The organism is Streptomyces sp. NPDC041135, assembly GCF_055592085.1.
On record NZ_JBVIYZ010000002.1, the window covers coordinates 796,884 to 912,226 of the forward strand.

Annotated in this window: 91 protein-coding genes and 5 pseudogenes (2 of these 96 cut by a window edge); 60 read left to right on the forward strand and 36 right to left on the reverse strand. The window is 70.9% G+C overall.

What is annotated here, in order from left to right; genetic code table 11:
• Positions 1 to 599, reverse strand: the 5' portion of a protein-coding gene (locus ACZ6CZ_RS07800; protein ID WP_469016254.1) for a hypothetical protein. The gene continues 715 nt to the left of window position 1, outside the view; only the first 599 of its 1,314 coding nucleotides appear in the window; the start codon lies at positions 597 to 599; the stop codon falls past the left edge of the window.
• 390 nt (positions 600 to 989) lie between these two features.
• Entirely contained in the window at positions 990 to 1,706 is a 717-nt protein-coding gene (locus ACZ6CZ_RS07805; RefSeq protein ID WP_469016256.1) for an AfsR/SARP family transcriptional regulator, read from the reverse strand.
• A 151-nt stretch (positions 1,707 to 1,857) separates the two neighbouring features.
• Between ACZ6CZ_RS07805 and ACZ6CZ_RS07810 the strand changes: the two genes are divergently transcribed.
• Positions 1,858 to 2,436 carry a PASTA domain-containing protein gene (locus ACZ6CZ_RS07810; RefSeq protein ID WP_469016258.1) on the forward strand — a complete coding sequence of 193 codons (579 nt, stop codon included), beginning with the start codon at positions 1,858 to 1,860 and terminating at the stop codon, positions 2,434 to 2,436.
• A gap of 255 nt (positions 2,437 to 2,691) precedes the next feature.
• Positions 2,692 to 3,504, forward strand: a complete 813-nt coding sequence (locus tag ACZ6CZ_RS07815) for a maleylpyruvate isomerase family mycothiol-dependent enzyme (RefSeq protein WP_469016260.1) — start codon at positions 2,692 to 2,694, stop codon at positions 3,502 to 3,504.
• Between the two features lie 87 nt (positions 3,505 to 3,591).
• Here the strand turns inward: ACZ6CZ_RS07815 and hsaA are convergent, their stop codons facing one another.
• A complete protein-coding gene (gene hsaA / locus ACZ6CZ_RS07820; protein WP_469016262.1) occupies positions 3,592 to 4,758 on the reverse strand; it encodes a 3-hydroxy-9,10-secoandrosta-1,3,5(10)-triene-9,17-dione monooxygenase oxygenase subunit in 1,167 nt (388 codons plus the stop codon).
• A 456-nt stretch (positions 4,759 to 5,214) separates the two neighbouring features.
• Here hsaA and ACZ6CZ_RS07825 point away from each other — a divergent pair, with 456 nt between their 5' ends.
• The gene (locus tag ACZ6CZ_RS07825; RefSeq protein ID WP_469016265.1) at positions 5,215 to 5,691 is read left to right on the forward strand and encodes an SRPBCC family protein; all 477 of its coding nucleotides are present in this window, start codon (positions 5,215 to 5,217) and stop codon (positions 5,689 to 5,691) included.
• A gap of 171 nt (positions 5,692 to 5,862) precedes the next feature.
• On the opposite strand, the gene ACZ6CZ_RS07830 is transcribed toward ACZ6CZ_RS07825, so the two are convergent.
• Positions 5,863 to 6,561 (reverse strand): SDR family NAD(P)-dependent oxidoreductase, encoded by a 699-nt coding sequence (locus ACZ6CZ_RS07830; protein ID WP_469016267.1) that lies wholly within the window; start codon positions 6,559 to 6,561, stop codon positions 5,863 to 5,865.
• Between the two features lie 114 nt (positions 6,562 to 6,675).
• On the opposite strand from ACZ6CZ_RS07830, the gene ACZ6CZ_RS07835 reads away from it, so the two are divergent.
• Both ACZ6CZ_RS07835 and ACZ6CZ_RS07840 read left to right on the forward strand, forming a co-directional pair.
• Positions 6,676 to 7,542, forward strand: coding sequence for a helix-turn-helix transcriptional regulator (locus tag ACZ6CZ_RS07835; protein ID WP_469016269.1), 867 nt, complete (start codon positions 6,676 to 6,678; stop codon positions 7,540 to 7,542).
• Between the two features lie 400 nt (positions 7,543 to 7,942).
• On the forward strand, positions 7,943 to 8,512 hold the full coding sequence (locus tag ACZ6CZ_RS07840) for a peptidylprolyl isomerase (RefSeq protein ID WP_469016272.1): 570 nt from the start codon (positions 7,943 to 7,945) through the stop codon (positions 8,510 to 8,512).
• Positions 8,513 to 8,880: 368 nt separating this feature from the next.
• Here the strand turns inward: ACZ6CZ_RS07840 and ACZ6CZ_RS07845 are convergent, their stop codons facing one another.
• A complete protein-coding gene (locus ACZ6CZ_RS07845; RefSeq protein WP_469016274.1) occupies positions 8,881 to 9,621 on the reverse strand; it encodes an SDR family NAD(P)-dependent oxidoreductase in 741 nt (246 codons plus the stop codon).
• Between ACZ6CZ_RS07845 and ACZ6CZ_RS07850 the strand changes: the two genes are divergently transcribed.
• The 8 genes and pseudogenes from ACZ6CZ_RS07850 to ACZ6CZ_RS07885 form a co-directional block, all read left to right on the forward strand.
• Positions 9,620 to 9,880 (forward strand): hypothetical protein, encoded by a 261-nt coding sequence (locus tag ACZ6CZ_RS07850; protein WP_469016277.1) that lies wholly within the window; start codon positions 9,620 to 9,622, stop codon positions 9,878 to 9,880. The two genes, ACZ6CZ_RS07845 and ACZ6CZ_RS07850, sit on opposite strands and share 2 nt — an antisense overlap.
• Before the next feature lie 357 nt (positions 9,881 to 10,237).
• Positions 10,238 to 11,464: a sensor histidine kinase gene (locus tag ACZ6CZ_RS07855; RefSeq protein ID WP_469016279.1), complete on the forward strand. Its 1,227-nt coding sequence runs from the start codon at positions 10,238 to 10,240 to the stop codon at positions 11,462 to 11,464.
• The gene (locus tag ACZ6CZ_RS07860; protein WP_469016281.1) at positions 11,461 to 12,156 is read left to right on the forward strand and encodes a response regulator transcription factor; all 696 of its coding nucleotides are present in this window, start codon (positions 11,461 to 11,463) and stop codon (positions 12,154 to 12,156) included. The genes ACZ6CZ_RS07855 and ACZ6CZ_RS07860 overlap by 4 nt, the downstream gene beginning before the upstream one ends.
• Positions 12,157 to 12,375: 219 nt before the next feature.
• On the forward strand, positions 12,376 to 12,723 hold the full coding sequence (locus ACZ6CZ_RS07865) for a zf-HC2 domain-containing protein (RefSeq protein WP_469016284.1): 348 nt from the start codon (positions 12,376 to 12,378) through the stop codon (positions 12,721 to 12,723).
• A 181-nt stretch (positions 12,724 to 12,904) separates the two neighbouring features.
• Positions 12,905 to 13,417 (forward strand): hypothetical protein, encoded by a 513-nt coding sequence (locus tag ACZ6CZ_RS07870; protein ID WP_469016286.1) that lies wholly within the window; start codon positions 12,905 to 12,907, stop codon positions 13,415 to 13,417.
• A 151-nt stretch (positions 13,418 to 13,568) separates the two neighbouring features.
• Complete coding sequence (mscL, locus tag ACZ6CZ_RS07875; RefSeq protein ID WP_469016289.1) at positions 13,569 to 14,012, forward strand: large conductance mechanosensitive channel protein MscL; 444 nt, start codon at positions 13,569 to 13,571, stop codon at positions 14,010 to 14,012.
• Between the two features lie 174 nt (positions 14,013 to 14,186).
• Positions 14,187 to 15,299: an AI-2E family transporter gene (locus tag ACZ6CZ_RS07880; protein WP_469016292.1), complete on the forward strand. Its 1,113-nt coding sequence runs from the start codon at positions 14,187 to 14,189 to the stop codon at positions 15,297 to 15,299.
• A gap of 912 nt (positions 15,300 to 16,211) precedes the next feature.
• Positions 16,212 to 16,529: pseudogene (locus ACZ6CZ_RS07885) on the forward strand (lamin tail domain-containing protein); the annotation flags it as partial.
• 264 nt (positions 16,530 to 16,793) lie between these two features.
• Here ACZ6CZ_RS07885 and ACZ6CZ_RS07890 read toward each other — a convergent pair.
• Together ACZ6CZ_RS07890 and ACZ6CZ_RS07895 are read right to left on the reverse strand one after the other, a co-directional pair.
• Complete coding sequence (locus ACZ6CZ_RS07890; protein WP_469016295.1) at positions 16,794 to 19,106, reverse strand: FdhF/YdeP family oxidoreductase; 2,313 nt, start codon at positions 19,104 to 19,106, stop codon at positions 16,794 to 16,796.
• Between the two features lie 36 nt (positions 19,107 to 19,142).
• Complete coding sequence (locus ACZ6CZ_RS07895) at positions 19,143 to 19,763, reverse strand: SRPBCC family protein (RefSeq protein ID WP_469016297.1); 621 nt, start codon at positions 19,761 to 19,763, stop codon at positions 19,143 to 19,145.
• Between the two features lie 608 nt (positions 19,764 to 20,371).
• On the opposite strand from ACZ6CZ_RS07895, the gene ACZ6CZ_RS07900 reads away from it, so the two are divergent.
• Positions 20,372 to 20,608 carry a hypothetical protein gene (locus tag ACZ6CZ_RS07900; protein WP_469016299.1) on the forward strand — a complete coding sequence of 79 codons (237 nt, stop codon included), beginning with the start codon at positions 20,372 to 20,374 and terminating at the stop codon, positions 20,606 to 20,608.
• A gap of 163 nt (positions 20,609 to 20,771) precedes the next feature.
• Here the strand turns inward: ACZ6CZ_RS07900 and ACZ6CZ_RS07905 are convergent, their stop codons facing one another.
• Both ACZ6CZ_RS07905 and ACZ6CZ_RS07910 read right to left on the reverse strand, forming a co-directional pair.
• Positions 20,772 to 21,350 carry a hypothetical protein gene (locus tag ACZ6CZ_RS07905; RefSeq protein WP_469016302.1) on the reverse strand — a complete coding sequence of 193 codons (579 nt, stop codon included), beginning with the start codon at positions 21,348 to 21,350 and terminating at the stop codon, positions 20,772 to 20,774.
• 503 nt (positions 21,351 to 21,853) lie between these two features.
• Positions 21,854 to 22,372: an HAD domain-containing protein gene (locus ACZ6CZ_RS07910; protein WP_469016305.1), complete on the reverse strand. Its 519-nt coding sequence runs from the start codon at positions 22,370 to 22,372 to the stop codon at positions 21,854 to 21,856.
• A gap of 251 nt (positions 22,373 to 22,623) precedes the next feature.
• Here ACZ6CZ_RS07910 and ACZ6CZ_RS07915 point away from each other — a divergent pair.
• The 4 genes and pseudogenes from ACZ6CZ_RS07915 to ACZ6CZ_RS07930 all read left to right on the forward strand — a co-directional run.
• Positions 22,624 to 22,807, forward strand: a pseudogene (locus tag ACZ6CZ_RS07915) (GNAT family N-acetyltransferase); the annotation flags it as partial.
• A gap of 85 nt (positions 22,808 to 22,892) precedes the next feature.
• A complete protein-coding gene (locus ACZ6CZ_RS07920; RefSeq protein ID WP_469016308.1) occupies positions 22,893 to 23,759 on the forward strand; it encodes an SDR family oxidoreductase in 867 nt (288 codons plus the stop codon).
• Positions 23,760 to 24,374: 615 nt separating this feature from the next.
• On the forward strand, positions 24,375 to 24,848 hold the full coding sequence (locus tag ACZ6CZ_RS07925) for a hypothetical protein (RefSeq protein ID WP_469016310.1): 474 nt from the start codon (positions 24,375 to 24,377) through the stop codon (positions 24,846 to 24,848).
• A gap of 536 nt (positions 24,849 to 25,384) precedes the next feature.
• Positions 25,385 to 26,230, forward strand: a complete 846-nt coding sequence (locus tag ACZ6CZ_RS07930; protein ID WP_469016313.1) for a DUF3626 domain-containing protein — start codon at positions 25,385 to 25,387, stop codon at positions 26,228 to 26,230.
• A 355-nt stretch (positions 26,231 to 26,585) separates the two neighbouring features.
• Here ACZ6CZ_RS07930 and ACZ6CZ_RS07935 read toward each other — a convergent pair whose 3' ends face one another.
• On the reverse strand, positions 26,586 to 28,178 hold the full coding sequence (locus ACZ6CZ_RS07935) for an MFS transporter (RefSeq protein WP_469016315.1): 1,593 nt from the start codon (positions 28,176 to 28,178) through the stop codon (positions 26,586 to 26,588).
• 313 nt (positions 28,179 to 28,491) lie between these two features.
• Between ACZ6CZ_RS07935 and ACZ6CZ_RS07940 the strand changes: the two genes are divergently transcribed.
• Together ACZ6CZ_RS07940 and ACZ6CZ_RS07945 are read left to right on the forward strand one after the other, a co-directional pair.
• Positions 28,492 to 29,523: a permease gene (locus ACZ6CZ_RS07940; RefSeq protein WP_469016318.1), complete on the forward strand. Its 1,032-nt coding sequence runs from the start codon at positions 28,492 to 28,494 to the stop codon at positions 29,521 to 29,523.
• Positions 29,520 to 30,275: a TIGR03943 family putative permease subunit gene (locus ACZ6CZ_RS07945; protein WP_469016321.1), complete on the forward strand. Its 756-nt coding sequence runs from the start codon at positions 29,520 to 29,522 to the stop codon at positions 30,273 to 30,275. The genes ACZ6CZ_RS07940 and ACZ6CZ_RS07945 overlap by 4 nt, the downstream gene beginning before the upstream one ends.
• Before the next feature lie 244 nt (positions 30,276 to 30,519).
• Here the strand turns inward: ACZ6CZ_RS07945 and ACZ6CZ_RS07950 are convergent, their stop codons facing one another.
• From ACZ6CZ_RS07950 to araB, 10 genes are all read right to left on the reverse strand, one after another.
• Positions 30,520 to 34,458 (reverse strand): non-ribosomal peptide synthetase, encoded by a 3,939-nt coding sequence (locus ACZ6CZ_RS07950; protein WP_469016324.1) that lies wholly within the window; start codon positions 34,456 to 34,458, stop codon positions 30,520 to 30,522.
• The gene (locus ACZ6CZ_RS07955; protein ID WP_469016327.1) at positions 34,455 to 41,402 is read right to left on the reverse strand and encodes an amino acid adenylation domain-containing protein; all 6,948 of its coding nucleotides are present in this window, start codon (positions 41,400 to 41,402) and stop codon (positions 34,455 to 34,457) included. The genes ACZ6CZ_RS07950 and ACZ6CZ_RS07955 overlap by 4 nt, the downstream gene beginning before the upstream one ends.
• A complete protein-coding gene (locus tag ACZ6CZ_RS07960; RefSeq protein ID WP_469016330.1) occupies positions 41,399 to 44,968 on the reverse strand; it encodes a non-ribosomal peptide synthetase in 3,570 nt (1,189 codons plus the stop codon). The genes ACZ6CZ_RS07955 and ACZ6CZ_RS07960 overlap by 4 nt, the downstream gene beginning before the upstream one ends.
• Positions 44,887 to 45,129: an MbtH family protein gene (locus ACZ6CZ_RS07965; protein ID WP_469016333.1), complete on the reverse strand. Its 243-nt coding sequence runs from the start codon at positions 45,127 to 45,129 to the stop codon at positions 44,887 to 44,889. The genes ACZ6CZ_RS07960 and ACZ6CZ_RS07965 overlap by 82 nt, the downstream gene beginning before the upstream one ends.
• Positions 45,107 to 46,426, reverse strand: coding sequence for an MFS transporter (locus ACZ6CZ_RS07970; RefSeq protein ID WP_469016335.1), 1,320 nt, complete (start codon positions 46,424 to 46,426; stop codon positions 45,107 to 45,109). The genes ACZ6CZ_RS07965 and ACZ6CZ_RS07970 overlap by 23 nt, the downstream gene beginning before the upstream one ends.
• Positions 46,427 to 46,448: 22 nt before the next feature.
• On the reverse strand, positions 46,449 to 47,393 hold the full coding sequence (locus ACZ6CZ_RS07975) for a TauD/TfdA family dioxygenase (protein WP_469016337.1): 945 nt from the start codon (positions 47,391 to 47,393) through the stop codon (positions 46,449 to 46,451).
• Positions 47,390 to 49,348, reverse strand: coding sequence for a RiPP maturation radical SAM C-methyltransferase (locus ACZ6CZ_RS07980; protein WP_469016339.1), 1,959 nt, complete (start codon positions 49,346 to 49,348; stop codon positions 47,390 to 47,392). Before ACZ6CZ_RS07980 ends, ACZ6CZ_RS07975 begins: the two co-directional genes overlap by 4 nt.
• A 757-nt stretch (positions 49,349 to 50,105) precedes the next feature.
• Entirely contained in the window at positions 50,106 to 51,731 is a 1,626-nt protein-coding gene (locus ACZ6CZ_RS07985; protein ID WP_469016341.1) for a sensor histidine kinase, read from the reverse strand.
• A gap of 1,026 nt (positions 51,732 to 52,757) precedes the next feature.
• Positions 52,758 to 54,269 (reverse strand): L-arabinose isomerase, encoded by a 1,512-nt coding sequence (gene araA, locus ACZ6CZ_RS07990; protein ID WP_469016343.1) that lies wholly within the window; start codon positions 54,267 to 54,269, stop codon positions 52,758 to 52,760.
• A 133-nt stretch (positions 54,270 to 54,402) separates the two neighbouring features.
• The gene (gene araB / locus ACZ6CZ_RS07995; protein WP_469016346.1) at positions 54,403 to 56,103 is read right to left on the reverse strand and encodes a ribulokinase; all 1,701 of its coding nucleotides are present in this window, start codon (positions 56,101 to 56,103) and stop codon (positions 54,403 to 54,405) included.
• A gap of 925 nt (positions 56,104 to 57,028) precedes the next feature.
• On the opposite strand from araB, the gene araD reads away from it, so the two are divergent.
• The 3 genes from araD (at position 57,029) to ACZ6CZ_RS08010 (ending at position 60,939) form a co-directional block, all read left to right on the forward strand.
• Positions 57,029 to 57,769: an L-ribulose-5-phosphate 4-epimerase AraD gene (gene araD, locus ACZ6CZ_RS08000; RefSeq protein WP_469016348.1), complete on the forward strand. Its 741-nt coding sequence runs from the start codon at positions 57,029 to 57,031 to the stop codon at positions 57,767 to 57,769.
• A 934-nt stretch (positions 57,770 to 58,703) separates the two neighbouring features.
• The gene (locus ACZ6CZ_RS08005) at positions 58,704 to 60,056 is read left to right on the forward strand and encodes an extracellular catalytic domain type 1 short-chain-length polyhydroxyalkanoate depolymerase (RefSeq protein ID WP_469016351.1); all 1,353 of its coding nucleotides are present in this window, start codon (positions 58,704 to 58,706) and stop codon (positions 60,054 to 60,056) included.
• A gap of 241 nt (positions 60,057 to 60,297) precedes the next feature.
• Positions 60,298 to 60,939: a nucleotidyltransferase domain-containing protein gene (locus ACZ6CZ_RS08010; RefSeq protein WP_469016353.1), complete on the forward strand. Its 642-nt coding sequence runs from the start codon at positions 60,298 to 60,300 to the stop codon at positions 60,937 to 60,939.
• Between the two features lie 81 nt (positions 60,940 to 61,020).
• On the opposite strand, the gene ACZ6CZ_RS08015 is transcribed toward ACZ6CZ_RS08010, so the two are convergent.
• From ACZ6CZ_RS08015 to ACZ6CZ_RS08025, 3 genes are all read right to left on the reverse strand, one after another.
• Positions 61,021 to 61,167, reverse strand: a complete 147-nt coding sequence (locus tag ACZ6CZ_RS08015; protein ID WP_469016355.1) for a hypothetical protein — start codon at positions 61,165 to 61,167, stop codon at positions 61,021 to 61,023.
• Between the two features lie 220 nt (positions 61,168 to 61,387).
• Positions 61,388 to 62,185, reverse strand: coding sequence for a hypothetical protein (locus ACZ6CZ_RS08020; RefSeq protein ID WP_469016358.1), 798 nt, complete (start codon positions 62,183 to 62,185; stop codon positions 61,388 to 61,390).
• Positions 62,172 to 62,570 (reverse strand): PIN domain-containing protein, encoded by a 399-nt coding sequence (locus tag ACZ6CZ_RS08025; protein WP_469016360.1) that lies wholly within the window; start codon positions 62,568 to 62,570, stop codon positions 62,172 to 62,174. The genes ACZ6CZ_RS08020 and ACZ6CZ_RS08025 overlap by 14 nt, the downstream gene beginning before the upstream one ends.
• Positions 62,571 to 62,847: 277 nt before the next feature.
• Between ACZ6CZ_RS08025 and ACZ6CZ_RS08030 the strand changes: the two genes are divergently transcribed.
• The 5 genes and pseudogenes from ACZ6CZ_RS08030 to ACZ6CZ_RS08050 all read left to right on the forward strand — a co-directional run.
• Positions 62,848 to 64,074, forward strand: coding sequence for a hypothetical protein (locus ACZ6CZ_RS08030; RefSeq protein ID WP_469016362.1), 1,227 nt, complete (start codon positions 62,848 to 62,850; stop codon positions 64,072 to 64,074).
• Positions 64,075 to 64,273: 199 nt separating this feature from the next.
• Positions 64,274 to 64,588 carry a hypothetical protein gene (locus ACZ6CZ_RS08035; RefSeq protein ID WP_469016365.1) on the forward strand — a complete coding sequence of 105 codons (315 nt, stop codon included), beginning with the start codon at positions 64,274 to 64,276 and terminating at the stop codon, positions 64,586 to 64,588.
• Positions 64,589 to 65,022: 434 nt separating this feature from the next.
• The gene (locus tag ACZ6CZ_RS08040; RefSeq protein ID WP_469016368.1) at positions 65,023 to 65,214 is read left to right on the forward strand and encodes a hypothetical protein; all 192 of its coding nucleotides are present in this window, start codon (positions 65,023 to 65,025) and stop codon (positions 65,212 to 65,214) included.
• Positions 65,215 to 65,454: 240 nt separating this feature from the next.
• Positions 65,455 to 65,991, forward strand: coding sequence for a YcxB family protein (locus tag ACZ6CZ_RS08045; RefSeq protein WP_469016369.1), 537 nt, complete (start codon positions 65,455 to 65,457; stop codon positions 65,989 to 65,991).
• Positions 65,987 to 66,363: pseudogene (locus ACZ6CZ_RS08050) on the forward strand (aminoglycoside phosphotransferase family protein); the annotation flags it as partial. The gene ACZ6CZ_RS08045 and the pseudogene ACZ6CZ_RS08050, both read left to right, overlap by 5 nt.
• A gap of 11 nt (positions 66,364 to 66,374) precedes the next feature.
• Here ACZ6CZ_RS08050 and ACZ6CZ_RS08055 read toward each other — a convergent pair.
• Entirely contained in the window at positions 66,375 to 67,763 is a 1,389-nt protein-coding gene (locus ACZ6CZ_RS08055; RefSeq protein WP_469016371.1) for an MATE family efflux transporter, read from the reverse strand.
• Between the two features lie 110 nt (positions 67,764 to 67,873).
• Between ACZ6CZ_RS08055 and ACZ6CZ_RS08060 the strand changes: the two genes are divergently transcribed.
• On the forward strand, positions 67,874 to 68,398 hold the full coding sequence (locus ACZ6CZ_RS08060) for a PadR family transcriptional regulator (RefSeq protein ID WP_469016374.1): 525 nt from the start codon (positions 67,874 to 67,876) through the stop codon (positions 68,396 to 68,398).
• 48 nt (positions 68,399 to 68,446) lie between these two features.
• Here the strand turns inward: ACZ6CZ_RS08060 and ACZ6CZ_RS08065 are convergent, their stop codons facing one another.
• The 3 genes from ACZ6CZ_RS08065 to ectA form a co-directional block, all read right to left on the reverse strand.
• On the reverse strand, positions 68,447 to 68,887 hold the full coding sequence (locus ACZ6CZ_RS08065) for a hypothetical protein (protein WP_469016376.1): 441 nt from the start codon (positions 68,885 to 68,887) through the stop codon (positions 68,447 to 68,449).
• 129 nt (positions 68,888 to 69,016) lie between these two features.
• Positions 69,017 to 69,811 carry an enoyl-CoA hydratase-related protein gene (locus ACZ6CZ_RS08070; protein ID WP_469016379.1) on the reverse strand — a complete coding sequence of 265 codons (795 nt, stop codon included), beginning with the start codon at positions 69,809 to 69,811 and terminating at the stop codon, positions 69,017 to 69,019.
• The gene (gene ectA / locus ACZ6CZ_RS08075) at positions 69,808 to 70,365 is read right to left on the reverse strand and encodes a diaminobutyrate acetyltransferase (RefSeq protein WP_469016382.1); all 558 of its coding nucleotides are present in this window, start codon (positions 70,363 to 70,365) and stop codon (positions 69,808 to 69,810) included. Before ectA ends, ACZ6CZ_RS08070 begins: the two co-directional genes overlap by 4 nt.
• A 1,077-nt stretch (positions 70,366 to 71,442) precedes the next feature.
• Between ectA and ACZ6CZ_RS08080 the strand changes: the two genes are divergently transcribed.
• The 19 genes from ACZ6CZ_RS08080 (at position 71,443) to ACZ6CZ_RS08170 (ending at position 93,856) form a co-directional block, all read left to right on the forward strand.
• Positions 71,443 to 71,712, forward strand: coding sequence for a phosphopantetheine-binding protein (locus tag ACZ6CZ_RS08080; RefSeq protein WP_469016384.1), 270 nt, complete (start codon positions 71,443 to 71,445; stop codon positions 71,710 to 71,712).
• On the forward strand, positions 71,709 to 73,025 hold the full coding sequence (locus tag ACZ6CZ_RS08085) for an acyl carrier protein (protein WP_469016386.1): 1,317 nt from the start codon (positions 71,709 to 71,711) through the stop codon (positions 73,023 to 73,025). The genes ACZ6CZ_RS08080 and ACZ6CZ_RS08085 overlap by 4 nt, the downstream gene beginning before the upstream one ends.
• Positions 73,022 to 74,557, forward strand: coding sequence for a class I adenylate-forming enzyme family protein (locus ACZ6CZ_RS08090; RefSeq protein WP_469016389.1), 1,536 nt, complete (start codon positions 73,022 to 73,024; stop codon positions 74,555 to 74,557). Before ACZ6CZ_RS08085 ends, ACZ6CZ_RS08090 begins: the two co-directional genes overlap by 4 nt.
• The gene (locus tag ACZ6CZ_RS08095; protein ID WP_469016392.1) at positions 74,550 to 75,911 is read left to right on the forward strand and encodes a type III PLP-dependent enzyme domain-containing protein; all 1,362 of its coding nucleotides are present in this window, start codon (positions 74,550 to 74,552) and stop codon (positions 75,909 to 75,911) included. The genes ACZ6CZ_RS08090 and ACZ6CZ_RS08095 overlap by 8 nt, the downstream gene beginning before the upstream one ends.
• 114 nt (positions 75,912 to 76,025) lie before the next feature.
• Complete coding sequence (locus ACZ6CZ_RS08100) at positions 76,026 to 76,283, forward strand: acyl carrier protein (RefSeq protein WP_469016395.1); 258 nt, start codon at positions 76,026 to 76,028, stop codon at positions 76,281 to 76,283.
• Positions 76,280 to 77,449: an acyl-CoA dehydrogenase family protein gene (locus ACZ6CZ_RS08105; RefSeq protein ID WP_469016397.1), complete on the forward strand. Its 1,170-nt coding sequence runs from the start codon at positions 76,280 to 76,282 to the stop codon at positions 77,447 to 77,449. The genes ACZ6CZ_RS08100 and ACZ6CZ_RS08105 overlap by 4 nt, the downstream gene beginning before the upstream one ends.
• A complete protein-coding gene (locus ACZ6CZ_RS08110) occupies positions 77,442 to 78,326 on the forward strand; it encodes a 4'-phosphopantetheinyl transferase family protein (protein WP_469016400.1) in 885 nt (294 codons plus the stop codon). The genes ACZ6CZ_RS08105 and ACZ6CZ_RS08110 overlap by 8 nt, the downstream gene beginning before the upstream one ends.
• Entirely contained in the window at positions 78,316 to 79,332 is a 1,017-nt protein-coding gene (locus tag ACZ6CZ_RS08115) for a hypothetical protein (RefSeq protein WP_469016403.1), read from the forward strand. The genes ACZ6CZ_RS08110 and ACZ6CZ_RS08115 overlap by 11 nt, the downstream gene beginning before the upstream one ends.
• A 5-nt stretch (positions 79,333 to 79,337) precedes the next feature.
• Positions 79,338 to 80,969 (forward strand): amino acid adenylation domain-containing protein, encoded by a 1,632-nt coding sequence (locus ACZ6CZ_RS08120; protein WP_469016405.1) that lies wholly within the window; start codon positions 79,338 to 79,340, stop codon positions 80,967 to 80,969.
• 1 nt (position 80,970) lies between these two features.
• Positions 80,971 to 81,474, forward strand: a complete 504-nt coding sequence (locus ACZ6CZ_RS08125) for a flavin reductase family protein (RefSeq protein ID WP_469016407.1) — start codon at positions 80,971 to 80,973, stop codon at positions 81,472 to 81,474.
• Between the two features lie 178 nt (positions 81,475 to 81,652).
• On the forward strand, positions 81,653 to 82,912 hold the full coding sequence (locus ACZ6CZ_RS08130) for a diaminobutyrate--2-oxoglutarate transaminase (protein ID WP_469016601.1): 1,260 nt from the start codon (positions 81,653 to 81,655) through the stop codon (positions 82,910 to 82,912).
• A gap of 78 nt (positions 82,913 to 82,990) precedes the next feature.
• Entirely contained in the window at positions 82,991 to 83,668 is a 678-nt protein-coding gene (locus ACZ6CZ_RS08135) for a LysE family translocator (RefSeq protein ID WP_469016410.1), read from the forward strand.
• 214 nt (positions 83,669 to 83,882) lie between these two features.
• Positions 83,883 to 84,050 carry a hypothetical protein gene (locus ACZ6CZ_RS08140; protein ID WP_469016412.1) on the forward strand — a complete coding sequence of 56 codons (168 nt, stop codon included), beginning with the start codon at positions 83,883 to 83,885 and terminating at the stop codon, positions 84,048 to 84,050.
• Between the two features lie 360 nt (positions 84,051 to 84,410).
• Positions 84,411 to 84,863 (forward strand): hypothetical protein, encoded by a 453-nt coding sequence (locus ACZ6CZ_RS08145; RefSeq protein ID WP_469016415.1) that lies wholly within the window; start codon positions 84,411 to 84,413, stop codon positions 84,861 to 84,863.
• A 26-nt stretch (positions 84,864 to 84,889) separates the two neighbouring features.
• Positions 84,890 to 85,621, forward strand: a complete 732-nt coding sequence (locus ACZ6CZ_RS08150; RefSeq protein ID WP_469016417.1) for a hypothetical protein — start codon at positions 84,890 to 84,892, stop codon at positions 85,619 to 85,621.
• Between the two features lie 879 nt (positions 85,622 to 86,500).
• A complete protein-coding gene (locus tag ACZ6CZ_RS08155; RefSeq protein WP_469016420.1) occupies positions 86,501 to 88,144 on the forward strand; it encodes a glycoside hydrolase family 27 protein in 1,644 nt (547 codons plus the stop codon).
• A gap of 116 nt (positions 88,145 to 88,260) precedes the next feature.
• A complete protein-coding gene (locus ACZ6CZ_RS08160; protein WP_469016423.1) occupies positions 88,261 to 89,781 on the forward strand; it encodes an arabinofuranosidase catalytic domain-containing protein in 1,521 nt (506 codons plus the stop codon).
• A gap of 141 nt (positions 89,782 to 89,922) precedes the next feature.
• Positions 89,923 to 91,362 carry a lectin gene (locus ACZ6CZ_RS08165; RefSeq protein WP_469016603.1) on the forward strand — a complete coding sequence of 480 codons (1,440 nt, stop codon included), beginning with the start codon at positions 89,923 to 89,925 and terminating at the stop codon, positions 91,360 to 91,362.
• 85 nt (positions 91,363 to 91,447) lie between these two features.
• Complete coding sequence (locus ACZ6CZ_RS08170; protein ID WP_469016425.1) at positions 91,448 to 93,856, forward strand: ricin-type beta-trefoil lectin domain protein; 2,409 nt, start codon at positions 91,448 to 91,450, stop codon at positions 93,854 to 93,856.
• Between the two features lie 464 nt (positions 93,857 to 94,320).
• Here ACZ6CZ_RS08170 and ACZ6CZ_RS08175 read toward each other — a convergent pair whose 3' ends face one another.
• On the reverse strand, positions 94,321 to 95,385 hold the full coding sequence (locus ACZ6CZ_RS08175; RefSeq protein ID WP_469016428.1) for an alpha/beta hydrolase family protein: 1,065 nt from the start codon (positions 95,383 to 95,385) through the stop codon (positions 94,321 to 94,323).
• Positions 95,386 to 95,499: 114 nt separating this feature from the next.
• On the opposite strand from ACZ6CZ_RS08175, the gene ACZ6CZ_RS08180 reads away from it, so the two are divergent.
• The 3 genes and pseudogenes from ACZ6CZ_RS08180 to ACZ6CZ_RS08190 form a co-directional block, all read left to right on the forward strand.
• Positions 95,500 to 96,144, forward strand: a complete 645-nt coding sequence (locus ACZ6CZ_RS08180) for a GNAT family N-acetyltransferase (RefSeq protein ID WP_469016430.1) — start codon at positions 95,500 to 95,502, stop codon at positions 96,142 to 96,144.
• On the forward strand, positions 96,141 to 97,016 hold the full coding sequence (locus ACZ6CZ_RS08185; protein WP_469016433.1) for a PaaX family transcriptional regulator C-terminal domain-containing protein: 876 nt from the start codon (positions 96,141 to 96,143) through the stop codon (positions 97,014 to 97,016). The genes ACZ6CZ_RS08180 and ACZ6CZ_RS08185 overlap by 4 nt, the downstream gene beginning before the upstream one ends.
• Positions 97,017 to 97,071: 55 nt before the next feature.
• Positions 97,072 to 97,600: pseudogene (locus ACZ6CZ_RS08190) on the forward strand (PP2C family protein-serine/threonine phosphatase); the annotation flags it as partial.
• Positions 97,601 to 97,651: 51 nt separating this feature from the next.
• On the opposite strand, the gene ACZ6CZ_RS08195 reads toward ACZ6CZ_RS08190, so the two are convergent.
• Together ACZ6CZ_RS08195 and ACZ6CZ_RS08200 are read right to left on the reverse strand one after the other, a co-directional pair.
• Positions 97,652 to 98,581, reverse strand: coding sequence for an amidohydrolase family protein (locus tag ACZ6CZ_RS08195; RefSeq protein WP_469016435.1), 930 nt, complete (start codon positions 98,579 to 98,581; stop codon positions 97,652 to 97,654).
• A gap of 144 nt (positions 98,582 to 98,725) precedes the next feature.
• Positions 98,726 to 99,166 (reverse strand): OsmC family protein, encoded by a 441-nt coding sequence (locus ACZ6CZ_RS08200; protein ID WP_469016437.1) that lies wholly within the window; start codon positions 99,164 to 99,166, stop codon positions 98,726 to 98,728.
• A 154-nt stretch (positions 99,167 to 99,320) separates the two neighbouring features.
• On the opposite strand from ACZ6CZ_RS08200, the gene ACZ6CZ_RS08205 reads away from it, so the two are divergent.
• From ACZ6CZ_RS08205 to ACZ6CZ_RS08225, 5 genes and pseudogenes are all read left to right on the forward strand, one after another.
• Positions 99,321 to 100,310, forward strand: coding sequence for a GlxA family transcriptional regulator (locus ACZ6CZ_RS08205; RefSeq protein WP_469016439.1), 990 nt, complete (start codon positions 99,321 to 99,323; stop codon positions 100,308 to 100,310).
• 159 nt (positions 100,311 to 100,469) lie between these two features.
• Positions 100,470 to 101,108 carry an HD domain-containing protein gene (locus ACZ6CZ_RS08210; RefSeq protein WP_469016442.1) on the forward strand — a complete coding sequence of 213 codons (639 nt, stop codon included), beginning with the start codon at positions 100,470 to 100,472 and terminating at the stop codon, positions 101,106 to 101,108.
• 261 nt (positions 101,109 to 101,369) lie between these two features.
• On the forward strand, positions 101,370 to 101,648 hold the full coding sequence (locus ACZ6CZ_RS08215; RefSeq protein ID WP_469016445.1) for a hypothetical protein: 279 nt from the start codon (positions 101,370 to 101,372) through the stop codon (positions 101,646 to 101,648).
• An 82-nt stretch (positions 101,649 to 101,730) separates the two neighbouring features.
• Positions 101,731 to 102,319: pseudogene (locus tag ACZ6CZ_RS08220) on the forward strand (transposase); the annotation flags it as partial.
• 454 nt (positions 102,320 to 102,773) lie between these two features.
• Positions 102,774 to 104,393, forward strand: coding sequence for an endo-1,4-beta-xylanase (locus ACZ6CZ_RS08225; protein WP_469016448.1), 1,620 nt, complete (start codon positions 102,774 to 102,776; stop codon positions 104,391 to 104,393).
• Positions 104,394 to 104,750: 357 nt separating this feature from the next.
• Here ACZ6CZ_RS08225 and ACZ6CZ_RS08230 read toward each other — a convergent pair whose 3' ends face one another.
• The 5 genes from ACZ6CZ_RS08230 to ACZ6CZ_RS08250 form a co-directional block, all read right to left on the reverse strand.
• Positions 104,751 to 105,011 (reverse strand): helix-turn-helix domain-containing protein, encoded by a 261-nt coding sequence (locus tag ACZ6CZ_RS08230; protein ID WP_469016451.1) that lies wholly within the window; start codon positions 105,009 to 105,011, stop codon positions 104,751 to 104,753.
• 20 nt (positions 105,012 to 105,031) lie between these two features.
• Entirely contained in the window at positions 105,032 to 107,185 is a 2,154-nt protein-coding gene (locus ACZ6CZ_RS08235) for a CocE/NonD family hydrolase (protein WP_469016454.1), read from the reverse strand.
• Positions 107,186 to 107,219: 34 nt separating this feature from the next.
• Positions 107,220 to 107,519, reverse strand: coding sequence for an antibiotic biosynthesis monooxygenase family protein (locus ACZ6CZ_RS08240; RefSeq protein WP_469016456.1), 300 nt, complete (start codon positions 107,517 to 107,519; stop codon positions 107,220 to 107,222).
• Positions 107,520 to 107,583: 64 nt separating this feature from the next.
• Positions 107,584 to 108,066: a nuclear transport factor 2 family protein gene (locus ACZ6CZ_RS08245; protein ID WP_469016458.1), complete on the reverse strand. Its 483-nt coding sequence runs from the start codon at positions 108,064 to 108,066 to the stop codon at positions 107,584 to 107,586.
• Positions 108,067 to 108,092: 26 nt separating this feature from the next.
• Positions 108,093 to 109,037 (reverse strand): D-2-hydroxyacid dehydrogenase family protein, encoded by a 945-nt coding sequence (locus ACZ6CZ_RS08250; RefSeq protein ID WP_469016605.1) that lies wholly within the window; start codon positions 109,035 to 109,037, stop codon positions 108,093 to 108,095.
• 607 nt (positions 109,038 to 109,644) lie between these two features.
• On the opposite strand from ACZ6CZ_RS08250, the gene ACZ6CZ_RS08255 reads away from it, so the two are divergent.
• Entirely contained in the window at positions 109,645 to 110,277 is a 633-nt protein-coding gene (locus ACZ6CZ_RS08255; RefSeq protein ID WP_469016461.1) for a TetR/AcrR family transcriptional regulator, read from the forward strand.
• A 528-nt stretch (positions 110,278 to 110,805) separates the two neighbouring features.
• Positions 110,806 to 112,200 carry a homogentisate 1,2-dioxygenase gene (locus tag ACZ6CZ_RS08260; RefSeq protein WP_469016463.1) on the forward strand — a complete coding sequence of 465 codons (1,395 nt, stop codon included), beginning with the start codon at positions 110,806 to 110,808 and terminating at the stop codon, positions 112,198 to 112,200.
• A gap of 332 nt (positions 112,201 to 112,532) precedes the next feature.
• Here ACZ6CZ_RS08260 and ACZ6CZ_RS08265 read toward each other — a convergent pair whose 3' ends face one another.
• Positions 112,533 to 113,666 (reverse strand): abortive phage infection protein, encoded by a 1,134-nt coding sequence (locus tag ACZ6CZ_RS08265; RefSeq protein WP_469016465.1) that lies wholly within the window; start codon positions 113,664 to 113,666, stop codon positions 112,533 to 112,535.
• A gap of 192 nt (positions 113,667 to 113,858) precedes the next feature.
• On the opposite strand from ACZ6CZ_RS08265, the gene ACZ6CZ_RS08270 reads away from it, so the two are divergent.
• Together ACZ6CZ_RS08270 and ACZ6CZ_RS08275 are read left to right on the forward strand one after the other, a co-directional pair.
• Entirely contained in the window at positions 113,859 to 115,067 is a 1,209-nt protein-coding gene (locus ACZ6CZ_RS08270) for a sensor histidine kinase (protein WP_469016468.1), read from the forward strand.
• Positions 115,068 to 115,071: 4 nt separating this feature from the next.
• On the forward strand, positions 115,072 to 115,343 hold the 5' end (the start) of the coding sequence (locus ACZ6CZ_RS08275; RefSeq protein ID WP_469016470.1) for a response regulator. 382 nt of this gene lie beyond the right edge of the window; the window shows 272 of its 654 coding nt (coding positions 1-272); the start codon lies at positions 115,072 to 115,074; its stop codon lies off the right edge, out of view.

Below are 115,343 nucleotides of genomic sequence, written 5' to 3' on the forward strand. Positions count from 1 at the left end.
TTGCGCTCCTTGTTCAGCACAGCCTTGCCCACGGACAACGTGATGAGAGGCCTGGCCTCACGCCGGTACGGCAGATAGAGGTTCTGGTAGCTGAAATTCGCGACGGTGAGGACCGAGGAGACCAGCAGCGCGGCCGCCACCCGCTTCGGGGCGGGGATCGTGACCGACGTCCGCCACACGACGAACAGAGCCCAGGCCGCCCCCGCCGCGAGTGCGCCCAACAGCGCCGGGTAGAGCATCAGATCGCCGTTCTTCAGCGTCCTGAGCATGAGCAGGGCGTCGGTCAGCAGCGCCAGGAACGCACCGATCAGTGCGACGAGGCCGGAGTACTCGAAGGTGTGCCCCACCCAGTGGTCCAGGACCGCGAAGGCAGCCAGGAGCGTGGTGAGGGCGACCGTGATGAGGACGGCACCGGTGAGGCGGCCGGGGAAGGTCAGGGCATGGGCGAAGTTGCCGAGACCGAACCAGCCCAGCAGCCCCGTCGTCCCGAGGAGGACCAGCAGGATCCCTGCCACGCTCAGCCTGGCCCGCCGGGAGTTCAGCGAGGGCCTGACCACTTTCGGCCGCAAGCTGTTGTGCGGCTTGGGGGGAGTCCGCACCGGTCACCTCCTGATGCCCGCGCCGGGACACGCGTGTGCGGCGCGGCCGCGGGGATCCGCTGCCGTGCCGAGGGTTCGTCATCATCGTCCGTGGTGATCCACGGGGGCGCCATCGGACGCCCCCGGACGAGGGACCTTCCGGCGCGCGCGGTTCACCAGCGCTCCGCCGGTCACACGATGATCGCCGAAGACGGACCTCAGTAGCCGTGCGGACGGCGGTGCGCATCAGCCCCAGGGGGCCATGTCGGTCACCACCTTTGTCGATGCCGGCGGCGTCACCGGCGTAGCGCCGGACGCAGACGATCGGCAGTTCGGGGGTCGGTGCCATGCGGTTTCAGGATCGGCATGTCGAGACTACGGACGTGCCGTCAGCCCCGTGTCAATCCGGCGTCACCCCTCAGGGGAGCGCCACCCGTGGCGGGCCAGCATCCGGGCGAATCGGGGGGAGGGCTCCACCCCCAGCTCGTCGCGCAACAACCGCCGGAACGAGCGGTAGTGACGTACCGCTTCGTTGAGATTGCCTTCCGCGAGGTGCGCGGAAACCGCGGCCCGGTGCGCGCTCTCCCGGAGCGGTTCCGTCCGCACGCTCTCCCAGGCCGCCTCCAGGGCCAGCGCCGGCCTGCCCTCGCTCACGAGCGCCTCGGCCAGCGTGTCGAGGGCGTGGAGCCGCAACTGCCGCAGGCGTTCGCGCTCCAGCCGCACCCATTCCTCGTCCCAGCCCGGCAGCAGGTCCTCTCCCGGCAGCAGTCCCTGCGGGAGCCCGGTGGTGGCCGGCGGCCCGCAGCGCTGGACGACATCGAGTGCCGTCTCGACGAAGGCGTGCACGTCGACGTGCAGGGCGTCGGCGATCACGAGCGAGTCCCCGGAGCACCGGAGCAGCGGCTGCGCACCACGCGGAAGCTTCCACAGGGTGGTGCGCAGGCTCCCTCTGGCGTGCTCCTCGGTGACCTCGGGCCACAGCGTCCCGGCGAGGACCGTACGGGACACGTGTCCGCGCAACGCGACGAATGCCAGCAGACGCTGCCCGTTGCGGCACAGCTCGACGGGCTCGGCTTGGTTTTCCAACCGGAAGTGGCCGAGCAGTCGCAGTTCGGCAAGGGAAGACACCGTGAGCCTCTCGACATCAGTCTCGGCCGGTGCGGCCGGGCGGTGCAACTCCGCGGTTTGTGGATCCATCGACCGGCGAGCAGACTCGACAACGGGGGCAGTCCACGGAGGCACGGTCTGGCCTCCGGATCGCTGGTGGGAGGACGGAACCATGGGCGCTCTGCGGTTGCAGGCGAACGATCCGGCGACCATCTCGTGGGGGCACGTCCAGGTCCTGCTGTGCATCCTGCTGTCCGCCGTCGTGGCCATCGGGATCCTCCTGGTCCTCGCCCGGCGCGCGGTGCCCAGCCGCACGGCGTCCGCGAGCAGCATCGTCCGCAGTTGGGTGGCCATGGCACTCGTCCTCGGCCTGATGGTGTTCTGCGCGGTGGCCTTCGCGGTACGGGACACCAACCTGCGCAGCACACTGATCGGAGCGCTCGCCGCGGCTGTCGGGTCGGCGGTGGCCTTCTACTTCTCCGGCAAGGGCGCCGAGGATGCCCGCAAGGATGTGCTCAGCGCAGCGTTCGGCGGTGAGGAAGTGGTGCCCGACCTGGTCGAGTGCACCAAGGACCAGGCCGCCGTGAAGCTGGGCCGGACCACGCTGAAGCTCGAGCTGGCACCGGACTCGGGACCGTCCGCGCCACCGGCCGCCATCGCCCGCCAGGACCCCGCCCAAGGAGCGACCGTTCCCAGAGGTACGTCGGTGAAGGTCACGTTCCCCCGGCCTCCGACGGTGCCCAGCGGTTGAAGCGTCACTGGTTGACGACACAACTGCCGCTGCCGGCGCCGGGCGCCTTCGACCCGCCCGCGCACCTGGACCCTCGCGGACCACACCGTCCTCCGACTGAACAATCCGGACGGGTGGCACGTGTGAGGGCCAGGCGGGGCTCCCCTTCACAGGGCCTGACGAGCTGCCAGTGCCCTCATCCCTACTGTCTCCCAGGTCGTTCGGTGTGCCGGGACAGATGGACAGATACGAAGGCTTGGTCCACCCTTCACCTCTATGACCGCCCCTCACCGTGAGGCTGCCACGCGATCGCGGCTGCCTGCAGCCATTTGTGCCGTAGCCGAGGAGATAGCCGGGTTGCTCCGGTCGTGTAGAGATGCCACGGTCCCCATTCCTGGTGCCGAGTGGACAGTTGGAGAGGCCGCGGCGCACCTGGTCCTGGCCAACGAGTTGATGGCTGCCGTTGCCGCAGGGCGTGAGCGGGTGTACGGCGACGGCACACCAGGGTCACTTGCGGCGGCCAACGCCGCTTCGCTGGTTTCCTTCCCCGAACGCGACACCTCCGTCCTGGCGGGCGGCATCGTCCGGCATGCGCGGGCATTCACCGAGGCGGCCGGCCTGCGGTCGGCGGACACACCGACGGTGACACCTCTGGGGCCCATGGACTTGGGAACCCTCGGCTCCTACCTGCTGACCCACATGCTTGGGCACGGCTATGACATCGCGGTGGCACTGGGCCAACGACACATGATCGACCGTGACAGGGTCGATCTGGCGATGCCGTTTCTGGTCACTGCGATGCCCCGCGTCGTCGATGCACGAGCGGCTGACGGGCACAGTGCCTGTTACGAGCTGAGGGTGCGCGGCCTCTCTCGGCTCACAGTGACGTTCACCAACGGCGCGGTGGCCGTGCACGCCGAGCCCCCGCGCCGTCCCGACTGCACGATCATGATCGAGCCGATCACGTTCTTCCTGCTCGCACTGGGCAGGCGCGGTGCCACCGGTGCCATCGCCCGCGGCAAGGTCCTCGCCTGGGGGCGCAAGCCTTGGCTCGCGCCAGGATTCCCCGCACTGTTCACCGCACCATGACGGACGCTTGCCCGGTCCCGCCCGGGCAGCACATCCCGCAGGCAGGGCCGGCACCCTTCGTGGCGGGGGATGCGGCAGGTGTCCGGGTCACAGCATGAGATCGTCCGCGGGCAGGCCCAGGGCTTCGCGGCCGAAGACGGCCAGTGAGCGGTCCGGGTCGTTGGCGATGTGTCCGCGTCCTGTGTGGAGGTCGCGCCAGGCCCGCTGCACGACGTCGTCGCCGGCGCGCATCGCACTGCCACCGGCGTGGTTCATGAGCAAGTCGACCGCCTTGACGACGCGTTCCGTTGCGCGCACCTGGTCACGGCGCAGCCGCGTGCGCAGCGCCATGGGCGGCGTCCCGGCACGCAGCGCGTACGCGTACAGGTCCGCCATGTTGCGCTGCAACTGCAGCCAGGCGGCGTCGATCTCACTGGCAGCGCGTCCCAGCCGGACGTGCAGAAAGCCGTCCTGCGCCGTGCCCCGCCTCCCGGAGAGGCCGACGCGCTCCCGGCAGCGGGTGAGGTGGCTGTCGTACGCCGCTTCTGCCATGCCCACCATGGGGACGGAGACAGAGGTGGTGAGCACCGACCCCATCGGCAGCCGGTAAAGCGGCTCACGGTGCGCGACATGTCCCGGCCGCTGCAAGGACGCCATCGCCTGCACGGCAAGACACCGGTGGGAGGGGACGAAAGCGTTCGTGACGACGATGTCGTGACTGCCCGTGCCCCGCAGGCCGACCGCGTCCCAGACCGCGTCGATCCGGTAGTCGGCGCGAGGCACCAGCAGGTAGTACGGCGTCAGCGGACCGCCGTCCTCACCGGCCATGGCACCGAGCAATGCCCAGTCGGCGTGGTCGCAGCCGGACGCGAAGCCCCAGCGGCCGCTGACCTTGAATCCCCCGTCGGCGGGCACAGCCCTGCCGGCGGGGGCCTGGGCCGAGCAGACGAGCGCGCTGTCGTTGCTGCCCCAGACGTCTTCCTGCGCAGCCGGGTCGTACTGGGCGACCATCCAGGCGTTCACCCCGAACACACCGCAGCACCAGCCCGTCGAGCCGCAGGCAGCACCGAGCAGGCGCAGGACCTCGTAGAACACAGCCGGGTCAGCGGCAAGGCCGCCGTAGGACACTGGCTGGGTGAGACGGAAGGCGCCGGCATCCGCGAGCTGCTTCACCGTGGCGTCAGGAAGCCTGCGCAGGCTCTCGGTCTCAGCCGCTCGTTCGCGCACGGCCGGCGCCAGATCCCGCACGGCACCGAGCACATCGAATGTGATCACGTCAGCACCTCATCTCCGCGATGGGGCCGGCGAGCGACATCATGGGCTCTGCCGCGCGCCGGGCAACGCCCTCATCCATCCCGTACGGCACCGCACGGCAAACACCGCTCCGGGGCGTCGCAGCCCGCGCCGCCCCGACGCCGCACCTCGCCGGTCATCAGCACGCGGCGGCGACCATCCGGCGGGGTGGGGGGCACACGCGAGTCTGTTCGGACCGCGGGCGGTCGGCGTCCAGTCACGGCGACCCGACCGGTGCCAGGGCCGCAGCTCCACCCGCGCCCCGTCCAGACACCGCTGCGACCGGACACTGTGGGCCCGGCCCAGCCCCCCCTCCTGCGGGCGCGGGCTGCGCTCCGTACAGCGGCGCATGCGCCGAGGCGGCTCATGCGCCGAGGATGAACCGTCCGGGCCGGATCCGGCAGCAAGAAACCTGATAAAAGGAATGGGAGCGGCCATATGTCCCTGATCCAACCGGCAGCCGACCGGGAACTGCGCGCCGAAGTCTGGATCGCCGCAGCACCGGACACGGTGTGGCGGGTGCTCACGGACGTCCGCGCGTGGCCTCGGCGCAGCCCTGAACTCCAGGCGATGCTGCCGCTGAAGCCGGGCGGGCTGAGGGCCGGCCAGTGGTACATCGGTATCAACCGCCGTAAGGCCGTGCTCTGGCCGACGCGCAATGTCGTCGTGGAGGTGGAGCCGGGCAGCTGCCTCTCCTGGGAGACAACGACCAGCGGAGCCCGGTGGATCTTCGAACTGGAATCCGCCTCCGACGGCACCCGGCTCGTCCACCGCCGCCCTGTCGTCGCGAAGCTGACCCTGCTCAGCCGGGTCTTCGCCCGTTTCGCCCTGGGCGGCGAGCTCTCGCACGCCGAAGAACTCGAGCACGGGATGTCCCGGACGTTGGCGGAGATCAAGCGCGCGGCCGAAGTCTGACACCGAGGAGGACGGCCGGGCTGGGTGGTCCCGCACTGCGTTCCCACGCCGCGCGGGGCCGCCACCGTCACGGGCGTCTGCTCTGTGCGGACTGCGCTCTGGGGCAGCCCGGACGCCGGGAGACCTCGTGACGTCCTCGTCGCCCGGACGGCTGGTCCGGCACAGCCGGTGTCAGGACCAGGCGATCTCACCGTGGCGGGAGACGAATCGGCCGGTGCCTGCGCCGGGCTTCTCGGTGGCGAGCTGGACGATCGCGTCCGTGCCCTCGGTGACGGTCTGGGGGCCGCTGTGCCCGTTGAGGTCGGTCGCGGTGTAGCCGGGGTCGGCGGCGTTGACGCGGATGCCTTCGAGCCCCTTGGCGTACTGCGTGGTCAACATCGTCAGTGCCGCCTTGGAGGAGGTGTACAGCGGCGCGACGACGTGCGATTCGGGTCGGTCCGGGTCGTGGGTGAGGGCGAGGGAACCCATGCCGCTGCTCACGTTGACGATCACGGGGTCGTCCGAGCGGCGCAGGAGCGGCAGGAACGCGGTGGTGGTGCGGACGACGCCGATGACGTTGACATCGAGGACGGCGCGCGCGTCATCGGCGGTGAGGCCGCTGGGATCGCCGGCGGGCCCAGCCACACCGGCGTTGTTGATCAGGACGTCGATCCTGCCTTCGTGTGCGGCGACGTCCGCGGCGGCGGCGGCCACGGAGGCGTCGTCGGTCACGTCGATGGGGACGTAGCGTGCGCCGAGCGCGGCAGCGGCCTCCTCGCCCTGTTCCCGGTTGCGGGCTCCGACGAGCACGGTGTGGCCGTGCTCGATCAGGCGGCGGGCGGTCTCGCGACCGAGCCCCTTGTTGGCTCCGGTGATGAAGGTGATCGTCATGCGGTCGATTCTGATCCCGATGAGGGATGCGGGCCAGGGACACTTCGACGGTAGGAAGAGCAGTACCACCCTCGCGTCCCCGTGCACGACCGGGGATGCAGGAGGATGGACGTCATGTCGGGGACATCCGGGACGGAACTGGGCGCGATGATCCGCACATGGCGGGACCGGCTGCCGCCGTCGGCCGCCGGGTTGCCGGTGGCCCGCGGGCGCCGGGCGGCCGGCCTGCGGCGCGAAGAACTGGCTGACCTGGCCGGCGTATCGGTCGACTACGTCGTGCGCCTGGAGCAGGGGCGGGCCACGACACCCTCGGCGTCGGTGGTGGCATCCCTGGCACGCGCCCTGCAGCTGTCCGCCGCCGAACGGGACCACCTGTACCTGCTGGCGCAGCTCGTGCCACCGGCGAGCGGCGTGATCTCCGACCATCTTCCGCCGGGCATGCAGCGGGTCCTCGCCCGCCTCGGGGACGTGGTGGTCGCCGTGTTCGCCGCGGACTGGCAACTGGTGTGGTGCAACCACGGGTGGGCCGCCCTGCTGGGCGACCCCAACGCCTCGCCACCGCGGCTGCGGAACTTCGCCCGCGACAGGTTCCCGGTGGACGCCGGCCCCGCCCGGCTCGCGCTGTGGCCGGTGACCGAGGCGGACCGCGACGCCACCGACGCCGCCGTCGTGTCCGACCTGCGCCGCGCCACCGGCCGCTTTCCCAGGGACGGCCGCCTGGCCACGCTGATCCGCGATCTGAAGGCGGGCAACACGAGGTTCGCCGAGCTGTGGGCCACCGGAGAGGTGGCCGCGCACCGCGAGGACCACAAGACGATCCACCACCCGTCGGTGGGCCCCGTCACGGTGGACTGCGACGTCCTGACCGACGGCGACTCCGAGCTCAAGATCGTCATCATGACGGCCGTACCGGGCAGCGAGGACGAGACGAAACTCCGGCTCACCGCCATCGCCGGCCCACCGGCCACCACGCACCACTGATCCGCCCTGCCCGCGCGACTACCGCGCCGCCTCGGAAGCGCTGACAGAGGCGTTGGACGTGGCGGTGGGTGATCGGGCGGACGGCGGGCCCGGGGAAGGCCTCGTACAGCAGAACGAAGTGGCCCGCGGCCGGGGGGCCGAAGGATGGCAGGTGGATTTGGCTTGCGGGCGGGTTCTCGCCCGCCGGGCCGCGCTCTAGGCTGCGACCGCTCGAAAGCCGGCGATCTTCTGGAGGGTGTGCAGGATGAACCGAGGTCTCATGACCGCATGGGCGACAGCAGCGTTGGTCGTGTCCGGGGGCAGCACCACCGCTTCCGCTGACGACGCCCCGCCGCGAACCACGCACGGTCCCTGTCAGTACACCCAGACCCCGGACGAGCCGGCGGCGCGGCGGGTTTCCTTGCCGCCCGACCCGCGGCACACCCCCAGTCACGGCACGGTCGGTACGGCTGTCCGGACCAGCCAGGGCCCGCTCCCGCTGAGTCTGGACCGGGCGAAGGCGCCGTGCACGGTCCAGAGCTTCGTGCACCTGGCGCGGCACCGGTTCTACGACCGTACGGTGTGCCATCGGCTGACGGCGTATCCGACGCTGAAGGTCCTCCAGTGCGGCGACCCGACGGGCACGGGCGAGGGTGGGCCGGGGTACGAGTACAAGGACGAGCTGCCGGTGGACCTGCCGCCGGCACCGAGCGATCCGACCGGCGTCCGCCGCCTTTACGGGCGCGGTCTGCTGGCGATGGCCAACGCCGGGCCGAACACGAACGGTTCGCAGTTCTTCGTCGTCTACGGCGACTCGGCGCTGCGACCCAACTACACCGTGTTCGGCACCGTCGGTGCCGCCGGACTGAAGACCCTCGACAAGATCGCCGCTGGTGGTATCGAGCCAACGCCGGAGGACCCGGCGCCCGTCGACGGCACCCCCGTGCTGCGGACCGAGCTGCTCAGCGTCCGGCCGTCCTGCCGGCCCTGATGAACCGTGGTGCGGTCACCGTGGGTCCAGCGTGTCTGGCCCCACGGTGATACGCCCCGGCCACGCCGTCCCCCGACGATGTTCCTTCTGATACGACCGCGCGCCCGGCTGGAGGAAGAAGAAGCGGTCGTGGCGGGCCCGGCGTACCGGCGAGGTCGTCCCGCACGAGCGTCCTTATTCGCGATGCGTGCGCGGCGATGTCCAGTCGTTCCGGATGTGCGGCAGTCGCGGAAAGCCGGTCTCGTCGACGGCGAGGAGGCCGCGATCGGTGCCGAGGTGTTCTGCGGCGTGAGCAGACAGGTCGTCGCGGACCGCAATCGGCTCGACAACAGCCCGAGCGGCAGGCGCGAGCCGAGAGCGTTCGCGGGTCAGGCGGTGAAGCCGCCGTCGACATGGAACGCGGCCCCGGTGATGTAGGCGCCGTCCGCACTTGCCAGGTGGGCGACGGTGGCCGCGATCTCCGTCGCTTCCGCGTAGCGGCCCACAGCGGTGAAGCCGGCGATCACCTCGGCGTTCGGCCCGTCAGCGGGGTTGGTTTCCGTGTCGGTGGGGCCGGGATGCACCAGATTGACGGTGATGCCACGCGGACCGAGTTCTCGAGCCAGGCCTTTCGTCATCCCGGCCAGTGCCGTCTTGCTCATCGAGTAGAGCGCCAGTCCGGGGAAGACCGCACGCTCGGCGACATTGCTGCCGATACTGATGATGCGGCCGCCCCGGCCCATATGACGCACGGCCGCCTGGGACGCCGCGTACGGCGCCCGCACGTTCACCGCCAGGGTGCGATCGATCTCTGCCGATCCCAGATCTTCGAGTGGGCCGACGAGGAAGACGCCGGCGTTGTTGATCAGGACGTCGAGTCTGCCGAACGTCGCGGCGGCCTCGTCCACCGCGGCGGTGAGTGCCTCAGGGACGGCGCTGTCGGCCTGGATGGCCAGTGCCCGGCGCCCTCCGTCCTTGATCTGCTCCACCACCTGGCCGGCGCGTTCCGCGCTCTTCTCATAGGTCAGGACGACGTCGGCACCTTCTTCGGCCATCCGGAGCGCCACAGCGGCACCGATGCCCCGGCTGCCGCCCGTGATCAAGGCCGTTCTTCCTTCAAGTCGGTTCATGACGCTGAGCATCGCTAACACCGGCGCGGCAATCCGGCGGGAAGCCGACCTGGCGTTCGCTCACCAGCAGGGCGGCAGCGGAGTCACCGTTCGTGGCCCTGCCCGCAGTCATCTGACGTCCTTGCTCTTTTCGAGTGACATCCGCGCACTCCGGCAATCCGGATGTCCGGGCAACGCGGATCACCTGTGTCCGCCGCGTCAGGCGGCGGGGCGGCAGGTTCGGTCTGCCGGAACCCATCAGGAAAAGAGCAAAGCATGAAGTCTCGCGCGTTCAGAAGCGTCGGTCTTTTCGCTGCGGCAGGCGCGGTGGTGCTGGGCGGGGCGGTGTCGGCGGTGGCCGACAGCGGGGCGCAGGGCACGGCCGTCGGTTCCCCGGGTGTCCTCAACTCCACTCGATGGGGGCCCGGGCCAATCCGCGCCCTCTCAGGGTCCGTCGTGGACAACGCCCGCTGGACCGGCGTCCGGCTGGCGGATCCGCTCGCCGACTGCGGCGTCGTACCACGTGGCTCGCCTCCAACCTGTGCGGGCTGTCGTGTCCGGGGACCTGTCCGCCTCGTCAGTCGTGACCCGCGATGACGGACCAGCGGCGTTCGGGCGGCGACCCTACGGTGGTGACATGGCAGTGATCAACGGTTGGCGGCGGGGAGCGGGCGCCCCGGTCGGCAGGCTGGATGTGCTGGGGCCGGTTGTGCTGTTCGTGCTGTCGGTCATGGCCGCCTCGGTGATCCCGCACGAGCACCGGGTTTCGTTCCGGTGGCCTGCGGTGATGGTGGCGGCGGTCGGCTGTTTCGCGTTGCTGTGGCGTCATCGCCACCTGTTCGGCGTACTGGTCACCGCGGTCGCCTGCGGGGTGCTCTTCCAGGTACTCGGGGTTCGGGAGAGTCCCCTGGTGACGAGCCCGGTCATCGTGTCCGTCTACACCGTGGCCGCCCGGACCGACCGGCGGACCGCCTGCATGGTGGCGTCGGCCTCGGCCGCCCTGCTGATCGGGGCAGCCATGGCGTTCGGCCCCGGCTCATGGCTCGCCCCGGACAACGCGGCGATGCTGGCCTGGACGGCCCTGCCCGCCGCCGTGGGGGACGGGGTGCGCTCACGTCGCGCGTACGTGGTGGCCGTGGAGGAACGCGCGGAGCACGCGGAGCTGACCCGTGAGCAGGAGGCACGGCAGCGGGTGGCGGCCGAGCGGGTCCGGATCGCACGGGAGTTGCACGACGTGGTGGCGCACCACATTGCGTTGATCAACGCGCAGGCCGGTGTCGCCGTTCATCTGGGGGAGCGGCGGCCGGGGCAGTTGGTCACCGCTCTGGAGGGCATCCGGGACGCCAGCCAGTCCGCTCTGGAGGAGCTCCGGGTGACCGTCGGCCTCTTGCGGCAGTCCGACGATCCGGAAGCGCCGAGGGATCCGATGCCGGGCCTGGCGCAGGTACCGGAGCTTCTGGCGTCCTTCGAGCGGGCCGGTCTGTCCGTCAGGCACACCCGGCACGGCACGGCCGAGCCGCTGGCGCCGGCGGTGGACCTGGCGGCGTACCGCATCCTGCAGGAGGCCCTGACGAATGTACGCAAGCACGCCGGGGCCGACCACGCCCGCCTCTGCCTGCACTACCGGCCCCAGTGGCTGACGATCACGGTCGAGGACGACGGGCGCGCCGGACCGCACGAGGCACACCCCGGGACCGGCCATGGACTGATCGGGATGCGTGAGCGTGCGGCCAGCATCGGGGGAAAGCTGGAGGCCGGGGTGCGCCCCGGCGGGGGATTCACCGTGACCGCCGAGCTGCCACTGCGGCCGGGGGCGGCAATCGTGGCTCCGTTGGGGCGGAACACCGAGGAGAGATGGGCATGACGATCCGCGTACTGCTCGCCGATGACCAGGCCCTGCTGCGGGGCACCTTCAGGATGCTGTTCGATTCCGCCGAGGACATGGAGACCGTGGGCGAGGCGTCCAACGGCCGCGAGGCGGTCGAGTCGGCGCGGACGCGGCAACCGGATGTGATCCTGATGGACATCCGCATGCCTGAGGTGGACGGCCTGGTCGCCACGCGGCTGATCGGCGAGGCGGAGGACCTTGCGGCGGTGAAGGTTCTGATCCTGACCACCTTCGAGGACGACGAGTACGTCGCGGAGGCACTGCGGGCAGGTGCGAGCGGCTTCCTCGGCAAGGGCGCCAGGCCGGAGGAACTGCTCGACGCCGTCCGCACGGTCGCCGCAGGTGATGCCCTGCTCTCCCCTTCGGCGACCCGCGGGCTGATCAGGCGGTTCCTGGCACAGCCGGAACCGTTCACGGCAGCCGTGCACGAGCGGCTGGGATGCCTGACGCCACGGGAACGCGATGTCCTGGGGCTCGTCGCGCTGGGACTGTCGAACGAGGAGATCGCCGAGCGCCTGTTCATCAGCCCGCTGACGGCCAAGACCCACGTCAACCGGACCATGACCAAATTGGCCGCCCGCGACCGGGCCCAGCTCGTGGTCATCGCCTACCAGTGCGGCCTGGTCAGCCCGGCGACGAACACCACTCAGGCCTCGGTGACCGGGTGAAGGCCCGCGTGGCCGCGCAACCGGGTCCGGCGTCGTTGTAGGCAGGCCTGCCGGGTACCACGGTCGTGGTACCCGGGAATCGCTGCAGGGGGACGACGCGCGAGGGGCCGCTCCCGGGCGATGGTGAGGTCATGCAGCGGAGCTGTCGTAGCGGTGCACCCGCCGTACGCCGGCGCCGTTGACGGAACGATCCTCACCCCTGCACGAAAGGGACCCGCCATGCTCACTCCCTCCCAGAACTGCCGCGGTATCGGCGAACTGCTCCAAGGACACGCGCCCGCTGTCCTGGACCCCGACGGGGCGAGCACGGTCCGAGCCCACCTGGCGGCCTGTCCTCACAGCCGGGAAGAGCATCACTGCCTCGCGGCCGTGCCCGCACACCTGTCCCTGCTCCACGAGGCCCTGGCGTACGACCCGGACCAGGGGCATTCGTCCTGCCTGCCCGGTCCGGCCGGGCGCCGCCATGCCTCACGGCACCCACGCCACCGGCACACCCCGGCCCGAGGAACTCAGGCCACCTCGCTCACGCTGACCCAATGGGTGAGCCGGCTCGCCTGCGTCAGGTGAGCGACGAGGAAGCGCCCTGATCCGCCCGGGCGGATCAGGGCGAGGTGCGAGGGGGACTTGGCCGGCGGGCCCGGCCCTGTGAAGACGTGCGGGGTGTCGCCACCGGCCGCCGGGGTCGGGTGCGACGTCGATGCCGAGCGCTGGAACGGGTATCCGTCGGCTGTCCGGGCACCTGAGCGTCATGCACGGACAACATGCGCGTCCCCACGGCAGCAGTCTCATCGGCCAGGCCTCCACGGCCGAGACATCACCGCCCGGTCACAACAGCGCCAAGCACGCGGGCCGGGGCCGCCGCGCCGGCCGCCTGCGCCGCCGTGTCCTCGCCTACCGGGCAATCGATTTCCTGTCCACGCACATCCCGGACCACCCCGGCCCGGGCGACGAATGCCTGCTCCTCGTGCACACCCGCCAGGTCGTCGGCCAGGTCCGGTACCGGATCTGCACTGACTGCGCCCAGGGTGTCATCACCACCGTCGTCATCGACGAGCGCTTCCACAACACCGGCCTGGGCACCCGGGCGCTGTCACACCTGCGGTCCCGCCACCCGGGACTGACCTGGCGCAGCACGCTGCGCAAGCGCATCACCCGTGATCTCCTGCGCCGGATGCGCATTCCCACCACTTCCGGCATGCCGTGCCCCCACACTCACCAGACACGCTCTGCCCCCGCCGGCCCGATACTCGCCGGCGACTGACCCCAGCGCTCAGCGCCTGGGTATGCAGCGGTACGTGATCGCGGCGGAACCGGCATGGGTGAGAGGTGGCAGGGCATCCGAGGCGAAGGGATGGGCTGACCGCGCCTTCGGTGCCGCCCGTCGACGTCAAAAGCCTCTGAGGAGTGAGAAGGTGAAAGGCTTCCGCAGCTTCATCCTGCGCGGCAACGTGGTCGACCTGGCCGTCGGCATCGTCATCGGGGCAGCGTTCACCGCCGTGGTGAACGGCTTCGTCAGCGCCTTCCTCACGCCACTCGTCGGGCTGGCCACCGGCGCCACCGGCGACATGAGGCACAAGACCTTCACCGCGGGCGCCATCAAGTTCCCCTACGGTGCCTTCGTCAACGCGGCGATCAGCTTCCTCCTCGTCGCCAGCGCCCTGTACTTCCTGGTCGTGCTCCCGATCAACAAGCTCCACGAACGCCTTGCCCCGCACCAAGACGTCCAGGCCCCCAAGCGGGACTGCCCCGAATGCCTCAGCCCCGTACCCGCCCAGGCCCGACGCTGCGCCTCCTGCACCGTCGCCCTGCCCGCCGTACCCGCGCAGGCCGGAGAGACCACCCAGCGCGCCGGGTGACCCGGTCTCCATGACCCAACCTGGGTCGGCGGTGGTGGGAGCGCTCCCATGACGGTGGAGGGAGCGCGAGCCTCAACCCCGGCCACCCGAACGGAGGCGACGGTGTGCCGCTGCACAGCGACCCGCTGATCGGGGGACCGTTTCCCCCGGTCGGACCCGGGCACCCCTTGCCTCATGCAGACGCGCCCCGTTCCGGTACGGACCATCCTCGCTGCCATCGGTCTGGTGCTCGCCACCTATCTCGGGCTGCAGCTGGTGGTGCAGACCCGCCAGGTGCTGGTCTGGACGGTGATCGCCTTGTTCTTCGCCGTGGCCCTCCACCCCGCGGTCGACGCCGTCGAGCGGCGCCTGACGCGCTGCCGCCGCTCCGTGGCCACGCTGCTGGTCTTCCTTCTCGCCGTCGCGGTCATCGGGGCGCTGGTCGCGCTGTTCGTGACGCCCCTGGCCCACGAAGGAAGCCGTCTGGCCGGCGGGCTGCCCAAGATGATCGAGGACGCCCGGGCCGGCCGCGGACCGGCCGGAAAGCTGCTGGAGCGGACACACGCGCTGTCCTACGTGCAGCAGCACCAGAAACAGATCCACTCCTTCGCCACCGGGCTCGGCACACCCGCCCTTGCCATCGTCCGCAGCGCCGCGACCACGGTGGCGGGAGCGATCACCATATTCGTCCTCGCCTACCTGATGGTCCTGGAGGGACCCAAGATCGTGAACGGCGCGCTGGCCCTGGTCGACGAGCCGCGCGCCGCCCGCATCCGCCGTGTCGGAGCCGAATGCGCCCGCACCGTCACCGGCTACCTCACCGGCAACCTCCTGATCAGTGTCATCTGCGGGGTGCTGACGTACGTGGTCCTGCTGATCGCCGGAGTACCGTTCGCCGGCCTGCTCGCCCTGTTCGTGGCCCTCGCCGACCTGATCCCGCTGGTGGGCGCCACCCTCGGCGCCGTCGTCGCCGCACTGGCGGCGTTCGTCCACTCCGTACCTGCGGGGATCGCGGCCGTGGTCTTCTTCATCGTCTACCAGCAGCTCGAGAACCATCTGCTGCAGCCGGTCATCCTGTCCCGCACGGTCAAGTTGAACCCCCTCACCGTGCTGCTGGCCATCCTGATCGCCGTCGAACTCGCAGGAATCCTCGGCGCCCTGCTGGCCATTCCCGTCGCCGGCATGATCCAGGTCATCCTGCGCGACATCTGGACGCACCGCGACGGACGCCCGCTGCGCCTGCCCATGCGCCCGGACGACGTCTCCGACACGCCCGCCACGCACAACGCGGGCGGCGACACGGCCTGAGGGTCCTTCCGCCGCTGAGGCGGGGTCCCGCCGGGCGAGGTGCCCTGGAGTCCGCGTGCCGATCGGCCGTCCGCCACCGGTGCACGACGGCCATCCGCAAGGGCGGCCCGGACCACTGGGAAACCGAGCGCATGCTGAGGTCCGCTACCTGGGCGGGGGAGGGAAAGGTTCCTGTACGTCCGCTCGTGGAGCGCCCAGTCCATGACCGCGTCCCTGCGCATTCCCACCTGCGCGAGGTGACATCCCGCCGCCGGAGCAGGGTCGTGCGGTCGCCCTGGCAGACCGTGAACAGGCAGGTCCGGATATCTGGATCGCCGCCGTCCGCCGCCCACCCCCCCGCAGGTCACGCGCGGCCCGGGCCCGGGCGGAGACTGGCCTGCCGTCCGCTCGTCCCGGCTCCCAGCGTCGAAGCCGGTGGCCGACTGCCGCTTGCGGGCGGCCGCGGCCGTATGGGGGATTCTGTTACTCACTCCCGGGTGAACGCGTTCCCGCTGGTCGGTGGCGTGCGTCGGCGGATGCCCGCTCGAGGCCCGAAGCCCCACGGCGCGACGGTGTGATGAGCCGTCACCCGCACGCATTCGATGCATAAATGGACGTTACAGGCGACTGCCACAGAAACCTGCTGGATCTGTAATCACCTTCGCATTTCCCACGCCAGGTGGGGGTGCGGGCGGCATGGTGTGCGTGTGCGGCTGACCGGCCGCACACCAGCACAACGCAACCGGCTCCACCTGCGGATTTCCCTGGCGCAGGTGACCGGTGCGCGCACCCGCTCGAAGGGGGACACTCGTGTCCGCACTCTCTTCCGTCCGTCGTCTGACCGCCGCTGCCGGTGTCGCGGCCGCTGCCGTGGGGGCTGTGGCTCTGCCGGCCGCGGCCGCCGACCACCACCCCGGCCGCTCCCACGCGCACGTGATCATCAGCGACGTGCAGTACAACCCCCCGGGACGCGACGACCGCTCCAACCGCTCCCTCAACGCGCAGTGGGTGGACGTCACCAACACCGGACGCCGTTCGGTCAACCTGCACGGCTGGACCCTCCAGGACGAGGACGGCCAGACCTACACCTTCCACTACCTGCGTCTGGAAGGGCATTCCACCGTCCGCGTTCACACCGGCACCGGCCGCGACACTCGTGCCGACGTCTTCCAGGACCGCCACGACTACGTGTGGGACACGGACTCCGACACCGCGACCCTGCGCAACGACTACGGCCGCTTCATCGACGACGCCTCCTGGGGCCGCGACCACCGCCACGGCGGCGGCCACCGCGACCACGACGGTGACCGCAACCGCCACGGCGGCGACCACCGCGACCACGACGGTGACCGCAACCGCGACGGCGGCGACCACCGCCACGGCGGCCACCGTGAGGGAAACCAAGCCGCGCGAGGTGACGCCTGGCCGCCGGCCGGTCATGGAGATCGCGGGGACCGACCAGCGGCTCATCGGCCGGCGGTCGACCCGCCGCCGGCCCGGCGTCGTCGGCCCCGGTCAGACGGGTGCCGGCCGGGATCGGTCGCCCGCGGGTTCGAGACGGACGACGATGCCCTTCGACGCGGGCTGGTTGCTCATGTCGGCGACGCTGTCGAGCGGCACCAGGACGTTCGTCTCCGGATAGTAGGCGGCGGCCGAACCCTTGGCCGCCGGGTAGGACACGACCTCGAAGTTCTCGGCCCGGCGCTCGGTGCCGTCCTGCCAGACGCTCACCAGGTCCACCCGATCGCCCTGGGCGAGGCCGAGTTCGGACAGGTCGGCCGGGTTGACGAGGACGACGAGGCGGCTGCCGTGAATGCCGCGGTAACGGTCGTTGTCGGTGTACGGGACGGTGTTCCACTGGTCGTGCGAGCGCAGGGTCTGCAGCAGCAGGTGCCCCTCGGGGGCCACGGGGACCACCCGCTCGTTGCAGGTGAACCGGGCCTTGCCGGTCTCGGTCCGGAACACGCCCTCGTTGACCGGGTTGGGCAGCTGGAAGCCTCCCGGACGGGTCACCCGGGCGTTGAAGTCGTGGAAGCCCGGCACGATCCGGGAGATGCTGTCGCGGATGGTGTTGTAGTCGCCCTCGAACCTGGCCCAGGGGATGTTCCCCTCGCCGTCGAGGCTCAGCCGGGCGAGCCGGCTCAGGATGGCGACCTCGCTCAGCAGCATGCGCGAGGCCGGTTCGAGTCGTCCCTGGGAGGTGTGCACCTCGCTCATGGAGTTCTCGACGGTGACGAACTGCTCGCCGTCGGCCTGGACGTCACGCTCGGTGCGTCCCAGCGTCGGCAGGATCAGGGCGGTGTCGCCGCAGACGGTGTGCGAGCGGTTGAGCTTGGTGGAGATGTGGGCGGTCAGCCGGCACGAGCGCATCGCCTTCTCGGTGACCTCGCTGTCGGGCGCTGCGCGTACGAAGTTGCCGGCCAGGGCGAGGAAGACCTTGACGCGGCCCTCCAGCATCGCCTTGATCGATTTCACCGAGTCCAGGCCGTGCAGGCGCGGCGGGTCGAAGCCGAACTCCTTCTGCAGGGCGTCCAGGAAGGTGTCCGGCATCTGCTCCCAGATGCCCATGGTGCGGTCGCCCTGGACGTTGCTGTGGCCGCGTACCGGGCAGACGCCGGTGCCGGCACGCCCCAGGTTGCCACGCAGCATCAGGAAGTTGACGATCTCCCGGATGGTGGGCACGGCGTGCTTGTGCTGGGTGATGCCCATCGCCCAGCACACGACGACGCGTTCGCTCCGCAGGACCTCGTCGCGGACCCTCTCGATCTCCTCACGGGTCAGTCCCGTAGCCGCGCGCACGTCGTCCCAGTCGACGGTGCGCGCGTGCCGGGTGAACTCCTCGAAACCGGAGGTGTGGGCGTTGATGAAGTCGTGGTCCAGGACGGTGCCGGGACGCGCGTCCTCCGCCTCCAGCAGCAGCACGTTCAGTGCCTGGAACAGGGCGAGGTCCCCGCCCGGCTTGATGTGCAGGAAGCGGTCGGCGATCTGGGTGCCCCGCCCCACGACCCCGCGCGGCTTCTGCGGGTTCTTGAAGCGTCGCAGCCCCGCCTCCGGCAGCGGATTCACCGCCACGATGCGGCCGCCGTTGCGCTTGGCCTCCTCCAGGGCCGAGAGCTGCCGCGGGTGGTTGCTGCCCGGGTTCTGCCCCACCACGAAGATCAGGTCCGCGTGGTGGAGGTCGTCGAGACTCACGGTGCCCTTGCCGACACCGAGCGTCTCGTTCAGGGCGAAGCCGCTGGATTCGTGACACATGTTGCTGCAGTCGGGCAGGTTGTTGGTGCCGAACGCGCGGGCGAAGAGCTGGAAGACGAAGGCCGCTTCGTTGCTGGCCCGGCCGGAGGTGTAGAAGACCGCCTCGTCGGGCGAGTCCAGCCCCCTCAGTTCCCGTGCGAGGACGCCCAGGGCGTCGTTCCAGCCGACGGGCTCGTAGTGGTCCGATCCGGGTCGCTTGATCATCGGCTCGGTGAGCCGGCCCTGCTGGTTGAGCCACATGTCGGAACGGGCGGCCAGATCGGACACGCTGTGCTCGCGGAAGAAGTCGGCGGTGATCCGGCGCGTCGTGGCCTCGTCGTTGATGTGCTTGGCGCCGTTCTCGCAGTACTCGTTGCGATGGCGCCGGCCCGGGGCGGGGTCCGCCCACGCGCAGCCGGGGCAGTCGATTCCGCCCACCTGGTTCATGGTGAGCAGGTCGACCCCGGTCTTGCGCGGGGAGGTCTGCTCCAGGGAGTACTCCAGCGCGTGCACGACGGCGGGGACCCCGGCCGCCCACTTCTTCGGCGGTGTCACGGAGAGGGAGGTCTCCGGCTCTTCACCGGGCGGGTTCTGCATCGCTTGGCCTTTCTCTTGCCGTGTGCGGTACGCGGGTCAGCCGACGGGCCACTGGGCGACACGGCTCCTGGGCGGTTCCGCGGTGTCGTGCTGAACACGGCCGTTGCGGATGGTGCCGCGCCAGGCGCCACCCTCCTGGCCGAGCCCTTCGATGAAGTGCTTGAAGTTCACCAGCTCCCCGCGCACCAGTCGGGCGGTCAGCCCCGTGACCCTGGACGAGCGGGTGAGGACCTTCGCGGCCCCGTGCGGTCGCAGGAGCATCCGGACCGTGATCGCGGTGCCACCGGACTCCGTCGGCCTGAACTCGATCTCGCCCTCGTGGGTGGGGTGCTGCTCCAGGCCGCGCCAGGCCAGGTAGGCGTCGGGGTCCTGTTCCACGATCTCGACCGAGAAACGGTGGCGCAGGGGGCCGTAGCCGATGGTCCACGCGGTGACGGTGGGCCTGACCTGCTCGACATCGCGCACCACGGTCGAGAAGCGCGGGAACGTCTTGAACTGCGTCCACTGGTTGTAGGCCGTGCGGACCGGCACCGCGACCTCGACCGTCTCCTCGACGTGCCGCTCGCGCAGCGGACGGCGGCGTCCGACGCCGTCGCCATCGGTGCGCATACCCGGGGTGTTCGGCACGGCCCGCCCGTCGTCCTCTTCGTGCGCCATCATGGTCCTTCTTCCGGTGAGAAAGCCGCGCGTCCGGGCACCCGGCCCTCCCTCGTGGGTCAGGGCATCACTCCCGGTTCCCCGATCCCGGCTTTCGAGTCACCCCACGGCGTCGGCGTCCTGGGTGCGGGCCCGATCGCGAGAAGGGTGCCGGGCCCGGGACGCGAAAGGGGCGCCGGACACGGGCTTCTCCCCGTGCCGGCTGTCACCCCCAGCTTCACCCCGGGCACGGCCACCCGCCACTCCCCGTACCCCGGCAGGCGGCCGCACCCCGGTTGCCGCTTCGCCGTCGCCGCGGCGGACCCGACCGTTGTCCGGGTGGTCGGGGTCGTCGTAGAGGGAGGTGATCACCTTGCTCCTCAGCGAGCAAGAGGCCCGCGCGGAAGCGGAGGAGGTGCGGCGCCGTGCCGCTGAGCGGGAGGCGGGAGGCGCAGCGCCCCTTGCGCAAGCGGTGCGGAAGAAGTCCGCGCGGGCAGCACTCCAGAACGGACCGGACCATCGCCGTCGGGGCGACGCTGCCGGGGCGACCACAGGCCCGACCCATGAGGCCGACCGCGCGGGGCGTGTCCGATGTGACACCAAATTCGAACACGCGATCTAATAGCGGTATGGACGTGAACGACTTCCCCGACGACCTGGTGCAGACGCAAGCCGCCTGGAACGCCACCTACCAAGCACTCGCCGCACCTCGCCCCCACGACACCACCACCCTGCGCCGCCGCCTGCTGCTCCTGTCCGTACGGCTGTGGTGGCACCCCTACTGGGAGACCGTCCCCTCGGCGCCGACGGCGCGCTCCGAGCTGCGCCGGCTGGCCCGCGCCCGGCGAGCCGCCCAGGCCGCGTGACCGCGCGCCTCGGGCGACCAGGAGCCCGAAGGACGGTCGTGCGGGCCGCGCAGCACCTCGCGCCACCGTTGGAGCGACATCCAGCGCAACAGATGAGCGCAACCCTTGGCGCAACCCCGTGTCCGCGCAGATCACCGGATGGTTTCGCCGTGGCCGGCCCGCCTCAGGAGTAGGTCATCGGGCAGCCGTACCGCAGGGAGTACTGCGCGGCGCGCAGGTAGAGCGCCACGTAGAAGGCTGCGTCCCGGTCCTCGGCCCACGGTCCCGGCCGCACCCGGGCGGTCCGCTCCGCCCCGCCCTCCAGGAACCACAGGCTCAGCGCGAGGTTCTCACCCGCCGGTATCGCGTCCACGGGCAGTGCGACGGCACCGGCCAGCCGCTCGGCCAGGGCGAGCACCCGCGGGGCCCCGGCGACCAGCGTCTCCTCGCCGGAGTACGCGGTGGCGACGGGCAGCACGATCTCCTCCTCCAGCGCGAACGGCACCAGCACGCTCCAGTCGAGGAGGGCCCACAGCTCCGCGTCGGTCAGCCGAGTCCTGCACAGGGCCACGAAGCCGTCCATGGACGGGCTGACCTTCTCCTCGAACCAGCCCGGCGCTTCCCCTGCGGCCTGCCGCAGCTCGTACGGGGGCAGCCCGCGCCGCTCCAGCTCGGTGTTCAGCGCGGCGGCGACGTCCCCGTACCCGTCCTCCCCCGGCTGCGACCAGTCCTGCGCGGCGACACTCACCAGATAGACACCCATGATCGCAACGTACCGACCGCCACTGACAACGTCCCGGCCCCTCCAGACAGCCAGCCTGAACGCGTGCCTGGACAGGCAGGGGATCGCGCTCCCGCGACCGTGTGCGGCGCCGGAGGCGCCCTGGCCGCGGACCGTGCGCGTACCCGCCGCCGCACTCGGGGTCGCTAGGCGGGGCCGGGGAAGCGGAGTGAGGGGCCGGGGGAGAGGAGTGCGGGGCTGGGGGAGTCGGGGCCGGGGGAGGAGTCAGCAGTGGGGTAGAGCGTGGCGAGCTGCTCTAGCAGGGGCGGGTACGCCTTCACAAGGCCACCGGTTACGGGGCAGACCGACCGCCGCGCCGCGACCGCTCGAACCGTGCCCCTGTCAAGACGACCGTCGTGGTACGCGGGTCACCTCGGGCGGCTCAGCCGCACGGCCGCAGGAACCTGGCCATCCAGGTCAGCTCGAGCCGTCCCCCACAGCGCAACCAGGTCATTCCCGCGGCCTCCGCACGTTCGCCAACCGTGTCAGACCATCTGTCGCAGCCACGAGTCGAGAGCCGCATAGTCGCGGTCCGTCAGCCCATGGCGGGGATCAACACGGTGCAGCAGGGCTCGCCCCTGATGATGGGCAGCAACCCAGGACCGATCGGCATCGCTGATCTCGTCGTCCACCCATGCGAACGGACGTCCCGCAGCCCATTCGACCAGGGCACGGGTCTTCCAATGCAGTCCGTTCCGTTCGTCCTGCTCATCAACATCGGACGGCTCCGGCCAGATCACCATCGCCAGCTGAGGCAGACCGATGCGGGGCGCGATGCACTCGTTCGCGTCCGCCATCCATGTCGTTGCCCAGACCACCTCGCACGGGAGCGCCGCCAGCCGGGGACCGTGATCCGGATTGACCCTGGCCAGGAGCGGACTCGTGTCAGCGGGCAGTTCGGGACCCGTAGTGTAGGTCGGATACGGCTGTGACACCGCGCCGAACGGGATGAGCGGCCCATCGACATCGAGAAACAGCAGTGCACGCTGCACGGAACCAGTCACGGGAGCACGATAGCGACGGATCCCACTGGCGAACGCCTTCGTGCACCAGCCCGACATCCGACATCCGACCACCGCCTCACCCGCTGCTCTGTCTCGCGCACGGGTGCAGTGAGGACCGGTCGATACGCTGGTTGATGGATCACCCGGTCTACCGGGCGGTGAGAACCAGCAGGCCAAGGCCCAGCTGCGGGCCTCACACCTGCTGGAGTCCCAGATGGGATACCGCTCGGGCGACTCCCGACGGGCCGAACCGAGACCGTGCGGCGTTCATCGAGCTGCACGCCTCGCCCGAGGTGCACACCTACCTCGGCGATCCCCGCCCGCGTGACGAACTTGAGCGCGAGATGCCCCGCTGCCGTGGGAAAGGTCGATCTCGGCTACCTGTTCCTGCTGCGGGCGTGGGGAGGTTGGATGCGCGCCGCTTGTGCTTCCGCGCGCCCCTACTGGCCGGAGCACGAAGCTGCCACCATCGCCCTGCGCGGCTCACGGCCGCGGCCACGGACACGGCGACGGGGGACGCATGACGCGGCGATGGCTGGTGACGGGGTGCTCTTCAGGGCTGGGGCAGGCGCTGGCGGGCGCCGCCGCGGATGCCGGCGACCTGGTGATCGCCACCGCCCGCAGGCCCGCCACCATGAATGACCTGGCTGACCGGTACCCGGACCGGGTGTCGGCGGTGGCTTTGGACGTGTGCGACGCCGAGCAGTGCGAAGCCGCGGTCGCCCACGCGGTCGATCGCTTCGGCGGCGTCGACGTGCTGGTGAACAACGCCGGGTCAGGGTTGTTCGGCGCGGTCGAAGAGGTATCCGACGACGAACTGCGCCAGCAACTCGAGGTGCTGACTGTCGCACCGTGGCGACTCACCCGCTTGGTGCTACCTCTGATGCGCCGTCAGGGCTTCGGGCACGTCGTCAACGTCTCCTCGATCGCCGGACGGATGGGGCTGCCGGGTCTGTCCGCCTATGTGACGGGCAAGTACGCACTGGAAGGGATGAGTCAGGCTCTGGCAGCGGAAGTCGCGCCCTTCGGCATCCGGGTGCACGCCGTCGAGCCCGGCGGATTCGCCACCCGCTACGGCACCTCGCTGGCCGAGGCCGCCGGCCGCATACAGGCCTACGCGCAGAGCACGGGAGACGTCGAGGCAGGCCTGCGGGGCATGCCCGGCAACCCCGGGCTGAGCCAGCCCGAAGTCTTCGCTCACCACGTCCTGCGCCTGGTGGCGTCGCCCACGGCACCACTGCGCGTGCCGATCGGCGCGGACGCCTACGACTTCCTGGAGGCGGTCGAGGCCGCGGGCCGTGCGGAGTTGGCGGCCGCGCACGCCTTCGTACACGATCCCGCCGAGCGCCCGGGAGCAGACGCGGCACCCGTGACGCCCACTGTGTGACGCCCGTACCCGTGGTGACCCGCGCCCGCCGTCCTACCGGCCGGACGAGAGCGGCCTGACCTTCACCCAACGCCTGCGCCGCGAACGCCCGGCCGCCGACCTCATTCTGGCCACTGCGGACAACCGTTCCGCCTCTGTAGAGACAGCCCGTCCTATCCCTGCTGCTGTGCAGCCGTCCATGCCTCGGGACCCGCCGCTCCCGCAGCGGGCGAGGCGCTGCTGGGGCCGCCCGAACGCGAGCCGGCCCGGTGGATGGATGCGCCCCCGTCCTCCGGAGAATCGACGAGGCCCGCCGGGCGTGCGCCAACTGTCTCGGCTCTGAGAACGGTGCTGGTACAGCTCGGGATGGCCACCTCAAGTCCAGCTCAGAAGAATGATCACCCGCTTGATCAGGGCATGACCCTTCCGTAGTGTCCTGAGTGCCGCCTGTGACCAGGGTGGATCTGCATCGGGGGAGGCACATGCGTTTCGGCATGCGCCGAACTGCCTTCGCTGGGTGTCGTGAAAGAAGTGGGGACGCAAGGGCGGGGGCTGCGGTAGTCCAACCCTCGTCGAGAGCGGCACCGCAACCCTCCCGGCGAGGGAAACGGGCTGGAAGTATTGGGAGACCTCCTCATGAAGCCTGTTCCGCAGTGGGTGCTTGGCACCGCGCTTGTGCCGGTGTTGTCCTTGACTGCATGCACGTCCGACAAGGATCCTGCTGCTCACCGCTCCACAACAGCGCCCTCGCATGCAAGCGCTTCTCCGTCTGCCGAGGAAAAGCTTGCTGCGCAGGCCGAGTCGGCTCTCAATGCCGTCGCCGGGCAAGGCAAGACCATGGTCGAGTCAGGAGTGGAACGCGTCTCCGACGGCATGCACACCCAGCCTGACCTCTCTACGGGCCATTCCTACAAGCTGACGGTCGTCTGCGCCGGGAAGGGCAATGCAGAGATCGTGTTCACACCGAGCAGGGCTGCAGCGGCAAAGCCGGTGCCCTGCGATGGCTCCGTGGTGTTCGGGCCTTTCACCAGCACGAAGGACCTGAAGATCGACGTGCGAGGTAAGGCGCGGGCAACTGGGATGATTGCCTGGCGTATCAACACGAGCTAGAGCCGTCTTGCGGCCGCATCCGTGCTCAGCGGCATGTGTGGCGGCAATGAACGGTCCGGCGTTGGGGACCAGGAGCACTGTTCGATCTGGTCCCCAATCGGGGCCGACCAGGACCGGCACGGGGGTGCGTGCTGATGATGACAGACGACGAACGACTCGGCATGGGCGTGCGAAGGCACACTGTTCGGCGTCGCGCTCGTGCTGTCGGCCGCCGGGTGAGCAGGCGCCGCCGCCAGCGACGAGGAGGCGGTGTCTCCGCGCCGACAACCGCGCCTTCGAGGTACCCGTCGGCATGTTGCAAGGCCCTCGTATGCTCGCCAGAGGGCTGGACCAGGAGGCGTTGCCGAGGACGGTACGCCGGGGGCGAGTGCGGCAAGGGCGGGACGCCGACGCTTTCCCCGGGATGGGAGGGGGCCGCCCGTGTGTGCGGCCGTCTGCGCTGTTCAGGTGCGGTTTCTGAAGCGATGAGCTGATTGCCGGGTAGCAGTCGCCATATTGAGGTGCGTTGGTACCAGCGACTTGTGCAGACTCCAGGCATGGCTGCTGATACCGCCGTCTCGGTTCACGGGAGGGCTCTGCGACATGTCGCGGCTTCGTCGAGGGGGAAGCGCCTCCCTCCGGACCTGAGGGTGACGATGCATTTTCACCCTGACCGAATCGCGGGGAACCGTCCTCTCCTGATCCAGATGGCTGACGACGGTGTCTACAGGTCACAATTCGTCACAGGAACGAGTAACGGCGGGCTGACCGCGCGTCCGGGCGGAGACCGATGGCGCTGGGAGAGCCGTATCTTCGCCGGCGCGTATGACGACGCCGCACCTGAACAGCGCCCTGTCTACGGTGCGTTGAACTACCGCCGGGATCCCGTCGGCGGTGCCCCGCGATTCGGCTCCTCGTACTTCCGGCTCACGCCTGAGGCTCTCACGCGCGCTACGTTCTGTTACCCGGACAGCTCCGCTGAGCCGTCTTCCTTCGGCGTCGCCGAGCGGTGCTCACTTCTCGAGCTTGCCGAGGCAGCGGACACCGATCCCCTGGACGGTCATATCGAGGCACAGATCCATGGGGCGGTCAGGTTCGACTGTGATGTAGAAGGGCTGGTGCTGGACCCCAGCTATCGCGGTACAGCGGTCGAACACGCGGCAGAGCGTCTGCCGTGCCCAGTCGAATGGCATCCCGGTTTCCGGCTCAGCGTGGCCGAACTGCGTCACCATCCGCACTATCGCGGCCAGGCGTACGTAGATCTGGGAGCCACAATCGCTCGCGGTGGCTGGCTCACCCCCAGGAATATCGGAGACGCTGCCCGCGCAGGTCGATACGCTCTCCAGGACCTCAAGAAGGTCTGGCACTGCCTGGCCCGGTTCGGGAGGCTCAGCGGTTGCTGATGTGCCGTGCTGCGTCCGCCACGTCGGTGTCACGGTTCGAGAGCGGGCGGCGCTCCCGGACGGGATCGGTGAGAGCGGGTCGGCACATCCCCCCGCCCGAGTCCGAAACCGCGGAGCCACCTCATCAGGGACCTTGGACTTGCGCGAGCTCGTCGCCACCCTTGATCACACCGCACTGGCCCACGACGGTTTCTGGGAGACCCTGTGCGCCGACGCAGAGATGGGCGATTACGCGAACTGGATCCCCGGAGTCGACTCTTCACGGCCGCGTGATCTGACCGAGGTCTTGCGGCGGTCAGGGTGCCGATCTTCTGCGCGAGGCACGGTCAGGGACCCCTCGCGCACCGGGGCGCGGTCAGGGTGTCGGGCTCGTGCCGGGGGTGTCCGGGCCCGCGGGGCCCAGGGTGCCCTGACTGGTGCGGCGGGGTTCCAGTGGCGGTGCCAGGACGGAGCCGTGGGTACGGCATTCGGGGCGCCGGCAGTCCGGGGCGGGGCGGCGCACCGTCGTGAAGGCGAGTACCGCGCCGACCACCAGCACGCCCGCGCAGAGCGGCATCGCCCGCCGGAACGCGGCGTCGAAGGCGTCCGCCGAGCGGTACGCCTCCGAGCCCATCCCGGTGAGCACGGGCAGCGCGGCCACGGCGACGAGACCGGCGGCGCGGGCCGCCGCGTTGTTGATGCCGCTCGCCAGCCCGGCCCGCCCGGTGTCCACCGAGGCCAGCACGGTCGCGGTCAGCGGCGCGACCAGGGTGACCATGCCGAGGCCCATCACCACCAGGGCGGGCAGCACGTCCGCGACGTACGAGGCGTCCTTGCCGACCCGCAGCATCAGCAGCATGGCGGTCGCGCACAGCAGGGGGCCGACCGTGAGCGGGATGCGCGGTCCGATCCGCCGGGCCAGTTCGCCAGAGCGGGCGGAGAACAGCAGCATCAGGGCCGTGGTCGGCAGCAGGGCCGTACCGGCTTCGAGGGCGGAGTAGCCCGCCACCACCTGGAGCTGGAGCGCGGTCAGGAAGAAGAAGCCGCCGAAAGCGGCGTAGACGCACAGCGTCACCAGGTTCACGGCCGTGAACTGGCGCGACGCGAAGATGTCCGGCGGCATCATCGGATCGGGCCGCCGCCGCTCGACCCGCACGAAGGCCACGCCCGCCGCCACGCCCGCGACCGCCGTCACCGGCACGAGCACGGAGCCGCTCCGGGCCTCGATCAGGGCGTACGTCACCAGCGCGAGGGCCGCCGCGCCGAGGACGGCCCCGAGGACGTCGAAGCGGCGGTGCGGCGCGGCTTCCCCGCTGTCGGCGTTGCCCGTGTCGAAGGGGCCGGAGGACTCCGGGACGTGCCGCAGGGCGACGGGCACGCAGACCAGCGCGGCGGGGATGTTCAGCAGGAAGACCCAGCGCCAGCCCGGCCCGTCCACCAGCCAGCCGCCGAGGAACGGTCCGACGGCGGCCCCGACGCCCCCGAAGCCCGACCACAGACTGACGGCCCCGGCCCGGTCGTCGGGGTGGAAGGAGGCCTGGATGATCGCCAGCGAACCAGGGGTGAGCAGCGCCCCGCCGACGCCCTGGAGCACGCGGGCCGCGATGAGGATGCCGACGTTCGGCGCGAGCCCGCACATCAGCGAGGCTGCAGCGAACCAGACCACGCCGACGACGAAGATCCTCCGGCGTCCGAAGCGGTCGCCGAGCGAGCCGCCGAGCAGGATCAGCCCGGCCAGCGAGAGCATGTAGCCGTTGACGGTCCACTGGAGGGCGGCGAGGCTCGCGTCCAGGTCACGGCCGATGGCCGGCAGGGCGACGTTGACGACAGTCGAGTCCAGCAGGGCCATGCTGGACCCGAGGACGGTCGTCAGCAGGACCCACTTCCCCGCTGGGGAGGCGACCCGTAGGGCAGGTCCGACGGCGGTGTCGGGTCCGTCGTCCGACGCGTCCCGCTCGGGCACAGCCATACCTCGGAGCATACGGATGGGCCCGGCACCGCGTCGAGTGGGAGGTGACCTGAGACGCCCGCCATCCGGCGGCGTCTGTCTTGTGGCCCGTGGCCACCCCCGACTGCGGTCAGGATGGAGCGCAGCCGGCCATGCCGGCGGGTGAGGCCGGATATCTGCTCCACGAACGTCCGACGTGGGCACTTGGTGTTGCCGTACCGGAACGGGAAAAGACTGTCCCAAGAAGCGGAGCGGTTCGAGCGACGGCCTGAACACCCGCGCCGGAACGCACGTACCGAGTGGGAGGGAGAGAACCAGCCGGAGGTATCAGCGCGTGGCCATCACCGAAGACGCCCCGCCGGGCGCCGACACGCCGGCCCCGGCGCGGCTGCCCGGCGACCGGCCGGGGAAGGAGGGCCGGCGGCTCAGCTCCCCGCTGGTGCTGACCCTGACGCTGGTCCTGGCGGTGCTCGCCCAGTCCCCGATCCGCGGGGCCCTCGGCACCCCGCTGATGCAGAGCTGGATGACGGTGTTCGTGGCCGTGACCGTGCAGGCGCTGCCCTTCCTGGTCCTCGGGGTGCTCCTCTCGGCGGCGATCGCGGTGTTCGTCCCCGCGTCCTTCTTCGCCCGTGCCCTGCCGCGCCGCCCGGCCCTGGCCGTGCCCGTGGCCGGACTGGCGGGGGCGGTGCTGCCGGGCTGTGAGTGCGCGTCGGTACCGGTGGCGGGAGCCCTGGTCCGCCGGGGCGTGACTCCCGCCGCCGCCCTCGCCTTCCTCCTCTCCGCGCCCGCGATCAACCCGATCGTCCTGACCGCCACCGCCGTCGCCTTCCCCCGCCACCCGGAGATGGTCCTGGCCCGGTTCCTCGGAAGCCTGCTGGTGGCCTGCGCGATGGGCTGGCTGTGGCAGCGGCTGGGCCGCACGGACTGGCTGCGTCCACCGGTCCACGGCGCGCACGAGGGCGCGACCAGGGGCGAGACGTTCTGGAACTCGGTCCGCCACGACATCATGCACGCCGGTGGCTTCCTGGTGCTCGGCGCGATGGCCGCGGCCACGCTGAAGGCGGCGACCCCGGCGACCTGGCTGCGCACGGCCGCCGGCAACCCCGCGTTCTCCGTGCTCGCCCTCGCCGTCCTGGCCGTCCTGCTGTCGATCTGCTCGGAGGCGGACGCGTTCGTCGCCGCCTCCCTCACCCAGTTCTCCCCGACGGCCAAGCTGGTGTTCCTGGTGGTGGGCCCGATTATCGACCTCAAGCTCTTCGCGATGCAGGCCGGCACCTTCGGCCGCGCCTTCGCGCTCCGCTTCGCGCCCGCCACCTTCGCACTGGCCGTCACGGGCGCCGTACTGACCGGGACGGTGCTGCTGTGAACCGCCAGGCCCAGGCAGCCGTCATGTTCCTGCTCGGCGTCGCCCTGCTGCACGCGGGCGCCACCGACCTCTACCTGCGCTACGTCAAAGCGGGTCTGCGCCCGCTGCTGCTGGCCTCGGGCGCCGTACTGATCGCGGCGGCGGCGGCGACGGCCTGGTACGAACGCGGGCGCGGCAGGACCGCCGAGAAGAGCCACGCCCACGCCGGGACGCGGGACCGGGCCACCGGCGCCGGCCACACCCACCCCGAACCCCGCATCGCCTGGCTGCTGTTGCTCCCTCTCCTCGCGCTCATCCTGATCGCCCCGCCGGCCCTCGGCTCCTACAGCGCCCTGCGCTCCGGTACGGCACTGCAGAAGCCGTACGGCTACGACACGCTGCCCGCCGGTGACCCGGTCCCGCTCTCCGTGGTCGACTACGCCTCCCGCGCGGCCTACGACCACGGCCGCTCCCTGCACGGCCGCCCCGTCCGCGTCACCGGCTTCCTCGCCCTGGACCACTCGGGCGCCCCCTACCTGGTCCGGATGGCCCTGAACTGCTGTGCCGCGGACGCCCAGCCGGTGAAGATCGCCCTGACCGGTGAACTGCCCCCGGTCCTGCGCCCGGACGCCTGGCTGGAGGTGACGGGCACGTACAGCCCCCGCATGACCCACGACCCGGTCAACAACGGCCCCGTCCCGTACCTGGACGTCACGACGGCCCGTCCGGTCCCGGTGCCGCACGACCCGTACGACGAGACCTGGAACACCTGAAGGCGCCGATGCCGGGACACGGCAGCGCCAGGCCCGCCTGGATCGCCGGATCCGGCACCCGATCGGCGCGCTGCGTGGCCGTCCCCCTCACGCTCTCAAGCGTCTGGCCGACCCGACCCGAGCCTTGCCCTGACCGCCTGCGCGACCCCCGCGGGTCCGCAGAGCCAGGCGGGGACGGCATCCCTTGCGTTCGGGTGAGCGCTGCCCGCGCTCACCCGGTGCCCTCCTCGCCGCGCCCGGCGGACTACCGCGTGGTCCGGTTGATCAGGCGGGCGAGTTCGGTGACGTACGGGGGCTCGAACAGGGTGAGGTGGTCCCCTTCCAGGACGTGGTGGCTCAGCCCGGTGGGGGCGCAGACGCAGGACCAGGAGCGGATCGCGGCGCGCCGGAACTCCTCGTCCTGCTCCCCGGCCTGGACGAGTGCGACGGGGCCGCCGTACGGCGACGGGCGGTAGGCCCGGGCGGCCCGCAGATGGGCGCGGTTGGTGCGCCGCCTGAGGTCCAGCCGGAGCAACTCGGCGGCGCTGAGGTCCTGTTCCGGCCCCACGAGACCCGGCTTCGCCCGGTCGTCCTCGTCGTCGGACTCCGGGAGCTGTCCGGAGAGGTAGCTCTCGACGAGGAAGACCATCTCGGCGCGCTCACCCCGCAGTTCGAGCAGCCGGGCCATCTCGAAGGCCACCAGCCCGCCCATGGACCACCCCAGCAGCAGGTACGGCCCGGTCGGTGCCACCGCGCGTAGGGCCGCGAGATAGCGGGTGGCCAGCGCCTCGACGCTCTGGTTCTCGTGGCCGTCGCCAGCCGTGGCGGTCTGGAGGGCGTACAGCGGACCGCGCAGCTCCGGGCAGGCGGCGAGGTGGCGGAAGCCGGTGGCCTCGCCGCCCGCCGGGTGGACACAGAACAGCGGGGTTCCGTCGCCCCGGGGCAGCAGTGCCACGATGTCGTCCGGAAGGGCGGGCGAGACGGCGTCGCGCGCTGTGAGCAGCCGGGCCAGGCGCCTGGGCGTGGCCGTCCTTCCGGGCCGCCCCACCTCATGAGCCGGCCCCGCCTCCGGTTCCGAGAACAGCACGGGGACCGGCAGTGCGGCGTGGAACTCCCCGTTGAGCCGTGCGATCAGCCGTACGGCGAGCAGGGAGTGGCCGCCGAGTGCGAAGAAGTCGTCGTCGGCGCCGACGGGGGCGACGCCGAGCAGGTCCTCGAAGACCCGGGCCACAGCGGCCTGCACCGGGTCGGCCGGCGGTGTGCCGGCCCCGGCCGCCGACAGGCCCTCGGGCACCCCGGTGGCGCCGGCCCGGACGAGCGACCGCACCGCGGCCTGGTCCACCTTGCCGTTCGAGGTGAGGGGTACCGCCTCGGCCCTGGCGTACGCGGCCGGCACCACCTGGGCCGGCAGCCGCTCGGCCAGGTGGGCACGCAGGGCCCGCGTCGTCGGGGTGCGGACGTCGTCGGTGACGACACAGGCGGCCAGGTGGTCGCCACGTTCCTCGTCCGAGACCAGGACGACGGCGGCGTCCCGCACACCGGGGTGCCGCAGCAGGGCGGCGCGGATCTCCTCGGGCTCCACCCGCACCCCGTTGACCTTGATCTGGTCGTCCACCCGCCCCAGGTACCGGATCAGACCGTCCGGGCCGACGCAGCCGAGGTCGCCCGAGCGGTACAGACGGCGGCCGGGTTCCGGTGAGAAGGGGTGCGGCAGGAACCGTTCGGCGGTGGCGGCTGGTGCGCCCAGGTAGCCGCGGGCGAGGCTGGTGCCGCCTAGGTAGATCTCGCCCGGCACACCCAGTGGCACAGGGGCCAGGTCTTCGTCCAGTACGAGGACCTCGGCGTGGTCCATGGCCCGACCGATGGGAACGGGGCCGGGCCCGTCCTGAGCACCTACCTCGTGCACGCACACGCCGACGGCGGTCTCGGTCGGCCCGTACTCGTTGAAGATCCTCGTCCCCGGGGCGTGTGTGGTCCAGGTGTCGACCGCACTCCTGTCGAGGGCCTCACCGCCGAGGACGAGCGAGCCGGTGGTGCCGGCCAGGTCAGCTGGTTCCAGCACCTGGTTGATGACCTTCAGGTGCGACGGGGTCAGCTTGAGCAGGTCCAGTCCGGCCCGGTCGGCCAGATCCGCGGAGAGGGCGAGGGCGTCCCGCCAGGCGGGGTCGAGGAGGACGGGACGACCGGTGATCAGCGGCAGGAACAGACTCGTCACGGTCAGGTCGAAGCCGATCGAGGAGTACGCCATCGCTCCGCCCTCGCCGCCCCGGCCGTCCGCGCGGTCACCTCCGTGGCCGTCCTCCCCGTCGCCGCGAACGGCACTTGCGCCGATGTACGTCCGCGCGCTCCACAGCAGGTAGTCGCACACGGCGCGGTGCGGCAGCATCACCCCCCTCGGTGTCCCGGTGGAGCCGGAGGTGAACATGATGTACGCGAGGTGGTCCGGTCCCGCCTCGCGCGGCCGCCCGGGTCCGGGGCTCGCGTGCGTACCGGCGGATGGCAGGCCGCGCAGGTCGACGTACGCGACGTCCCCGGCGGCCACCGCCTCGTCCGGGCGGTCGGTGAGCAGCGTGCGGCATCCGGCCCGCTCCAGCAGTTCCCGGGCCCGCAGGGGCGGGAGCAGCGGATCGAGCGGCACATACGTCCCTCCGGCCTTGAGCACGCCCAGCAGGGCCGCGATCAGCGCGGTCGAGGGGGCCGCCCGCACCGCCACCGGGGTTTCGACACCGACGCCGCGGGCACGCAGCGCGCCGCTCCACCGGTCCGCCCGCGTGTCGAGTTCCCGGAAGGTCAGCCGGTCGGTTCCGGCCACGACGGCGAGGGCGTCCGGGGACCGTCGGGCCTGCCGCTCGACGAGGTGGTGCAGACACCGGCCGTCCGCCGGCTCCGGGAGCCGGGTCCGCGGCTGGGCCGCGCCGGCCGCAGGCGGCAGGCTCGCCCCGCGCACCGGGGCAGCGGGCGCCGCGAGCAGCCCGGCGAGCAGCACGGCGTACTGGTCGGCGAGCACCCGGACATAGGCGTCGTCGAACTGCCCGCCGTCGTAGTGCCAGGTCGTGCGGCCCTCCGTCGCGCCCAGGGCGCAGGTCAGCCGCAGGGCGTGGGACTCCGTCTCGACGTCGTCCCAGGCCACGGCGAAGGTGACCCCGCCGACGCACCGAGGTGCGGGGATCTCCGCGCAGCCGAAGCCGATGTCACGCCCCGGCTGCTGCGCGGCACCGGAGAACGGGGCGTCCTGCTGGGCCTCCTCGGCGTCGGACAGGGCACGTTCCGCGCGGGCGGCGAGGGCGTCGAGGACCAGACCGGGGTCGATCCGCGTGGTGATCCGCGCCCACTGGGCGAAGGGGCCGAGGACGGTGGCCGTCTCCTCGAAGCCCCGGCCGCCGAGCAGTGTGTCGACGGTGACGTCGCGATGTCCGCCGATCCTGCCCAGCAGTGTCTGCCAGCCCGCGAGCAGCACGGCCCCCGGCCGCAGGCGCCGTCGCCGCGCGTAGTCGTGGACGGCCGGGGTGACGGCGTCCGGCAGGGGCACGGTGAGGGTACGGCGCTCCGGTCGGCCGGGGCCGGGGGGCCGGCGCAGCGGCAGGGACGTCCGCGGGGCGGGGCCCTCCGGTGCCGGGTGCGGTGGTTCCTCGCCGAACTCCTGGTGCTGCCACTCGGTGAACTGGCTGTACTGCAGTTCCTCGTCGGTCGGCGGGGTGCCCGCGTACCGCCCCGCCAGTTCGTCGACGAGCAGCCGCAGCGAGCGGCCGTCCGCGGCCAGGGCGGTGGTGGTGAGCAGCAGGCTGTGCCGGCGGGGGCCGAGGGTGAAGAGGGTGGCCCGCAGCACCGGGCCGTCCGGCCCTCCGTGCGGCAGCCTCCGCCGGGCGCGGACCTCCTCGTCGATCCCGCGGCGGCGCGCCGTCTCGTCCAGGTGGCCCAGCTCCTGACGGGACCAGCGTGGGCCCGTACGGTCCGCGTCCCGGACGACGAGCAGCGCGGTGCGGGCACCCGGCACCCGCTGGTAGACCGAGCGGAGAATCTCGTGCCGGGCCACCGTCTCGCGCAGCGCGGCCGTGAGCCGGTCCGTGTCCAGTTCGCCGTCGAGGGTGACGAGCACCTGCGCCCAGGACGGCGTGCCGCGTTCGGCGAGCTCCCACAGCCGCCGCTGCCGGAACGACAGCCGGAAGCCCTCCACGTGCCGCACCCGCTCCGCCTCCGCCGTCACCGGAACCGCACCATGTCGCCCATGGCGACGAGGAGTCCGCGTTCGCCGCGGAAGGGGTTGCGGGCATGGGCGGTGAGGATGTTGTCCAGCAGCACCACGTCACCGCGTTCCCAGGGGAAGGAGACCTCCAGCTCCCGGTAGACCCGCAGGATCTCGTGCATCGCCTCCTCGGGTATCTCGCTGCCGTCGCCGAACCGGCAGCTGCGCGGGAGTTCCGCCGGTGTCACGGTGGACAGCAGGGACTGCCGTACCTCTGCGGGCAGGCAGGCGGTGTGCCAGTGCTGTGCCTGGTTGAACCAGGACCACTCGCCGGTGCGCGGGTGGCGCAGTACGGCGGGCCGCACGGCCGTGGTGCGCAGCCGGTCGCCGTGCCATTCGTGGTGCAGTCCCTGCCGGGCACAGCGGGCCTCGGCCTCGGCGCGGTCCTCGGTGCGGAAGACGTCCCGCCAGTCGAGGCCCAGCCCGGTGCCGTACGTGCGGACGTACATGACCCCTTTGGCCGTGAACTCCTCGCGCAGCGCCGGGTCCAGCCTCCGGTGGACGGCGCGGCTGTCGACCAGGGGTGTCTCGCCACCGGAGTCGGCCGGGCGGGTGCAGCAGAACCAGATGCGGGCCGGGCCCTCGGCGTTGAAGGAGTTCTCGTTGTGCCAGAGGAGCTTCTCCTCCGGAGGGAAGAACACCGGTGTGTAGACGTTGCCGCCGAGTGCGGCGCGCGGGTGCTCACCGTTCTCGCCGAAGAGGTCGTCGACGAACACGGAGGCGAACCGTTCCAGGGCGTCCGGGTCGGTGACGCCGAAGCCACGGAACAGCAGGGCGCCGTGCCTGTCGAGATGGGTCTCGAGCCGGGTGCGGTGCGAGCGGGCCCACGCCACCAGGTCGACGTCGGGGCGGGCCGGGCGCAGGACGAGCGGCAGATCCGCGCCGTCGCGCAGCGGCTCCCGTACGACCACGTCGTCCGGGGCCACGACGACCTTGGTGGGCTTGATCCCGCGCAGGCTCCCGGGGCCGCGCCGCCCGGCCCGGCCCGCGGAACGGGCCGTGCGGGGGGCCGTGGGCAGGGATGCCTCGGCGATCGAGGCGTCCGGCCGGGCGGCCATGTCCGCGGCCAGCGCCACGTACTGCTCGCTCAGTTCCTCCATGGTCGATGTGTCGAACAGGTCGGGATCGTAGTTGAGGAACCCGGCGATCCCGTCGTCGTCCTCCTCCAGGACCAGGGTGATGTCGAAGCGGCTGGTGTCGACGAGGTCCACCGCGAAAGGGCTCAGCCGCAGGCCGGCCATGGTGTCGGCGGCCCGCCGGTTGCTGTTGAGCACCAACTTGACCTGGAACAGGGGGCTCTGGTTGCGGGTGCGGGGTGGACTGAGGGCCTTGACGACCTCTTCGAACGGCAGGTCCTGGTGCGCGTAGGCGTCCAACGCCACGTCCTTGATCCGGCCCAGCAGTTCACGCCAGGTCGGGGCGCCGGTGAGGTCGGCGCGCAGCACGATCTGGTTGACGAAGAAGCCGATCAGCGGTTCGATCCTGCTGTCGGAGCGGCCGGCGACGTCCGAGCCCACCACCAGATCGGTCTCCCCGGTCCGCCGGTTCATCGCCGCGTACAGGACGGCGAGCAGCGCCATGAACAGGGTGGTGTCCTCCCCCCGGCACAGCGCGCGTATCCCGTCCGTGGCCGGGGCCGGGACACGGAAGCGCAGGCTCGAGCCCCGGTTGCGGGGATGCGCCGGGCGCGGCCGGTCCAGGGGCAGGCCCGGCAGGTCGAGGATGCCCCTCAGGCGTGCCGTCCAGTGCTCCACCAGACGGTCGAAGTGGCCGGCCTCGGCGAGCCGGCGCTGCCAGAGGGCGTAGTCCGCGTACTGCACGGGCAGTTCGGGCAGGCGGGGTGCCCGGTGCTCGACGCCGGCCGTGTACAGCTCGGCCAGTTCGTCCAGCAGGACGGCGGCCGACCAGCCGTCCACCGTCACATGGTGGGCTGTCAGCAGCAGCACGTGGTCGGCCGTGTCCAGCCGGAGCAGCGCGGCCCGCAGTACGGGCCCGGAGGCCAGGTCGAAGGGCTCGGCGTACTGGTCCCTGGCCAGCCGCTGCGCCTCCGGCCCCCGCCGTTGCGGCGGGCAGGAGGTCACGTCGGTGAGCGGGAGTGCGGGCGGCTCGGCGGGCAGTACGGTCTGGAACGGCTGTCCGTCACGCGAGGTGATCACGGTCCTGAGTACCTCGTGCCGCCGCACGATCTCCGTTACCGCCCCGCGCAGCAGGCCGACGTCGAGTTCGCCCGTCAGCCGAACGAAGACCGGGAAGTTGTACTGGGCGGTGTCCGGGGCCATCTGGTGGAGGAACCACAGGCGTTCCTGGGCGAAGGAGGCCGCTACCGGCCCGTCCCGCTCGGCGGGGACCAGCGCGGGCAGTACGGGCCGGTTCTTCTCGGCGACCAAGCCGTCGACGAGGGCGGCGAGCGCGCCGAGGGTCGAGGCGTCGAACGGCCCGCGGATCGGCACCTCCACCTCGAACTCCTCCCGCAGCCGGAACACGAGCCGGAAGGTGAGCAGGGAGTGCCCGCCGAGGTCGAAGAAGTCGTCCTCGGCGCGGATGCCGTCGCGGCCGAGCAGTTCGCTCCAGATGGCGGCCATCCGGCTCTGCGTGGGCGTGAGTCCGGCCTGCGGCGGCACCCCGGAGTCGCCGGTGCCCTCCTCCGTGGCCGGGAGCAGGGCGGCGAGCGCCGAGCGGTCGACCTTGCCGTTGGCGTCGAGCGGGATGCGGCGCAGCACGACGTAACGGGCGGGGAGAAGGGGAGCGGGGAGGCGTTCGGCGAGCCGGGACTCGATCCCGGGCAGTGCGGCGAGAGCGGCGGGGCGCCACAGCGGCACGGTGGCGGGCCGCTGGAGCTGCGTGGCGGCGACGACCGGTGGCAGCGCCGTCGGTGGTGTCCCCCGGCGGTGCAGCAGCAGGTCGTAGGAGCCGTCGGGCCGTCCCGCGGCCCAGCTCGGTTCGGCTTCGTACCCGTGGCGCTCGGCCAGGCGGCACAGCTCCTCCGGGTCGGCGCCCGGCCGTACGGCGTCCGGCGCCGCGCCGGAGAGCCGGGCCAGCAGCCGCAGGTCCCCCGCCAGCCGGGCGTTGGGGATGTCCCGCAGCACGAGCCGGTCGGGGCGTTGGGCGCCGAGCAGGGTGTCCAGGCCGTCGGCGTCCAGGCCTTCCGCCTGCCAGTCCCGCTGCGGCGGCGGCCCGGCCTCGGGGCCGCTGTCCGCCGTGCCCTCACCGGTGACGGTGAGGACGACGTCGTAGCGGTACCGGGTCAGTTCGTTGTCGGCCGTTCCCCGCTTCGGCAGGACCCGCACCGGGCCGACCCGCGGCCACCGTGCGGTCAGTGCGCCGAAGAACCGGGGGTCGATGCAGAGTTCGTCCTCGGTCTCCACCCGCCAGGCGGTCTCGGCGCGCAGGACGGCGTCGGGTGTGCCCGGCTTCGCCCGGTGGGCGGCGACGGAGGCGTGGAAGGCGTCCAGCAGGACCAGATGCCGCAGGTCGCCGAGGAACACCCGGCCGCCGGCGGGCATCGCGTCGATCACCTGTTCCAGGACCGCCGACAGGTAGTCCACGGACGGGAAGTACTGGACCACGGAGTTCAGGATCACGGTGTCGTACGCCTCGCCCGGGCGGATCGCCCGGTGGGCGGGGGCGGCCCGCAACCCCAGCCGATCGGGGGCGGCGGTGGTGCCGAACTCACGCCGCAGCCGCTCGACGACCTGCTCGGACAGGTCGACGCCCTGGTAGAAGTCGCAGTCAGGGGCGATCCGGCCGAGGATCAGGCCGGTGCCGCACCCGATCTCCAGGGCCCGGCTCGGCCGCAGTGCGCGTATGCGGTCGACCGTTGCGTCGAGCCATTCGCGCATCGCGTCGGCCTCGATCGGCTCGCCGGTGTAGCTGCTGTTCCAGCCGGCCAGGTCGAACGACGGGTCGGCGGGGCCCTCCGGGGTGCCGTAGGTGTCGTCGTACAGCGTCCGCCAGCGGCTCACCCAGTCCGTCTCGGCCGTCGTGCCCGACGCGCCCGCGCCGGTGCCGGGACTGACGAAGGCGACCAGCTGCCGGGTCTCCGCGGTGGTGCCGTACGTGATCACGGCGGCGTCCCGGACTGCCGGGTCCCGGGTCAGCGCGGCGGCCACCTCCTGGGGTTCGACCCGGTGGCCCCGGATCTTCACCTGGTCGTCGAGGCGGCCCAGGTACTCGAGTTCTCCGCCGGCCGTCCGGCGCACCAGGTCACCGGTCCGGTACAGACGTGCCCCCGGCTCGTCGCCGAAGGGGTCGGGGACGAACCGCTCCGCCGTCAGGCGGGAACGGTTCCAGTAGCCGTGACAGACGCCCGCACCGCCGACGTACAGCTCCCCGGGCGCGCCCGGTGGCACCGGGTTCATCGCCTCGTCGAGCACGTACAGCCGCACGTGGTGCAGGGGCCTGCCGATGGGCACCCGGCCGAAGCCGCCGGCCGGGTGCGCGCTGTCGTACGCGGCGCAGGCCACGGCGGTCTCCGTCGGGCCGTACTCGTTGACGATGCGGGGCGCTCCGGCGCCCCTGCGCCAGGCGGCGAGCCGCTCCTCGCGCAATTCCTCGCCGCCGACGACCAGGGTGCGGGTCCACGCCCCCGCGCGTTCGGGGGCCGTGGAACCCTCCAGCATCGCCAGGTGCGAGGGCGTGAGCTTGACGAAGGCGAGGTCCGTGTCCGCCTCGGCCGAGGCGCGCAGGGCTTCGCCGGGTGTGCCGCAGTCGTCGGTGAGCAGTACGCCCCGGCCCGCCAGCAGCGGGGCGAAGAGACTCGTCACGGTCAGGTCGAAGGAGAGCGAGGAGTGCACGGGGACGGCGCCGTCCACCCCGGGCGGCAGGTAGGACTCCACCGCCCACAGCAGGTAGTTGAGGACCTGACGGTGCGAGAGCATGGCACCCTTGGGCGCGCCGGTCGAGCCGGAGGTGTACATCAGGTACATCAGGTCGTCGGGTCCGCCGTCACCTTCCGGTGGGGCCGCGGTGGCGTCCTCGGCCGTCCGGTCCGGGTTCACCACGACGGTCGGGGTGCCCGGGATGTCCGGAACCGCCGAGTCCTCCGGCCGGGCATCGGTGACCAGCAGAACGGCTTCGCTGTCGCGGAGCAGGTGAGCGCGCCGCACCGTGGGATCGGCCGGGTCGAGCGCCACGTAGGCGGCGCCGCTCTTCAGCACGGCGAGCAGTGCCACCAGCGCCTCGGGCGTGCGGGGCAGCAGCACCGCGACCACGCGGCCGGGACCGGCCCCCAGGTCGCGCAGGCGGTGGGCGAGGCCGTTGGCGCGGCGGTCGAGGTCCTGGAAGGTGAGGTCGGCGCGACCCGGCGCCGACACGGCCACCGCGTGCGGGGAGGTGCGCGCCCGCTCGGCGATGAGCCGTTCCACCCGCGCGTCCTCGGGGCGGTCGGCGGGTGCGCCGTGGCCCTCACGCAGGACCTGCTCGCTCTCGGCGGCCGTGAGCAATGGCAGTTCTCCGACCGGTGCGTCGGGGGTGGCGGCCACGGCGCCGAGCAGGACACCCAGCGACCGGGCGAGCCGCTCACCGGTCGCCGTGTCGAACAGGTCCGTGGCGTGGATGAGCCGGCCCTCCAGCCCGGCGCCGGTCTCCCAGATGTTCAGGTCCAGGTCGAAGCGGGCGGCGTCGTGGTCCAGGTGGTCCAGTGGAACGAGGCCGATCCCGCCCGGCAGGTGGCGAACCGGACGCGGCGGCGTGTTGTGGAGGGTGAAGTTGACCTGGTAGATCGGGTTCCGGCCCGGGCCGCGCTCCGGGTGCAGCCGTCGGGCCACCAGGTCGAGGGGCACGTCCTGGTTCTCGTACGCCTCCAGGCACGTCGTGCGGACGTCGGCGAGGAAGTTTTCGAAGGACGCCTGTGCGGGGACCCGCGTGCGCAGCGGGACCGAATTGGCGAAGAAGCCGACCAGATCGTGGAAGCCGCGGTAGCGGCGGTTCGCGACGGGGGTGCCGACCACCACGTCGTCGTGGCCGCCGTACCGGGCGAGCACGATCTGGAACGCCGCGAGCAATGTCATGAACAGGGTGCTGCCGGTGCGCGCGGAGATCTTCCGCAACTCGTCGGTGACGGCCGCGGGCACGGTGAACACCGTGGACTCGGCGCGCCCTTCGGGGTGCTCGGGCCGGGGGCGGTCGGCGGGCAGCGGCATCGGGTCCGGGGCACCGGCCAGTCGGCGCTCCCAGTAGCCCAACTGGTGTGCGGCCTCGGCGCCTTCGGCCCACTCGTGCTGCCAGCGGGCGTACTCGGCGTACTGCACCGTGGGCTCGGGCGGCTCGGGCGCCCGACCGTCCAGGCGTGCTCCGTACGCGGTGCCCAGATCGCTCAGGAGGACGCCCAGCGACCATCCGTCGACGACCGCGTGGTGGAAGGTGAGCACCAGGACGGCGTCGTCGGGGGCGAGGCGGAGCAGCCGGAACCGCATCAGCGGTCCCTCGGCCAGGTCGAACCGCTCCCCGGCGTCCGCCCTCGCGAGCCGCTCGGCCTCCGCCTGCCGGTCCTGCTCCGGCAGCGAGGACAGGTCGACGACGGGCAGCGTGCGATGCCGGTGGGGCAGGACCCGCTGCACGGTACGGCCGTCCCGGACCGGAAGGACGGTGCGCAGGACGGCATGCTGGCGCAGCAGGTCGTTGAGGGCGGCTTCGAGGGCGGTGTCGTCCAGCGGTCCGGTGAGCCGGTGCACGACGGGACTGTGGTAGGCCGGGCTGTCCGGGTCCAGCCCGGCCAGGAAGGCCATCCGGCGCTGGGTGAAGGACGCGGGGGCCTCTCCGTCGTCATCGAGGGCGGGCAGCCCGGTCGGTGCGCCCTTCTCCCACAGGCGCTGGCGCAGCAGGGCCCGCTGCGCGCCGGGGAGGCGGTCGATCCTGTCCCGCAGGTCCGCGCCGATCGCGTCGGCCGTCCTCGTGGTGCGCGTCATGCGGTTCCCCCTGCTCGTCCCTCGGCGCGCCGGGACTCGGCGAGCCGCTCCAGTTCGGCCACCAGGCCGTCGAGCTGTTCGGTGTCGTCGTCCGCTCGCCCGGACGCCGGCGCGGCCGCCGCCCCACCGGCGGCCCGCTCGACCTCGACGGCGAGGCCGGCGAGGGTCGGGATGTCGAAGAGGGTGCGCAACGGCAGAGCCACGCCGAGCCGTTCGCGGATCGCGGTGCGTACCACCGAGGCCAGCAGCGAGTGACCGCCGGTGAGGAAGAAGCTGTCGTGCACCCCGAAGGACCGCACGCGCAGGGCATCCGCCCAGATCTCCCACAGGGCGCGTTCCGTCGCCGTCCTCGGCGGCACGGTTCCGGCGTGCGGGGGGCTGGCGGCGTCCTCGGCGATGCCGGGCAGCGCCCGTCCGTCGATCTTCCCGCTGGGCGTCGTGGGCAGCTCGTCGAGCAGGACGACATGGCCGGGCACCATGTGGGACGGCAGCCGGTCGCGCAGCCCGCCCAGCAGCTCCGGCGGGGACGGCCGAAGCCCAGACCCGGGAACGACATAGGCGACCAGCCGCCGGTCCCCGGCGACGTCGACCGCTCGCACGACGCATTCACGCACGTCGCGGCGTGCCAGCAGCGCCGCCTCGACCTCGCCCGGCTCGATGCGGTAGCCGCGGATCTTCACCTGCTGGTCGGCCCGGCCGAGGAAGTCCAGCGCCCCGTCCGGGAGCCTTCGCACCAGGTCGCCGGTGCGGTACATCAGCGCCCCCGGCCGGGAGGCGAACGGGTCCGGCAGGAAACGCTCCGCGGTGTGGCCCGGGCGGCCCAGGTAGCCCCGGGCGACCCCCGACCCGCCCACGTACAACTCGCCGGTGACCCCGATCGGCACGGGCCCCAGTTCCTGGTCCAGCACGTGCAGCGTGGTGTTGGTGAGGGCGGAGCCGATGGGCACGCTGGGGGAGTCCTGGGACAGCTGGTCCACCAGGTGGGTCGTGGAGAACGTCGCGTTCTCGCTCGGACCGTACCCGTTGTGCAGGTGACCGGGCGGAGTGCCGCCGCACAGCACGGCGCGCGTGCGGCGGGGGTCCATCACCTCTCCGACGACGAAGAGATGGCGCAGTCCGCCGAAGGCCCCCGGATCGATGTCGGCCACCCGGTTGAAGAGGGTGCCGGTGAGGGCGACGACCGTGGGCCGCAGCTCACGCAGCGCGGCCAGCACCTCGTCGGGCCCGAGGGGTTCGTCGCCAGGGAGCACATGGACCCGTGCGCCGTTGCACAGTGCGCTCCACACCTCGAAGGCGGTGATGTCGAAGGCCGGGTCGCCGAGGTGCAACAGGACGTCTCCGGGACCGATGGACACATAGTCGGTCGCGGTGATCAGCCGCACGACGGCCCGATGGGGTGTCCCGACAGCCTTGGGCCGCCCGGTCGACCCGGACGTGTGCACCACGGCGGCCAGCCCGACGGGGTGGGAGCGGGAGCGCGGAGGCGGGCCGACGGTGCCGTGCCCGCCGTGCTCCTGGCCGGTGACCGGCGGCCCCTGCCGCCGCGGGGCGGCTGCGTCGGTGCTGTCGTGTCCCGTGTCGGTGAGGGTCAGCACGGGTACGTCCAGGCGGTGCAGCCAGGCGGGGGGTTCGGCGCGGCCGAGGACGGCCGAGATCTCGGCGTCGCCGGCCATGGACCGCAGTCGTTCCTGCGGATGGCCGGGGTCGAGGACGAGGGGGGCGCCGCCGGCCAGGAGCACGCCGAGCATGCCCGTGACGAGGTCGGCGGAGCGCCGCATGTGCAGGGCGACGACGGAGTCCGGGGTGACGCCGGCCGCGATCAGTGTCCGTGCGACGCGGTCAGCCCGCCCCCGCAGCTGCGCGTACGTCCAGGTCCCGGTGCGGTCGGTGAGGGCCAGGGCTTGCGGGGTGCGCTCGGCCCATGCGAGGAACAGGCCGTCCACGGTGGCCGGTTCGGGCAGGGGGCGGTCGGTGGCGTTCCAGGCGTCGATCCGGGCCCGGTCCTCGGGCGACAGCACCGGAATCTCCCCGATCGGCCGGTCCGGAGTCTCGTCGAGGGCGGTGAGCAGTGCGCGGAGGGCGGTCACCATCCGGTCGGCCGATTCCGGCAGCCACAGGTCGGACGCGAGGCGCAACTCCGCGCCGAGACGGTCCTGTTCGCCCTCCTCCGCACCGCTCACCGTGCACTGCAGGTCGTAGGCGACGGTCGCGTCGTCCAGGGGGAGCGCGGACGTGGTGAGCCCCGCCGCCATGAAGGCCGTACGCCGCGCCCCGGTCACGGCGAAGACCGCCTGGCACAGCGGGTGACGGCTCACGTGGGCTTCGGGCTCGAAGAGTTGGACGAGTCGTCCGAAGGGTATATCGGCGTGGCGCGCCGCCTCGTGACGGGTGCGTGCGATGCGACGGACCGCTTCCCGTAAGGAGGGGCGGCCCGTCAGATCCGTCCGCAGTGGGAGCAGATCCTCGTACGGCCCGAACGCAGTCCCTGCGGACCCCGGCGGACGGCGGTCCACGGGTGTGCCGAACACCACGTCGTGCCGCCCCGTCCAGCGCGCCAGCAGCACGGCGAAGGCGGCCGCCGGTACCGTCCACGCCGGTACGCCTTCCTCGCGGGCGAGCCGCCGCAGGGCCTCGGTGTGCCGGGTGCCGAGGAGCAGCCCGCGGCTCGTCGCCCGGTGGGTCGGTGTCCTCGGCCGGGTCCGGTCGAGGGGCAGGTCGAGTAGCGGAAGTCCCGTCAACTGCCGTCTCCAGTAAGGCAGTCCCTCATCAGGGGTTCGCCGCTCCGGGGCGGGCTGCCGCAGGACCGGCCGTTCCGCGTCGGCGGGCGTGGGCCGCGCCGGACCGTCGTCGGACGCCGCGTAACGGCAGGCGAGCTCGCGTTCCAGCATGGTGAGCGAGGCCCGGTCGGCGACGATGCGGTGCGCCGTGAGCAACAGCACGTGCCGCTCCTCGCCGGTGCGTACCAGGGTGGCGCGCAGCGCGGGCCCGCGGTCGAGTGCGAAGGGCCGGGCGCCCTCCCCGGCGAGCACAGCGCGCAGTGCCGCCTCGGACACGGAGCCGTCCCGGGCATCCGTCCCCGGCGCGGGCCCTCCCTCGAGGTCCAGTCGCCCCAACGGCACCTCGGCCGTCGCGCGCAGGGTACGGCGCGGCCCGTCGCCGTGATCGTCGAAGGTGCTGCGGAGCAGCTCGTGGCGGGCGGCACAGTCGCGCAGTGCGGACGCCAGCCGACCGGCGTCCAGTGGGCCCTCGATGAGGGTGGCGGCGGACACGTGGTGGACCGGCGCGGCGACCGCGATCTGTTCCAAGTACCACAGTCTTTCCTGGCCGCGCGAGAGCGGCAGCCGGGGCGCCGCCGCCGAGCAGGGTGTCGGTGGTGTTTCCAGGTCGTCGTGCACGATGGCCTTCCCTGGTCCGCGGTACGGCGGGTGCGGTGACGGACCGTGAGCCGGCCCGCCTGGTCGGCGCCCTCCGCCACCGGCCTGTCCTATGCGTTCCGTGCGTCCTGTGGGTCCTGTCCGCCCGCCCGCAGGTGACGGCGCAGGCTCAGCGGACGCATGTCGGTCCACACGTCCTCGATGTGAACGAGGCAGTCGGATTTCGGGCCGGTCATGCCCGCGTCCGACCACCCGGCCGGGTTGTCCCGGTGGGCGGGCCAGACGGAGTACTGCTCCTCGTGGTTGACCACGACCTTGTACAGCCGGTCGTCATCGTCGGGTTCCGGCGTCATCCCCATGACGCTCCTCTCGTGGTGGCGACGTATCGGTGGGCCGCGTCCGCGGGAGCTGTACGGCGGTTCGCTCCGGGTGGCGCTGGCGGATGGGAGTGAAGGCGGCGACCGCGACCACGGCCAGGAAGACGACGGCCACCGCGGTCAGCGGCCCCCGGGTCCCCAGCCGGCCGACGAGGGCGGTGAGCAGGGCCGCCCCGAGGGGCGCGAGGCTGCCGTGGATCGTCCAGAACGCGGAGGTGACCCGGCCGAGCAGGTGGTCCGGTGTGACCTGCTGCCGCAGGGACATCGAGCAGACACCCGCCAGGGCCATGCCGAAGGAGTACAGGCAGATGGTCACGGCCGCCACGGAGACGTGCCCGGTGCCGCCCAGCACCAGCACCGACACCGAGCACAGACTCATCGCGCCGAGCCAGCAGGGCCCGAACCCCCAGGAGCGGCGCAGCCTGGCGGTGGCGGCGGCGGCCACGCAGGTGCCGAGCCCGGCCAGCGCGAGGACGTAGCCCACTGTACGTTCGTCCTGCCCCAGACCGTGCCGCAGGTGGTAGATGAACACGTCGGTCATGCCCAGGCTGAGGAAGGTGGTGACGGTGAGCAGCCCGGTGAGCGCCCGCAGCACCGGCGTGCGCCACAGGAAGGCGGCGCCGACCCGGAAGCCGGAGCGCCGGTCGGGTGCTCGGGCGGCCCTGCTCGCGGCCTCGTCGGCCGGCGGCCGCGTGGTGGGCCTGAGTCTGATGAAGGCCAGGCCCACCAGGGAGATCCCGAAGCTGCCCGCGTTGATGGCGACGGCGGCCGTGGGCCCGAAGAACCCGGCCACCACACCGGCCAGGGCCGGGCCGGCGATGTACGCGACCGCGTTCGTCGTCTCCAGCCGGCCGTTGGCCGCGACGATCTGCTCCTTGTCGACGAGGTTCGCGACGGCGGTGACATATGTGATCTTGAACAGCATCTCGAAGACCGAGGCCAGCGCCATGACCACGTACAGCAGCCAGATCTGCGGGCTGAGCGCCCAGCACACCGGGATCGCGCCGTAGAGCACCAGCCGGGCGGCGTCGCACAGCATCAGCAGGCGCCGCCGGTCGAAGCGGTCGGCCCAGGCACCACCGACCAGACCGGTGAGCAGCGAGACGGCGCCGGCGACGGCCGTGAGCAGCCCCATCTGCGCCGCCGAGCCGGTGGTGTGGAGCACCAGCAGGGGCAGCGCCACCAGGGAGAAGGCGTTGCCGACCTCGGACAGCGCCTGGACCGCCCAGAACACGGAGAAGTCCCGATTGGACCACAGCGAACGCGCGAACATGCGAGGGTCTTCCGTCCTGGGGCTAGCGGTCGGGTGTGTACGGCTCCGCCATGGCGACCGCGATCCGGCGGGGCCCCGTGAACGGCTCGCGGCCGTGCGAGACCAGCATGTTGTCGATCACCAGGACGTCGTCCGCACGGTAGTCGAAGCGGGTCGCCGCGGCCCGGTAGCAGGCCCGCAGATGAGCCATGACGTCGTCCGGAATCGATCCGCCGTCACCGTAGTAGGTCTGGCTCGGGAGGTTCTCCTCGCCCAGCATCTCCAGCAGCCCGAGCCGGACCGACTCCGGCAGCGTGGTGACGTGGAAGACCGTCGCATGGTTGAACCACACCGCCTCGCCGGTCACCGGATGCCGGTGCACGACCTCCCGTACCGCCCGGGTGCGCAGCCCGCCGCCGGGCAGCCACTGTGCCTCGATGTCCCGCTCCCGGCAGTGACGCTCGACCTCCGCGCGGTCCTCGGTGGCGAAAGCCTCCTGCCACGGCAGGCCGACCAGGTCGCCGTAGTTGCGTACGACCATCCAGCCGCGCCGGGCGAACTCCCGGCGCACCTCGTCGTCGACGGCGGCCAGCACCCGCCGGGTGTCGGCCAGCGGGGTGGCGCCCCGGGCCGACGGCGGGCGCACGCAGTGGAAGTACAGGGTCAGCGGCCAACTCGCCTGGTAGGAGTTCTCGTTGTGCAGGAAGATCTCTTCGCCGGGCGGGTAGTCGGTGGACGTGTAGACGTGCCCCTTGATCACGCTGCGGGGGGAGGACCGCTCGGTGTACGGCAGCGGCTCGCCGGAGAGCGTGCGGACGATGTCGGCGAATCCGTCGGCGCCTCCGACGTCGAAGCCGCGCAGCAACAGCGCGCCGCGCTCGCGCAGCGCGGCCCGCAGTTCCTCCCGCCGGGTGCGCAGCCGTTCCACGGCGGACCCGCCGTGCCTCTCGACGACCAGCGGGAGCATGGGGGTGGTCCCGGCCGTCATCGCGGCGCCCTCGACGACAGCGGCAGCAGCCGCCGGGCGCCGGCCGTGGCGGGTTCGTCGCTGGCGGGTTCCTCTGCCTCGCCGTCCGCTCCGGTCAGCACCAGGCTCATCACCCGGCCGTCCTCCGCGAAGAGGAACCGCTGTCCGGTGAGCGCGTCGAGGCGGTGCCTCAGGTCGTCCGGCCCCTCGGGCCAGTCCCGGGCCAGCCGCTCGGGCGTGGCCGGCGAGGACAGCCGGCGCAGCAGCCGGCCGGTCGCCGCGTCGACCCGGTGCGTACGGAGAGCGCCGGAACGGGAGTCCCGGACCGTGAGGCTGCCGTCGTCCCCGGCGGTCAGCCGCAACTCGCGACGGAGCGTTGCGTCCTCCCCGTACCGGGCCGCACGCCACTGGGTGACCAGCTCGCTCAGCTCGTCGTGCCACTCGACCGCGTCGAGCATGTACGGCGCCAGGTTCTGGTCCGCGAAGAAGTAAGCGAGATCGGACAGCGCCGACGTGTCGAAGGGATACGTCAGGGAGTAGTAGTCCACGGGCTTCAGGACGAGTCCGTACTCGTCACTCCGCTTGAAGTAGGGACTGAAGCGGTCGAAGCGCACCATGTACACGCCGTGCGGCGGGACCAGGTGCACGAAGTCGCGCAGTTCCTCGGCGTACTTGCGGTAGACCGCGGGGTCCTCGCCGGGGAAGCCGATCAGGAGGTTCCACTCGGGCTTGATCCCGAACTCCTCGCAGTTCTTGAGGAACTGCAGGTTCTGGAACGCGGTCGTGCCCTTGCCCATCAGTGTGAGCGTCGAGGTGGACAGCGCCTCGATGCCGGGCTGGACGACGGTGACGCCGGCGTCCGTCATGGCGCGCAGGTCCTGGCGGCTCAGTGGGAGCTTGACCTCGTAGAAGATCTCGGTCCCGGGCGGGGGGTCGAGCCGGGGGAAGACTTCGCGCGCGTAGTTGCGCGGCATGACGTTGTCCGTGCAGAAGAGCGAGGTGTACGTGGGTGCGAAGCCGAATAGCCACTCGAACTGCTGGACGGCCAGATCCGGAGCCATGGACCGAAAGGTCATGCTTTCACCGTTCAGTCCGCAGAAGGTGCAGTGCGAACGCTGTCCCCACCAGCAGCCGCGGGACGTTTCGAAGAACAGTATGGGTTCACTGGTGCCCGTGCGCCGAAGTTCCGGATGGTTCTCCAGTGCCTCGAAGAAACTGTCGTAGTCGGGCAGGAAGAAGTCATCGATATCGCGTTCCGCGCCGATGGACCTGCGGAAGCGCGGGTCGCGGCAGTTCCGCTCGGAGAGGATTCCCGGAATGTTGTCGGCGCGCTCCGGGTCCTCGTCGAGGACGCACCGCAGGAAGTCGCCGAAGGTGTTCAGCGCCGGCCCGGAGAAGACGAAGTCGACGGCCGGTACGTGCTCGGCGATCACCGCGCCCATGGGCGCTTCACAGTTCGCCCCGCCGAGCACGACGAGCGTCCGCGGGCTGCGTTCCTTGATCAGCCGCGCCAGCGCGATACTCGGCACATGCTGGGCGAACATCGAACTGAACCCCACGATGTCGGCCTCGTCCAGCCGGTGGCGGTCGATCAGTTCCTCGCAGAAGTCCAGCAGTCCGTCCCGCGCCGACAGGATCTGTCCACGGAAGTCGGCCCACCGGGCACCCCGGTAGTAGCGCTGGAAGTACTCGGCGGTGGTGTCGGCCTCGTCGGGAAAGGCGATGTGCCGGAACAGCCAGTCCCCGATTCCCGTGTCCACGTGATCGTGGCTCACGGAAAGGGCCTCGTACAGACGTGTCCCGAAGAACTCGGCCATATCCTGGTTGAGATAACGCACGTGCGCTCGTGCCCGGTCGCCGAATTCCCGGTGAACGAGAGTCGACAACTGTCCCAGGGCGAATGACGGACGATTCCAGTCGGCGAAGGGCATGTTTATCAGAGCGACATGCAGCAACTGCGGCCTCCCCGTAATCATTCATTCCGAGTCTAGTGCGCCACGGCTTGAATCGGCAGGGATGTTCAGGCCAACGGACATTCTGTCGGGCGGGGGGCGAGGGCCGAGGAAATCGCGTTCTCCTCCCACTGCCGTACCGGTCGTTCGCCGTGGTCGGACGTGTGTTCGCTGACGATGCGCGGGTGTGACGGCCGGTGCTCCACTGCGAGGCGACACGGTCGGGGAGGGGAGAGAATCCGGCCACACGTGGCAAGCGCCCGTGGGACACCCGGGAGGGAACGGGCAGGAGGGCTGCGGGGGACGGCGAGCTGTCGAGATCGTCGCGCGGATCCCTCGCGATCAGTCTGCGCCACTCGGCTGACCAGATCACGGCGAGGTGGTACAGGAAGAGGATGCCGAGCCTACGGAGGCGGTTCTGTGCTCGCGGGTTGCGGTAACCGCCGTCGTACGGCCGCCCTTGCTGGTTCGTGTACTGCCGTTCTCGCCACGTCTGACGCCCACAGCCGCAGGTCCTCCGCGGCCCTGTGAACGCCCAGCTCCTCGGCGAGTCCGGGGAGCAGTGCCTTGGGCACCGGCACATCGTAGGGCTTGCTGCGAATCCGACTCACCGACGGCGCCTGGCCCATACGGCCGTGGAGCATGCCCTGACCACCCGGACGCCGTCCTCCGTGCCCGTGTGACGTGTCATTCGTCTCTGCGGGCATCGTTCGGCGGCTACCGGGTGGCGCTGGTGCAGTGATCGAGGCTGACAGGTTCGCTGGGCGTCCAGAACACCACGTCAGGCCCCAGGCATGCCGTCCGTAGCCGGCTGCGGACGTAGGACGACGTCCACGGGCAGCATGACCAGCGCGGTCGTGCCACCGGAGTCGGACGGGCGGAGCTGGATGCGGATGCCTTGCCGCTGGGACAGCCGGCCGACCACGAAGAGGCCCATGCGGCGCGAGACGGAGACGTCCACGGTGGGCGGCGAGGCAAGGCGCTTGTTGATCTCGAGAAGGTCCTGGGGGAGGACACCGAGGCCGGTGTCGTGGATCTCGATCAGGACGCGGCCGTCGGGCAGCGCGTGACCGGTGACCTTGACCTCGGTATGGGGGGCGGAGAACGAGGTGGCGTTCTCGAGCAGTTCGGCGAGCAGGTGGACGAGGTCGTTGACGACGCGGCCGGCGATCTCGGTGGCCGGCACGGAGGCCAGCTCGATGCGCTCGTACTGCTCCACCTCGGAGGCTGCGGCACGCAGCACCTGCACCAGCGGAACCGGGCGGGTCCAGCGGCGGTCGGGCTCTTCACCGGCGAGCACGAGGAGGTTTTCGCCGTGACGGCGCATGCGTGTGGCGAGGTGGTCGAGCTTGAACAGCGAGGACAGCTGGTCCGGGTCGGCCTCGCGGGACTCCAGCTCGGAGATGAGCGACAGCTGGCGCTGGATGAGGTTCTGGGAGCGGCGCGAGAGGTTGGTGAACATGGCGTTGACGTTGCCCCGCAACAGGGCCTGCTCACCGGCCAACCGGGCGGACTCGCGCAACAAGGAGTCGATCACGGAGGCCAGCTGCGCAGTCTCCGTACTGGGATAACTGCCCACCGAGGGGATGGACAGGTCAATGGAATCCTGGGAGTCCCATTCACTCAGCTGCCTCACCAGCTCAGGGATGTGCACTTGGGCTGCCAGCGAAGTCTGCTCGCGAAGCCTTGCGAGATCGGCAGACGACGTCCGCTTCCACCACCGCGTCTTCGCCTGACCGGACTCAGTCTCCGCGGAAGCAGGCTGTTGCCCGACCGCTACGTCTTCCTCCGCGAGCACGTCTTCGAGAGCCTGCTCGGCTACGGTCAGGGCCCGGGTCACCTCCTTTTCGAGCTGCAAGCTGATGACGCGGTCGCGGCTGGCCAGTCTCAGTTCCATCAGGTGCTCTTGGAGGAGTTCGTCCAACAGGTTGCGCTCGACCAGGGCCATGTCCCGCTCGCGCCGAGACGCCTCCGCATCACGAAGGCCGCCGGCCGCCACCATCTCCAACTCGTGCAGACCGGACGTCAGCTCCTGACGGCGACGCTGCTCGCCGGCGATCTGCTCCTGCAGTTCGACGACGGTCTGCTCGGCAGCCACCAGCCGGGACCGTGCCTCGTCCAGTTCGTCACGCAGCACATACACCTCCTGGCGCTGCGGCTCGTGCACCAGACAAGCGGCGAGGTACTCGGCGCGCACGGCTGCCATCACCTCAGGCTTGAGGTGCGCTCCCGTCCGCTTGTCGATCGCGTCATCGAGATTCTTCAGGAAAGTGATCTCGGGAAGCCGCTGCCCGTTGAGGTAGCGGGAGAGCGTGGTGGCGTCGATGCCGAGCAGGTTCTCCAGAGCTAGCAGGGTCAGCCCCAGGCTCTTGTAGAACTCACGCAGCCGTTGCGCCCAGACCGTCATCTCCGGACTCAGTGTCGGATCCAGGGCGCTTAACGGGCGCCCACGCCGTGCTTCTTGCATCCCTCGCAACAACTCCTCGCCGGTCCGGATTTTGACAGCCATTGTTGCTGGGCAGCAGCAAGAACCACCAAGTGGATCTTGTCTCTGGCGCATCAATGTTCTGATTGTGACGCTTCTCCCGCACGCCGTGGGCGCGTGCGCGAATCCAGAGGAGCGAGATGTACAGCGTGGGACAAATCATTGGCCTGGGAACGGCGGCACTGCAGCTGGCCACAGCAGCGTTCGGGGCCCGTGCGGCATGGAGGGCACACCGCCGTCGCCGGGAAGCCGACGATTCCGACCACAGCAGCTGACCCTGCTCAGCACAGGCGGGTGTGACTTCGTGGTGTGCGGTGTGAGATGAGAAGAGCCGGTGCCCGGGTATCCGCCGTCGGCGATGGGTGCCCGTGCCGGGCTGGCCAGCGATTCAGTACGACGGGCCGGTTGGTGATGGTCGGGATGCTGCTGCCCACCCGTCTGATGCTCCGTGCCCGGCGGGTGGACGCCATCGGAACGAAGGGGTTGACGGCGTGAGAGAGCCCGTTGCTCAGGCGGTTGGCTCCCGACGCCCCCAGGGCTGGCAGAACGGTCCTCGAATCAGACGGGGGCCGTCTCGCCGCGGCAGGCCCTGCGGGCTGCCCCGGGGAGACATCGAGGACCTGGCCGCTCCCCTTGCTTGGATCATGCCGGGCCGACGGGCCCTCCGCCGCGGCTTGCCGCCTTGTCGTCGGTTGCCATGGCTTCGCCATGGCGCCCTCCTCGGTCCTGTACCGCAGGACACTGGCCGTGACGCAGCGGCCGTAGGGGAGGCGTCACCCTGTTACACCTGCGGACCGAGGGGGGCAGCTGGGCTATCTCCGCCTTCCAGTGGCCCCGCACCCAGCCCCACTGGCATCCGTGGCCGCGCACCGCGGATGGGTGAGGTGCTGACCCACGTCGTACGGGCTCTGAGACGGCGCGGCGGGGGAGTCGCGGTGACTCGGGTGGTCAGATACCGACTGCCAGGCGGTGGTAGGCCTGGTTCCATCGCAGCTCACGCCGGAACTGCCGGGCGGTGGTCGTCGCGTCGATGAGGGCGAGTTCCACCTTCAGCATCTCGGCGAGGTCGTCGAGGTGCTCCGGGCTGAGCGCCGTGCTCAGGACGGTGTGGTGGGGGCCCCCGGCCGTGAGCCAGGACTCCGTGGAGGTCCTGAGATCCGGGCGGGGCCGCCAGACGGCGCGGGCCACCGGCAGCGCGGGCAGCGGGTGGGGCGGCGGCACCACGTCGATCTCGTTGGCCACCAGCCGGAAGCGGTCACCGAGGTCGCTCAGGCCGACCACGACGGCCGGTCCCGGTGCCGCGTCGAACACCAGCCGGACGGGGTCCTCGCGGCCGCCGATGCCCAGCGGGTGGATCTCGCAGCCTGGGGTGTCGGCGGCGATCGACGGGCACACCTCCAGCATGTGGGCGCCGAGGATGAGTTCGTTGCCGGGGGTCAGGTCGTAGGTGTAGTCCTCCATGAACGAGGTGCCGCCGGGAAGGCCGTCGGCGGCGACCTTGAGGGCGCGCAGCAGGACGGCGGTCTTCCAGTCGCCCTCGCCGCCGAAGCCGTGGCCCTGCGCCATCAGACGCTGCACAGCCAGGCCGGGCAGCTGGCGCAGGCCGCCGAGGTCCTCGAAGTTGGTGGTGAACGCGCGGAAGCCGCCTTCGGTGAGGAAGGTGCGCAGACCGGCCTCGATCCGCGCCGCGTAGCGCAGGGAGTCGTGGCGCTCGCCGCCAACGCGCAGCTCGGGTGCCAGCCGGTACTGCTCCTCGTACTCCTTGACCAGATCCGTGACGTCGCTGTCGTCGGCCGAATCGACCACCTCGACCAGGTCGTTGACGCCGTAGGTGTTGACGGAGACGCCGAAGCGGAGCTGCGCCTCGACCTTGTCGCCCTCGGTGACGGCGACGTCGCGCATGTTGTCTCCGAAGCGGGCGACCTTGAGGGTGGCCAGCTCGGCGCGGGCGGACGCGGCACGCGCCCAGGTCACGACGCGGTCGACCGTCGCGGGGTCGGTGACGTGACCGGCCACCGTCTTGCGCGGCACGCCGACGCGGCCCTGGATGTGCCCGAACTCCCGGTCGCCGTGCGCCGCCTGGTTGAGGTTCATGAAGTCCATGTCGATGGTGTCCCAGGGCAGGGCCACGTTCGACTGGGTGTGCAGGTGCAGCAGCGGCTTGCGCAGGGCGTCCAGGCCGGCGATCCACATCTTCGCCGGTGAGAAGGTGTGCATCCAGGCGATGAGTCCCACACACCGGTCGTCGCCGTTGGCGTCCAGGCAGACGCGCCGGATCGCGTCGGCGCCGGTCAGCACGGGCTTCCACACGACACGGACGGGCAGGCCGTTCGCGGCGGCCAGCGTTGCGGCTATCCGCTCGGACTGCTCCGCCACCTGCCGTAGCGTGTCCTCCCCGTACAGCCCTTGGCTGCCGGTGAGGAACCAGACTTCACGGACGAGGGCATGGGGGCTGGACACGTGAGCTCCTGTGATGAAGAGATGACGGTGATTCGGGGCCGGCCGCGGCGGACGCGGTCGGCGGGGAGGGACCCGCCACCGGCCAGGGGTGCCTGGCGGCGGGCCGGTCCACGGACCGGATCGACGGCGGACGTCAGCCGGCGCCGAGTGCGGCGTTGCGCAGGGCGCGCAGCCGGTGCATCAGGTCGCCGGACCCGAAGTGGTCGTGCAGCAGCCGGTACTCCGCGAACAGCGCGTCGTAGGCGTCGGCGCGTGCCGGGTCGGGCACGTACACCTCACGCTCCAGGCGGCCCATGGCGGCGGTCGCGGTACGCACGTCGGGGTGCGCCCCGGCGGCGACGGCGGCGTGGATGGCCGAGCCGAGCGCGGGCCCTTGCTTGGACGCAGCCAGGGACACCGGGCGGCGCAGGACGTCCGCGTAGATCTGCATGAGCAGCTCGTTCTTGGCGAGCCCGCCGGCGACGACGAACTCGGTCACCGGCACCCCGCCCTCCTCCAGGGCCTCGACGATGACGCGGGTGCCGTAGGCGGTGGCCTCCAGCATGGCGCGGTAGACGTCCTCGGGGCGGGTGGCGAGGGTGAGGCCGACCACGACGCCGGAGAGGTGGTGGTCGACGAGGACGGAGCGGTTGCCGCCCAGCCAGTCCAGGGCGATCAGGCCGTGGCCGCCGACGGGCTGGTGCGCCGCCTTGCGGGTGAGCAGCGCGTGCAGGTCCTCGCCCCGTTCGGCGGCTTCGTCGTAGTACTCCCGCGGCACGCCCTGGCGCAGCACCCAGGCGAAGATGTCGCCGACCGCGCTCTGCCCGGCCTCGTAGCCGTACGCGCCCTCGACGATGCCGCCGTGGACGACGCCGCACATGCCGGGGACCTCGGCGAGCACGGAGGCGTTGATGACGTGACACGTGGATGTGCCCATGATGGCGAGCAGCCGGCCGTTTTCCACGGCCTGGGCCGCGGCCGCGGTGACGTGGGCGTCGACGTTGCCGGCGGCGACGGCGATGCCGGGGCGCAGTCCGGTCCAGGCGGCGGCCTGGTCGCTGAGCGAGCCCACCCGGGAGCCGAGCGGGGACAGCGGGAACTCCAGCCGGGTGCGGACGAAATCGGCGAACCCCGGGTTCAGCGCGGCCAGGTAGGCGTCGTCGGGGTAACTGCCGTCCTGGTGGATGCCCTTGTAGCCGGCGGTGCAGGTGTTGCGGGACTCGGCGCCGGTGAGCTGCCAGACGATCCAGTCGGCCGCCTCGATCCAGCGGGCGCAGGCGTCGTAGACCTCGGGGTCCTCCTCCAGCACCTGCAGCGCCTTCGCGAACTGCCACTCGGCGGAGATCTTGCCGCCGTACCGGCCGATCCACTTCTCGCCCCGCGCGTGCGCGAGGTCGTTGATGCGGTCGGCCTGCCCCTGGGCGGCGTGGTGCTTCCACAGCTTGGGCCAGGCGTGCGGGCGGCCGGCAAGGGTTGTCTCGGCCAGCGGTGTGCCGTCGGCCAGCGTGGGCAGGACCGTGCAGGCGGTGAAGTCGGTGGCGATGGCGATGATGTCGTCGGGATCCACACCGGACGTCGCGACGGCTTCGGGCACGGCCCGGCGCAGCACCTCCCGCCAGTCATCTGGGTGCTGCAGGGCCCAGTCCGGCGGCAGTGGGGCTCCGGTGCCGGGGAGGCGTTCATCGATCACGGCGTGCGCGTACTCGTGGACGGCGGAGGCGAGTTCCTGGCCGTCGCGTACCCGCACGACCACCGCGCGCCCCGACAGGGTGCCGAAGTCGACGCCCACGGTGTACCGCTCGCGGACGTCGGAAGAGGGGGCCGGGGAGTTCGCGGGGGGCGAGGGGGAGGTCACCGGAATGCCTTTCGAGGAGCCGTACGGCTGCGGACGGCTCCGTGTCGGGGCAGGTCCGCGGCCGACGGGTGCGGGCGGTCGTGCTTTGGCAGTGTGAGCGCTAACAAAGTCGAAAAGCAAGAGGCCTGAGTCTCTGATCTCAGTGCGTGTCGCGCAGGCCAGGGTGTCGGTCGGGGTGACGACGCTCCGCCGGCCCGCACTCACTGGTGCGGGTCATGGCGCAGGTCAGGATCAGCAGGGTCGTCGATGTAGGCCGGATCGTCGATGAATCACGGAGACATGATGCATGCCAGGGGAGCTGGAGCGTCGCTTGTTAGCGCACACAAATCCGTGGCGTTCCGGGGAGCGTCGTGCTTGTCGTTCCCAGATATGTAACTTGGCCAAGGAGCTTCAGACGCTCTGGCTCGGCTCGCGAGACTGGACGTCCGTACCGCACTTACGGCGGCGTGGCGCCGAGGCCCCAGCGCCTGCCCGTGGTCTCAGGGGCGCAGGGCCGCCTCACTGTTCGCCAGGCGTTTTCCCGCGCTCGCCCCCGTGTCCGCCATGGTGGGCGCCCTGGAGACATCTGGGAGCTGGGTCAAACCTCTCCCCCGTCCTCGTTCGATGTGGGACCCGCTCGCAAGGTACCGCCTCGTTGCTACGGGCCGGGACGGGATCTGATCGACGAGCGGCCGTGAACGGAATCCCCTCGACGCATTGGTGTGTGCGCTCACATCGTGAGAGGCGGTTTGAGGGGTTCTGGTCCTCAATTATTGAGCCAGTCCCTGAGGAAGCGCTATGTTAGCGCACACAATCTTGAGGGTGCCCATCGGACGGCCGTGGCCAGGACCGGGTGGTCGCTCCCCTCAGCCCAGTCGTGCGCGGTCGCGGCTGCCGCGGGACCTGCTCCCGCCGGCCGCCGCCGCTGACGGAAAGACGGTGAGACATGGTGAGCGAGTCCCCCTCCTTCAGGGATCTCCGCCGGGAGGTTCTGGCGGCCAACCTGCGGATACCGAAGGCCGGGCTGGCAACCCTCACCTGGGGGAACGTGAGCGGCGTCGATCGCGACGCCGGCGTGTTCGTCATCAAGCCGTCCGGTGTGTCGTACGCGGACCTCACCGCGGACGACCTGGTCGTGGTCGGGCTGGAGGACGGCCGCGTCGTCGAGGGGCACTTCAAGCCCTCCACCGACACCGAGACTCACCGCTGCCTCTACCGCGCCTTCCCCAACATCGGAGGAGTCACCCACACCCATTCGACACACGCGGTGGCCTTCGCGCAGGCCCGCCGCTCGATCCCCGTCCTCGGCACCACGCACGCGGACACCTTCAACGGTCCGATCCCGGTGACGGAGGACCTCACGGCGGAACAGTGCGCACGGGACTACGAGTACAACACCGGGCAGGTGATCGTCGCCCTCCTCGAAGGTGACCCGCGCCGGGCGGAGGAGGTGCCCGGCGCGCTCGTCTCACGGCACGGTCCCTTCACCTGGGGGGCCACCGCGACCGCCTCGCTCGAGAACGCGGTCATCTGCGAGGCGGTCGCCGAGATGGCCCTGCACACCCTGGCCCTGCGGGCGCCCATGGACCCGCCTGTCCCGCCGCAACACCTGCTCGACAGGCACTTCACGCGCAAGCACGGCCCGGACGCCTACTACGGCAACCCGTCGCCCGCTGTCGCCCGCTGAGCGGACGACAGCGCACACCGACAGCGCACACCGACGGCGCACTCCGACGGCGCGTGCCATCCCCGTCGCCGGACCAACGGGCGGGAAAGCACGTGCCGGAATGCATGGGCGGAGGCGAGCTGCGTGATCCCGCTGCACAACCGGCGGGCGGTACCCGTGCGTGGCAATGCCACGTCGCGGTCCCGTATCGACGCTCCAATGCCGCGGTTCTTCCGGTTCTGCCGATGCGATGCGTCGACGGTGCAGAGACTGCTTCCGCCTGTTCGTCCTGCCCTTCGCATGCAACAGGCTCACCCTCCGTCCGTGTACCGCCCCTGGATAACCACGCGGTGATGGGGCACTGCCGGCGCCGCGTTCCCCCGCAGAGCCCGGGCCAACCCGGGTGCCGGACGTTCCCGTCCTCGCGGTTACCGTTCCCTGGGCGCGCGGGCCCGTGGTGGAACAGATTCGCGCTGCGCGGCCCTTGAGGTGGCGCGGCGGGTTGTGTCAGTGTCATCTCGGCGTTCCATCGGTGCACCGCCTGGGACACCCGACTACACACCTGACCCCTACAGTTGATTGTGAGCGCTCACTATCTCGTGAGTGATCGCCTTCTTCTTCAGGAGTGCTTCATGTGACCTGTGGACCAACTTTGCCCCAGTTCTCTCATCCGCCCCAACCGTCGGGAAGTGCAGGAATCCGGTGAGGACGTCCGGCCCACTTCTGGGGGGTTCGCCACCGTTGGGGCGCCGATCGTCATCCGGCCTGATGGGCGTCATGGCGTCGCTCAGGGAAGTCCCTCGGGTGACTGTCGAGCTGGGGACAGGCACAGGTGGAGCTGCTTGGCGGAGGGCCCGGTGTGGTGCGGCAGCCAATGGCCGGATCTGGCGACAGTGTGACAGTGGAGAGCAATACTGCACTGTTGGCGCTAACAAACCGTGGAGGAAGAGATCCCATGGCACGAATCCGGTACCTGCGGTTCCGCCTGTTAGGCCTGCTCCTGGCGGTCGTCGCCGCTGTCGGTGTGGGCCTGACCGCCGCGCCCCAGGCCGCCGCGGCCTCGTTGACCCAGGTCACGAACTTCGGCGCCAACCCGACCAATCTGCAGATGTACGTGTACGTGCCGGCCAGCGTCAAGGCCAACCCGCCGATCCTGCTCGCGCTGCACGGCTGCCAGGGCTCCGGGCCCTACCTGTACTCCAGCACCGACTTCGGGTCGCTGGCGGACAAGAACGGGTTCATCGTCATCTACCCTTCGTCCAACCCGAGCGGCAGTTGTTGGGACGTCTCGTCCGACCAGGCACTCAGGCGTGACGGCGGCAGTGACCCGGTCGGGCTGATGTCGATGATCACCTACACCGAGCAGCACTACGGCGGGAACCCCAACGCCGTGTACGTCACCGGCGAGTCGTCGGGCGGGATGATGACCAACGTCATGCTCGCGGACTACCCGGACGTGTTCAAGGCGGGCGCCGCGTTCATGGGCGTGCCCTACCACTGCTTCTACACGGGTACGGTGCGCGGCTGGAACGGGCCCTGCGCCGGGGGCCAGGTCTCCATGACCCCGCAGCAGTGGGGCGACCTGGTGCGCAATGCCGATCCCGGCTACACCGGGCCACGTCCCCGCGTGCAGTTGTGGCACGGCACCGCCGACACCACCCTGAACTACAACAACCTCGGTGAAGAGACCAAGCAGTGGACGAACGTGCTCGGGGTGAGTCAGTCCCCGTCGTCGAGTGACACCCCGGTCACCAACTGGAACCGGGCCCGGTACAACAACAGCTCCGGCAGCACGCAGGTCGAGACGTACGGCATCGTGGGTGCCGGGCACCAACTGCCGATCCAGGGCACGCAGATGGCCGCCTACGCCATCCACTTCATGGGCCTGGACGGCAGCGGCTCCACCACCGCCACCACGGGACCGCTCCACGCCGTGGGCGCGGGCAAGTGTCTGGACGACCCCAACTCGACCACGACCCTCGGCACCCAGCAGCAGATATACAGCTGCAACGGCCAGCCCAACCAGACCTGGACGCACACCTCGGCGAAGGAGCTGACGGTCACGGTCGGGGGCACCACCCTCTGCCTGGACGCCAGCGGCAGGGGCACCACCAACGGCACCAAGGTGATCGTCTATTCCTGCAGCGGCCAGCCGAACCAGCAGTGGAACGTCAACCCCAACGGTACGATCACCGGCGTCCAGTCCGGCCTGTGCCTGGACGTGAGCGGGGCCTCCACCGCCAACGCGACTCCGGTGCAGCTCTGGTCGTGCAGCGGCGCCGGCAACCAGCAGTGGACGCTCGGGTAGTCGGCCTCCGAGAGGCCGGTTGTGAACGTCGTCCCGGGGAGACGGAGGGTGCCGTCTCCCGGGGCCGCGGCGTTGTCAGCCCCACCAGCCGTCGCCGGTGTGCCCGTGCCGTACCCATCCCGGCCTCGGCGGTATCGCGCACGTGGTCAGGGGCATGCACCGTCCGGTCCCCAGGTTCCCCTGGCCTGGTTCATCGATCGTGGCCTGGGGCTCTCTTCGAGACCGCTGATAGATTCCTGCGGTGAGCGAGCAACTGCCCAGCGGCGGCATCGAACTGTCACCCGGCGAGATCGAAGCCCTCCACGACAGGTGGTCCTCCTGCTGGACCCCGAGTGAGGTCGCGCAGCAGTTGGCCGGGATCGGCACGCCCTGGTACGTGGCCGCGGGCTGGGCGCTGGACCTGTTCCGCGGTCGGCGGACGCGCGCTCATGGGGACATCGAGATCGCGATTCCGGCCGCGAGCTTTCCGGAGGTCCGCTACCGCTTCCCCGGATACGTCTTCGACGCGGCAGGCAGTGGCCGGATCTGGGAGGACGCCACAACGGAGGTGCTGGCCGCCGTACATCAGACGTGGCTCCGCGATCCGGCCACCGGCAACTACTTGCTGGACGTGTTCCGCGAACCGCACGACGGCGACACCTGGATCTGCCGCCGCGATGAGAGGATCCGGCTTCCCTACAGCGACATCATCCAGCACACCCAAGACGGCATCCCGTATCTAGCGCCCGAACTGGTCCTGCTGTTCAAGGCCAAGCACGCCCGCCGAAAAGACCGATCAGACTTCGACGCGACCCTCCCACACATGTCCCCAGCTCAGCGCGAGACCCTGGCCGAGCTACTCGACTGCGTACACCCGGGGCATCCCTGGATCGCGGATCTGTAGTTGGCTACTGGCGCGGTCGCTCAACTGCGGCTGACTGCGCGAGGAAGCCAGTCTGCGCGCACCCGGCCATGTGAAAGCGGGTCACGGCGGAGGGCAGACGGGCCGGCCGGCGCCGCCCGGCTCAGCGGTCCGGGGCAGCGCCTTGTCGGGGTGCGCGGTGTGGACGTAGCGGACGGCGGTGCCGGGATGGATGCCGAACAGGTGCACCAGGTATACCGGGTCGAGCAAGCTGGTCAGGATCTCGGCCTGTGCTTTCACCTTCAGCCGGTGGACAGTCGGTGGACGACGAGGACGCTGGAGGCCGACTCGGTCGACCGAACCGGTAGGTGAACCGGCCGTCGTCGTCCAGGAGCTGGGCGGTGGCCGGCAAGGCGGGGAAGGGAGCGGGAGCGTGCCCTGTCCCACCAGCCGCGAGCCCGGTCGTCAATCGGGCCGTCCACGCGGTCGCTCAGAGCGTGAGCACCGGTCGGGTGGAGAAGTCTTCGTACATGTCTTCGCCGTCCGGTCCGTACACGAACTCGGCCATGCCGGGATTGCGGTTGGTGGTCGCCAGGGGTAGCCAGGCCAGCAGGCGGCCGTAGCCGCCGCACACCGACTCGCCCCCGTCACCGCCGTGAACCGCGGTGACGTCGCTGGTCAGCTCGGTGCGATAGGTGTCGTAGGCGATGTGCAGGCCGAAGGCGTTCAGTTCCTTGTGCGGGCCGGTGTCGTCGCCGTAGGGAATGCGGTCGAGGGGGCAGTCGTCGCCCCACCGGAACAGGGTGTCCGATCCGGCGCCGCAGGCGTGTTCCCACTCGTCGCTGCTCGGCATCCGCAGGCCACGGGCGCACAGGGCAGCCGGCATGTCGGCCGGAGGTTCGCTGAGGTTCTCGTCCTCCACGGCCATCAGGACGGTGTCCAGGTGGACGCTGCGGCGAGCGCTGAGGATCTGCTTGAGGTGGGCGCGGAGATCGGGGCCGTGACCGTAGCCCTGCTCCAGGCTCTCGGCGTAGTCGGCGGCCTGTTGCGCGGTCGGCTTCCAGGTGTCGACATCGAAGCCCAGGGACACCCGGCCTCCGGGTATCAGCGCGAACTCCTGCCTGTCCCGCTCGATCCGGACGCGGTGCAGCGGGGCACCGAGGTGTTCCGTGGCCTCGATGAGTGAGACCCGGCCGCCCACGTGGTCAGCGGCGTTCTGAGCGATCCGCCGGGCGGTGGCCTCGTCGAAGGTCCGCCACAGGTCAAGAGTGAGATCAGCGAGCGACATGGCCGGCAGTGTGGCACGCGGCACTGACACAGCACGCAATTGGCCCAGCCGTGCCACCCGCCGCCCGCATGAGCGGCGGAGCGGGCGTCCGCGACGATCTGCCGCCGGGCGGCCAGCGGCGACGGGGCGGGTGGACGGCTTGGAAGCCGGTGCCGGCATACGCCTTCGGTGTCAGGGTGAGCAGGTAGCGGCCGCCGGGGTGGGTGGGGGAGGGGCGGGCGGCGTGGATGGCGTGGACGGCGGCCCAGGAGTGCCCGAACCGCAGCAGCTCGATGGCGGTGACCGCGGCGTCGGTGTCGAGCACCTCGATCCGGATGAACCGCAGCCCCTTGACGCAGCCCAGCAGCCCGGGCCGTTCGGCGCCGCCGGCCGTGAAGGACAGCACCGGTGCATACAGATCGCCCAGCCCGCCGGAGGCCTGGATGGTAGAACGCCGCGACCGCCTCGTTGAACGGGTGCTTCGGCTCGTACAGTCTGGTCCAGGACGACCGCGGTGCCCCGTGCTCACCTTGATGCTCGTCTCGTCTGCTGACATACCCCCACTCCTTTACTGGTGATAGAGGAGTGGCGTCGGTGTGAGTTCTCAATGTCCCGACCTCGGCCGCCGACGGACCGCTGTGCGGGCGTTCTGGATTGTCAGGGGCGGCTGTTTTCATGGCGCCATGAATACAGTGCGCGAGACCGCCGCCCTCCTCCCCGATCCCGCCCGACTCCGTGCCCATCTGCGTGCTCTGGCCGTCCTGGACACGGCGATCGCTGAGGATCCGCGGTTCTGCCGGTACACCTTCCACGCCGCCTGGGGCCCTGGTGTCGAGGCGGCCCTGATGGACAACGGCTCCGGAGACGACTTCGCCGTCCTTTTCACTCCGGCCGGCGTACTCATTCGCGGCTTCGACCACGAGTCGGAGATGAGCCCGTACGGCACGGACGACGAGCAGGTCTGGCCCGGTGTCATCGACGAGGTGCCCGCGGCGTTGCGCCCGCTTCTGGACGAGCCCGCCTTCCATGGCGAGGACATCGATGCCCCTCGGGTCACCGCCTGCCTGTGGCAGGCGACCGGCGACACCGTCTGGCGCACCGGCTCGACCATCGCCTTCCCAGAGGGCAGCGGAGACCCGGACGGCTCCGGCTTCCTCTTCCACCTCCTCACAAACCGCTCCCCTGAGGCCGTTCAGGCATGGTTCGAGGACTACTACGAACGCCCGGTTCCCCTCGACGCCGTCCGCCACGTTCTCGCCGGACACTCCCTCACCCCCGCGGTTGCCCAGGCCCTCAATCCGGCCGCCCTCTCCGAGAACGCACTGCTCCGAAGGATCGCCGCACACCCCGAGGTCGCCTCCTACCTCTCCTGCGACGGCGAGTTCGACCTCGCCCGCACCGATCCGATCGAGTCGATAGCCCTGCCCAACGCTCTCCCGGTGGAGCCCATCGCCGGCTGCAACGCGGGCGGCACGCACTACCTGTGCGGCCCGGCCGTCCCCGGCGGCCTCCGCCCCGTCCTCTACACCGACTCCGAGGGCCGGGCCTCGCTCATCGCCGAGTCTCTCGCCGAGGCCCTGACCCTCGCCATCGTCCTGCCGTCCTGGCACGACGCCCTGGCCGGCTTCCGGCCCCCGGCCCTCAACTCGGACTACCTCGACGACCACCCCGACCACCCCGCCGTCCGCAACCGCCTCCTCGCCGCGCTGCGACTTCCCCCGGCCACGGACCAAGAAGTCCTGGACCGTCTGCTCATCACCGCCGCCCGCACCGTCCACGACGGATTCCTCCCCCACGTTCTCGACGACGACGAGGAGTCCGCCTTCGAGCCGATGCTCGAACCGTCCGCTGACTGGTACCTGGCCGGGCAATCACTGGTCCACGAGGGTGGTCGGGACGGAAGAACCTGATGACTGCAGTGGAGATGAGTCGCGCCGAGGTAGTCGCGCTCGTGCAGCGCGTCAAGGATGCGGGCTGCGCCTCCGACGACGAGGTGGCCGGGTGGCTGCACAAGCTCGACAGAGCTCTGGCTTGCCCGTCCGGGTACGTCAGGACTTGATTGAGATCAAGCGGAGCAGGGCGGCGCATCCGGCCCGGCATCATGTCCGGGTGACCACATGGATGCGCTGCTACTGGGACGGGGAAGACGTCTGGTTCTACTTCGAGGTCGACGCGGATGGCTGGGTAACCAGGCAGGTCGAACTCCAAGGGCCTGCGCTGACACCGATCGCAGCCGCCTCCCTCGCCGAATGGCAGCAGGCCCACGAAGCGGGCCGCCTCGACGAGTACGACAGCAGGTTCGGGATCATGGCCGAGCTGCCCGTCTCGGAATGGGAAGGCCACGACCCCGAACAACTCACCTCCGAGGAGTTCGAGGAAATCTGGCGAGCTGCCCGTCGGCAGATCGCATCCCAGCCCAGCTGACCTCTCGGCTGAGCGGAAGCTTCTTGGCATCATCTCGGCATGACCCCGGCCCTTCCCCGCACTGTCCGAGCCGTCGACACCGCTCAGCTTCTGTACCTGGTGCAAGAGGCCGCCATGCACGGCTTCAGCCAGCGGCTCTCCGTCGACTGGCTCCGGGAGCACCTCGCCGCAGATGCGACGCACTACCTGTTTCCGACACGCGGGCACCGGCTCACGCACCGACCCGAGACGCCGTTGCAGCGGCGACGTTCTTCTTGGACGCCGTGTCCAAGGTGGTCAGCCGCGTCGAGCGAGCGGTGAAGGTACGTGAGTGGGCGGAGCGGAGGGCTGCCGATGCGGATGCGCGACGCCCCGGACAGTGGTGGAGCTGGCTGGACAGTCCGGCGGACGCTGACGATGGCGGTGCGCGTCGTGATAACGCGCACCGACTCGTCATGCCGTCACGCTTGTCGGCCTTCGGCCACGACCACGGGTCGGCGCAGGCGCGCAGGACGGCCGCGTGGATTGAGGACCTCTCCTCCGCCCTCGGCAGCGCGCCGAGCCCTGAGGCCGAGACGAAGGCCCGGGCACTGCTGGAGCGCCTCGGGACCGCCGCGCACGGTCGGCGGACGGCGGCGGCCGCGTAGTGGCGGGCACCGCGGTCGCCCTGGGCCACACGACCGCGGGAGCGCTGTACGACCCGGGCGGTCGAGGTCCGCCCGAGGCCTTCGCCAGTCGCGGCGGCGTGGCCCAGGGATGCGGCGAACAGCTAGCTGAGCAGCCGCTTTGCGGCACAGCCCACCCAGCCTCAATTGGCTCGCGGCACTGGCCCGCTCGCCAGATATCCTCCCCTGGTTCCATCAAGAAGATGACCAAGGGGAGGGTCCATGGAGAACCGTGCGGAAACCACGGTGGGGGAGTACGTCGAACTGGAGTACCAGGTGACGCGCGAGGACATGAGACAGGCGCTCAAAGCGCGGGCCAAGGCGTCGGGCCGTGCCCGGCGGGCCCAACGGTTCGCTGTGATCGGCGTGGCTGTGTTCGTCGGAGCGTCGTCGGTGCCGCTGGCGAAGGGTGAGACCCCCGATATGCAGTCGCTGGTGACCGCTGGCCTGCTCGTCGTGCTGCTGTTCGTGATGCAGCCCTGGCTCATGGCTCGCCAGTTCCACAAAATGGCGTCCCGGTACGGGGCGTACCGCGCCAGGGTCGACGACTTCGGTGCCACCGTCAGCAACACAGGCGGCTCCAGCCAGCTCAACTGGACCGCCGCCCCGCATTACGCCGAGACCCCCGACACCTTCGTCCTGCTCAGCGGGGACAGAAACGTCTCCTGTCTGACCGTGCTGCCCAAACGCGGCGCGCAAGAACCGGGAGGCGTGGACGGCATCCGCACTCTGCTGGACCGGCACATCCGCAGGCTCTGACCCAGGGCCTGTCGCCGTTCATGAGCCGGATGCGTTCGTTGCATGGGGCGGGGGCGGCGCCGTGCTGCTGCACGAGCGTGACGACGAGCGGTTCGCGATGCTGCCGGAGCGGGTTCAGCCGTCGACCCTGGCGGAGGTCAAGGGCGGTGACGAGGAGGCGACGGTTGCCGGGCGGCTCAACCGCCGCCTGGCTATCCCCGCACCGCCCGGCCTGCGCGGCTGCGCGAGCAGGCCGAAGCCTGGCAGGAGCGGCTGTGCAAGGACGCCGGGGAGCTGCCGCATGCACTGCCGCGTCAGGTGCTGGACGCCGCCGTGGCGACCGTCCGGGAGCTGGGTCGCATCCAGCCGGACACCCTCGTCCATGGCGACCTCCGGCTCCTTCATTAGGCAAGTCGATTGTCGGGCACCGGACTGTCGGGTTCTGCGACGGCTATTTTCGGACCACTGTGGTCGCAGTCGGCGGTTGTCGGTTGTTCCGTGCGCCGATACATCCGGGCGATGGCTGCGCACTGGAGTGCCATGGCCAGCGCCATGGCCAGGCAGATGCCGGGCAGGCCCAAACCCGACAGGCTGAATGCGAGCGCGAGTTGGAGTGCCACGCCGCACGTGGTGATCCGCGCGAGGGCCGGGCTGCCGCCGCTGCCCTCGAACACCCCGCCCAGCGCGATGAAGCACGCGAGAAGCGTCAAGTACGGCCCCAGGCAGCGCAGATAAAGCGCTCCTGCCTCGGCCACCTCGCCTTCGCCCCCGAAGGCTCGCATGATCCACGGCGCGGCAGCGAGCAGTGCCAGCGCGGCCGTGAGCCCGAGTGTGCCGGCAAGGACCAGCACCTGTCGCCCGACGGTCCGCCGCTCGTCGCGTCCGGCGCCGAGCAGGTGGGCGGTGCGGATGGAGGCGGCCTGGCGTATCGCGTAGAAGGCCATGGTCGCGACGTACATCGCCTTCGTCGCGATTCCGTACGCGGCGACCTCGCTGACGCCGATCCGGGCGACGACGGCGACGAGTGCGAGCGCCCCCGCCATCCGTACGACGAAGTCGGCCGACATGGGGAGCCCGGTCGCAGCCGTCTTGCGCGCATCGGCGGTGAGTGAACCGGCCCACCGCGGGGCCGCCTGGGCGGCCTGTCGCAGTACACCGTTGCGGTGCAGCGCCACGAGACCGCTCATGAGCGCGACCGTCCGGCCCAGCACTGTGGCGATCGCCGCCCCCCGCACGCCGAGGTCGAGTCCCAGGATGAGCAAGGGATCCAGCCCGAGAATCAGTCCGTTCGCGAGGATCGCGAGCTTCATCGGGGTGCGGGTGTCGCCCGCACCTTTGAGGATGCCGTCGATGACGTTGGTGGCGAAGAACGCCGCGATTCCTGGCAGTGCGATCGAGAAATAGCCAGTGGCGAGGGGCAGCGAGTCACCCCCGCTGCCGCCGAGTACGAGGTGGGCGAGCGGTTCGCGGCACAGGTATCCACCGATGGCGACCAAAGGTGTGACGAGCGCCCACAGGACCCATCCGCCGCGCACGGCGGAGCGCATCTCTGCCGAATCCTCCGCTCCTCTGGCTCGTGCGACGAGCACAGTCGTGCCCGAGCCGGCGACGAGGATGACGCCGAGAAGCAGGTTCTCGACATTCGTGGCGACAGCCACCGCGGCAACAGCGCTCCCGCCGAGCCGCGCCACCCAGACCATGTTGATGATCCCGGCCGTGACCCCCGCGAGAAGCTCGAAGTAGACCGGATACGCGAGCGACACCAGCCTGCGCCGGTGTTCTGCTGCCCCCATGACTGCACCCCTCTTTTCGCTGTACCTCGATTAGAGGTACAGCGAAAAGAGATAGCATGGCGGTACGGGTCGGGCAAGCGCGCTGACAGGCACAGGAAGGAGTTCGGAGCATGCTGGAGCTGTCGATTCTGGGTTTCCTCTTCGAGGAGTCCCTGCATGGATACGAGGTGAAAGCCCGCATTCAGGGCCTCAGTGGCCACATCCGTCCGGTGAGCGACGGAGCGCTCTATCCGGCCATCGCCCGGCTCGTGAAAGCGGGTCTGGTCGAGCAGCGCACCGAGCCTGGAAGCGGTGCCACACCTCGCCGGATCCTGTCCCTCACCGAGGCGGGCCGCTCCGAACTACTGGCTCGACTGCGGCACCCCAAGGAAGCCGAAATCACCGACGGGCAGCGCTTCTTCACTCTGCTCGCCTTCCTGCACCATCTCCCGAACCGTGCCGAGCAGGCCGCGGTCCTGCGTCGGCGGCAGACCTTCCTCAACATCCCGGCGAGCTTCTTCTACCGCGATGGCGAGCCAGTGCGAGCCGAGGAAGCGCCCAGCCTCTTCCGGCAGGGCATGCTGCGCATCGCTCGCGCCACCGGCACCGAGGAAAAGAAGTGGCTGGCCGAGGCCATCAGCAGCCTGGAGGGCTGACCACGGACCTAGGGCGGCACCTGCTCTCCTCGCGTACCGCTTCGGTGCTCAGGCCGCGGCCAGGAACGCGTGGTCGTGCGGCCGGCGCAGGAGGGTCTCGTTCCGGTGGACCCGGGTGGCAAGCCGCACGCGGGAGGCGGCGGCCGCGCACCGGAAGGCGTGGAGGTGGCGGAGGACCGCCTCCCGTTGGGCGGCGGGTCCCGACGCGCCGTCCAGGGTGAGGTCGACGTGGTGGCACTCTTCCGCCGAACCGTCGGGGGCCAGGTGGGTGACCCGGAAGGCGCACAGCAGACGGTTGCCGAACGGCAGCCGCCGCAGCCGGCAGCTGATGTGGCTCTCCGGGTAATGGACGTCGATGGTGTCGTCCACGCAGGACACGTGCACGGCGGGAGCGAGCCGCGGGTCGCTGATGATGAGCGCGAACGACGGTGCGAGGCCGCGGATGAGGGCGGGGCGCGGCCGGGGGCGGGCCGGGGCGGGCGAGCGCATGGGTCTCTCCTCGTGGACGACGTTGCGGGGCATGGCAGCGCAAGGGGCGGGAGGTGGCGCGGGCGACGGGGCGGGCCGGGGAAGGCACGGGACGCGAGCGCCAGGCGCGCAGGGTGAAGCCGGATGGGGTCAGGAGGCCTGTACGTCCTGGAGCCGGGTCGTCATGGCGCGGGACAGCGCCTCGGGGCCGGTGTGGGTGCTGTTCCACCGGGCGCAGTGGTCGAGCCCGCGGCGTATTCCTTCCTGGTGTGCCTCGTCCAGGGTGGCCTTGATGCCCTCGACGACGTGCGCGGGATGCCGGCCCAGTTCGTCGGTGAGGGTTCTGGCCGCCTCGTGCATGGCTGCCGAGTCGGTGTGGACGTCGTTGACCAGGCCGATGCCCGCGGCGCGCTCGGCGCTGATGGCGCGGCCGGTGAAGGCCAGTTCGCGCAGGTGTCCCTGATTGATCAGGAGGGGGAGGCGCTGGAGGCCGCCGAGGTCGGCGACGACGCCCAACTCGGCTTCGGGCAGCGCGAATCGGGCGCGGCGGGTGGCGTAGCGGATGTCGCATGCGCTGACCAGTTCCAGAGCGGCGCCGGTGCACTCGCCGTCGATGAGGGCGACGACCGGCTTGGGGCAGGTGGCCACCGCCGTCACCGCCTGCTGGAGGCGTCGGACGTCGTCGTCCATGAAGTTCCTGTCCCGCGAGCGTTCGGCACGGCGCAGGCGTATGACGTACCAGCGCAGATCCATCCCGACGGAGAAGGTGTCTCCTTCGCCGGTCAGCGCGACCGCTCGGATGTCGTCGCGGGCGGGGACGGTCGCCATGAGGGTGCGCAGGTCGTCCCAGAACGTGCCGCCCAGTGCGTTTCCCTCTCCGCTGCCGGCGATGGTGACCAGGGCGAGACCACCGTCCACGGTGACGTGGAGGGGCGCGACGCTCATCGGGCGGACAGGGCGACGGGCGCCGTGGCGGGGCGCGCGGGGGACGGGACGGCCGGAGTCATGCGGTACAGCACCTCCGGGAGGTGCGGGTGTTCCTCGTCGGGGAAGTCCTCGCTGGCGAAGAGGACTTCGGTGTGGACGTCGAGCCCGCGTTCACCGGCGAACCTGCGCAGCATGAGCGCGACGGCCCGGTTGCCGGGGTTGATGGTCGTCTCGATGCGGGTGGCTCCGCGCTCGGCGGCGCGGTCGGCGAGCGCGTGCAGCATGCGCACGGCGAGGCCGGGTGCGTGGGGACCGGGGTCGACGGCGGACTGCCAGGCCATGAGGGTGTCCGGCCGGGTCGGGCGGACATAGGCGGTGACGAAGCCGACAACCCGGTCGTCCGCTGTGGTGGCGACGACGGAGGTGTCGGCGAAGTCGCGGAACCAGAGGTTGTAGTAGTAGAGGCTGTTGGTGTCGAGGATGTCGGAGTCGCGCACCAGTCGCCAGACCGCCGGCGCGTCCGCCACGCGGGGTGAACGCATGTTGACGCGAGGGGCGTTGAGGTCGCTCATGGAGGCCTTTCGGTAATTGTGGAGGCGCTGTGACGAATGGGGAGGTCATTTCTCGGCGCGGTCGCGGTGCATGCCTTGGTTATTGCTTCGCCCTGCATCCGGGTGAAATTGCCCGTGCTATTCGAGCGGCCACGGGAAGACGTGGCGAGGGACACCGCAAGGTGTGGCTCATAAGGCGGTCCAGCCTGTCTATCACAGCCTCCGTGGAGCGCGCCAGCGTTGTTAATGAATTCTTCACACGGCCCGTCGGCCCGCGGTCGGGCCGGGCCCGCACGGATGCACTGTGGCTGATTTTCACGGGACTCTGGATGCCCTTCACCAGTCCGGCCGGCGGTCGAACCGCGTCCGCGAGCGCCCGGGGACACGGCCTCACGCACTGACACCACCAGGCGTTTCACCGCGGTGCCGCGTCGACTGGAACGCCCCGTTCGCCGACGGCCGAGGGAGCGATGAGGGAAATGGAAGAGATCCTTCCAGATGCTCTTTTCAGACACTTCCCGTGGTGTGAAGCATGCATATTCGGAGCCTGGCTACTCGCGTCATCACTTCCCCACGTAATGTCGCTGCACAGAACACCGATGCCACGGAACGAAGATCCAACGGAATGAGTAACCCGCATGGAGAGCACCTCCTGGCTAGGAACAACCCTTCTTGAGTCCCTTTTCGTCGGGCACTCCCTCTGCTGTAGCAGCGCAATCCGGGTGAGACTCCCGTAACCGCTGGGCCCGCCTCCTCCGTGGGCTGCGGAACACCGCGCGTCGGCCCGTGAGCACGCCGGCGGCGCATGGCGGCCCCGTCCGGTCAGGCGCTTGCGCCTCACGCCCCGGCCACCTCACCCGTGAACCTCCACCGCTCCGGCTCGCCCCGCCTTCCGGAGACCGCTCCGTCCGGCTCGCCCCTGTGTGCCCGGACCTACGGCGGGCGGCTCTGTACGTCCTGCGCCTGCTCGACGCCAGGCAACGACGGCGTCCCGTCCGCCCTCTCCCTCGGCGGATGCCGCCCGCCCCTCTCCCGGCGGCATCCCGTCCGCCCCCTCACGCACCCTTCCCGCCCCCTACGCGGAGGAGAACACCCTTCATGACCACGAACGACGTCCTGCGCCGCCTCACCCCCCTGATCCAGGCGCGTAGCGAACACCTCCCGCACGACACCACCGTCCTGTCGGGCGAAACCCGGCTGGAGCAGGACCTGCGCATGGATTCGATGGCGATCGTGCACGTGCTCGAAGACATCGAGGACTCCTTCGGCATCGCCATTCCCGACGAGCGGCTCGCCGGCGTCTACACCGTCGGCGACCTGGTCGACATCGTGCGGACCACGTCCGGGCGGGAAGGGCGGGCCGCATGAGCCGGACCCTCACGACCTCCGGCCCGGCACCCGCCCATGACACCCCCGCCGCCACCGCCTCCGGCGCTCCCGCCACGGAGCCCGGCACCGGCACCGCGGACTCGCTGACCGAGGCCATCCGAGGCATCGACACCGCTGCGTTGGACTGCGTACAGGTCAACGCGGCCGTCCTGGCCGACGCGGCGCACGGGCCCGGTGCCCATCTGGAACTCGGAGCCCGGTTGCGGTTCGCGCCGCACCACCCCGGTGACCGGCGACTGCCCACCGTCGAGCAGAACCCCACCGACCAGATCCGCCGGATGGGCCGCCCGCTCGGACTCGCCCTGGAGGCCGGAGCGCCCGTGACGGAGGGCCTGGCGCTGCTGGAGCTGCTGCCCGAGGACGGCAGCCCTTTGTACGCGGTCGGCGACGCCTACCGCATGCCGTGGCTGCCGTACCACGGCCACCAGCACATGGACCACAGCGTGCTGCTGCGGGCCGTGGACGCGGGAGCCCGCGTCGAGGCGGTGGACGCCTACGACAACGAGACGCCCTACGGGAGGGCGGAGCCGGTGGTGTGCTCCTTCGAACGGGCCGAGGCAGCCCTCCTGTTCGACGCCTCCTCCACCCTTCCGGTGACGGTCCGGCCCGTGCCCCTCACCCCCGCCCCGGTCGGAGCCGTCCTGGAGGACAACGCACGGCAGGCCGGTCCGCTGCTGGCGGGCGACGCCCCCGAGCAGTACGCCTCCGCCTTCCGCGACCACGCGGACCAGCAGGAGGCGTGTCACGCGCTGCTGCTGGAGACGTGGCTGCTGAGCCGCTCGCGCCGCCTGTACGCCGCCTGGGCGGCCCGCAGGGCACCCGGTTCCCCCCTCGCCCGCGCCGCGGCGGACCAGGCCGCCGCCTGGGACGCCCTGGCCGGCCAGTGCTACCTGGCCGCACGGCGGGTGCAGCGCGGACGCCCCGTCCCCCCGCAGATCCACACCGCCCTCGCCCAGCTCCTGCGCGCGGACGCCCAAGCCGCCCTCGACGCCTGCCGAACCGGACCAGGAGACACCATGACGTACGAACATCCGGAGATACGCGAGACGGTGGTGCGCACCGTCGCCGACGTCCTCGACACCGATCCCGCGGCGGTCGCCGCCGTCGACGACCTGAGCCGGCTCGACGGCTTCGCCTCCTTCCAGATGGTGGAGACGGTGGAGCGCCTGGAGGACGCCTACGGCGTGGAGTTCGCCCCGGGCGACCTGGAGTCGGACGTCCTGCGCCGCGTGGACGGCCTCGTCGGACTCGTCGCGCGCACCACCGGCCGGGCGGAGGTGGCCCGCTCGTGAGCACCCGCCCGCACGCCACCGTGCTGCACGAACTTCTCGACGCCCCCACCGCCGGCCTCGACGCCCCGGCGGTCACCAGCGGTGACGTCGTCCTCAGCCGCGCCGAACTCGTCCGGGCCAGCCACCGCTGCGCGGCGGCGCTGCACGCCCGCGGGCTGCGCCGCGGCGACCGGCTGGTGGTGACCAGCGACAGCGGCCCCGTGCTGGTGCCGCTGCTGTTCGGGGCGTCGCGGCTCGGCGTCGTCTTCTCCGTCCTGCACGACCAGGTGCGCGGCGACGTGCTGCGCCACGTACTGGCCGACTGTGAACCAGCCCTGGCCGTCGCCGCGTCGGCCGCCACCCGGGACGCCGTACGGGAGGCGGGAATCGCCGTGGCGGCCCCCGAGGACCTGGATCCGGCGCCACGGACCGGACCCGGGTCGCAGACCGACGCCGCGGCCGGAACGCCCCCGGCCGGCGCCGAGGGTCCGCTTCCCGTCGATCCGGTCTGCCTCATCTACACCTCCGGCACCACCGCGATGCCGAAGGCCGTGGTCTCCACCCATCAGCAGATGATGTTCGCCGTCCACGCCATCGCCGAACGGCTGGGCTACCGCGCCGACGACGTCGTCTACTGCCCCCTGCCGCTCTCCTTCGACTACGGCCTCTACCAGGTGTTCCTCTCCGCACTCGCGGGCAGCCACGTGTGGCTCGGCTCGGCCTCGGAGTCCGGCCCGGCCCTGCTGTCCAACCTGGTGCGCAGTCGGGCGACTGTCCTGCCGGCCGTGCCGCCGGTCTCCGCCGCGCTGTTGCGGCTGCTGCGCCGGCGCGGCGGAGAGCGTCCGCCGCTGCGGCTGCTCACCAACACCGGCGCCGCGCTGCCCGCCGACATACCGAACGGGCTGCGCGAGGTGCTGCCCGGACTGCGGGTGCAGCTGATGTTCGGCCTCACCGAGTGCAAACGGCTCACCATCGCCGAGCCGGACGAGGACCTGGTGCGCCCCGGCAGCTGCGGGCTGCCGCTCACCGGTACCGAGGTCTTCGTCGTGGACGAGGCGGGTGAACGGCTGCCCGCCGGCGAGGTCGGCGAGATCACCGTGCGCGGGCCGCACGTGATGGCCGGCTACTGGCGTCGCCCCGAACTCACCGCGGCCCGCTTCCCCCGGCGCGACGGCCTCTTCCCCGAACTGCGCACCGGTGACTACGGCTGGACCGACGAGGCGGGGCGCCTGTACTTCGCCGGCCGCCGCGACGACATCTACAAGCAGGACGGCTTCCGGGTCAGCGCCATCGAGGTCGAGGCGGCCGCCCGCCGGCTGCCCGACGTGGACACCGCGGCCGTCCTCACTCCCGACGGTTCACGCCCCGAGGCCGTCCTGGTGGTCACCGGCGCCGCCGATCCCGCCACCGTCCTGTCCCGGCTGCGCGAGCACCTGGAGGACTTCAAGGTGCCGCGGCTGTGCCACGCGGTCGACGCGCTGCCGGTCAACGCCAACGGCAAGACCGCGAAGGCCGTACTCGCCGGGCAGCTCGCGGAGGCCCGCCGTGGCTGACCTCGCACCCGGCACCGACGCGACGGCCGCGCGGGCCGCCGCCCCCGGCCCCTTCGCACCGCCCGTGCCGCCCGGCACGCCCACTCCGGCCTACGTCTACGACCTGGCCACGGTGCGCTCCGCACACGCCCGGCTCCGGTCCTGGCTGCCGGAGCCGAGCCAGCTGTACTACTCGCTCAAGGCCAACCCCCACCCGGACGTGGTGTCCGCGCTGCACGACCTGGGCTGCCGGGCGGAGGTCAGCTCGCCCGGTGAACTGGACGCCGCCCTGGAAGCCGGGGTCCCGGCCCCCGACATCCTCTACACCGGGCCCGGCAAACGCGACGAGGACCTGGACGGGGCTCTGAAGGCCGGGGTGCGCGACTTCGCCGTGGACTCCGTGCACGGCGTCGGCCAACTGGACCGCGCCGCCGCCCGGCACGGCGTACGCGTCGGCTACCTGCTGCGGGTCAATCCCGGCGGCGGCAGCCGGGGAGCCGGACTGCGGATGACCGGGGACCCTTCCGCCTTCGGCGCCGACGCCGAGGACATCGCCGCGCACCCCGAGCGGTACACCGGCGGCGAGTACGCCCGCATCGACGGCCTGCACCTCTACCTGGCCACCAACATCGCCGACGAGGAGGCGCTCGGCGACTCCTTCCGGGAAGCGATCACCGTGGCGCGCACCCTGCGCGAGGCCCTCGGCGTACCGCTGCGCACCATCGACCTCGGCGGCGGCTTCGGCGCCCCCTACGCCCGCGCCGGGGAGCTGCCCGCCTACCCGGGGCTGGCCGGCCGGCTGGCGCGGGAACTGGACGACGCGCTGCCGGGCTGGCGTGAGAGCGCCCCGGCGGTGGCCTTCGAGTCGGGCCGCTACCTGACCGCCACCTGCGGGCAGTTGCTGACCCGGGTCCTGGACGTGAAGGACTCCCACGGGCAGCGGGTCGTCGTCCTTGACACCGGTATCCACCACCTCGGCGGCATGGCCGGGCTGCGGCGCGTGCCACCGCTGCACCCCGACGTGGTCCGGCCCGGCGGCGCCGCGGCGGCGAGCGCCGGGACCGGGGACACCGGCGTCGGCGGACCCGCCGCGGCACCGGCCGGGGGCACGGACGCGGACGGCCCCGCCGGACCGCCCGGCCCCGCCATGATCTGCGGCCCCCTGTGCACCCCGCTCGACACCTGGGCCCGGTCGCATCCGCTGCCCCACGTCGCCCCCGGTGACCTGCTCACCGTTCCCAACACCGGCGCCTACGGCCTGCACGCCAGCCTCGTGCTCTTCCTGGGCCACCCGGCCCCGCTGGAGATCGTCACCGACGGCGGCCGGGTGCTGCGCAGCGACCGGCTGGCCTTCGTCCGGCGCGCCGCCGACTGACCTTCCCCCGCGCTCCCGCGCCCCGCCGCCCCGGACCGCCGTACCCATGCACCCGGCGCCGTCCGCGCCCGCGGCCTTCCGCGAACACCCACCCCCACCTCAGGAGAGACCACCATGGACCAGGCCTTCACCGACACCCTCCGTCCCCACCTGCGCTACCTCCCCACCGACCAGGAGCTGCGCCCCGAAGACCGGCTGCGCGACCTGGGGCTGAACTCCATGCAAGCCATCGACCTCGTCTTCGACCTGGAGGACAACTGCGGGGTGACCCTCCCCGACGACCAGCTCACCGACGCCAACTTCGAGACCGCCGGCACCCTGTGGGCGGCCGTGGAAAGCGCGCGCTCCGCCGCCCTGGCGGACGCCCGATGAGGGCGCTCGACCCCGCCCTGGCCGAGCGCCTGGCGCCGGTGCTCGCCGCAGTCGAGCGGCACGCGACCGCGAGTGACGAGAAGGCGGCCTTCCCCCTGGAGGGCTTGACCGCGATGCGGACCTCGGGGCTCCTCGGCCTGCTGGTCCCCGCCCGCTACGGCGGCCTGGACGGGGCCGTACCCGACCTGCTGGCCGTCTCGCAGCTGATCGCCCGCCACGACATGTCGGCCGCCATGGTGTTCGCCATGCACGGCCAGCAAGTGGCGGCGCTGGTCCGGCACGCCTCCGGGGAACTGCGCGAACGGGTGCTGCCGAAGGTGGCCCGGGGCGATCTGTATCTGGGCTCGGTGACCACCGAGGCCGGCAAGGGCGGCCACCTGCTCAGTTCACACACCGGCACCCGGCGTGAGGGCGACCTCGTCGAGCTGGACCGGATGGCACCGATCGTCACCGGTGGAGCGCACGCCGACGCCTACCTGATCACCGTCCTCGCCCCCGGCGCCACGTCCGACGGGCAGGTCTCGCTGGTCTACGCCGAACGCGGCCAGCTGGACGTGCAGGTCCTCGGCGGCTGGGACCCGATGGGCATGCGGGGCACCCACAGCGTGCCGATGCGCTTCACGGGGGCGGTGCCGCACGACCAGGTCGTCGGCGCGCACGGCGACTTCCGCCGGGTCACCGTCGACGTCTTCGCCCCGCTGGCCCACCTCGGCTGGAGTGCCTGCTGGCTGGGCACCGCGGCCGGCGCGCTCTCCCGCACCCTGCGGTTCCTGCGCAGCCCCGAGGAGCGGCGGCGCCGGGACCTCAAGAGCGAGCTGCTGCTGATCCGGCTGTCCCGTGCCCGCCAGCGCATCGACACCGTGCAGGCCATGCTGAGTCACGCCGCCGACGTCTATGGCACGCTCACCGAGCAGGAGCGCGGCGGCGCGCCGTGGCAGCTGCTGGTCAACGCCCTGAAGGTGACGGCCTCCGAGCAGTGCCCGGCCGCCGTGGAGGAACTGATCGAGCTGGTCGGCCTGCGTCACGGCTACCTGCGCAACCAGCCGCTCGCGCTGGAACGCGCCCTGCGCGACCTGCGGTCCGCCTCGCTGAACTACGGCAACGACCGACTGCACCTGGCCAACGGCTCGTTGAGCCTGCTGGACCAGGAGACCACCCTTGTCTGACACCCTGTCCACCGAGGCCGCGGCCGGTCCTGCGGCCGGTGCGCGGCCCCCGGCCGGCGCCGGCGACGCGATCCATCCGGTCGCCGGCCTGTGGTCGCCCGAGCCGGGTGCCACCGTCGTCCTGGCCCGCGTGGACCGCGTGCTGGCGGCACCCGCGGCCCTGGACCGGTTGCGGCGCGAGGAGCACCGGGCGGCCGCCGCGATGCCGCCCTGGCGGGCCCGTGAGCACCTGGCCGGCCGGGCGCTGCTGCGGATGCTCCTCGCCGTGGTGGCGGGCGAGACGGCCGCCCGTGGGCCGGTGGTCCCCGAACCGGCCGGCCGGCCCCGGCTGCCCGGCTCACCCCACCTAGGGGTGAGCATCTCCCACAGCGGGCCGTACGCGGCGGCCGCCGTCGGCGTCCGACTGGACATCGGTGTCGACGTCCAGGTACCCGCACCGCCCTCTGCCGGCATGCTGCGCCGCTGCTGCCCGCCCGAGACGGCGGCACGGCTGGCGGGCATGACGCCCGACCGGAGAGCCGACGCCTTCGCCAGGGTGTGGACCGTGCAGGAGGCGTGCGTGAAAGCGCGCGGCACCGGCCTGCCCGGCGCGCCCTGGCGGGTACGCGCCGACCCGGACGCCGCGGCCGGCTCCTGGGCGGGACTGCGCTGGCGGCGGTTGCCCCGGCCGCCCTCGGCCGGCACCGCAAGCGCCATTCTGGCCTGCGCCTCCGGCCCGGTACGGCCCCGTGCCGACGACCCGCGCGATCCCGGCCGCCGGCCCACCGAAGGGCGCCGGCCCACCGAAGGACGCCGGCCGCCCGCCGCGTCCCGCCCGCCAGGACCGCGGGCCCGCCGTGCCCACCCCCTTGTCGTGGAGGACCTTGATGCGCACTGATCCCGTCGCCCCCGCCAGCGCGGGCCTGAGCTGCTACACGGAGAACCTCGCCGGCTACCTGTCCGCCCGTACCACCGGCTCCACCGCCCTGCTGGCCCGCTCCGTGCGGCTCGCCGTGGACCCGGACACCGGTGCCTTCTCCCACCACGACCGTGCCCTGAACAACCTGGCCGGCGGGCGGCGGCTCGGCTACCGGGGCGCCCCCGACGCCGGGACGGCCCTCACCGGCATCGCCACGGAACTGGCCGAACGCGGCAGGGTCCTGGTGGTCGCCGACAGCGGCGCCCTGCCATGGCTGTCCGGCGCGGCCGACGACCACGCGCCGCACCTGGTCACGGTGGACGGCCGCACACCGGACGGCGGCTGGCACCTCACCGACGCCTTCACCGCCCTGTTCAGCAGCGGCGGCTCCCAGGACCCGTTCGCCGGGGAGCTGACCGAAGCGGAGTTCACCGCGCTGCTGGCCTTCCCCCGAGGGCTGTCGGGGGTGCACCGCACCCGTAACGCCCTGGCCTTCGGCTTCCCCGTCGCGGCGCCGCCGCACGAGACGTACCAGTGGCTGGCCGAGGAGGAGGGAACCACCGCGGAGCTGCTGCCCGGCGGCCCCTGGCTGACCGGACCCGCCGCCCTGGCGGAGAGCGCGCGGCTCCTGCTGGCCGACATGGCCGGCGACGGCTCGCGGGGCGTACTGGAGGACGTCTGGGCCGCGGCGCAGCACCACCTGTTCCGCGACGCCCACCTGCTGGCCACCGCGGGCGCCACGCTCACCCCGGAGGAACGCCAGGCCGTCGACGCCACCACCGTCAAATGGCGTGAGCTGCCCCGGATGCTGCGCTTCGCCGCCAACTCGGCGCGCCGCGGCCGTCCGAGGCCGTCCCTGGTCGGCGCCGCGTTCACCGCCCTGGCGGATCTGGAGGAGGCGTCCTCACCGGTCCGTGCGGCCCACGGCTACGGCGTGCCCACGACCCGGCAAGCCGCCCGTGCCTACGCACGGCAGGGAGCGTGATCCCCATGACGACATCCGCGCTCACCCTGTGGGACCGTTTCGCCCGTACGGCCGACCGTCATCCCGACCGGCCGGCGCTCACCGTCGCGGACACGACGCTGACCTATGCGCAGTTGCGCACCAGCGCCGAAGCGCTCGCCGTGCGGCTGTGCGCCGGCGGGCCCCGGCCCTGCCGGGTCGCCCTGCTGGCGGTGCGCACCCCCGTCACGTACGCCGCCTACCTGGCGGTTCAGCGGCTTGGGGCCGCGGTGGTGCCCCTCAACCCGGCGGCCCCACCGGGCCGCAACGAGACCGTCGTACGACAGGCCGGCGCGGCGCTGGTCCTGTGCGACGCGCACAGCGACGCGGGCCCGGCCGGAAGGGCCGTGCCGCTCGTCCAGGTCCGCCTCGACGACCTCGACGACCCCGCCGACGGTCCCGGACTCCGCCACCTCGCCGGCCCGGGCCCGCAGGACACCGCGTACATCCTGTTCACGTCGGGGTCCACCGGCCGGCCCAAGGGCGTGGTGATCCGGCACGCCAACACCCACGCCTACCTGGACCACGCCGTCGAGCGGACCGGCGCCACGGCCGGCAGCCGGCTGTCGCAGACCTTCGACCTGACCTTCGACCCGTCCGTCTTCGACATGTTCGTGGCCTGGAGCACCGGCGCCGTGCTCGTCGTCCCCACGCGGGACGAGCTGATGGACCCCGCCGGCTTCGTCGCACGGCACCGGCTGACCCACTGGTTCTCCGTACCGTCGGTGGTCTCGCTCGCCACCCGCTTGCGACGGCTGCCGCCGGAGTCGATGCCCACCCTGCGCTACGCGGCGTTCGCCGGTGAGCCCCTCACCGTGCAGCAGGCCCGGTCCTTCGCCGCGGCCGCGCCCGGTGCCCGCCTGGAGAACCTGTACGGCCCCACCGAACTGACCGTCACCTGCACCGGCTACCGCCTGCCCGCCGACCCGGCCCACTGGCCGCGGACCGCCAACGGCACCCTGCCCATCGGTACCGTCCACCCGGGCGCCGAGGCGCTGGTGGTGGACGAGCGGATGCGCGCCGCCGACGAGGGCGAACTCCTGATGCGCGGTCCGCAGCGCTTCCCCGGCTACCTGGACCCGGCGGACGCCGTGGGACGGTTCGCCGCCGGTGACCCCGGCGCGGGTCTGGTCCCCTACGACGGCGGGCCGCTGACCGACGCCCACTGGTACCGGACAGGAGACCGGGTGGCGCGGGACGGCGACGACCTGGTGCACCTGGGCCGCCTCGACAGCCAGGTCAAGATCAGCGGCTACCGTGTCGAACTCGGTGAGGTCGAGGAGGCACTGCGCTCGCGCCCCGGCGTCGCCGACGCGGTCGTGGTGGCCCGCACCGACCGCTCCGCGCCCGTCCTGCAGGCGGTCTACACCGGGGACGCCCCCGATCCGGCGCCCCTGCTCGACTCCCTGCACGAGTCGCTGCCCGCCTACATGGTTCCGCGCACCCTGCTGCGCCTGCCGGAACTGCCGCTCAGCCTCAACGGCAAGACCGACCGCGGTGCCGTCGTCGCCGCCCTGGACACGGCACGCCCGGCCGCGCCCCGCACGTCTCGCCCCGCCCCCGCGGACCGGGCCGCCGTCGGCGCCCACCGCATCTCCGCCCCGGAAGGAACCCGGTGACGTGACCGTGACCACCGCCACCCGCACCCCGCTGCTCGGCCGTGAGGAGTTCTGCACCGTCATGGCGCAACTCGCCACCGGCGTCGCCGTCATCACGACCGACAGCCCCGACGGACCCGTCGGCTGCACCGCCAGCGCGGTGCTCTCGCTGTCCACCGAGCCGCCCTCGTTGCTCGTGTCGCTCGCCAGCGGCGGCCGCACCGTGGGGCAGGCCCTCGATCACGGCGTCTTCGCCGTCAACATCCTCAGCTGGCAGCAGCGCCACCTCATCGACCGTTTCGCCCGGCTGCCGGCGGCGGAGCGCTTCCAGGGGGTGGCCCACCGCAACGAGGAGGGCTGCCCGGTGCTGGAGGGCACGGCCGCCACCGTGGTGTGCCGACTCGACCAGGCCCCGACGGCGCTCGACCACACCCTGCTCATCGGTCGTGCCCTGTGGACCGCGCACGACCCCGGCGCCCAGCCGGCGGTGCTCTACCAGCGCCACCCCCACGCCGTCGCCCGCTGAACCCGCCTGCCCCAACTCGCCGGAGCCGAGCCACGCCCCCACCCGCGCACACCGTGACCGGCCACGATCCACCGCCCCGCACGCACCCGCCCCGCACGCACCCGCCCCGCACGCACCCACCCCGCACGCATCCGCACCCGCACCCGCACGCATCCGCACCCAGGCTGACAGGATGAACATGAACGTCTTCGCCACCATCGAATCAGAGGTCCGCAGCTACAGCCGGGCCTGGCCCACCGTCTTCACCACCGGGCAAGGCGCCCTGCTGCGCGACGAGTCCGGACGGCCGTACACCGACTTCTTCGCCGGTGCAGGCGCCCTCAACTACGGGCACAACCCGCCCGAGCTGAAGGCGGCGCTGGTGGAGTATCTGTCCGGCGACGGCATCACCCACGGACTCGACATGAACACCGCCGCCAAGCGCACCTTCCTGGAGCGTTTGCGGGACCTGGTCCTCGCGCCGCGTGGCCTGGACTACCGCGTCCAGTTCCCCGGACCGGCCGGCACCAACGCGGTGGAGGCCGCACTCAAACTCGCCCGGAAGGTCACCGGACGGCACACCGTCGGCTACTTCGACCACGGCTTCCACGGCATGACCCTCGGGGCGCTGGCGGTGACCGCCAATCCGGCGAAACGCGCCGGGGCAGGCGTGCCGCTGCCCCACACCGTGCCGCTGCCCTTCGACGACGTCGCGCGGGACGAGAAGGACGCGGTGGCCGGGCTCGTCCGGTCGTTGGACGACGCGGCCGCGCACACACCGATGGCGGCCGTCGTCGTGGAGACCGTCCAGGGCGAGGGCGGAGTAAATCCGGCCCGCCCCGTCTGGCTGCGCGCGCTGGCGTCCTGGGCCCGGGACCACGGCACACTGCTCATCGTGGACGACATCCAGATGGGCTGCGGGCGCACGGGGCCGTTCTTCTCCTTCGAGTGGGCCGGAATCGTCCCCGATGTCGTCTGCCTGTCCAAGTCCATCAGCGGGTACGGGATGCCCATGGCCCTGACGCTGATGCGCCCCGAATACGACGTGTGGAAGCCCGGCGAGCACAACGGCACCTTCCGCGGCTACAACCCGGCGTTCGTCACCGCGGCCCGGACGCTGGAACTGTACTGGTCCGACGGCGCGCTGGAGGCGCGGACCGCCGCCCTCGGCGAGCGGGTGGGCAACTCCCTCGCCCGCACCGCGCACCGGTACGGACTGCCCGCCCCCCGCGGCCGGGGCCTGGCCTGGGCCCTGCCCTTCGACCGTCCGGGCGCGGCCCGCGAGGTGTGTGACGCCGCCTACCGCCGCGGTCTGCTGCTGGAGACGGCCGGACCCCACGACGAGGTGGCCAAGCTCCTGCCTCCGCTGACCGTGACCGACGAGCAGCTCGACCACGGCCTCGACACGCTCGACGAGGCCGTCGCCTCGGTGACCGGCGTGCGAACCCTGGCAGCCTGACGGCATTCGGGCGCTTCGGCTCCCGGGCCAACTGCCCCGGCGGCGTACCGGCCGACGGGCCCGATGAACGGAGAGCGCATGTCGGTCGACCTCGTCGGCTTCCTCGGCGTCGTCCTAGTGGCGTACGTCGTCCCCGGGCCGGACTTCCTCGTCGTGGTGAGGTCGGCGGCCGAGCACCCGGCGAAGGGACGCGCCGCGGCGCTCGGCGCGCAGTCCGGGCTGTGCGTGCACATGCTCCTCGCCGCGGCCGGCCTGTCGGTGATCGCCGCGCGCTCCCCCCTGGTGTACGACGCCATCAAGCTCCTGGGAGCCGTCTACCTGGTCTATCTGGGCGTGCGGGCGGTCCTGACGGCACGGCGGTCCGCGCGCGAGCGACGTCACGGCCGGGATGCGGCCACCGACCCCGAGCAGGCCCCGCGCCCCTCACCCCAGGGCGAACCCCGGGAGCCCGAACCGCACCGGTGGCGTGCCGGCTTCACCCAGGGCTTCCTCACCAACGTGCTCAACCCCAAGGCGGCCCTGTTCTTCCTCAGCATCCTGCCCCAGTTCGTCCACGGCGGCGGCTCGATGACCCGGCAGATCTTCTTCCTCGGCATCCTCGACGTCGTCATCGGCATCGTCTACTGGTTCGCCCTCGTCACCGTCGCCGCACGCCTGGGCGCCTTCCTCGCCCGTCCGAAGATCCGCCACCGCTGGGAGCTGACGACGGGCTGGCTGTTCATCGCCATCGGCATCGGCATCGGCGCGCTCACCTGATCCGGCCCTGGAGCGGCACCTTCCTGCCCGGCCGGGGCCGCCCGTTCCAACCGTTCGATCTCCTACGCCATGCCGCCGAGGGCTACGTCATCGTCTCCAAAGTGGGGCCTGTAACGACCGGGCCACAGGACCGATCGCCTTCCGAGTTTTTCCGGTGATCAACGCGACTCCTGTGTCACCATCAACCTCCGCTTGACGCAGGGGGGCTTTTCGCATGGCGGATTGGACCAAAGATCACAAAGTCGCGATCATCGTCGCTCTCATCGGGCTGGTGGGAGTGATCGCCGCTGCTCTCATCACCGGGTTGCTGAAGTCGGACACCCCTCACGTGAATCAGAAGACGGGCAGGGACGGCACCGTCTGCATCGACGCACGGTGCTAGGCGGGTGCCGACATCATGCAGTCATGGCGACGAGCGGTCCGGGGACTCGCTCTCGCGGCGCTGTGCGCCCTGGCCGTCACGTCGTGCAAGGACACGACGATCGACCAGGAGTCGGGCGGTGACGCCAACGCCTGCGTCGATGACGCCTCCTGCTCCTTCGACGACTCCTCGGGGGGTTCTTCGGGCGGCACGGTCGCCCCGCCCGGCGACGCGTCCACTCCGGCCGGCGCAGGGAGTCCGTCCGCGGGTGACGGCGGAGCCGACGCGCCGGACGGGGATTCGGCACAGGACGGCGACTTGCCGGAGGGAGGTGGAGACACGGGGGGCAGTACCGGCTCCGCCGAGGGCGTGGCCGTCCCCGTGACCGTCGCGCTGTCGGGCGGTGACCTCCCCGCCGGCCTACGGGACTCCGCGGACGGCTGCTGGATGGGGATCTGCACCGACTGGGGCGCCGAGAACCTGGTGGTGGGCGGTGCATCCTTCGACACCGGTTTCGTCATCCAGTGCGAAATCGCCTGCGACAACACCGAGAGCGGCTTCTTCCAGATCAACCTGTCCGGTACATACACAAAGCTCGATGCCACGTTCGGGATCGCCGCGGATTCTCCGGGAAGCGACAAGACGCAGACGCTGGCCGTGAAGGTGGTCGATCAGGGGACGGGGTCGGTCCTGTTCTCGAAGACGCTGGAATACGGGAAGAGCTACACCCTCAAGGGATTCGACATTTCGAAAGTCGGACTACTGCGGATCTCCTTCGACGGGCCACTCGCCGCGACTCATGGGGCGGTCGGGGCCCCGGTCGTGCGCAGGTGACGGGGAGCGGAGAAGAGGACATGCAAATGCGGAGCGGAACGGCCTGCGCGGTGGTTCTCCTGTGCCTGCTGGCGCCCGTCACCACCGCTTGCGGTGACACCAACAACATCACCCAGCGCACCGGCCGCGACGGCAAGGTGTGCGTCGACGAAGCCGCCTGTCCGGAGGGGGCGAAGGTCCCCGAGGCGCAGGGAGCCGGGAGCGGGTCCCCGTCGCCGGCGGATGACTCGCGCTCCGGCGACTCCCCGTCGAACGGTGCGGACGGCGTGGCGTCCGCGACCCCGTCCGGGCCCGGCACCTCAGAGGGAACCGCGGGCGCGTCAGGTGGCACGCAGACCCAGGTGAGCTATCTGACGGAATCGGGACCCATCGGCGGATATCACAATTCCGAACGCGAAGACGCCGTGGAACTGGGAAGCACTCCTCTGTCGCACAGCATCGTCTTCTCCCCGGGGGTCTTCGCCCAGGAATTGGAACCCCTCTCGTTCAACGTGCCGTCCGGCCTTACCACGTTCAAGGCGACGATCGGGCTGGACAAGGAAACGCTGCCCGACTATGTCGGATACATCAGCATCAAGCGCCGCGACGGCACGTCTTTGGTCGACCGCAAACTGGAGTCCGGAAAGGTGTACGGGGTGTCGGAGCCCCTGAAAGGGGCCGACCTGATCACGGTCGACGTCAGGATCCTGCACTGGGCATCGGACGCGATCAACAGCCGACCGCACATCGTGGTGGGCGACGGCAGGTTCGTCAGGTAGCGCACGCCCCCTGGCCGTCCCCGGCGCGCAACGCGCCGGGGACGGCCAGGGGGAGTCATGCGATGGCCGGACGCCGCAGAGCGGGTGGTGTGCGCCGACTGCTCTCTGAGGGACACCGCCGCTGACAGCCCGGTCGGTGGCAGATGGCGTCGGCTGAGTGAGCCGCCGGCGAGAGGTGGGTCACCCCGTGTGCTGCGGGGTGGCCCACCTCTTCGCGTCAGGTGTCGCCGCCGACCACCGCCCTGGCGCCGCCTGGGCGCCTCCGGGACTACCCGATGGAACAACTTCCACAACTCACCCGGCACCAAGCACTCAACGATCCCCATCACGGGCAGCCACCTACCCAGCCAATTGAGATGACGTCCAAAGGCGCATCACGTGGAGTGCGTGGCGATTCTGGCACTGGCCGGAAAGGGCGCCTGACCTGTGCCCCGCCTCGCGGTCGGGGGCGGGGCCCACCGGAACGCCCGCTCCGGCACCGGGCGCGGACCGACCCGCCCTCAGGGCAATGCCGTCCAAGCTCTTGAGCCCTCTCCCGTTGTGTGCCAGCCTCTTTTCAACAACAGCACACACATTTCGTTCGGAATTCCGAACACGTTCCGCCAGAGAACGACAAGCGCGTCGCGAACCCACCAGGATCGTGCGTGCCGACCGTAGAGGTGTGAGCTTGGGAGCGCTCCCACCTCGCGGGGAGGTCGCCTGGCGCCGGCAACGACGGACAGCTCACAGTGGTCCGGGAGCCGGCCGGCGGCGCCACGTCTCCCCGACGGGTACGAGCCCGGCTCCCTCGCATGCGCCGCCGTCCGGGTGCACCAACCCCCCATGCACGCCCTCGCCGGCTCCGCGCAAGGAGAAACCGTTTCCGGAGGTCCACGGACAATGCCCGCACACATTCCCCCCGCACGCAGAAGACTGCGCCACCTGGCTCGCCGATCGAGGACGTTAGCGCTCACGGCGGCCGGCGCCCTTCTCGCGTTCGCGCTTCCACTGGTCGCCGTCGGTACGGCCCAGCCCGCGGCCGCGCTGGGCAACGGCCTGGCGGTGACGCCGCAGATGGGATTCAACGACTGGAACGCCTACGGCTGCAACGTCTCCGAGGCGCTCATCAAGTCCACCGCACAGGCCATGCACACCAACGGCATGCAGGCGGCGGGCTACACGTACGTCAACATCGACGACTGCTGGATGACGCACTCCCGGGACTCCTCGGGCCGGCTGGTCCCTGATCCGGTGAAGTTCCCGGACGGCATCAAGGGCACCGCCGACTACGTCCACTCGCTCGGCCTCAAGCTGGGCATCTACGAGGACGCCGGCACCGCCACCTGCGCCGGATACCCCGGCAGTCTCGGTCACGAGAGCACCGACGCCCAGTCCTTCGCCTCCTGGGGCGTCGACTACCTGAAGTACGACAACTGCAACAACAACGGGGTGTCCGCGCAGACCCGCTACACCGCCATGCGCGACGCCCTCGCCGCGACGGGCCGGCCCATCCTGTACAGCCTGTGCAACTGGGGCCAGGACAACGTGTGGACCTGGGGCGCGGGCGTCGGCAACAGCTGGCGCACCACCGGGGACATCACCGCCAGCTTCTCCAGCATGCTCTCGATCTTCCACGCCAACGTGGGCCTGGCCTCCTACGCCGGCCCCGGCCACTGGAACGACCCGGACATGCTGGAGGTCGGCAACAGTGGCCTGACGGACACCGAGGCCCGCACGGAGTTCAGCCTGTGGGCTCAGATGGCGGCTCCGCTCATCGCCGGCACGAACCTGACCTCCGCCAGTTCCACCACGTTGTCCATCTACACCAACTCCCGCGTGATCGCCGTGGACCAGGACCCGCTGGGCAAGCAGGGGACCATGGTGTCCTCGTCGAACGGCCTGGACGTCCTGGCCAAGCCGCTCGCCAACGGCGACGTGTCGGTCGCGCTGTTCAACGAGACCGGATCGACCGCGACCATCAGCACCACCGCGGCCGCGGTCGGCAAGACCGGCGCCTCCAGCTACACGCTGACCGACCTGTGGTCCGGAGCGACGTCGACCACCTCGGGCGCGATCAGCGCATCGGTACCGGCGCACGGAACCGTCATGTACCGGGTCGCCGGTGGCAGCAGCACCGGGGGAGGGGAGGCCACGGGCGCTATGCACGCGGTGGCCGCCGGCAAGTGCCTCGACGTACCGAACTCGACCACCACCGCCGGCACACAGCTCCAGATCTGGACCTGCGGCGGCGGAACGAACCAGCGCTGGACGCACACCTCCTCCCAGCAGCTGACGGTCTACTCGGGCGGTTCGCAGATGTGCCTGGACGCGTTCGACAACCAGACCACACCCGGCACCAAGGTGGAGATCTGGCAGTGCAACGGCCAGGCCAACCAGCAGTGGAGGATCAACGCCGACGGCACCGTCACCGGAGTCCAGTCCGGACTCTGCCTGGACGTCACCGGCGCCTCCACCGCCAACGGTGCCCTGGTCGAGCTGTGGACCTGCAACGGCCAGTCCAACCAGCGGTGGACCCTGAGTTGAGCATGGCGGAACCTTCGTAGCGATCGCCGGCCGGGCTCCGAGCCCCGGAGCCCGGCCGGGCCCCGAGCCCGCGTGGACGCCGTCGTTCACCCCTCGCTCCTCCGAAGGAGGCTTTCATGCACGACAGCAGGAGTTTTCTCCTCACCGGCTTACGCCGCGCCAGACCCCTCACCGTGTTCCTGCTGGTCCTGACGATGGCAGCGGTCTTCTCCGGCGGCCGGGCCGACGCGAGCGGCCCGCCCGCGCGGACGGTGGACAGCGCGGCGGCCGCGGCGGCATCGCTGCCCTGTGACATCTACGCGGCCGGCGGTACCCCCTGCATCGCCGCGCACTCCACGACCCGGGCGCTGTTCGCCGCCTACAACGGACCGCTGTACCAGGTCCAGCGCGCCTCCGACCGCGCGTACCGCGACGTGGGTCTGCTGTCCGCCGGCGGGTACGCCGACGCGTCGGCCCAGACCTCCTTCTGCGCCGGCACCTCCTGCGTGATCACCAAGATCTACGACCAGAGCAGCCGCCACAACGACCTGCCCATCTCCTGGGGCGGCTACTGGAAGGGCCCCGGAGCCAACGGGGCCGACGTGGGCGCCGACGCCGCGGCGCTGCCCGTCACCGCCGGCGGCCACCAGGTCTTCGGTGTCAAGGTGACGCCCGGCGTTGGGTACCGGATCGACCACGCCGGCGGCGCCCCCACCGGCGCTCAGCCCGAGGGCATCTACATGGTGACCTCCTCCAACTACACCGACCAGTGGTGCTGCTTCGACTACGGCAGCGGCGAGAACACCCACACCGACACCGGCAACGCCACCATGAACGCCATCTACTGGGGCACCGCCTGCTGGTTCGGCAACTGCGTCGGCACCGGGCCCTGGGTCGAGGCCGACCTGGAGAACGGCATGTTCCACACCGGGAGCGGCTCCAACAAGGACCCCGACAACCAGGGCGTCCACTACCCGTTCGTCAGTGCCTGGGAGAAGAACAACGGAACGAGCAACTTCACACTGAAATACGGAGACGCCACCAGAGGCGGACTGACCACCACCTACTCCGGGGGGCTACCGAGCGGGTATTCGCCCATGAAGACGGACAGTTCCCTGCTGCTGGGCACGGGTGGTGACAACAGCGTGTCCGGGCAGGGGGAGTTCTTCGAGGGCGCCATCACCGCGGGCTTCCCGTCGGACGCCACCGAGAACGCGGTGCAGGCCGCCATCACCGCGGCCGCCTACGGCGGCGGTTCCACCGGAGGGGGCCAGGCCACCGCGCTGCGCAACAGCAACGCCAACCGCTGCCTGGACGTACCCGACCTCAGCCGGACCAACGGCACCCAGACCAAGCTGTGGGACTGCAACGGGGGCGCCAACCAGCAGTGGACGCCGACCAGCGCCAAGGAACTTCGCGTCTACGGCGACAAGTGCCTGGACGACGAGGCCGGCGGCACAGCGAACGGTACCCGGGCGATCATCTGGGACTGCAACGGCGGCAGCAACCAGCAGTGGAACCTCAACTCCGACGGCAGCATCACCAGCGTCAGGTCCGGCCTGTGCCTGGACGCCAGCGGCTACGGCACAGCCAACGGCACCCTGGTCCAGCTGTGGCAGTGCACCGGCGCCGGCAACCAGAAGTGGACCCGCGGCTGATCACCGGCCCGGGCCTCTCCGTCCCCTTCGGCCCCCATGTCTGCGAGGAACAGGTCAATGCATCTGCATCCGTCATCCGTTTCCCCCCGGAGTGCTGCGGCGAGACGACGCCGCTTCCCGATGGCCGCCGTCGCATGTGTGATGGCGCTGCTGGCCACGGCGCTGGCGACCGCGCTGACATGGCCGGTGCCGGCGTCAGCGGCAGCCCTGCCGCTGGTGAGTTCGGCATCGGGACGGTGTCTCGACGTCAAGGGCAACGTCGACACGGCGGGCACCGCCCTTGAGATCTGGGACTGCAACGGCCAGGCGAACCAGGCGTTCGAGTTCACCTCGTCCGGCGAGCTGAGGACCATGGGCGGCACCCGCTGCGTTGACGCCTACAACGCCCAGACCACGCCCGGGACCCAGGTGATCATCTGGACCTGCAACGGCCAGTCCAACCAGCAGTGGCGGCACAACTCCGACGGGTCCGTCACGGCGGTGCAGTCGGGGCTGTGCCTGGACGTCAACCGGGCCGCCACCGCGAACGGGACCGCAGTCGTCCTGTGGACCTGCAACGGCCAGAGCAACCAGAAGTGGAGCATGTCGTCGCCGACGACACCCCCGCCCCCGGGTGGCTCGCATTCCTGCGACATCTACGCCGCGGGCGGTACGCCCTGTGTGGCCGCGCACAGTACGGTCCGCGCGCTCTACGGCTCCTACAACGGCAACCTGTACCAGGTCAGGCGCTCGTCGGACAACGCGACCAGGGACATCGGAGTGCTCACGGCCGGCGGCTACGCCAACGCGGCGGCACAGGACTCGTTCTGTTCGAGCACGTCGTGCGTGATCACCGTGGTCTACGACCAGTCGGGGCACGGCAACGACCTGTGGTACCAGGGCTCGGCACAGGTTCCCGGATCGAGTCAGAGCAGTCCGGCGAAGGCGACCTCGGAGTCGCTGACCGCCGGCGGCACCAAGGCCTACTCGCTGTACATCAACCCGGGCAACAGCTACTGGCGGGACGGCCATCTGACCGGTGTGCCGACCGGCAGCGCACCCGAGGGCGCGTACATGGTCACGAGCGGCACCCATGTGAACAACGGCTGCTGCTTCGACTACGGCAACAGTGAGACGACCCGCAGCGCCGACGCCGCCGGTGCCATGGACGCGATCAACTTCGGCACCGAGTGCTGGTTCGGCGGCTGCTCGGGCGGCGGACCGTGGGTCCAGGCGGACCTCGAGTGGGGCCTGTACTCCGGTGGCAGTCAGTCCTGGAACACCGGCCAGCGCGCCTTCACCAGCAAGTTCGTCACCGCGATGCTGAAGAACAACGGCACGTCGAGATTCGCCCTCAAGGGCGGCAACGCACAGTCCGGCGGCCTCACCACCGTGTGGGACGGAGGACTGCCCAGCGGCTACAGCCCGATGAAGAAGCAAGGAGCCATCGTGCTGGGAAGCGGTGGCGACTGCTGCAAGCCCGGCGGCGGCGCCAACCTGAGCGCCGGCACCTTCTACGAAGGGGCCGTCGTCTCGGGATACCCGTCCGACGCGACGGACAACGCTGTGCAGTCCGACATCACCGCTGCCGGTTACCGCTGACGCCGGACCACATCCACGGAAACCCCGCGAGGGCGGCGGCTCCCGCCGGTAAGACACCCCAGCCACCCCCCGAAAGGAAACCAACGTGTCAGCACTCAGCCGGTTGCTCCGGCGGTTACGAACGTCGACGGCCGTGCTCATCGGCCTCGTCCTGGCCGCGGGCGGCATGGTCGTCGGCGTCGCCGAGCCGGCCCAGGCAGCCACCTCGATCACGATCAACGGTTCCTCCGGAGGCCGTACGTTCGACGGCGTGGGCGCGATCAGCGGCGGCGGTGGCAACAGCAGGCTCCTGATCGACTATCCCGAGCCCCAGCGGGGCCAGATCCTGGACTACCTCTTCCGGCCCGGCTACGGCGCCTCCCTGCAGATCCTCAAGGCCGAGATCGGCGGTGACACCAACTCCACCTCGGGGGCCGAGCCCAGTCACGAGCACACGAGAACGGATCTCAACTGCAACCGCGGGTACGAGTGGTGGCTGATGGAGCAGGCCAAGGCCCGCAACCCGAACATCAAGCTGTACGGCCTCGCCTGGGGCGCGCCCGGCTGGATCGGCAACGGCAACTTCTGGTCCACCGACATGATCAACTACCTGGTCTCCTGGCTGGGCTGCGCCAAGCAGCACGGGCTGACCATCGACTACCTGGGCGGATGGAACGAGCGCGGCTACAACATCTCCTGGTACGAGCAACTGCGCAGCGCGCTCAACTCCACCGGCCACGGCAGCGTCAAGATCGTCGCGGCCGACTCCGACTGGACCGTCGCCAACGACGTGAACTCCAACCCGGCCTTCGCCTCCTCGGTCGACATCATCGGCACCCACTACCCCTGCGGGTACCGGTCCGCGCAGTCCGACTGCGGCGTGCCGTCGTCCGCCACGTCGTCCGGCAAGCAGCTGTGGGCCAGCGAGAACGGCTCCGACGACTACAACGCCGGAGCCAACGCGATGGCCCGCGGTATCAACCGCGGTTACATCGACGGCAGGATGACCGCGTACCTCAACTGGCCGGTGGTCGCCGCGATCACGCCGAACCTCCCGTACCCCACCATGGGTCTCGCGCTCACCCCGCAGCCGTGGTCCGGCTACTACGCGATCGGCAAGAACACCTGGGTGACGGCCCAGACCAGCCAGTTCACCGCCCCGGGCTGGCAGTACCTCGACTCCTCCAGCGGCTACATCGGCGGCAGCCGCGGCAACGGCAGCTACGTCTCGCTGAAGTCCACGAACAAGTCCGACTACTCCACGGTCATCGAGACCATGGACGCGAGCAGCGCCCAGACGCTGAACTTCAACGTCACGGGTGGACTGTCCACCGGCACCGTCCACGTGTGGTCGACCAACGTCAACTCCAGCAATCCGGCCGACTACTTCGTGCACTCCGCGGACATCACCCCGTCCAACGGCGGCTTCAGCCTGACCGTGCAGCCCGGCCGTGTCTACACGATCACCACCACCGCCGGCCAGGGCAAGGGCACCGCCGCCGGCCCGGCCCAGAGCGCGATGAGCCTGCCCTACAGCGACGGCTTCGACGGTTACACCACCGGCGCCGAGGCGAAGTACCTCATGGACTGGCAGGGTGCCTTCGAGGTCGCGGCGTGCGGCGGCGGCCGCAGCGGCAAGTGCGTACGGCAGATGAGCGCACAGGCACCCATCACCTGGGACCCGCTCACCGATCCCCACAGCATGCTCGGCAGCCTGGGCTGGAGCAACTACACCGTCTCCTCCGACGTACTGCTCGAGAAGTCGGGATACGCCGAACTGCTCGGCCGCGCGAACACCCAGAGCTACAGCGGGGCGGCGGGCCTCAACGCCTACCACCTGCGGGTGAGCGACACCGGAGCCTGGTCGCTCCTCCGCTCCGACACCGGCGGCGGCGTGACCACGCTGGCACACGGAACGACCGCGGCGATCGGTACCGGCACCTGGCACACCCTGTCGCTCGCCTTCTCCGGCAGCGCCATCACCGCCTCGATCGACGGTGCCACGGTGGGTTCGGCCAACGACTCAGGCTACGCGGCCGGACAGGTCGGCTACGCGACCAGCCAGGGCGAGACGGCGCAGTTCGACAACCTGTCCATCACCCCCGGCCCGGGCGGACCGGGCGGCGGGACGAGCGGCCCGATCACCGGCGTCGGCTCCGGCCGCTGCGTGGACGTGCCCAACCAGTCCCAGACCAACGGAACCCAGGTGGAGCTGTGGGACTGCAACGGCGGCAGCAACCAGCAGTGGACCAGCACCGCGGCCGGTGAGCTGCGGGTCTACGGCGGCGACTGCCTGGACGCGGCAGGGCAGGGCACCAGCCCCGGCACCAAGGTGGACATCTACACCTGCAACGGCGGCGGCAACCAGAAGTGGACGCTCAACGCCGACGGCACCATCACCGGCAACCAGTCCGGCCTGTGTCTGGACGCCACCGGCAACGGAACCGCCAACGGCACCCTGCTGGAGCTGTGGACCTGCAACGGCGGTAGCAACCAGCAGTGGACCCGCTCCTGATCCCAGCCGGCGCCGGCCGCTGTGACTCGCCCCTGAATGTCAGCGCTGCCCCCTCGGTGGGATTCCGGATGCCGCCGGGGCAGCGGGGAGGGGCTCCGCAGCGGTCTGACGCGCGGCGAAGGTGTCATGGGTGGGGACCCGTAGTATCAGCAACGGTGGACGAACGTGAGGGGCCGGGGGTGTCGTCGGCGCCCCGCGGCGGTGCGCAGATGTCTGATCCGTACGGTGACCGGTTCCTGTTGACCTCTGCAAGGCTACGAGACGGCAGGCGGTGTCGATGGCGGCGTCGGCGGCTTGCTCGGTCATGTTCCGTTGGCGGGGCGGGTCACTGGGCTTCTCCCTCGCGGTGGGTGCTGCCACTGGTGCGGTGGTGGCGGAGCAATTGGTGTCGGCGTTCGCTTCGAAGTGCACCGGGCGGTACAGGCGAACGTGCACCGCGCGCAGTGGCCGGCCTTACGGGAGCGTCATGGAGTGGCGTTGCCGCCTTGGCCGAGACTCTCAAGAAACCGCCGTTGGTCGTCCAGGTATCCGTCCGCGAAGAGCGAACGGGGGAAGAAGAGCGCGGTGAGCGTGGTCTTGAGGTCGGACCGCTCGATGGACTGTTTGAGCAGTGAGTGGGCCGCGTCCGGGTATCGCTTGACCGTCAATGCACCGCCTCCGTCCAGCGCGCTGCGGTAGCCGCGCTCCGTGTCGGCGGTGTCCACGTTGATGTCGTGGCCTGCGAGGGTGAGCAATACGGGTACTCCGCGCAGAGCGCGGAGATCCTGCGTGGCGTCCGCGGTGTAGTTCTTGGAGATGAAGCCCCAGCGGTCGGCGGTCATGCCGTCCGCGTCGCCGCCCATCGCCCTGACGTACTCCTCGAAGGTCGCGTCGTGTTCCAGCAGCCGGCGGGTCGTCTCGCTCCTGGCGATCTCCGCTTCGGTGCGGGCCGCCGACGCGCCGTCTGCGCGCAGCTCGGCGAGAAGGTTGTAGCGGCCCTGCCGGAGCCAGTTGATCGCAGGCGAGACGACGATGACGAAGCTCACGGGCGTCTTGGCGGCGATCTTCGGTACGACCCAGCCCGCCTGACTGGCGCCCCAGAGCCCGATCCGGTCGCCATCGATGTCCGGGCGGGCGCGCGCCCAGGCGATGGCGGCGGCGGCCTCGTCGGCTCGGTCGTCCATGGACTGGTCGAGCCAGTCGCCGGGTGCGCCCGCGACTCCGGGCTTGTCCCAGGACAGGGAGGCGTACCCGGCCTTGGCGTTCGCTTCCCACATGGGCTTGTAACCGTCGTCGTGGGTGGCGCTGACGGGACCGTCGCCGTGAACGTACACGACCAGGCCGTGCTGCTGGCGGCCGTCCCTGGGAGTGGCGAGTACTCCGTTGAGGGTGTGGCCGCCGTGGCGTATCGACACCCGTTCCTCCTCCATGTCGTAGGTGTTCTGCCACAGCACCACGCCGACGAGACCAGCGGCCACGACCAGGACCGGGATGAGGGACCACACGGCGATGCGGAGCCTGCGCCGTCGGGGCTGGATCTTTGCGCACATGAGATCTGACCGCCTCTGTTCGATTGACTCGACAGCAAACTATCACTGTTGAAACGACCGTTCATCGAGTGATAGTTTTGAGGGGAGGTTACAGCCACAAGAGGGGGACATCGCATGGGATCCGACGCGACGGATACCGGCACCGGGCCGGTGACAGTCCGGCGCGGGATACCGGAAGGAGCCGAGCGGCGGGCGGCCGAGCTGTATTGGGACGCCTTCGGCCGCAAACTCGGCCCCGCCCTGAACCCGCCGGACAAGGCGGTGTCCTTCCTCACCGCCCACCTGAACTCCGACCGCGCGGTGTGCGCGTTCCTCGACGGGCAGCTCGTCGGCCTCGCCGGCTACCAGCTCGGCGGGCGGGCCCTCACCGAGGGCTCGGCTGCCGCCGTGCTGCGCGCGTACGGGCACCTGCGGGGACTGCACCGACTCTTGCTCCTCGCCCTGTTCGTACGCCACCCGGCCCCCGGGCAGCTCGTCATGGACGGCATCGCCGTGGACCCCGGCATACGTGGCCGCGGCGTCGGGAGCCTGCTCATCGAAGAAGTGGCCGCAGTCGCGGCTGAGCAGGACTGCCGGGAGATCCGACTGGACGTGATCGACACCAACCCGCGCGCCAGGGCCCTGTACGAGCGGCGCGGCTTCACGGCCGTACGGATCGAGCACACGCCCTGGCTTCGCGGGCTCATGGGCTTCGGCGCGGTGACCACCATGCACCGCCCCGTCGGGGCGAACGGGCCGAGAGGACTGAGCACACCATGACCGAACACATCGAGATCCCCACCCGCATGCTCGTCCACGCGCTGATCCGCGAGGACGGCACCGTCCGCGCGGACGAGCTCTACACCGTCGCCAACACCCTGGGCATGAGTGACCAGCAGGTGCGGCTGTGCGTCAAACGCCTCGTGGCCGAAGGCCGGTTCACCCACGAGGGCCGAGGTCGCAAGGCTGAGCTGCACGCCACCGCGGACACCATGCGTGCCCTCACCCCCAACGCGGACTTCCTGCGGCACGCGTTCCAGCAGGACGCCGGGCTCGCGCCCTGGGACGGGGTCTGGCACCTGGCCGCCTTCGCGGTGCCCGAATCGGCGCGCACGGCCCGGGACTCCCTACGCGAGACCCTCGTCCACCTCGGCGGTGCCCCGTTGCAGGGCGGACTGTACGTCTGCGCCAACTCTTGGGAACCGTACGTCGAAGAAGCGGCCCGCCGTCTAGGCGCCCATGACGCGCTCACCCTCCTCACCACGACGGACCTGCGAAGGGGGGCCACCCAGGAGCCTGCCGAACTCGCCCGCCATCTGTGGCCCCTGCAGGAGATCGCCGAGCGCTACCACCGCCTCAGCCGCCTCGCCCACCCCCGCCTCGCCCGACTCACCGGCCCTGACCGGCTCTCCCCCTCCGCACTCCTCACCATCGCGGTCGAACTAGCCGCCGAACTCACTCGCGCCATGGAACCCGACCCACTCCTGCCGCCTCAACTCCTGCCCCAGCCATGGCCCGGCACCCAGACCCGGGCCCTCATCGCCCGGTGCTGGTCCGCCCTGCACCACCGAGAACACGGCGACGCCCGCCCGGTCCTCTTCCGCCTCTACGCCGACATCACCCGAGAGGCAGCAGACGGTGCCGCGCACTGAAAGTGGGTGAGGCACCGCGCGAGCGCCCTTCCGCGCAGACGGGCATCGTTGGAGGGCGACCGGCATGGCGCAGGTGGGCAACATGCTCGGGGCCTCCCGCCTGGTGGCAGCAGGAGCCGCCGAGCCGCATCGTGGAGCGCCCGGACGCGGCGATCCAGCACATCACCGACGTCTCCGACGTCTCGATGGCCATCCTGATCTACGGTCGTCGCCAGCAGGCGGACGACGGCGCCTGGCGGCTGTCCTGGACGAATGCCGGCCATCCGCCGCCCCTGCTGGTCAGCCGCGACGGAGTGACCACGTACCTGACCGACGGCCACGGCATCCTGCTGGGCACGGGCGTGGGCAAGGGCCGCCCCGACGCCACGGTGGCCCTCCCGCCCGGCTCGACCCTGATCCTCTACACCGACGGCCTCATCGAGGCACCGGGCCGCACCCTGGACACCGGCATGCAGTCGCACCGCAAACACGCCGCGGCCCTGATCCACCGCTCCCTGCCCGCCTTCACCGGCCACCTCCTGCGCCGCGTGCGCCCCACCCACAACGACGACGACGTGGCCCTGCTGGCCCTGCGCACGCCGTGAGCGGGCGGAGGCGGGCGCGTCACGGCGGCGGTCCGCCGGGCACCCGGTGCTTCAGCAGCCGAACAGCCGTGCACCGTTGTCGTGGCACACCGCGCTGAGCCAGGTGTCTCCCAGATCCAGGCGTTCCAGTGCCTCGAGCTGGTGGAGGTAGGGGTAGGGGATGTTGGGGAAGTCCGTGCCGAGCAGGACGCGGTCGGCGAGGTCCGTGAGCCGGGGCAGGGCGCGGTGGGGGAACGGGGCCATCCGCTCGGCGAAGTCGGTGAACGCCATCGTCGTATCCAGCCGCACCTCCTCGTACCGCTCGGCCAGGCCGAGGAAGTCCTCGTACTCGGGCATCCCCATGTGCGCCACGATCAGGCGCAGCCGCGGGTGGCGGGCCAGGACGCGGGCGATCGGCTCGGGGCCGGTGTGCTTGCCGGGGGCCGGTCCGGAGCCGCAGTGGATCACTACCGGGATCCCGGCCTCGGCCAGCAGGCCCCAGGCGCCGTCGAGGAGGTCGTCGGCCGGGTCGTAGGCGCCCACCTGCACGTGGGCCTTGAACACCCGGGCGCCCGCCTCCACGGCCTCGCCGACGTACGCCCGCACATCCGGCTCGGGGAACAGGGTCGCGGTGTGCAGGCAGCCGGGGGTGCGGCGGGCGAAGTCGACGGCCCACTCGTTCAGCCAGCGGGCCATGCCGGGCTTGTGCGGGTAGAGCATCGCCGTGAAGGCGCGGACGCCGAAGTCCCGCAGCAGTGCCGCCCGTTGCTCCTCCTCCGCCCGGTAGGTGATCGGCCACTCGATGCCGCCGGTCAGCGGGCCGAGCGCGTCGAAGTAGTCCCAGACCTTGCGCAGGACGCGTTCGGGCATGAAGTGCGTGTGCACGTCGACCAGGCCGGGCAGTCCGAGCCGGGTCCAGAAGCGGCGCACCTCGGGGGCTTCGGGGGTGCCGGGCCCAGGGGGACCGGCCTGGTCGGCGGGGGCGCTGCGGTGATCGCTCATGGCGTCCACGATCGGCCGGGGGGAGGGGGCGGGTCCAGTCCCCGGCCGTGCGGGGCGGGTGAGGGATCCGTCACCCGCCCGCGGCGACCGGGGTGAGGGTGGCAGGGGGTCAGGCCGCACGGCCGGTGTCCGGGTCGCAGGGGTTCAGGCCTCCTCGATCTCCGAGGCGACCGGGGTGCCCGTCTCCACCGTGCGGCTGACCGTGCACAGCCGGTCGTGGGAACTCTTCACCGCCCTCGGCAGGATCGCCCGGGCCCGCTCGGCGCCCTCGCCGTCCGGGAAGGAGACCTGGAAGGAGACCCGCAGGTCGGTGAGCCGGTTACCCAGCTCGTCGGTGATCTTGTGGCCGGTCACCGTCACGCGGAACGCGTCCGGCTCGGCGTGCCGGCCGGTGGCGACGTCCACGTCCACCGCCGTGCAGCCCCCGAGCGCGGCGAGCAGCAGTTCGACCGGGGTGAACTCGGTGTCCGCGTCCGGACCCGCGGCGGTGCCGAAGGCGATCGTGCCGCCACGGGCGTTCGTCGCGACGAAGTGGCCGGTGCTGGTGCGCTCGACCGTGACGGAGCGCAGGGAGGTGTCGGTCATGCCGAGACAGTAACGCTCACCGGGCTGTCACCGCCGTCGGCGATCACCGCCCCGGGCCATCCTCACCCCGGCGCTCCCCGCCCGTCGGTGGGCTTCGGTGACAGGGAGGAGGATGTGAGGTGAGGCAGCGAGCGGACGACACCGGGGTGAGCACATGACGGCCAGGGCACACAGCGTCGGCGTACTGGCGTTCGACGGCATGAAGATGCTGGACCTCACCGGGCCCGCGGAGGTCTTCAGCGAGGCCAACCGGTACGGCGCCGACTACCGTCTGACTATCGTCTCGCTCGGCGGGAAGCCCGTGTCCTCCTCGATCGGCATGCGCGTTCCGGTCGACGCCGACGTGGCCGACGCGCCCGCCTTCGACACCCTCCTCGTGGTAGGAGGTGACCGGCTGCCCGAGGAGCCCATCGAGCCCGATCTCACCGCGGCCACCGCCGCACTCGCCTCCCGGGCCGGCCGGGTCGCGGCCATCTGTACCGGCGCCTTCCTGCTGGGGGCCGCGGGCCTGATCGACGGCAGGCGCGCCACGACGCACTGGCAGCACACGGCGCTGCTGGCCCGCCGCCACCCCCGGGCCCGCGTCGAACCGGACGCGATCTTCGTCAAGGACGGCTCCACCTACACCTCCGCCGGCGTCACCGCGGGCATCGACCTCGCCCTGGCCCTCCTGGAGGAGGACCACGGGCCGGACCTCACCCGCCGCGTCGCCCGGTCGCTGGTGGTCTACATGCAACGCCCCGGCGGTCAGTCCCAGTTCTCGCCCTCGCTGCAGGGACCGGCCCCGCGCACGCCCGTCCTGCGGCTCGTCCAGGACGCCGTGCAGGCGGACCCGACGGGGGAGCACAGCCTGGACAGCCTCGCCGCGGCCGTCCGGGTCAGCCCGCGGCACCTGACCCGCATGTTCCGCACGGAACTCGGCACCACCCCCATGAAGTACGTCGAACTGCTCCGCTTCGACATCGCCAAGGCCCTGCTGGACTCCGGCCACAACGCCACCGAGGCCGCCGCCCGGGCGGGCTTCCCCAGCTACGAGAGCTTGCGCCGGGCCTTCGCCCGCCACCTGGGCATCTCCCCGACCAAGTACCAGCACCGCTTCGCGACGACCGGCACGGGCTCCCGCACACCCGCTCCACCGCCGTGACCGGCGTGTCGCGGACCGAGGCCGACGGTCGCGCACCGGCCGGCGGCCATGGCCGTTTCGGTGGGCTTCCTGGCCGTCGCGGCGCGGCCCCGGGGCGGTCGGTGAGGGGAGGGTGGAGGCACCGAAGACAGCCGTTCAGCACCCCCTGAGGAGAGCGTCATGAGCGAAAAGATCGCCGGTGTGGCCGTTCCGGACAGCGCGCTGGCGCAGTCCGCGACCGAACTCGTCCGGGAGACGACCCCGCCCCTGATCTTCCACCACTCCCGCCGCGTGTACCTGTTCGGCAGCCTCCAGGCGCAGGCGCTGGGCGTCGCCCCGGACCCCGAACTGCTCTACGTGGCCGCGCTGTTCCACGACACCGGTCTGGTGCCCCCGTACCGCAGCGACGACCAGCGCTTCGAGATGGACGGCGCCGACCAGGCCCGCGCGTTCCTGCTGGGCCACGGGTACTCCGAGGGCGACGCCGACACCGTGTGGACGGCCGTCGCCCTGCACACCACGCCGGAGGTGCCCTACAAGCTGGCCCCCGAGATCGCCGCCACCACGGCGGGCGTGGAGACCGACGTGCTCGGCCTGCACCTGGGCAGGATCACGCAGGCCCAGATCGACGAGGTCACCGCGGCCCACCCCCGTCCCGACTTCAAGCGGCAGATCCTCCAGGCGTTCACCGACGGGTTCAAGCACCGCCCGGACACCACCTTCGGCACGGTGAACGCCGACGTCCTGGAGCACTTCGTCCCGGGCTTCCGCCGCACCGACTTCGTCGACGTCATCCAGAACTCCGCCTGGCCCGAGTGAGCTGTCCCGTTCAGGGCGACGTGGTCCAGCGGGGCGCCCTCCGCGTCCGGGCCTCGTCCCACGCGGCCAGGCTGCGGCGCTGCAGGACACCCGCCGCGATCGCGTACGCGGCCGCCGCACCCCCTGGACGGTGAGGGCGCCGAGCACGGCCCAGCCCAGCGCCCGGCTGCGGACCTGGTCGGCACCGAGGCGGGGTCCGGGCGGCGGCCTGGTTCATCCAGCGGTGCGCGCGAGCCCCCGGAATCGGAGGATGGCGAACCCTTGGAGATGGAGTCGTGGCTGCGTCAATGGCGCGCGATGACGCCGGAGGAGAGGGCGGCCGCCGACAAGGGACCCTGGACGCTCTCGGGATGGTTGTACTACTTCGAGCCGACCGAGGGAGGAATGGGAGGCGATCGCAGCTGGTGGTGGTGGCACGCAGGAACCGACGAGTCGGGCGGCTGGGTGCAGGTGGCCACCACTGGCTGGCCCTTCGGCAGCGGTTCGCTGTCCTGGCTGATTGAGGCCAGTGGCGGCGTGGGTCTCGTCTACGGGCCATGAGCAGAGATAGGGACATCGGGTACACCGGCGAGACCCCGCCCTCCACTCCGCGGATCCAGCCCGAGCGCTGCTTTCTGCACAGCGGCTGCTGAAGCGGCACGGCTGGAGCTGTCAGCAGCCCACTCGACGGGCGATCGAGCGCGATGACGACGCGGTCGAGGTGTGGAAGAAGGAGACCTGGCCCCGGGTAAGAGCACCGCGGCCTAGCGCAACGCCTGGATCGTCTTCGAGGACGAGACCGGGCAGTCGATGACTCCGCCGCGCGCCAGGACCTGGGGCCGGGTCGGCCAGACCCCGGTCGTGAGGGTGAGGGGGCGGGCCTCGGGGCGCGTGTCGATGGCGGGTATGGCTTGCTACAAGCCGGGCGAGCGGTCCCGGCTGATCTACGCGATCCGCGAGTACCGGGGCCGCAAGGACAGCCGAAGAACTTTGGCTGGCGAGACTTCCGCGACTTCTTCGTCCGCGCTCGCATCCAGCTCGGCGGACCGATCGTGCTGGTCCGGGACAGCGTCCGCCTGCACCTGACGGCTGGCATGCGCGAGTTCATCGATGCGAACGCCGAATGGCTCACCGTGTTCCGGCTGCCCACTTATGCCCCGGACCTCAATCCGACCGAGGGCGTCTGGTCGCTGGTCAAGCGGGATATCGGCAGCCTCGCCGGCACCGACCTGGCCCTGGACCTGTGAGCGTCGGGTCGCCGGACCCGAAAAGCTCGCCGCGACGCGTCGTGGATGTGCCGGATCTCGGCGACCAGCTCGTCCTCCTGGCGGGCCTGTTCCTCGGTTGCCGGACGGGTGGCGAGGTAGGCCGTACGCACCGACCGCTTTCCGGCCGTCGTTCCCGGACGCTCCTCGGCCGACGGGTCCTCACTCGCACCTGAGACAATGACGATCAGTCACAGCGGGGGCGGCGCGATCGGTTGGGACCGTTCTTGCCGCGGCCGGGGAGGACGGTGCTCGGCGACGGTGTGGCTGAGGGCGGCGATGCCGTCGGAAGACGGACTGAGGATACGGAGCGCTGCTGTTCATGCGGTTTCGGAAGAGCGCTGTCATCGCGGTTGTGTGTGCCTTGGTCGCTGGTGTCTCGGGGGACCGTGCCGGCACCTCCGCGCACGGGCGGGGACCTGTGGAGGATCTCCTGAACGGCAGGGACTGGGCTCACTTCGCCGGCGCGAAGCCCACGCACGCAGGGGTACGGGTCACCCCCCTCGACCGGCGCGTCACACGTCAGGACGGTACCGGCGGACAGCCGAACCCACCGGTGAACCTGCGCGGTCCTCACATGGTGTTCCGAGGGGATGTCCGGATCGAAGCCGGCCTGCGGCGTGCGAATGACACGGATGCCTACCTGCATCTGTACGGTGAGACGCCGGTCATCTACGACGAATGGCGCTACGAACGGCGCGGCGTGCGCATCGGCGTGGTCGGCGGGAGGCTCCGGATCGACCGCTGGGACGGGGACTCCGACAGACCCGCGATGACCCGGACCTTCGGGAGCGGCCTGGGGCCCGAAGTCCGCCTCGCCGTCGAAGTCCGCGCGAACGGGCTTGTGCTGGAGGCCGATGGCAGGGTCGTGGGGACCGTTCCCGCGCGGGACGTCTTCGGCCACGGCCGCATCTGGTTCGGTGCGGACGCGGGAGGCCGCGGGAAGGGCTGGACCCTCAGAGATCTCCACGCGCAGTCACTGGGCCGGGGCCGGATGTCCGTCGTGGACGCGCCTGGTCTGCGAGTGCCCCGGTCCAGCGATGCGATGCGTGATGTGGCGGCGGCTCTCCCACGCCCGATCCGTTGGGGAACCGCCCTGGCCGCGGGCCCCTTGCTGACTGACAGCGCCTACCGCCGGACGGCGGGTGAGGAGTTCTCCATGCTCACGCCGGAGAACGACTTCAAGCCGCAGTTCGTCCAACCTCGACGCGGCGTCTTCGCGTTCGCGGAAGGCGATGCCTTGGTGGATTTCGCCGAGGCCAACAGGATGAAGGTGCACGGCCACACCCTCGTCTGGTTCGAAGCCCTGCCCGCATGGATGCGTGCCGAGATGACGCACGAGCAACGCAGGCGCGTCATGGTGGAGCACATACGCGCGGTAGCGGGCCACTTCCGGGGGAAGGTGGCGGAATGGGACGTGGTGAACGAGCCCATGTCCGACGAGGACGAGGACTACTCCAACGGCAACCGGGGCGTGCGGCCACAGTTGTGGTTCGAAGCGATGGGTGAGCAGTACATCGACGTAGCCTTCCATGCCGCCCGCGAGGCTGGCCCCCACGCGGTGCTGTACCTCAACGAGTACGGGGTGGAGGAGGACGGTCCACGCTGGGATGCCCTCCACGCGCTGCTGATCCGGCTGAAGGAGCGGGGCGTTCCGATCGGTGGCGTCGGTTTCCAGAACCACGAATACGCCGTCGGTGACCGTACCGACCCCGAGGTCTTCCGACGCAAGGTCCGGGCCTTGGCCCGGCTCGGCCTGAAGGCCCGGGTCTCGGAGGCGGACGTCCTCGTCGACGAGGACGAAGAGGACGTCCAGGCCCGCCAACTAGCGGGGAAACTCGCCGTCTGCGGCGAGGAACCCAACTGCACCTCGTTCTCGACCTGGGGTTTCACCGACAAGTACGGCTCCACGGCTGACCTGCGACACTATCCCCCGAGTCTGGGAAACGCTCTTCCCTGGGACGCGACGTACGAGGCGAAACCTGCCTACTGGGCACTGCGTGACGTCCTGGACGACGCTCGCCGCTCAGATACTGGATAGGTACGGCGGGCACCGCCGACCGGCCTCGAAGGTGGACGAGCTGCGTGAGCGAGGACGGCTCCGGCAACGAGGAGGCGAGCGCATCCGTGCTCGGGGCGCTGGGGCCAAGGTGTGAGTGGTGGCAGCGGGAGTGCGTCAGCGGCCACGGGTAGTCCCAGTCGTCATCGACCGCAGCCAGCTGCTGTGCGCGCTGTGCCGCCCGCTCCGGGTCCTTGCCCGGGTGACGACCGCACCGACTCGTTCCAGGGTCCACAGGTCGGCCTCGAAACCATGCGCCTGGGCACCTTGCTCCAACGCGGCCCGGACCATCTCGACCTGGCTGTCGTCCAGCTTGGGTGGACGTCCGGTGGTTGCCCGTCATCCCAGGCCCGGGGCGCCGTCTTGCTCCCACACCCGCCGCCAACGCCGCACACTCTCGGCACACACCCCCACTGCCCTCGCGATCTTCGCATTCGAGGCGCCGCCCTCGAACAACTCGACTGCCCGAACACGACGCGCCTTTGCCAACTGAGGCCGCGACAAAGGAGGAAGGCAGGAGCCGGCAACCGAAGAGGAAGGTCGATAGGTCACCCCGACAGCCTCCCACCCACACACCCACACACCCACACACCCACACACCCACCGAACTTACGAAAAGATCAGTAGTCGGCCTGGCGGGGAATCACCGGCAGGGTGACTGAGCTGGGCAGCGGCCCGCCCGTGAAAATGCGGTTGACGGCGCCACGGTGGTAGGACTCGTCATAGGCGCGTGCCCATGCGGAGACGGATCCCTCCTTCTCCGCCGGGGAGATCTCGATGCGCAGCCGGCGCCCCGCCGGAATGCGAGCGGTAGCCGGCAGCAGCTCCACTTCCACTTTCACGACATCGCCCGGAGCAAGCGGCTGAGCGTCCTCGCGCCGGTGCGTGTGCCATGGGCGTTCCTCGGTGCTGCGTCCGGGATCGAGCGCCCTGCGCGAGACCTTCAGGCAGCCCCAGGTCAGGGGCGCGAGAGGGTTGGGCTCGTGGGTCCCGTAGGGAACCTCCCGGTCACCGTCCAGGACACGCAGGGAGACGAAGAGATCCGCGTCCGACGACGTGGAGGCCAACCACAGGGTCGCCCGGAAGTGGCCCGCGAGTTCGAGGTCCGTGTCGAAGGGGGCTGTCTCGAACACGGCCATCGGCAGGTTCGGTGCCGACGCGCGGACGTCAGAGGAGTACTCGGCGGCCGAGATCCGCGCGGGCGGCTCGTCGGCGACGCCACCGGGAGCGCCTTCGCCGCTGGCGTCGAGGAAGAGCTTCCGGTACTCCGTGCCGGGGACGGGCCAGTCGGCCGCGTCTCGCCACTGCGCTCCCCCGTCGCCGGTACGGATGACCATGCGCACCGGCGACGGCTCGCGGTCGGGCTCGAGCCCTTTGAGATGCCGGTCGAAGAACGCCTCGATGTCGGCCCGGCTGTCCAGGTACATGTGGTGCGAGTACTCGGCGTCCCAGACCAGCAATTGCTTCTTGGCGGACTTCACTTGCGCGAAAGCCTCGAAGCCGGCCCGTCCATGGATCTGCGCGGTCTGGCTCACCGCAGTGAGCACCGGGATGTCGATGCTGGAGAAGTCGGCCGACTGGAGTCCGACCCCGCGGTAGTAGTCGTCGTCCCACGGGTGGTCGACCAGTCCGCCGACGAAGTCGACGGCGTCGGACCCGGGGTTCTTCGCACCGCCCACCATCTCCGTCCACCACCACTTGCGGTAGTCGTACAGGAGGATGCCGCCCGGATACGCCAGGTCCCGGTAGGCGTCCGAGTCCGAGGCGAGCGGGGCGATGGCCTTGAGGGACGGCGGACGCAAGGATGCCACGTTCCACTGGACGGTCGCGTTGTACGAGCCGCCGTAGAGGCCGACCTTGCCGTCGCTCCACGGCTGCTCGGCGGCCCACTCGATGGCGTCGTAGTAGTCGAAGGACTCCTGCACCGAGAAGGGACTCGCGGTCCCGGGCGTTCGGCCCACGCCGCGGCCGTCCACGCGCACGACGACGTATCCGCGCGGTACCCACTCGCTGGCGTTCGCGCTGACGGCGGTTTCCGAGTGACGGAAATAGGCGAAGATAGCGTTTCGGCTCTGCTCGTGCCAGGCGGCCTCCCGCTCCTCGCTCGCCTGGTGGTCGGCGTCGCTGAGGATCGATCCCACCTGGAACGCCCGGCCGTAGACCGACAGCCGGAGCAGGGTTGGGTAGTTGCCCGCTTCGATGGGCCGGAACACGTCCGCGAGGAGGTAGCTCCCGTCGCGGACGGGGATCCGCACGTCCCGCATCACCTTGATGCCCGCGAGGGCGCGCCGCACGTGATTGCGGGCCTCGGCGGCCCCGCGGAAGCGGAGCCGGTTCTCGCTGAAGACCGCGCGGACGGAGTCCGCCTGCTCGAAGGACTCGATGTCGCGGTCGAAGGAGATGCCGTCCGCGTGTGCGTCGACGACGTCCCGGATGCGCTGGTCGATCACCACTCCGTCGCGGAGGTCGAGTTCACGTCCCAGACTCTGGACGAATCGAGCTCGGTTGACCGTGTCCGGGCGGGTGACATCGGGGCCCCCCGCGGTTCCACCGTCTCCCAGACTGGCCAGCGTCAGATGCGTGGCCGCGGCCGCGCTCCCGATGACGAGGTTGCCGATGGAGAAGGTCACCGTCTCGCCGGGCCGGTAGAGGAAGGCCCCGTGCTCATCGGTGACACCCTCGCGGGTAGGCGTGCGATATCCCAGACCGATGAAGGGGCCGTCCAGGAAGGTTCCGCTGAGCGGTTCGCAAGCGGCGAAGCCGGAGTCGCTCATATCTCCACCCCGTAGTGCGTTTCCAGCATCTTGCTCACAGACCTTCGATGACGGTGCCGGCGTGGAAGGTGTCGGGAGGCGTGGCGAAGAAGGGGCCCACCGCACCGGCGAACTCGGCGAAGTCCTCCGTCTTCGTGTACTCGATGTGGTGATCGACGGAGAGCCACTGGAGGAGGAGCAGGAACGTCCCCTCCCGGTCGACGCCTCGGAGCAGCCTCACGTCGAGACAGCCCTCGGCGTCGCGTAGAAGCGGAACGTGCGACCGCACAGTGGATTCGAAGTCGTCTTCCGCGCCCTCGGCAACCGTGAGCCGGGCAACTTCCCAGACAGCCATATTCTTTCCTGCTTTTCGAGTGACGAGTGACGAGTGAGAATCTCTGGTGCGGTCAGTGGGGCGGCTACTTGGCCGGCGGAACGGCCAGGGGGAGGTTGTGCTTCACGCGATGCGAGGTCAGCATCCAGTGCCCGTCGATCCGGCGCAGTGCGGATGCGTAGTGGCCGACCATGGTGAGCGCCAGCGTTCCCTGCAGCATGGCCGCTCCCAGTGTCCAGCCCTGCTCGGACGTGCTGTCGGCGTTGGACTCGATCGTCAGGAACTGGGCGTCCATACGCGCCTCGTCTCCGTCGATCTCCACGATGTGGTCGGTGGTGAGGTAGTGCGCGCCACGGCCGGGGGGCAGTACACCGCTCCCCATCAGGGTCTGGATCTTGTCGCGGCCGACCACGGTGGCCCGGGTCGTGTAGTCCTCGCGGCCGTACCGGCTCACGATCTCGAACACGCCGTCCGGTGCGAACAACGTCGCGACGGCCTTGGCGTCACGCTCTTCGAGCGCACGCACGTAGCGTGCGAGAACCTCGGTCACCTCGTGCCTGTCAGTCATGAAAGCACCTTCCCGGAATGTGTTGTCTACTTGACGATGCGGATGGGCTCACCGGCGATGAACGCCGCGATGTCCTCGACGGCCTCTTCGTAGAAGACCTTGTAATTGCCGTCGGTCACATATCCGATGTGCGGGGTCACCGTGGCGTTGTCGAGCGTCCTGAATGGGTGCTGCGCCGGAAGCGGCTCGGTCTCGAACACGTCGAGAGCCGCTCCTGCGATCACGCCCTCCCGTAGGGCGTGGACCAGGGCGTCCTCGTCGACGATCGGGCCACGCGACGTGTTGACCAGCACGGAGGTGGGCTTCATGGACGAGAGTTCGGCCGCACCGATCAGGTGGCGCGTGCGCTCGCTGAGGACCAGGTGCACGGACACGACGTCGGAACGCGTGAACAGTTCCTCCTTGCTCACCGCGGTCACGCCGTGCGCCGCGGCCTTCTCGGCCGTGAGGTTCCGGCTCCAGGCGATAGTCTCCATACCGAACGCCTGGGCCACCTTGGCCACACGGGCACCGAGCCGGCCGAGGCCCAGCAGGCCCAGCGTCTTGCCTTCCAGCCGCGTGCCGACGGTCACCTGCCATCCGCCCTCGCGCACCTGCCGGGTCTCGGTCGGCAGATTCCTCACTGCGGCGAGGATCAGCCCCCATGTCAGTTCCGAGGTGGCGGCGACGTCGGGGTATCCGGTACCGCAGACGACGACGCCCTGGGCGTTCGCGGCGGGGACATCGATGGCGGCGTTCGCCGGCGCCGTAGTGACGAGCAGCTTGAGCCGTTCGAGGCGGCTCAGGACGTCGGCGGGGAAGCGGGTGCGCTCCCGCATCGCCACCACCACATCGAAATCGGTCAGTGCTGAGACCACTGCGTCGGCATCGGGAAACGCGTGGTGGAAGAACTCCACGTGCGAGTCAAGGGAATCCCAGTCGGCGTAATTCCTGGCTACACGCTGATAGTCGTCCAGCACAGCGATGCGCAGATTACTCAATGTGGCTCCTCCGGTGATGCGTGGCAGGGCCAGAGGTCCTCCACCATCGTTGATCCGGGGCTGCGGCCGAGCGAGGCCGACGTCGACCCGCACCGCTGTGCCCGGACTTACCGATAGGTGTCTATCAGTTAGTTTGACCCATAGGCAAGTGATAGGCGGCTATCGCTTGCTGGCTGTTGGGTGGCCGGGATCGCCGGCAGAGCGGGTCCCGTACCGGCGCGGCGCGCGAGGCCGCCTCGCGACCGGTCGTCCGGGCAGGCGCCCCGTGGTCGTCATCCGAGGCTGCACGACACCTCCGGCGCGGTGCATGGCGGCGACCCGGCATGCGCACGGCCCGTCGGTGTGCTCCGAGCGGTCGCCTCCCGCGCGACAACGGCCCAGTCCGTACGGCCCAGGCGCATACGGAAGGGAGATGAAGGGATGCACCGCGGAAATGCCGGGAGGGGGCCGGTGCCAGTATCCTGAGCGACTTTCGTCACCGGGACGTCCCGCCGCGCCCGAAGGGAGTGGCCCAGGGGCGCCGCTTGTCTCCTACGGCGGTACGCATGTCCAGATGCCGGCGGCGCCGGATCATGCGGCCTCTGATAACCTCTCGCACATGCCCGGGGAAATGGAGAAGTCGAAAAGTACTGGCACAGGTCGACCCAAAGCGCGTGGAGATGCCGCTCGGAATACCCGCCGCATTCTGGACGCCGCTCGTGAGGCGCTCCGGCAGAACCCACAGGCATCCGCAGTAGAGATCGCCAGAGTGGCCGGGATCGGGGTGGCAACTGTCTATCGTCGCTTTCCCACGCGAGAAGACCTGCTGCGCGGCGTCGTCTGGGACCTCTTCGCCACAGACTTGGCTCCAGCCCTGGTGAAGGCGGTGAACGAGCCGGACCCGAGAGAAGGGGTTCGCGTCGCCTTCGACGCCGCTCTGAGGGCCGCGGCCCGCGCCGGAGTGACTCACCCGGCCGGGATGACACTGGACATTATCCAGTCGTCTTTTGTGGAGCCGGTCAACCGGATCATGAGAGAAGGGCAGCGACAGGGCCTTTTTCGACCTGATCTGGACCCCGAGAAGGACACGCTGCGGATTATTCTCATGCTCTTGAGCGTGGTGCCCACGCTGGATTCGGAAAGCGAGGGCTGGCAGCGTTATCTGAGGCTTGTCATGGAATCGCTGCAACTTACATCCGCAGGCCCTCTTCCGCCGGCAGAAGCCGTTGTGGATCCCTTTCGCCACAGGTGATTGACGCCCTTGAACGGCGGCAGCCGCCCGGTGCTTACGCACCGGGCGGCTTTTTCCTGCCGTGGCACGTGACCGCCTGACGTAACCGACATGAGCTCAGGCGTCGGCGGGGTCGTGCAGGCTGGTACTCGTAATCAGCCCATATGGCCGATTTCAGCCATGCGGGCATTCACTCGCACGGTGAAGCGCCGAGAGCCCGCCTTGCGCGCGGTCGACAGACCGTCGGCGGATGAGGGGAGAGTGCGCGGGCGGTGGGGTCGGACTCAGCTCAATGCTGACAAATCATAACAAGCAGTCATCAGTTGACTCTCCATGGTGCTCCACGCATGGACGGACAGGGCGCCCGAGGTCGCCGCGGTATAGCAATGCATGCCTGATAGCCGTCTATCACTTGTATAGTGCGACACAGACTGATAGAGAATTATCAGTTGTTCGTCACCCTGCTCTCCGAGGTCGGAGAGCGGCGCCGCATGCTCCATCGGAGAGTCGGCTGTGGCGAGCAGTCTTTCAACGGAGAAGGGCCTGACCATGACGACCAACATCGAGCAGGACGCGGCTGAGGCAGCCGTACGCGAGCGTGCCCGCAAGCGAGCCGCTTCACTGACGTACTCCACCGGCTTCGGCAACGAGCACAGCAGTGAGGCCCTGGCCGGGGCGCTGCCGCTCCGGATCAACAGCCCTCAGCGCCCACCCCACGGTCTTTACACGGAGTTGCTGTCCGAGACGGCGTTCACCGAGACCCGTCCGAACACCCGCCGTACCTGGCAGTACCGCATCCGTCCGTCCGTCGTGCGTCCGCGCCTCAAGCGCATGGACAACGGGACGCTGCTGACCCCGCCCTTCACGAACACACCCGTGGTGGATCCGCACTCGCTGTACTGGGCGCCGCGGCCTGCTCCCGCCCGCGGAACCGACTTCGTCGCGGGTCTGTGGACGCTCGCTGGCAACGGCGACCCCCTGCAGCGCAACGGCGTGGCGGTCCACCTCTACACAGCCGACGTGTCGATGACGGACCGGGTGTTCAGCACGGCCGACGGCCAGCTGTTGATCGTGCCCGAGCGCGGCGGTCTGCTCATCCACACCGAACTCGGCCTGCTGGCCGTGGAACCCGGCCACGTTGCCTTGATCCCTCGGTCCATGAAGTTCAGGGTCGAGATCATCGGCGCGCCCGGCGACGAGGACGGCACCGGGTTCGTGCGCGGCTACGTGTTCGAGAACTTCGGTACGCCGTTCTCCCTCCCGGAGCTGGGCTTCGTCGGCCAGAGCGGTATGGCCAACCCGCGTGACTTCCGGGCGCCGACCGCGGCCTACGACGACTCGGAGGGGCCGTTCGAGGTAATCCACAAGGTGGCCGGAAACCTCTGGACGTCGACATACGACCACTCGCCGCTGGACGTGGTGGCCTGGCACGGCAACAGCGTCCCTTACGTCTACAACCTTCGCGACTTCCAGGTGATGGCATCGGTCAACTTCGACCACCGCGACCCCTCGCTGCTGACGGCGCTGACGTCGACGACCGCGACACCGGGTGTGAACGCCATCGACTTCTGTGCCGTTCCGCCGGAGTGGGTCGTGACGGACGCCTTCCGCCCGCCGTACTACCACCGCAACGTGAATGCCGAGCTCGTCGGCGTCATCGAGCAGGCGAAGCATGTCACCGCCGGCCTCGGTGCAGCCGCGGACGGCTACGTGGACGGCATGGTGGCGATAGTCAACTCGATGAACCCGCACGGCCCTGGCACGGATGCCTGGGAGGCTGGCACCAATGGTGACCAGACGCCGTTCGAGACGGACGGCCTGCTGTTCATCGTCGAGACCCAGTGGCCGCTGATCGTCACCGACCAGGCCGCCCAGACGATCGGGGAGACGTCCGACGAGACGCTGAGCGGCAACTCCACCCTGCAGAGCCAATTCCGTTACTGAGAACACCGCTTGTGCCGCCGGCTCCTGATGCGATCCCTTGCTCGCGGATCCGGCGGCGCCGAAACCGTGCCTCGCGCGGCTTCGTCCGGCGGGTCCGAAAGGAGCGCGGCGAACCTGCGGTTGGGTGTTGCGGTGGCCGAGCGGTGTCATCGGCGAGGGTCCTCCGCGTGGGCGCCGAGAACGTCGTATGTTCGGCGCGAGGGGGCGTCCGTGGCCAGTGCACTGCGACGGCTGGCTGTAGCACGCGCATCCGAGGGACCTGCGCACCGCGGCGAAGGGCATCAAGGCACACCTACCGACCTGGTGGTCGGAGGCCGCCGCACTCGGAGGCCTCAGGTGCGGCGGCGGTTGGCGTATTCACGGGCGAGGGCGTGGAAGGACGCCTTGGGCTCCCAGTGCCAGTCGGAGTCCGGATCGTCCGGACGGTCCCGGATCGCCTTCACCAGGCTGTAGCTCGCCATGTCCAGATCGAGCCGCTGCTCGCGGCGGTGCGGGGCATCCGGGGTGACGAGGGTGTAGGCCATGGCCGCGTACAGGTTCATCGACTCGAAGACCCGGAACACGTCGGTCAGGTAGGCGGCCTGAGTACGCTCGCTGCGTACCAGGCCCTTCCTCACCCGCGGTGGCGTCTTCTCGTAGTCGACGACGTCCCAGGCCATGCCTCCCAGGCGTGGCGCACCCTCGAAGGTGCAGGCGCCGAACTCCGTGATCGCGAGCGGTTTGCCGTGCCGCTGGTACTCGTGCAGTTCGCGGACGTGGCCGGCATGGTCGGGGAAGTAGCCGTAGTAGTCGATGCACACCAGGTCGAAAAGGCTCCAGTCCACGTCCTCGTCCTGTGCGGCGCCGTAGGACAGGGGTCCGCGGAACACGGAGCGGCCGACGGCGGCGGCCCGTGCTGTGAAGCGGCGTAGCCGTCGGGCGGTCGCCATCGGGTCGTAGGTGCCGCGGAGCAGGTTCTCGATCCGTTCGGCCGCGGTGGCGCCGGGCACGATGCCGGGTACGTACAGCATGAACTCACAGCCCACGTTCAGGTGCACCGACAGCCCCTGCTTACGCAGTCGTTCGGCGAACCGGCCCGTCTCCGCCAGGTGTTCGAGGATGTCCCGGGCAGGCACGTCACCCAGGGTCGGCTCCAGCCACACGCGCAGACCGTTCTCGGCGGCCTCGGCCGCGGTGCGGGTGAGGCGCTCGATCCCGTCACCGGTGATCTTCACTGTGTCGGCGTGCAACTGGCGGCGAACGACCCGCAGATCGGCCCGGACTCGTGTCGCGTTCCACGCTGTCGCCGGCGTCTCCCCCTCACCCACCTCGTACACGACTCCGCGATGCCGCACTCCGCCACCCGGCGCCGTGTCCTCCGTCAGCGGCCGCACGGCCGCGGTGTGCCGTGCGGGCAGAGCCGCGCCTGCCGCGGCAACCCCCGCGACCTGCAGAAACCGCGCCCGACTGAGCTGCGTTTCACCCATCTCGTCCTCCCGTATCCCCGTATCCCCGCGTCGCCGCGTCCCGGTGTCCCGGTGAGATCAGCCTGCGGCGCTGCCGGGGACGCCGCCATTCGTCGATGGTCCACGCGGAGGGAGGGTCCCGGGCCGAACGGCCAAGCGAGTTGAGCCGGTTGGCCGATGGTGCGCCTGCCGCCCCCCGCATACCCTCCTGCCATGACGAACGGCCTCGGCCCCGCCCCACCGGCTCGGCGCACCTCGCGTGACTGGGCCGTGGACGTGACGCTCTTCTGCGCGTCCGTGTTCCTCGGCATGGTCGTTCTCGGCGCGGTGAAGGCGGAGGGCGGCCTGCCGGGGTGGGTCCTGGAGCTGGACCCCCTGCTCGGGCTCGTAGCCTGCCTCGCGCTGTGGTGGCGGCGCTCCTCACCCCGTGCCGTGGCCCTGATCGGCCTGCCCGCTGTGGCATTGGCGAGCAGCGCCCTGCCCGCGGGCGCGGTGATCGTCGCCAACCTGGCGCTCCGGGCACGCTGGCGGCAGGCGTTGCTGACACTGGTTGCGTACGTGGCGTTCACGGTGCCGTCCGGTCCGCTGTTGTCCCGGGGGAACGACAACGTGTGGTTCGACACCGCCTTCTCACTGGCCTATGTCCTGACCGCGTTCGCTTGCGGCAACGCACTGCGCTCCAGGCGGTTGCTCGTGGAGCGGCTGCGCGCGGACGCCGAGCGGGCCCGGACCGAGCACGGCCGGCGGCTCGCCGACGCCCGCCGCGGTGAACGCCGGGCGATCGCCCGTGAGATGCACGACGTACTGGCGCACCGCATCTCCCTGCTCTCGGTGCACGCCGGCGCGCTCGCCTACCGCACCCGGCAGGCACAAGCGGGCGTTGGCCCCGCACTCGGCGGCGTCGAGGTCGCCGAGAGCGCCGAAGTGATCAGAGGGAACGCGCACGAGGCCGTGGCGGAGCTGCAGGAGGTGCTCCGCCTGCTGCACGCGGAGGAGGACGGCGAACAGGTGTCGTTGCTCCCCCGGATCGAGGATCTGGCCGTCCTCGTGGCGGAGGCCTCCGCCGCCGGACAGCCAGTGCGCCTCCTCACCGAGCTGACCGCCGAGGAGGTCGGCGGACTGCGCCCTCAACTGCACCGCACGGTCTACCGTGTGGCTCAGGAGGGTCTGACGAACGCTCGTAAGCACGCCCCCGGCGTCCCCGTCACCGTGCGTCTCACCGGAGCCCCGGGCGACGGCCTGACGCTGGAGATCCGCAACACACTGCCCGCTTCGCCGGACCACGACGGAGCGATCCCGGGCACCGGCGTCGGCCTGGCCGGGCTCGCCGAGCGCGTGCGACTGGATGGAGGCACCCTTGAACACACCGCCACCGGCGGCACCTTCACACTGCGGACCCGGCTACCGTGGCCCCCGGGGTGATGCCGTGATCCGTGTGCTGCTGGCCGACGACGATCCCTTGGTGCGCACCGGGTTGAGGCTGATGCTGCGCGGAGCGGAGGGCATCGAGGTCGTCGGGGAGGCCGCGGACGGTGCCCAGGTGATCGCCGCCGTCCGCGAGCACCGACCGGACGTGGTCCTCATGGACATCCGGATGCCGGTGATGGACGGCCTCGACGCCACCCGCGCGCTCGGGGACAGCGATCCCCGGGCCCCGCGGGTGATCGTGCTGACCACCTTCGACGAGCACGCTCTGGT

Bases quoted from the DNA above. Each gene is read 5' to 3' on its own strand.
- ACZ6CZ_RS07810 (WP_469016258.1), top strand. From the start codon at position 1,858: ATGGGCGCTCTGCGGTTGCAGGCGAACGATCCGGCGACCATCTCGTGG.
- ACZ6CZ_RS07815 (WP_469016260.1), top strand. From the start codon at position 2,692: ATGACCGCCCCTCACCGTGAGGCTGCCACGCGATCGCGGCTGCCTGCA.
- ACZ6CZ_RS07825 (WP_469016265.1), top strand. From the start codon at position 5,215: ATGTCCCTGATCCAACCGGCAGCCGACCGGGAACTGCGCGCCGAAGTC.
- ACZ6CZ_RS07830 (WP_469016267.1), bottom strand. From the start codon at position 6,561: ATGACGATCACCTTCATCACCGGAGCCAACAAGGGGCTCGGTCGCGAG.
- ACZ6CZ_RS07835 (WP_469016269.1), top strand. From the start codon at position 6,676: ATGTCGGGGACATCCGGGACGGAACTGGGCGCGATGATCCGCACATGG.
- ACZ6CZ_RS07850 (WP_469016277.1), top strand. From the start codon at position 9,620: ATGACGCTGAGCATCGCTAACACCGGCGCGGCAATCCGGCGGGAAGCC.
- ACZ6CZ_RS07845 (WP_469016274.1), bottom strand. From the start codon at position 9,621: ATGAACCGACTTGAAGGAAGAACGGCCTTGATCACGGGCGGCAGCCGG.
- ACZ6CZ_RS07855 (WP_469016279.1), top strand. From the start codon at position 10,238: ATGGCAGTGATCAACGGTTGGCGGCGGGGAGCGGGCGCCCCGGTCGGC.
- ACZ6CZ_RS07860 (WP_469016281.1), top strand. From the start codon at position 11,461: ATGACGATCCGCGTACTGCTCGCCGATGACCAGGCCCTGCTGCGGGGC.
- ACZ6CZ_RS07865 (WP_469016284.1), top strand. From the start codon at position 12,376: ATGCTCACTCCCTCCCAGAACTGCCGCGGTATCGGCGAACTGCTCCAA.
- ACZ6CZ_RS07870 (WP_469016286.1), top strand. From the start codon at position 12,905: ATGCACGGACAACATGCGCGTCCCCACGGCAGCAGTCTCATCGGCCAG.
- ACZ6CZ_RS07880 (WP_469016292.1), top strand. From the start codon at position 14,187: ATGCAGACGCGCCCCGTTCCGGTACGGACCATCCTCGCTGCCATCGGT.
- ACZ6CZ_RS07890 (WP_469016295.1), bottom strand. From the start codon at position 19,106: ATGCAGAACCCGCCCGGTGAAGAGCCGGAGACCTCCCTCTCCGTGACA.
- ACZ6CZ_RS07895 (WP_469016297.1), bottom strand. From the start codon at position 19,763: ATGGCGCACGAAGAGGACGACGGGCGGGCCGTGCCGAACACCCCGGGT.
- ACZ6CZ_RS07900 (WP_469016299.1), top strand. From the start codon at position 20,372: ATGGACGTGAACGACTTCCCCGACGACCTGGTGCAGACGCAAGCCGCC.
- ACZ6CZ_RS07905 (WP_469016302.1), bottom strand. From the start codon at position 21,350: ATGGGTGTCTATCTGGTGAGTGTCGCCGCGCAGGACTGGTCGCAGCCG.
- ACZ6CZ_RS07920 (WP_469016308.1), top strand. From the start codon at position 22,893: ATGACGCGGCGATGGCTGGTGACGGGGTGCTCTTCAGGGCTGGGGCAG.
- ACZ6CZ_RS07925 (WP_469016310.1), top strand. From the start codon at position 24,375: ATGAAGCCTGTTCCGCAGTGGGTGCTTGGCACCGCGCTTGTGCCGGTG.
- ACZ6CZ_RS07930 (WP_469016313.1), top strand. From the start codon at position 25,385: ATGGCTGCTGATACCGCCGTCTCGGTTCACGGGAGGGCTCTGCGACAT.
- ACZ6CZ_RS07935 (WP_469016315.1), bottom strand. From the start codon at position 28,178: ATGGCTGTGCCCGAGCGGGACGCGTCGGACGACGGACCCGACACCGCC.
- ACZ6CZ_RS07955 (WP_469016327.1), bottom strand. From the start codon at position 41,402: ATGACGCGCACCACGAGGACGGCCGACGCGATCGGCGCGGACCTGCGG.
- ACZ6CZ_RS07965 (WP_469016333.1), bottom strand. From the start codon at position 45,129: ATGACGCCGGAACCCGACGATGACGACCGGCTGTACAAGGTCGTGGTC.
- ACZ6CZ_RS07970 (WP_469016335.1), bottom strand. From the start codon at position 46,426: ATGTTCGCGCGTTCGCTGTGGTCCAATCGGGACTTCTCCGTGTTCTGG.
- ACZ6CZ_RS07975 (WP_469016337.1), bottom strand. From the start codon at position 47,393: ATGACGGCCGGGACCACCCCCATGCTCCCGCTGGTCGTCGAGAGGCAC.
- ACZ6CZ_RS07980 (WP_469016339.1), bottom strand. From the start codon at position 49,348: ATGATTACGGGGAGGCCGCAGTTGCTGCATGTCGCTCTGATAAACATG.
- ACZ6CZ_RS07985 (WP_469016341.1), bottom strand. From the start codon at position 51,731: ATGACGGTCTGGGCGCAACGGCTGCGTGAGTTCTACAAGAGCCTGGGG.
- araD (WP_469016348.1), top strand. From the start codon at position 57,029: ATGGTGAGCGAGTCCCCCTCCTTCAGGGATCTCCGCCGGGAGGTTCTG.
- ACZ6CZ_RS08005 (WP_469016351.1), top strand. From the start codon at position 58,704: ATGGCACGAATCCGGTACCTGCGGTTCCGCCTGTTAGGCCTGCTCCTG.
- ACZ6CZ_RS08020 (WP_469016358.1), bottom strand. From the start codon at position 62,185: ATGTCGCTCGCTGATCTCACTCTTGACCTGTGGCGGACCTTCGACGAG.
- ACZ6CZ_RS08030 (WP_469016362.1), top strand. From the start codon at position 62,848: ATGAATACAGTGCGCGAGACCGCCGCCCTCCTCCCCGATCCCGCCCGA.
- ACZ6CZ_RS08040 (WP_469016368.1), top strand. From the start codon at position 65,023: ATGCCGTCACGCTTGTCGGCCTTCGGCCACGACCACGGGTCGGCGCAG.
- ACZ6CZ_RS08045 (WP_469016369.1), top strand. From the start codon at position 65,455: ATGGAGAACCGTGCGGAAACCACGGTGGGGGAGTACGTCGAACTGGAG.
- ACZ6CZ_RS08055 (WP_469016371.1), bottom strand. From the start codon at position 67,763: ATGGGGGCAGCAGAACACCGGCGCAGGCTGGTGTCGCTCGCGTATCCG.
- ACZ6CZ_RS08060 (WP_469016374.1), top strand. From the start codon at position 67,874: ATGCTGGAGCTGTCGATTCTGGGTTTCCTCTTCGAGGAGTCCCTGCAT.
- ACZ6CZ_RS08065 (WP_469016376.1), bottom strand. From the start codon at position 68,887: ATGCGCTCGCCCGCCCCGGCCCGCCCCCGGCCGCGCCCCGCCCTCATC.
- ACZ6CZ_RS08070 (WP_469016379.1), bottom strand. From the start codon at position 69,811: ATGAGCGTCGCGCCCCTCCACGTCACCGTGGACGGTGGTCTCGCCCTG.
- ectA (WP_469016382.1), bottom strand. From the start codon at position 70,365: ATGAGCGACCTCAACGCCCCTCGCGTCAACATGCGTTCACCCCGCGTG.
- ACZ6CZ_RS08080 (WP_469016384.1), top strand. From the start codon at position 71,443: ATGACCACGAACGACGTCCTGCGCCGCCTCACCCCCCTGATCCAGGCG.
- ACZ6CZ_RS08085 (WP_469016386.1), top strand. From the start codon at position 71,709: ATGAGCCGGACCCTCACGACCTCCGGCCCGGCACCCGCCCATGACACC.
- ACZ6CZ_RS08100 (WP_469016395.1), top strand. From the start codon at position 76,026: ATGGACCAGGCCTTCACCGACACCCTCCGTCCCCACCTGCGCTACCTC.
- ACZ6CZ_RS08105 (WP_469016397.1), top strand. From the start codon at position 76,280: ATGAGGGCGCTCGACCCCGCCCTGGCCGAGCGCCTGGCGCCGGTGCTC.
- ACZ6CZ_RS08115 (WP_469016403.1), top strand. From the start codon at position 78,316: ATGCGCACTGATCCCGTCGCCCCCGCCAGCGCGGGCCTGAGCTGCTAC.
- ACZ6CZ_RS08120 (WP_469016405.1), top strand. From the start codon at position 79,338: ATGACGACATCCGCGCTCACCCTGTGGGACCGTTTCGCCCGTACGGCC.
- ACZ6CZ_RS08130 (WP_469016601.1), top strand. From the start codon at position 81,653: ATGAACGTCTTCGCCACCATCGAATCAGAGGTCCGCAGCTACAGCCGG.
- ACZ6CZ_RS08135 (WP_469016410.1), top strand. From the start codon at position 82,991: ATGTCGGTCGACCTCGTCGGCTTCCTCGGCGTCGTCCTAGTGGCGTAC.
- ACZ6CZ_RS08140 (WP_469016412.1), top strand. From the start codon at position 83,883: ATGGCGGATTGGACCAAAGATCACAAAGTCGCGATCATCGTCGCTCTC.
- ACZ6CZ_RS08150 (WP_469016417.1), top strand. From the start codon at position 84,890: ATGCGGAGCGGAACGGCCTGCGCGGTGGTTCTCCTGTGCCTGCTGGCG.
- ACZ6CZ_RS08155 (WP_469016420.1), top strand. From the start codon at position 86,501: ATGCCCGCACACATTCCCCCCGCACGCAGAAGACTGCGCCACCTGGCT.
- ACZ6CZ_RS08160 (WP_469016423.1), top strand. From the start codon at position 88,261: ATGCACGACAGCAGGAGTTTTCTCCTCACCGGCTTACGCCGCGCCAGA.
- ACZ6CZ_RS08165 (WP_469016603.1), top strand. From the start codon at position 89,923: ATGGCGCTGCTGGCCACGGCGCTGGCGACCGCGCTGACATGGCCGGTG.
- ACZ6CZ_RS08175 (WP_469016428.1), bottom strand. From the start codon at position 95,385: ATGTGCGCAAAGATCCAGCCCCGACGGCGCAGGCTCCGCATCGCCGTG.
- ACZ6CZ_RS08180 (WP_469016430.1), top strand. From the start codon at position 95,500: ATGGGATCCGACGCGACGGATACCGGCACCGGGCCGGTGACAGTCCGG.
- ACZ6CZ_RS08185 (WP_469016433.1), top strand. From the start codon at position 96,141: ATGACCGAACACATCGAGATCCCCACCCGCATGCTCGTCCACGCGCTG.
- ACZ6CZ_RS08195 (WP_469016435.1), bottom strand. From the start codon at position 98,581: ATGAGCGATCACCGCAGCGCCCCCGCCGACCAGGCCGGTCCCCCTGGG.
- ACZ6CZ_RS08200 (WP_469016437.1), bottom strand. From the start codon at position 99,166: ATGACCGACACCTCCCTGCGCTCCGTCACGGTCGAGCGCACCAGCACC.
- ACZ6CZ_RS08205 (WP_469016439.1), top strand. From the start codon at position 99,321: ATGACGGCCAGGGCACACAGCGTCGGCGTACTGGCGTTCGACGGCATG.
- ACZ6CZ_RS08210 (WP_469016442.1), top strand. From the start codon at position 100,470: ATGAGCGAAAAGATCGCCGGTGTGGCCGTTCCGGACAGCGCGCTGGCG.
- ACZ6CZ_RS08235 (WP_469016454.1), bottom strand. From the start codon at position 107,185: ATGAGCGACTCCGGCTTCGCCGCTTGCGAACCGCTCAGCGGAACCTTC.
- ACZ6CZ_RS08240 (WP_469016456.1), bottom strand. From the start codon at position 107,519: ATGGCTGTCTGGGAAGTTGCCCGGCTCACGGTTGCCGAGGGCGCGGAA.
- ACZ6CZ_RS08245 (WP_469016458.1), bottom strand. From the start codon at position 108,066: ATGACTGACAGGCACGAGGTGACCGAGGTTCTCGCACGCTACGTGCGT.
- ACZ6CZ_RS08255 (WP_469016461.1), top strand. From the start codon at position 109,645: ATGCCCGGGGAAATGGAGAAGTCGAAAAGTACTGGCACAGGTCGACCC.
- ACZ6CZ_RS08260 (WP_469016463.1), top strand. From the start codon at position 110,806: ATGACGACCAACATCGAGCAGGACGCGGCTGAGGCAGCCGTACGCGAG.
- ACZ6CZ_RS08265 (WP_469016465.1), bottom strand. From the start codon at position 113,666: ATGGGTGAAACGCAGCTCAGTCGGGCGCGGTTTCTGCAGGTCGCGGGG.
- ACZ6CZ_RS08270 (WP_469016468.1), top strand. From the start codon at position 113,859: ATGACGAACGGCCTCGGCCCCGCCCCACCGGCTCGGCGCACCTCGCGT.